Raw genomic sequence first — 115,343 nt, 5'->3', positions numbered from 1 at the left:
ACCGACAAGGACGAAGCCGATATCCGCTTTGGTCTTGAACAAGGCATTGACTTTATTGCTGCTTCCTTTGTCCGTAAACCAGAAGACATTCTTGAAATCCGCGAAATCCTAGAAGAAACTGGCAACCAAGATGTTCAAGTCCTGCCTAAGATCGAAAACCAAGAAGGCGTGGACAACATTAAAGAAATTATGAACGTTTCCGATGGTTTAATGATTGCCCGCGGGGACTTAGGGGTTGAAATTCCTGTAGAAACTGTTCCAATCGCTCAAAAAGATATGATTGAACTCTGCAATAGCTTGGGCAAACCAGTTATTACAGCTACCCAAATGTTAGATTCCATGCAACGGAACCCACGTCCAACGCGTGCTGAAGCATCAGACGTTGCCAATGCTATCTACGACGGTACCGATGCCATCATGTTATCTGGTGAAACAGCAGCTGGGGACTATCCTGTTGAAGCCGTTCAAACCATGAACCGGATTGCTTTGGCAACTGAAGCTCAAATCGCTGCGCATTCAGAAGGTGTTTTACCTAACCATGTGGAACGTGGTGACCATGCCCAATTAGACGTGGCCGAAGCTATCAGCCAATCCGTTGCTTATACAGCAAGCAACTTGGGTATCCGTACCATTGTTGCTGCCACAGATTCTGGTTTTACGGCTAAGATGATTTCTAAATACCGTCCAAATGCGACAATCTTGGCTTTAACCTTCTCTGAAAGCCGCGCCAATAAGCTTATGCTTTCGAGTGGGGTAGAACCAATTGTAGCTGAACGTCCAGCAACAACTGATGACATGATGATCTTAGCTGCTAACTTAGCTAAGGAAAATGGCTATGCCCAAGACGGCGACAAGATCTTAGTAACTGCTGGTGTTCCTGTCGGCGAACGTGGCACAACTAACTTAATGAAGATCCAAATCGTTGGTCGTCAAATCGTTCGCGGCCAAGGTATCGGGGAAAATTCTGCTGTCGGTCACGTTGTCTTAGCTAAGGATGCAGAAGAAGCTAACGAAAAAGTAACGGCTAATTCTGTCCTTGTTGTGAAGACAACAGATGAATCATACAACGATACCATTAGCAAAGCGAAGGCAGTTATCGTTGAAGAAGGCGGTGTAACGAGCCATGCTGCCGTACTTGGCATCAACACCAATACCCCAGTTATCGTAGGGGCTGAAGGTGCAGTTGCAGAAGTGACTGAAGGTCAATTAGTCACCGTCGATGCCCGTCGTGGTGTTGTTTATGAAGGCGGCGACGCTTAATTAAGAGACTCTGACAAAAGTCGCCCAGCCCTGAATCACTGGATCAGTTTTTACAAATGGTGATTGAAAAAGAATCTGATTCTTCTGTTCTAGGTACTTAATTAAGCTGAAACTAGATTGAGAATTTTGCTTGTTGGATTAACCAATGAGCAAAATTCTTTTTTTATAAGACCAGGTCGAGCGCTCGAAGCTTAAAGTATGCTAGAATAGAAAGCGTATGAAATTGGATACGATTCGACCAATGAAAGAGGTAGACCATGAATAAATATTTAGGAAGCCTGGTGACAGGCATTGTTACCGATGAGAACGATAAACACTTTTTTGTGCAAAAAGATGGCTTGTCCTACCGCTTAGACAGAGACCAAGCTGGATCGCTCAAAATGGGCGACAGCATTCGAGGCTTCGTTTATGAGAACAGTCACAAGCAATTGTGCATGACCCTGGACCTGCCTGAGGTCCGCCAAGCTCGTTACGGTTGGGGAGAAGTTACTTCCGTTAAACCAGATTTAGGGGTCTTTTTGGCTATTGGCTTGCCGGATAAGGACATGGTGCTATCCCTGGATGACCTCCCTCAAGAGAAGCATCTTTGGCCTAAAAAAGGCAGCAAGCTCTTTGTGCGCCTAGAAGTAGACAAGAAGGACCGGGTCTGGGCCAAGCTAGCGGACGACCAGGTCTTCCAGCAGATTTCCAAGCGTCTGTCCCCCCATACTTCGACTTGGAATAATAAAACGGTGAAAGCTCGGGTCTACCGCTGCAAGTTTGTGGGGACCTATCTTTTGACAGAGGACTACTACCAGGCCTTTATCCATGAGAGTGAGCGCTATGAAGAGCCCGCCCTGGGTGAGGAAGTGACCGCCCGGGTGATCGGTGTGGGCCAACATGGCAACTTAAACCTGTCCCTGAAACCGCAAGCCTACCAAGTCATCAATGAAGATGCTCAAATGATTCAGGCTATCCTGGAACGGCAACCAGATCACTTCCTACCTTACAATGATAAGAGCCGGCCGGAAGATATTCGTAAGTTCTTCAGCCTTTCCAAGGCCCAATTTAAACGTGCCCTCGGCCATCTGATGAAAGAGGGGATCCTGCGCCAGGACCAAGCAGGTATTTATTTAGTAAACAAAGGGGATGAGGACTAGTGGGGACAGACCAATTTCAAGAGCTGAAGGCTTCGGTTCAAGCTTCTGGATTTAAGCTGACGCCCCAACGTCAGAGCACCCTACAGGTATTGATTGAGCAAAGCGACCAGTTGCTGAGTGCCGAACAAATCTATATGTACACCCGGGAAAAGAATGAATCAATCGGTCTGGCCACCGTCTACCGGACCCTGGAGATTTTAACGTCCATCCAGGTGGTCAGCAAGGTCATGGGCAGCGAAGGATTGGCCTATTACAGCCTCATCAACCGGCAATCCCAGCATGCCCCCCACCACTTGGTTTGCATCCATTGCGGTCGGATTATTGAAATCAACGAGGACCTCCTGGACGCTGTAGAAAAAGAAGTCGAAAAAAACTTCCACTTCAAGGTGACTAACCACCACTTGGTCATCCACGGCCTCTGCCAGGACTGCCAAGAAGGAGACTTGCCCTATGACGAATAAGGAACTTCTGGAAGACTTTCTGATGACACTCAAGGTAGAGGCAGGTTTATCGAATAACACTATCAAGAGCTACGCCAATGATATCCGGGGCTTGGATGCTTGGATGGAGGACCAAGGCTTTAGCCATTACAAGGACCTAGATCGCACAGATATCCGGGCCTTTCTCAAGTTCAAGAGCGACCAAGGACAGAAGCCGACTACCCTCAGCCACTTGCTGTCATGCTTGCGGCGTTTCTTTTCCCACTTATTGTTGAACGGACAGATTGACCAGAATCCCGTCGACCAGATTGCCATGCCCAAGAAACGGCAGACCCTGCCCACTGTCTTAAGCATGGCTGAAGTGGACCGTTTGCTCCAGGCTCCAGATATCGGGACACCCCTAGGACTAAGAGACCGGGCCATGTTGGAGCTCCTCTATGCTTCGGGCCTTCGTGTGAGTGAGCTCGTCCATCTCAAAGTAACGGATATCCATCCAGAATTAGGCTTCCTCCAGAGTTTGGGCAAGGGGGACAAGGAGCGGATTGTGCCCCTGGGGGAAGTGGCTGCTGATTGGATTGGCCGCTACCAGGACTATGCCCGTGACCAACTGCTCAAGGATAAGGATTCGGAGATCTTATTCCTAAACCACCACGGAAAGGGGATCAGCCGTCAAGGGGTGTGGAAGCGCATCAAGGCCTATGTCCAAGAAGTCGGTATCCAAAAAAATGTGAGCCCCCACACTCTCCGCCACTCCTTTGCGACCCATATTCTTGAGAATGGGGCGGATTTGCGGGTCGTTCAAGAATTGCTTGGCCATAGTGATATTTCCACGACACAAATTTATACCCATATCCATGCTCCTCATCTCAAAGAAATTTATGCTAAGTCCTTCCCACGGTCTTAATGCACTAAAAAAGCCTTAAAGTAAACAGCTTGCCTGTTTCACTTTAAGGCTTCTTTATTTGCCCTAGGGCTTATTAATTTCCAGATTATCTAAGTTAAGGTCTGGAGCAACACTGGCAAAGTCTTTGTCAGTGGAATATGTCAGATCTTTCGTTTCGCCATTTTTCAGGACGTCAATTTTTTCGCTTTGCTTGTCTACTTCATTGCCATCCTTATCGAGGAACTTGATGGTGATGGTGAAGTTGGCTAAGTCCGCTCCTGTAGTATTGGATAATTGACCGCTGATATTGGTTTGGCCATTAGCATCCTTGCTACCTTGGAAGCTCAGTTTATTGAGGTCTTCTTGGAATTTCTTCAGGATATCGGTTCGCTCCTCAGCCTTAGCCTTGTCTTTTTTAATCTGTTCACGGTCTAAGGCCAGGTCATCTTCCGACCCCTCAGGTAGGACATAACGCTTGTCTTTGGAGAGCTCCTTGAGATAGCCCACCCGCTTGTCATAGTGGTTAAGATAGTTTTCAAGGTCGTCATAGCCCAATTGGTCCGTGTCTAGGGCTTCAAGACAGGCTCTAACTTCTTTGAGGTAATTTTGAACCGTTTGACCGAGTTCAGGATCTTCGAAATCAGCATTTTCATACTTCTCTAGTCCCTTTAACTCCGTTTCAAAGATTGCCTTGAAGGACTTGGTGATATCATTTTCCTTTTCCACTTTCTTCATAGTTTCCGTCCGATCCTGCCAGGTTGAGGCCAGGTCGGCGAAGAAGGCGTCGTCCGTCTTTTGGACTTGGGAACAGCCGCCTAAGAAAATAAACAAGGCCAAGCCGATGATGGATAAGAATTTACGCATTAGGAATAACCTCCACTTCTTTATGTATTATATTAACAGAAAATGCAATAAAGGGTTAATATTTTCCTTTAAATTTCTGCTTTTTCCCAAGCTCTGTTAAAATAGAAGCAGAGCTTGAATCGATGAACTGAGAAAGGGTGGTATTATGGAAAAAATAGATCAATTGCAAGCATTAATTGACAAGAGTCAACATCTGGTCTTTTTCGGTGGGGCAGGGGTGTCAACTGAAAGTGGTATCCCTGATTTTCGCTCCTCTGAAGGGCTCTACAGCAAGGACCAAGGGGCACAGATTCCGGCCGAAGAGGTGATTTCCCACCATTACTTTATGGCCCATCCAGAAGAATTTTTTGCTTTTTATTTCGAACACTTGGTCTTCCCTGAGGCTGAGCCCAATCCGGCCCACCGCTATCTGGCGGACTTGGAGGCTCGAGGGAAGGAAGTGACGGTCATCACTCAAAACATTGATGGTCTCCACCAGAAGGCTGGTAGCCAGCGGGTGTTTGAATTACATGGGTCCGTTTGGCGCAATTACTGTATGGACTATGGCCAGGCTTATGCCTATGAAGACTTGCGTCAGGACCGAGACGGGATTCCTCGCTGCGAAAAAGACCAGGGCATCGTGCGGCCAGATATCGTGCTCTATGAAGAGGGTTTAGATGCCTCTGTCCTTCAAGCCGCTGTCCAGGCCTTGCAAGAGGCGGATTTGCTGATTATTGCTGGGACTTCCCTGGTCGTTTATCCGGCAGCGGGCTTGATTAATTATTACGGCGGCAAAGACCTGGTCTTAATTAACAAAAGCCCCCTCCAAGTGGCTCAGAAGCAATCACTCATTGTCTTTCAAGACCGGGTGGGCCGAGTCTTTAGTGCTCTGGATTAGTTTGGTCGTTGGCAAGAATTTCTTGCTGGCGTTCGCGGGATAGGCGCATGATTTCCTGGTAGAGTTTTTGGACACTATCAGCATTGGCTGGATTCTTTAAGCCTTTTTGAACATTGTCGATCACGGCCTGTTCTCGGTCAGCCACGAAGATAGCCGCCCCTTGAGCGGCTTTGAGTCGGGCAATTTCTTCACTGACTTTAAGCCGGTCTTCATAGAGGGCAACAATTTGCTGGTCAATCTGGTTAATTTTCTTTCTTTCTTGATCTAGGGACATGCTTTCACTCCTTATGATTTACTGCATTTTACTTATTATAGATAAAATTTTGAGTTCTGACAATTAGCAGAACTAGAAAGGTAATGATGAATTTATTATTTGCTATTGACCATCGCTTTGTCGATCAAATGTTGACCACCCTTACTTCGGTGGTAGAGAACAGCAAGGAAGCGGTCGAGGCCGTCTATATTTTGACCAAGGGAGCCTTAGCGGGGAAAGAAGCTATCCAAAGTCTGACGGCTAACTTTGCCATCGACCTCCACTTGATCAATATGGAGGAGGCCGACTTTAGCCAGGCCCCTGTTTCTAAACGCTATCCGGAAACTATTTACTACCGGCTTCTGGCCCAAGACTTCTTACCGGACCATTTAGATCGGATCCTCTACCTGGATGCGGATATCCTCTGCATCAATGACTTGTCAGAGCTCTACCACTTAGACCTAGCTGACCATTTATACGCAGCGGCCAGCCATTCCCGTCTCACCAGGCTCTCGGATGACTTTAACCGGCTTCGTTTACAGCGAGAGGATGGGGGCTCTTACTACAATTCAGGGGTGCTCTTGATGAATTTGCCGGCACTCCGAGCCCAGGTGCGTGCGGATGACATTTACCGCTACATTGCTTCCCATTACTACCAGCTCTTTTTACCGGACCAGGATGTCCTCAATGCCCTCTATGGCCACCAGGTCTATGCCTTGCCCGACCAAATTTATAATTACGACATGCGCTATCAGAAGACCTATGAACTGATTTCAGCGGGGGCATGGGATGACCAGTGGGTGATTGCCCATACGGCTCTCTTGCATTTCTGTGGCAAGCGCAAGCCCTGGGAGGCCCATGCAAGCGATAAATTTGCTCTTCTCTACCAGCACTATTGGCAGCGGATGCACCGCCACTTAAGCCAAGAAAGCTTGTAAGAATTGCAAGATCTGTGATAATATGTTAGAGTTTCGTTAATTAAATTTTGACTTTTAGATTGGGAGATAACATATGCTAACACCATATATTCCAAAGTATAAAAAAGTAGCGATGGGTTTACTCTCTTATATTCCGCGTTTTAAGGACTATGAGGAGATGAGTAATGAAATTGCCAAAATCGAATCCGGCTACCGGTCCTTATACCTCTACAGGGACCAAGCATCCGATAACTACCATGCCTTGATTGCTTTTGATGAAGACTTGGATAGCCAAAGCATTATTCTGCGCTATGTGGCGGTGACGCCTTCTTTTAGGGGCGAAGGCTTGGTTTCGCAGATGATAACGGAACTCAGTGAGCTTTTTCCCCAGCGTAATTTCTCAGCTTCAATTGAGATGTCGGATTTTTTCAAGAAATGGAATCTTGAGATGCGCCAGGCTAAAGGCAAGCATTCAGCAGAGGAAGTGTCAGACCTTTAATGGAAGAAAATAAGCAGCTTGAAGACTATCCAGCCTCTGCTTTGAGGCTGGATTTAGCTAGTTTTGAAGGGCCCTTGGACCTGCTTTTGCACTTGATTAAGACCCTTGAAGTGGATATCTTTGATATTCCCATTGTCTTGGTTACAGAGCAGTATTTGGCCTACTTGGAGGCTATGAAGGAATTGGAACTGGACTTGGCCAGTGAGTACTTGGTTATGGCGGCGAGCCTGATTGAAATTAAGTCGAAGATGATGCTGCCCAAGCCCAAGAAAGAAGCGACAGAAGAGGAAGAAGATCCCCGCGAAGACCTGGTCCAGCAATTGCTGACCTACCAGCAATACCAGAATGTGAGCAAGCTCTTGGAAGAGAAGCAGGAGGCCCGGCAATTGGAGTATCCCAAGGCAGCTAGCGACCTATCCGCCTATCAGACCAAGGTCCCCTTAGCAAAAGGGGCTTTCGACCAAGATGACTTACTAGCAGCCTTGCGTAAAATGATGCGTCGCTTGAAGAGTCAGGCCCCTTTGGAACGCCAGGTGCAAGCAGAGACTTATTCTGTCCAGGAAGCCATGGATGACCTGCTCCAAGCTTGTCCTCGTGGTCGGGTAATTTCTTTTTATGACTTGATCGTGGATGGCCCGCTGACCCGCGAACGGATCGTGACACTCTTCTTGGCCCTCTTACAACTGGTCAAAGCTGCGGACTTGTCCTTTGCCCAGACTTTGGGCCAGACCGATATTGAGATCAAACGAAATGAGGTGGGGGAATGAGAGCCATGCAGGCCATTGAAAGTTTATTATTTGTTGCCGGCGACCAAGGCTTGGACCTAGAAGAATTGGCTCAATTGCTCGACTTGTCCATCGACCAGACCCGCTATGCCCTTTTGAAATTGGCTGAGAAATACCAGGCGGACCGGCAGTCGGCTTTGAAGCTATCTTGGGTCAACCAGCGCATCCAGCTCGTCACCAAGTCGGAGCTAGCGGATGTGGTCAAGTCTTATGCTCTGTCGCCTTTCTCGGTCAAGCTATCGCAAGCAGCCCTGGAAACTTTGGCCATCATTGCTTACCAGGCCCCTATCACGCGGATGGAGATCGATGATATCCGAGGGGTTCAGTCCTCAGCCATGATTCAGAAACTCCTCCAGCATGACCTGATTGAAGAACAAGGCCGTAAAGAAGGTCCTGGCCGGCCCATCATCTATGGAGTGAGCGATTACTTCTACCAATATTTTGGCCTGTCTTCCTTAGATGAACTACCGGATCTCACTAGGCTCAAGACGGAGGAAACAGAGGAGGCTGAACAGACGGCTTTATTTGATGCAGGAGAGCTCGCTGACAACAGTATGGAGATATAATTTGCTTAAAGGAGATTGAGCTATGGAAAGATTACAGAAAGTCATTGCACATGCAGGCGTGGCTTCACGCCGACAAGCGGAAAAGTTAATTACAGCTGGCCGGGTGAAGGTCAATGGCGAGACGGTGGTGGAATTGGGGACCAAGGTGAGTCGCCACGACCGGGTGGAAGTGGATGAAGTTCCAATCTACAAGGAAGAACCCAAGTATTTTGTCCTGAATAAGCCAACAGGCGTCATTTCAGCAGTGGAAGATGACCGTGGGCGCCCCTGTGTGACCGACTATTTCCCAGATGTGGAAGAGCGGATTTATCCGATTGGCCGCTTGGACTATAATACGAGTGGGCTCTTGCTTTTGACCAATGACGGGGAATTTGCTAATCTCCTCATGCACCCCAGTCACGAGGTGGCTAAGGGTTATATCGCCAAGGTCAACGGCATTCCGAACCGCGACGACCTCCGCCGTTTGGAGAAGGGGGTTATTATTGATCGCAAGAAGACGGCCCCAGCCAAGGCACGCATGATTAAGACGGAAGAAGCCAAGGACTATGCCGTGGTTGAACTGGTCATCCACGAAGGCCGCAACCGCCAAGTCCGTAAGATGTTCGACGCCATCGGTCATTCTGTGCAAAAATTGCGCCGTGAATTCTATGGGAATATCTACCTGGATGATCTGCGGCCCGGTCAATCTCGTGTCCTCTTGCCCTTTGAGGTCCAACAGCTCAAAGACTTGGCAGAAGATGGAAAGGAGAAGTAGTTGTGAAGGCTAAAAGATTAATGTTTATAGCGATTATGGGAGCCTTGGCTTATCTTTTAATGTTCTTTGCTTTTCCCATTCTTTTCGCCTTGCCTTTCTTAAAGATTGACTTCTCAGATATCCCGCTTTTATTAACGACCTTCCTCTATGGCCCCCTGTCCGGTGCTCTAGCGGCCTTGATCCGGACCCTGCTTCACTATATCCAAACTGGTGGGGATGCGGGTTATCCGATTGGCGACTTGGCCAGCTTCTTAGCCAGCCTGGCCTATATCTTGCCGATTTACTATTTCCTGCGGGGCCACTTAGGAACTATCAAGGCTAAGGACCGCCAGCTGGCTTGGTCGAGACTCCTCTTAACTTATGGCTCGGCGACCCTATCGCTGACCCTAGTGATGGTTGCCTTGAACTACTTCGTGCTAGCGCCCTTCTATTCGGCAGTGATGAATTTCCCGATTAATGACATGGTCCAATACCTACTCATGGGCATTGTGCCCTTTAACCTCGTCAAGGGGATCTTGGTATCTATCGTCGCCCACTTCTTCCTCAGACGCCTCCTACCGATTTTGGATCGGTGGTTATAGATTTAATTTTTTTAATTTAAGGCGAGAGTCCTTGGCTCGAGCCGGTGCCATGGCTCTTTAACGATCAAAGGCAAGTGTAAGGAATGCTCACTTAAGTATGAAAGAGGAAGAAGGCAGACAAAGAAAAAGCTTTCCGTTATAATGGGACTGAAAGGTCCAATAACGGAAAGCTTTTTCTTAATTTTTGACCCGCTGGATAGCGCCTGTCGGACAGTGGGTGAGGGCCTGGCGGAAGGCCTCGACTTGGTCGTCTGGAATCTGGGCTCGGTAAGCCTGGTCTGCGTTTTTGAAGTAAGCGATGCCTTCATCGTCATAGTCGAAGATTTGCCCGGCTTTGAGCTGGCAAATCCCGCAGGCAATGCAGGCTTCAGGAATAATTTGTCCTTGCATCATCAATCACCTTTCTGGAGGGAGTCGCGTGAACGAAATTCTTGTCAAAGTTATCACTAGCTGTCAGGGCCTGACGCCGAATTCGACCTACCAAGTGTTGATTGGCAAGCGGACGCCATCGACCCTCTACTTTGCGAAAAAGCATCAATTGGAGGCTTATTTTGGCCTCTTCCCCCAGCTCAAGAAGTCTGACTGGGGTCAGGTCTTAGCCCAGCAAGCGAGCCGTCAGGATTATTCTAACACAAAGCTTTCTTTCTTGGCAGCCCTGCTTGATTACCGCCAGGGCATGGTCTTCCCCCAAAGCCGGCAGAAGCGCTATGAGGCCTACTTGCTCCTCGTCCAAGCTGCCTCCCAGCTAGCTTATGGACAAAAGCGCTATGTGACGGTGACCCAAGACTGGGAAGTTCAGCAATTTGTGAAAGCCTATTTTAGCCAGCTAAGGATTCAGGGACGGGAGGCCTTTACTGCCTCATTTTACCAGGAATGGGCACGGCTTTTAGAAGACTGGCCTCAGGACCAGGCCGATTTCTTGCTCAGTCAATTTTCAGGACACGACCTCCCCGCTTTGGCGGCTGAGGACTGGTTAGATCTACTGCAGGGTCAGGCATTTAGCTTGGCCCGACAATTTGTTTTAGGGCGTTTAGACCAGGCCCTTGAATCAGCAGAGGGGTGTCCTTATCTCATTTATTTCAAAAAAGGACTCGACCGACGCTTCCCCGCCTGGAAGCCTTCTGCTGATCTGACCTTGAAGGGCTTGGATCAGGGAGCTAGCCTAGCGGAAGTCCAGGCCAGGAGGGGACTCAAAGCCTCGACACTGGCCGATCATCTGATTGAAGTGGCTATCTTTGACTGTGACCGCTTCTTGCCCGAGCTGGGCCGAGCTCTGGGGAAAGGCCCTGAAAGCTTCTATGCGGAAAAAGCCCCAGAAGACTTTGCAACTTTCCAAGACCAGTATGGGGACCAAGCATTTTGGCTCTACCGGGTCTGGCAGATTGCTAATCTTGAAGCAGAAGGGGGGAACTTCGCTCGTGCGTGATTTTAAGCAGGAATTACAGACTTATTTTGGCTTGGATACCTTTAAACCCGGTCAGTTAGAAGCCTTGGAGGCCTTGGAAACTGGTAAGCAGGTCATGGCCTTGATGCCAACTGGGGGCGGAAAGTCCTTGATCTACCAACTCTTTGCTCAGGGCAAGTCTGGACTAACGGTCATTGTGTCTCCTTTGATTGCCTTGATGCAAGACCAATTGGCCCAGCTCCAGCTCGGCGGTTTTAAAGGAGCCATGGCCTTAAATAGTGCGCTTAGTCCCCAAGCCTTCAACCAGGCCTTGACCCAGCTGGGGGACTATCGTTTTCTCTTCTTATCGCCAGAGATGATCCAACAAGGCCGGGTCAAAGACCGGCTCCGGCAATTAGCGATTGATCTCTTTGTGGTGGATGAGGCCCATTGTATCCTTCAATGGGGGGTAGACTTTCGGCCCGAATATTCCCAGCTCAAAGCCCTCCGCCAAGACCTGGGCCGCCCCCTAACCCTAGCTCTGACCGCAACGGCGAGCCCGGCTGAACTTGGGACCATTCAGTCCTATCTCTTTGACCCTGAAGAGCGAGTCAAGACGGTGAAACTCCCGCTGGACCGCCCCAATATCTTCTACGATTGTGAGCTCTTGGATGCGGCAGATAAGTTTGAATTTCTCGGTCAAAAATTGAGCCACTTACCCAAACCGGGAATCGTCTACGTCCACCAAAAAGCCGAACTCGAAGCACTGAGTCAGACTTTTCGGGCCCAGGGTCTGAATGTGGCAGCCTACCATGCTGACCTTCCGGATAGCCAACGTTTTGCCATCCAGGAACAATTTCTGAACCATAGCTTGGATGTGATTTTTGCCACGTCAGCCTTCGGAATGGGGATTAACCAGGCAGACTTGCGCTTTGTTATCCACTACCACTTGCCTTTTTCTTTGAATGAATTGAGTCAGGAGAGCGGCCGCGCCGGTCGCGACCGCAAGCAGGCCTACCACTTGATCTTAGTGGACCAGGAAGAGAAGCGACGCATGCTTTACTTTAGGCAACACCCAGAAGAAGAGGCAGACAACTTTTTAGCTTTGTTAGCTCATAGCTTTAAGTTGACTGACCGCCAAATTTCCCAGCTTTCCCACGGGCTTGACCAGGGCGTCAGCGCCCGGCTTGACTTTTACCGTTTTCATTTTAATGATTTTGACCAGGCTAAGGCTCACTATCAGGCTTATATCAAGAAGAACCAGGCAGCCCTAGACCATCTACTGGCCCTAGTTGAAGGGGAGACTTGTTTGAGACAAGGGCTTCTGGACTATTTCCAAAGTGAGGAAGAGGGAGAAAAACCTGCTTTTTGTTGTAGCCGCTGCCAGCCTAACTTTGAATCTTTGGCCCCCTGGCAGGCTTACTTGACGTCTGGACAGGCTGCCAAAAAGGCGGGGCGTCCGAACTGGCAAGAACGTTTGGACCAACTATTTAACCGCAAGTGACCGAGGAATTTAAATGACTTTTCAACTATAAAGTGATACAATTTTTTTAAATGAATTGGAAAGGATTGACCCGTTATGAGCTTACGCGATAAGTTTAATCAGTTTAGAAAGCGCCCTTCAGATGATTTGGACCAGGAGGACTTCGACTACGACGCTTATGATGAAGTCGATGACTATGACTACGAAGACCTAGGTGATGACCCTGAAACGAGTGAATTCACTGATGAGGCCGACCAGAATTTTGGTGAGTACGAGAACCTGAAGAAGCGCCAATATTCCCGCTCAGCCCGCAATCCCAAGGGCCATGATGAGAAGATCTCACCCTTTGCTAAAGTTTTGACCTTCATCCTCTTAGTGATGGTGATTGTGCCTTTGATCATTACGGTTTATACCGCTAACCAGAAGAAAACCGTGGAACCGCAATCGACGGACCAAGTCATGGTGTCCAAGACCCAGAATGTTTCCGCCAGCAAGGCTGAGGAAGAGAGCCGGAAGAAGGCTTCAGAGTCCAAGGCTAAAGAAGAAGCCGACAAGAAGTCAGCCTCTATCGCTTCCTCAGAACAAGCGGAGAGCGCTAACCAAGCTAGTCAGTCAGCAGCAGCTTCAGCTAGCATCGCAGCTCAGCAACAACAAGCTGCCCAAGCTTCCGAACGTGCTTCCTTGGCCCAGTCTTCGGCTAATGCCCAACAGAACCAACAAGGGCAAAATACTGCTGGGACTTCTGGTACCTATACCGTGCAAGCAGGGGACAACCTCTACCGGATTGCTGTTAACCATGGCATGACCTTGGACCAATTACTCCAAGCGAATGGCCTGAGTGCAAATTCGAACATTGCCCCAGGTACCGTCCTTAGGGTACAGTAATGCGGAAAGGAGCGCCTGAATTGACTCAAAATTTCCAAATTGCGATTGACGGACCAGCTTCTTCGGGCAAGTCGACCTTGGCTAAACGCCTGGCCCAACACTATGGCTATATTTACTTAGATACTGGGGCCATGTACCGCTGTCTAAGTTTAGCCGCTAGCCGGGCTGGGATTGGACCCGAAGACGAAGAGGGTTTGAAAAAACTCTTGGCAGGAATTGAGATTTCCTTTCAAGCTTCAGAGCAGGGCCAGTTGGTCTATCTGAACGGCGAAGAGGTGACGCGGGCGATTCGTGAGGACCAGGTATCTAACCTGGTCTCTTATTATGCAGCCATTCCCTTGGTTCGCCAGGAATTAGTTAAGCGCCAGCAAGAGATTGCTAGGCGTGCGGAGGGAATCGTCATGGATGGCCGGGACATCGGGACAGTGGTCCTGCCCCAGGCCCAAGTTAAGATTTACTTGATCGCTTCCGTTCATGAGCGAGCCAAGCGTCGCTATCTTGAGAACCAGGACCACCAGTATTCTGACCAAAGCCTGGAAGAAATTGAAGAAGAAATCCGCCAGCGGGACCATTATGACATGAACCGGGAGGAAAGCCCCCTGCGGCCAGCTCCTGATGCGGTCCATGTCGACAGTTCAGAATTGACCATTGAAGAGGTCCAAGACCGCTTAATTACCATTATCGACGAAAAAAAGCGTGAGAAAGCTGAAAATATTTAGTGGATCGCTTGTTTTATTAAGGCAAACATGGTAAAATCAACGTTGTAACACTGGTCTCTTGACTGGTGGCTAGTACTTTAGGAGAGGATACAATATATGTCAAACGAATTTGAAGCACAAAATCATGAAGTAGAAGAAACAGAGGCAATGCCATCAATGGAAGATGTCCTTGATCAAACCTTGGACGTTAAAATTGGCGACACTGTTAATGGTGAAGTTTTAACCATCGATGAAAACAACCAATTAATCGTAGGGATCGAAGGCGCCGGCGTTGAAGGCGTTGTGCCATTCCGTGAAATCTCATCAACACCAATCGACAATGTTGAAGACGTAGTTAAAGTTGGCGACGTCATTGAATTGGTTGTTGTTAAACAAATCAAAGAAAAAGAAAACGGTTCTTTCTTACTTTCACGTCGTCGCGTTGAAGCTAAGAAGATCTGGAAAGAACTTGAAGAAAAAGCTGAAAACGACGAAACAATCACTGTTCCCGTTAAGAAAGTGGTTAAGGGTGGTTTAGTTGTTGACGCTGGCGTTCGTGGTTTCATTCCTGCTTCAATGGTAGAAGATCACTTTGTTAAGGATTTCACTCCTTATAAAGATAAAGAATTAGAAGTTAAAATTGTGGAAATCGATCCAGCTGAAAACCGCTTGATCCTATCCCACAAAGAAATTGCTGCTGAAAAGGCTGCTGCTGAACGTGCTGAAAAATTAGAGCAATTCGAAGCTGGTCAAACTGTTACTGGTACAGTTGCTCGCTTAGCTAACTTCGGTGCCTTTATCGACTTAGGCGGCATTGACGGTTTAGTTCACATTTCACAAATTGCTCACCACCACGTGAAGCATCCTTCAGATGTTTTAACTGTTGGCGAAGAAGTAGACGTGAAGATCTTATCTGTTGATGAAGACCGCGGTCGTATTTCACTTTCAATCAAGGAATTAGTTCCTGGACCATGGGAAGATATCGAAGAAAAAGCGCCTAAGGGAGCCGTATTAGATGGTATTGTACGCCGTCTTGTGGACTTTGGTGCCTTCGTTGAAGTATTCCCAGGCGTTGAAGGTTTAGTTCACATTTCACAAATTGCGCATGAGCATGTGAATACACCAGCTGATAAATTATCAGAAGGTCAAGAAGTACAAGTTAAAGTGCTTGATGTGAACCCAGAAGAAAACCGCTTATCATTAAGTATCAAAGCCTTAGAAGAAGCACCTGCTAAAGAAGAAGGCGCTGACCGTGACCACAAACCACGTGCTAAGAAATCTCGTCCAGCACGTAAGAATAACCGTGGCCAAGCTGCACGTCAAAACCAAGCAGCTGAAGAAGATACAGGCTTTACTTTTGGCGACTTATTAGGCGACCAATTAAAAGGATTAGACCTTAGCGACGAAGACTAATCTAAAGATAATGAGTTGAAAATAGAGGCTTGAGCAAAATACTTTATTTTGCCGGCCTTTATTTTTTTATCAGAAAGAAAGTTGTTTAAAGGATTCTGTTCTAAATTGTGTTGATGAGCATGCGTTGCGCTTTTGAATTTGATCGTTATAGAGCCATGGCATCGGCTCGAGCCAAGGTCTCTTGCCTAGCGAGCTTCAAACGTATAGTACGGCTGACGCCTACTATACGTAATTCACATCGCTTGCTATTTCATGGCTAACGATCAAATTCAAAGCTTCACTACTGCTCAAAACTAGCTGATAGGGTAATCATGACTTAGATAATTACTCATCATCTAAATTAAAAAAATAGAGAATCATTTAAAGGAGGTTTTTAAATGGCTAATTTAACCATTGCGATTGTGGGGCGGCCTAATGTTGGCAAGTCAACCATTTTTAACCGCTTGGCGGGGGATCGAATCTCCATTGTGGAAGATACGCCTGGCGTCACCCGCGACCGGATCTATGCCCATGCGGAGTGGCTGGGCCGACGCTTGAATATTATTGATACCGGTGGGATTGACTTCTCCAATGAATCTTTCCAGGACAAGATTCGCGCCCAGGCAGAGATTGCTATGGAAGAAGCAGACGTGATTGTCATGCTGACCAATGTCCGCGATGGCGTGACCGATACCGATGAAATGATTGCCCAATTGCTCTACCGGACCAATAAGCCCGTTATCTTGGCAGTCAATAAGGTGGACAATGCGGAACAACGGGCGAATATCTATGACTTCTATTCCCTAGGTTTAGGCGATCCTGTGCCAATTTCAGGTGCCCACGGTTTGGGCTTGGGTGAGCTCTTGGAGACCGCATTGAAGCTCAGCCCCCAAGAACCAGACCAGGGCCCTGTGGATGATACCATTTCCTTTGCAGTGATTGGACGGCCAAATGTGGGCAAGTCCTCGATTGTGAACGCCATGCTCGGGGAAGAGCGGGTCATTGTCTCCAATGTTGCTGGAACGACCCGCGATGCCGTTCACACCCAGTTCACGGTGGACAAGCAGAAGTACCGGATTATCGATACAGCTGGCTTGCGCAAGCGGGGGAAGGTCTACGAAAAAACGGAAAAATATTCGGTCCTTCGTTCGATGCGCGCCATTGAAGAAGCCGATGTGGCCCTCCTCGTTTTGAATGCTGAAGAGGGAATCCGCGACCAGGATAAGAATATTGCGGGCTATGCCCATGAAGCGGGACGTGGCTTGATCATCGTTGTCAACAAGTGGGATGCTCTGAAGAAGGATAATCACACGTTGAAAGAATTCGAAGCCGACATCCGCGCCCACTTCCAATTCATCGACTATGCACCGATTGTCTTTGTTTCAGCTAAGACCAAGCAACGCCTCCACCAATTACCGGAACTGATTAAGCACGTTCATGAGAACCACCAACGTCGGATCCAGTCCTCACTTCTCAATGATGTCTTAAATCGGGCCATTACCATTAACCCAGCGCCTTCAGACAAGGGACGCAAGTTGAGAGTCTATTACCTGACCCAGGTGGCTACAGCTCCTCCTTGCTTTGTTGCTTTCGTTAATGATGTTGATCTGATGCACTTCTCCTATGAACGCTTCCTCGTGAATCAAATCCGAGAATCCTTCGATTTTGAGGGGACACCGATCAAATTAATTACCCGTGAAAGAAAGTAAAAGAGACATAAACTTTATCTAATTTACCTAGAAAAACATTGTAGTGGCAAGGCTTCTGTGGTATCCTTAGAATGGATTATCTAAGTAGATAGAGAAATCCTAAAAATGTTTTTCAATAAACATTCCGATAATCTTTATCGGAGGAGGTGAACTAAATTGGCAAATAAAGCAGACTTAGTACAAAGTGTTGCTAACGCAGTTGGAGATTCAAAGAAAAACGTGACTCCAGTAGTTGATGCAGTTTTTGAATCCATCCAAGCTTACCTTGAAGAAGGTGAAAAAGTACAAATCATCGGCTTCGGTAACTTCGAAGTTCGTGAACGTGCAGCACGTAAAGGACGTAATCCACAAACAGGTGAAGAAATCCAAATCGCAGCAAGTAAAGTACCTGCCTTCAAACCAGGCAAAGGCTTGAAAGACGCTGTTAAAGGAAATTAATCTCGTCAAAGAGTAGTAAAAGTCAGGTTTTCGGACCTGGCTTTTTATTTTTACCACTCGCTTCAAGGACTTATCCTTGGGCTGGGCGAACAGTATGCTAAAATATAGCGGAGGAGGAATGCGCATGCAGACTGAAAAAAATATTAGCCGCTTACTTCAAGCGATTCGCTTGCAGGATCTAGCGGGTATCGAGACATGCTTGGAAGACTTGCAAGCTAACTTTCAGGCTTACAGCCAAGACCAGCTCTTAGACCTGATTGAGGCGGTCCGAACCCTAGGTGACTTGACCAGCTTGCTTAAGATTTATGACTTGGCCCAGGCGGCAGAGCCAGGTAATTTGGAATGGCTGCTCCTGAAGGCGGAGGCTAAGATTGACCAAGGGGCTTACACGGAAGCAATCGATGACCTGCTGGCCTTAGGAGACGACCATCCTTACCAGGTGGAGGCCCTCTTGATGCAAGCAGATGCCTATCAAATGCTGTCGCTGCCAGAAGTGAGCATGGTCAAACTCCAGGAAGCCCAGGCCCTGGCCCCAGATGAAGCGGTCATCCGTTACGGGATTGCCCAATTGAAGTTTGACCAGGGAGACTTCCAATCCGTCTTATTGGACTACCGTCAACTCTTGGATGATGCTGATTTGCCGGATCCAATTCGTGAGAAAGTAGAAGAAAACTATCTTTTTGCGCAGACCGCTGTGGGTAACTTTGATGAAGCCTTGGACAGGCTCCAAAGCAAGAAGCCGGAAGAGCGGACGGAGGCTGAAGAGAAGCAATTGGGCCTGCTCTATGCCCTGAACGAAGACTATGAGAAGGCCCAGGGGATCCTGGAATCCTTCTATCTAGAAGATCAATTGACCGCCAAGGAATTGGCCCTCTATGCGGAAGTGAAAGAGGCCTTCCACGAAGACGATGAAGCGCTCAGGATGCTGACCTCTGCCCTTAACAGCCAACCCTTTGATGCGGACTTGTGGGGCCAGCGGGCAAGACTCTACCAGAAGCTTGGTCAAAGTGACCAAGCCCTAGCTGACGCCCAGCAAGCTCTGGCCTTAGACCCTGACTATACAACCATGCATGAACTCATCCTCCACGGCTATCTAGCGGCGGCGGATGATCAGGCCGCCTTGGACCAGGTTCAAACCATGCCGGCCGAATCCTACCAATCGGGCGAATTGGCCTGGTTGGTTGCCCGGACCTATGACTTAAACGAAGACTTTGACCAGGCCCATGACTACTATCAAAAAGCTTATCCCGACCTCAAAGAAGACGCTAGCTTTGTTTACGACTACTTGCGCTTTATGCGTGAAGAGGGCGACCAAGCAGCGATCACACACTTATTAGATGACCGGCCTGAACTCAAGTCCGATCCCTCCTTCTATCCCTTCTTATCGGACCAAGATATGGGTGAATATTTCTAGGAATAAATGCTATAATGGAAGGGTAATCTTTTGAGACAAAAGAAAAGCGAAAGGATGCGTAAGGATGAAAGTTTTAGTAACAGGATTTTTAGGACGGATGGGGCAGACTTCAGCCCATATGGTACTTGACCATGAGGGTTTCGATCTAGCTGCCTTGGTTGACATCAAGGCTGACCAAGCCGAAGACCTCAGCGCTTGGGAGGAGCTCGCCCCTGTCTACAGCAGTATTGAAGAAGCTTTAGATAAGGAAGCCATTGATGTAGCCATTGATTTCTGCCAACCTGATGCGGCTTACTACAACACCCGCTATTATATTGAACATGGGGTCCATCCCGTTGTGGGGACCACTGGCTTTAGCGCTGACCAGATTGAAGAACTGAAGAAACTGAGCCAAGAAGCCAAACTAGGGGGCATGATTGCGCCTAACTTTGCGATCAGCTCGGTTTTAATGCAGGTTTTTGCCCAACAAGCAGCCAAGTATCTCCCGGATGTTGAGATTATTGAAATGCACCATAATCAAAAATTAGATGCACCAAGTGGGACCGCCCAAAAAACAGCCGAACTCATCTATGAAGAGCGGGGCGACCACGCGAGCGGTCACCCTGATGAAAAAGAACAAATGGCTGGCGCACGGGGCGCCGACTTCCACGGCATCCGCATCCACAGTGTCCGCCTGCCTGGTCTTAACTCCCACCAAGTCGTGCAGTTCGGTGGCACGGGTGAGGCGCTGACTATTCGCCAAGATTCCTTTACCCGGGAATCTTATATGAAAGGGGTGGCTATGGCAGTTGACCATGTGATGGCAAGTCAAGAACTGATCTATGGCCTTGAGAATATCCTATGATTCAAGATCCTGTCTTTCAACAGGCCCTGCCTGTCCTCAAGGCCTTAGAAGCAGCAGGCTATGAGGCTTATTTTGTCGGTGGGGCGATTCGGGATGCCTTACTAGGCCTGCCCATCCATGATGTGGACATCGCGACCTCGGCCTACCCCCAAGAGGTCCAAGACGTCTTTCCCAAACACTTTGACGTGGGCTTAGAACATGGGACCGTGATGGCCTGGTATGAGGGGGAGACCTATGAGATTACGACCTTTCGGACAGAGTCTGGCTACCAGGATTACCGGCGGCCGGACAAGGTCGAATTTGTTCAATCTTTGGAGGAAGACCTCCTGCGCCGGGACTTTACCATGAACGCCCTGGCGATGGCCTCAGATGGTCAGATTATCGACTACTTTAACGGACAAGAGGCGATTAAAGAGGGGCGGATTGAAGCAGTTGGTGTGGCCCATGAACGTTTCCATGAAGATGCCTTGCGCATGATGCGGGCTGTCCGTTTCGCTAGCCAATTAGACTTCGAGATTGCCGAAGAAACCTCCCGAGCCCTCAAGACCAATGCGCCGCTCCTCGAGAAGATTGCCATTGAGCGCATCTTAGTGGAGATGAACAAGTTATGGCAAGGGAAGAATTGGCAAAAAGGCCTAGCACAGATGCTGGAAGCTGACTTGTGGGCCTATTGCCCTTATCTAGAGCGCCAAGTCTTGGAGACCATGCTAAAACTCTTAGCATCTAGTCCTTTTGCAGATTCGGATATGGCTTGGGCTTTCTATCTCTATTTAGACCTGGGCGCTGGGGCAGACCGTCAAGCTTATAATCAAGCCAGTCACCAGCTGGCCCGGGCCTGGAAGATGTCTAAGCGTGAAGACCAGCATATTGCCGGCCTGGCTTATGCCTTGGCCGTCCGCCAGGGGCTGTCTGTCTGGGATGCCGACTCGCTCTACGCCCTCGGCTTTGACCTTGCCTGGCAGCTAGAACAGACCCTAGCCCAGGAAGAAGCTGAGGGAAGCTTGCTGAGCCAGCGCTTTAGCCCAGCAAACCTCGCCGCTTGCCAGGCGAATTGGCAAGCCCTTCCCATCCATTCCTTAAAGGATCTGGCTGTGAATGGCTCGGACTTGATCCAGGCCTTCCATCCCGCAGAAGGGGCACAGATTGGTCGCTGGTTAGGCACTTTAGAAGCAGCCGTTCTGGCAGGTCAAGTCACCAATGATAAGGCCAGTCTGCTGGCCTGGCTAAAAGAAGAAATTGCAACGGAGGAGGAACATCTGTGATAAGAAGATATGCCGTGGTAGATATTGAAACAACCGGTCCTTCCTTTAAAGAAGGGGACAAAATCATCCAAATCGGTCTGGTTCAGTTAAGCGACCAAGGCATTGAAGCTGAATACAGCTGGGATGTCCAACCCGGGCAAAAAATTCCTCCGCGCATTGTCGACTTAACTGGAATTACAGATAGGCAGTTGGCCCAGGCCCCGACTTTAAGAGAAATTGCCGATGACTTTTTAGACAAGTTGGGCGACCGGATCTTAGTGGCCCACAATATCAACTTTGACTATAAATTCTTGAGTCGGAGCCTAGAAAAGCTGGGCTATCCGCCACTTAGCAATGAGGGGATTGACACGGTCGAATTGATCCGTCTTCTCTATCCCTGTGACCAGAGCTATAAGTTAGGGGACTTTGCGGAAAAGCATGGCATCAACTTGGTTCATGCCCATACGGCCCTCGATGATGCCCGGGCCACGGCCCAGCTTTTGTTACTGATTCAAGAAAGAATTAAAAGCTTGCCTTATGACTTGCTCCAAACGATTCAGCCCTTGACCACGACGATGATCCGACAAACGGGCCTCTACTTCAATGCTTGGGTCGAGGACTGGGCGCCGCGGACGAGGGAAGGCTTGGTTAAGAAGGGTCCCTTCTACCTTGCTGAGCAAAAAGGTCAGGGCTTGGTCTTTCCTAAACAATTTGGCCAAGACCAGGCGGACTTTGTTGACTTAGGGGGCCGGCCCCTCTGCATAGGCCAGGGGGACTGCCAGTTGAGCCCACTCCAGTTGGCTATGTGCCGGGACTTGTCTCAATTCTTTGACCAGGATAAGTCGGGTCTAGCCTGCCTTGATGCGCCTGCAGGTTCGGGCAAGAGCCTGGCCTATCTTTTGGCAGCCTTGCAAGCGCCAGCGGGCCAGTCCAATCTCGTCCTAGCGACCTCGACCCGCTTGCTCCAGGACCGTTTGGCTCAAGAGAGTCTCCAACAGGCAGCCGATATTCTTGGCCGCCCCTTGCGCTATGTCCAGCTCAAGAGTTCTCGTCACTATATCGACTTGTCCGCTCTGGCCGCCTTCCATGAAGAGGTCTTAGCTTCTAAGCAGGTCAAGAAACGAGATGCCTTGCTCTTGGCAGCTCTCATGATCTGGTTGGCCCAAAGTCAGACGGGACTGTTGGTGGAATTGAACCCGGGGCTTTTGACCAAGGATTTCAGCTGCAAGCAGCCGACGAAAGCAGCTTGCGACCAGGCCCTGTCCAAGTGGAGCGACCACGCCTATTATGCCCGGGAGTGGGAGGCCATCCCTGAAGCGGACCTGGTTTTAACCAACCAGGCCTTTCTCTGCCAGCACCAAAAGGACTTGGAAGACTGGGGTTTGCTCAGCTCTTCCGGCCTGCTCTTAGTGGATGAGAGCCACCAATTACTGGATACCCTCCAGGCCCAGGCGACCGCTTCTTGGTCAACTCAGGCCTTCGAGAACCAGCACAAGCGCTTACAAAAATTACTGGCTAATCTGATACATTTTCCTGAGGCTTATCAGTTCTCCGGCCAATCCTTTGATGACTTGTACCAGTCCAGTCAATTGATCCAGGATGTCTGGCAGACTTTTGATCAGGTTATGGCTTATTTGGAAGAGCATTACCGCAAGCTTGTCTACTACAAGCAACAGAGCGACCACAAAGATAGTTTTATGCTAAAAGCTGCCTTTCAGGCTGCGGACCTTTACAGTCAGCTCAAGGCAGTCCAGGCCCAGGTGAACGATCTATCGAAATCTCTTCAGCAATTATGCCGGGCTGTCCAAGTTAAGTCAGGCTTTAGCAGCCAACGCTTGGACCAATTGCAGGCCACGGTTCGGTCCCAGCAAGCTATGAATGACCAATTGACCCAGTTAGTTCAAGGAAAGGACCTGGACTATTATGTTCTGGACCTGCTTGAAGCGGGGGAGGACCTTCACTGCCAGCTCCAGGGCAAACCCTTTGAAGACCAGCGCCTACTGGAAGGCTTTCTCGATACTTTGGCCTGTCAGACCGTCTTTATTTCGGCGAGTCCCTTGGCTGACCAACGCTTTGATAGCCAAGCCATCCATTATTCTTATGCTAGCACTAAGGGGATCCAGGAGGTTAAGGTCTTGATGGATGGCTTGTCCATTGATAAAATGATTGCCAAAGCGGCAGCAGCTTGGACGGCGGACTGCCTGCTTGAGCTCTGGCCCAAGCATTACCAGCGGGTCTTGGTCCTAGTCAATGCCAAAAAACAGGCCCGGTTACTCGAAGCCGCCTTAAAAGACCGCCTCGACTACCAGGCCTACCAGAAGCTCTATTGCCAGCTCAACTTCAAACATAGCCATAAGCTCTTCCAACTCTTTGACCAGGAAGACCAAGGCCTACTCATCGGTTTACAGAACTTCAGCGAAGGCGTCCACTTCAAGCAAGCTTTGGATCTTGTCGTGCAGCCGCGCTTGCCTTTTGCAGCACCGGAAGCAGCGGATGAATTGGCTAAACAAGCTCTAGCCCGAGAAGAGGGCAGGGATTACTTTGAGAACGTGGCCCTTCCAGATATGCTGGTTCGACTTAAGCAAGCCATTGGTCGGGCAGCTAATGGTCAGGGGGACCGAGCGGACTTCCTTTCTTTAGACCAACGTATACTCAAGAGCGCTTATGCCGACCACTTGCATGCCAGTCTGGCCAGCAGCGCTGACTTTAGACCCGTCCGCCTCCAGGACTTAGAAAATATTTCAAGTAATTTTAGCCAAAATAAAGGATGACAGCATGAAAAAAAGATTTCTCTACATCCTAATTGCCATTCTCACCCTCTATATTGTGCTGACCAATAACGTTTATTTTTCTTCCCAAAAACCACTCATCGATGCGGAAGACGCGGTCAGCCAGGTGGCCCAGGACCACAAGCTATCGGACATCAAAGATTTTTATCTCTTTACCAAGGACGAGACTTGGTACAGTGTTCGGGCAGAAAATGAAGAGGGGCGGGAGGTCTATCTAACTTACCAACCGGACAGTCAAACGGTGCACACAGGCTTTGTTGACGAGATGGTAACAGAAGAAAATGCCATCGCCTTGACCCAAAACGAACTTCCTGAAGTCGAGGTTAAAGAAGCCCGACTCGGTTTTGATGAAAAATTTTTCGTTTGGGAGGTAAGTTTTGTCGATAAAGACGGTAATTTAGGGTATCATTATATCAATGCAACTAACGGCACTTGGTATGAAACGATCAATAATTTATAGAAACAATGAGGTGACGCTATGATCTCTGAACGCATCATGAATTTACAAGAATCGAAAACACTAGCCGCTAATGACAAGGCCCGAGAACTCAAGGCCCAGGGTCGGGATATTATTTCACTCACAGTGGGTGAGCCAGACTTCGACACACCCCAATATATCTTGGACTATGCCAAGGAAGCCATGTATGCCGGCAAGGGCCACCATTACACGCCAGCCAGCGGAGCTTTAGAATTACGTGAAGCCATTGCCCACTACCATGAAAAGCATGACGGTGTTGTCTACGAGCCAAGTGAAATTTTTGCCGGGAACGGGGGTAAACTTGTTCTCTATTATCTCTTCCAAGTCTTAGTCAATCCTGGTGATGAAGTTCTTATTCCCCAACCTTACTGGGTCAGCTACTATGAGCAGATCCGCCTAGCTGGGGGGAAACCTGTGATTGTTGAAACTAAGGAAAGCAATAATTTTATCTTAACCGTTGAAGAATTGGATGGTGTTTGTACGGATAAGACCAAACTGCTTGTTCTTAACACGCCATCTAATCCCTCGGGCGCTGTGCTCAGTCCAGAAGAAATGCGGGCCATCGGTGACTATTGTGTGGACAAGGGCATCGTGATCATTTCCGATGAGATGTACTATCAATTGGTCTACAATGGCACCAAAGCGATTTCCATGGCCTCTATTTCACCTTCTATCCGCAAACAAACCATCGTCGTGAACGGTGCTTCCAAGGCCTATGCCATGACCGGTTGGCGCCTAGGTTATTGCATGGGCGATGAAGATATTATTCGCGCGATGAATAAATTGGCTAGTCAAGTAAGCGGGAACCCTTCCGGTATTGCCCAATATGCAACGATCGGTGCTTTGACAGGCCCCCAAGATGACCTGGAAAAGATGCGCCAGACCTTTGAAAAACGTTTAAATGCTGCCTATGACCGGATGAAAGCAATACCTGGTTTTAACCTAGTAGCTAAACCGCGGGGCGCCTTCTATCTCTTCCCTAATTGTAGTGAAGCTGCAGCCTTAACCGGCTATGCAACGGTCGATGACTTTGCTATGGCTCTCTTGGAGGAGGTCGGGGTAGCCAGTGTGGTTGGGAGTGCTTTTGGTATGCCAGACTTCTTGCGCTTCTCTTATGCAGCTGACCAGGACAAGTTCCTTGAAGCCATGGATCGAATTGACAACTTTATGACAGACCACCAAGTCCAGGCGTAAAGACTTAGAAAGTGAGCATGATCAAGAATGAAAATCGAAAAATATACGGTTTTGCGGACACTCCTTCTTGAGATGTATCACGAAATAGGCATCACCAATGAGGAGATGCTTTTTTTCATACATTTGATTAGTTTCCAGCAAGATAATGTGGAATTCCCCAGCTTTTCTATGCTGATGAAGCGGATGGGGATGACCCGGGATGAGATCTTAAGCTTGATTAATTCCTTAGTGGACCGCCAGTACTTGCGGATTGATAGCAAGAAAAATGAAAATAACCAACAAACGGAGTACTATAACCTGGAATTCTTGTATAATAGGGTTGACGCCTTAGTCAAGCAGCGGGAAGCCGAAGAAGAGAGTAAACAAACAGAGGATCAAGAAGCCGAGATTTTCCAAGTCTTGGAGACTGAATTTGGCCGGCCTCTGTCACCGATTGAATACCAAGAGGTGGCGGACTGGCTGCATAAGGATAAGTTTCCAACTGACATGATCTTTGAAGCCATTAAGGAAGCTGTCCTGGCCCAGGCCTATAGCCTGCGCTATATCGACAAGGTTTTAATGAATTGGCGTCGCAATCCCAAGCAAAGAAACTCTAAGCTTAGAGACCAGCACTCGCTTTCGGACCTACCACCAGCACCTATGAAGAAAATTATTAAAAAAGACCAGGAGTAAGGAGCTAGCAACTTGGAGAATATGACCGAGCAACAATTGCATACCCTGCGTGTCTTGTTACGGTCCCATCAATTGATGATGCGGGCCCTCAAGCAAGACATGAGGACTTATGGATTGACTGAAAATGAATTTATGATACTAGAATATCTTTTGAACAAGGGACCCCATGTCGTCCAAGACATCAAGGAACACCTGCTTATTCCCAACAGTTCGGTGACCTATGTGATCGATTGTTTGGAAGGCAAGGGGCTGGTTAAACGGGAACGGTCGTCAAAGGATATGCGCCGGATTATCATCGCTTTAACCCCCAAAGGACAGCGCAAAATAGCAGCTGACTACGAAGAACATAAGGGCTATGTCAACCAGCTTTTCTCTGTCCTTGATGCGGATGAATTGAAGCGCCTGCGACTGATTCATAAGAAATTAGGCTTCCAGGCCGAAGAGTATTACAAACGCGACCAAAAATGAAAGGAGGATGCCTATGCCAAGGAAGAACAGCCCTGAAAAAAGCCCTGAACAAGAAGCCTTCCCCAAAGCTGAGATCCAACGAACGGACAACCAGGAATTATTGATTAACGGCCAGCCTTTTACAGTTAAGGAATGGAGCCAGGAAGAGGCCCTCGATTTGGAGGCTTTAGCTGACCGCTATATGCCAATTCTGGATACTTATGACTATATCGTCGGTGACTGGGCCTACGAACAAGTCCGCCTAAAGGGCTTCTACAAAGATGATGTGCCCCATGTACCCCTGGAGCGTAAGATCTCACACCTAACGGATTATCTCTTGGAGTACTGTAATTTTGCCTGCGACTATTTTGTCTTGGAACACCAGCGTGACGAGGAAGAACGTCAAGAGCGCAACCGTCAATTGAAAAAACGACCCAAAAAGAACCGAAACAATAAGAACTATAAGAAGAAAAACCAGCGCAAGGACAAGGGCAAGAACAAGTCACACAAGCGCCAGCGGGATAAGAAAGCGCATTTCAGTATTAAAACGGATAAAAGCTCGACTAAGCCCTCAAATAAAGGCGTCAAGCGTCAAACGATTACCCAGGGCAATAAGAAAAAAGAGGGCTTTAAAATTCGTTCAACGAAAGGAAAAAAATAAGCATGAAAAAGAAACGTGCCATGTTTTTAGACTTGGATGGGACGGTCTACAAGGGGAAGTCCGCCATCCCTGGTGCTCGGGAATGGATCGAGCAGATGCGGGCTGCCCAGGAGCCTTTCCTCTTTGTGACTAATAATTCCATGCGGTCCCACCAGGAAGCCGTCCAGTTCTTAGGAGACTACCACCAGATTGAGGCGGAGCCTGACCAAGTTTATACTAGCGTGGACGCCTTGTCCCACTTATTGGGGCAGGAAGCCATTCAGCCTAGACAGAAGGCCTACGTTATGGGGAGCGATTACTTGAAGGCTACGGTGGCAGAAGAAGGCTATCAGATTGTTTCTGATCCCTTGGCCGAGCCGGTTAACCTCTTAGTCATGGGCTTGGACCAAAGCGTAAGCTACCAAGAACTCGCCCAGTGCGCCTATGCTGCCCAGTCAGGCGCCAAGTTTTATTTAACCAATCCGGATATCCAATTCCCTTCCAGTCATGGATTTGTTCCTGGAGCAGGGGCCTTGGGTGAATTGGTGGCCCATGTGTCCCGAACCGAGCCGATTGTCTGCGGCAAGCCTAGCCCCAATATTATCCTCGGTGCCTTGGAGCTCTTGGGCCTCGAAGCGGATGAAGTCGTGATGCTAGGGGATAACCTGACCACGGATATTTTGGCTGCTAACCGGGCTGGTCTTTCAACGATCTTAATTGAGACCGGCGTTCACCAGAGAGCCGACATTGAGCAGTTAAACATTGAACCCACCTGGCTGGTGAAGGACTATCAAGAGTTGATGGACTTATGGCCAAGTATCTAAAAGCCGGCCTACTGACCTTAAGCCTCTTAGTTGGGCTGATAGCAGGCGCCTTACTTTTAACGATTTGGTGCCTGCCCCTCTATGTCTTGGTCTTGTATGCTGGCAATCTAGCTGAGCGGGTGGGCTTGACCAATCAAGAAGTCCTCCATGACTACTGGCAGATGCTCACTTATTTGAATTTTCCATGGCGGAGGGGACTAGACTTTGCCTATTTTCCGTCTTCCGCTTCTGCCCGTTTCCATTTTTACGAGGTCAAGCAGCTTTTTTTGATGGTCTATCCGACTTTCTTAGCTGGCCTCGGCTTCAGCTGGGTTCTCACTAGGAAGCCTTTAAAAGCAGGGACCCTCTACCTTCTTTATCGGATTTTTGCTTACCTGCGTTATCTGCCCCTTATAGCTATTATCGGCTTAACGTTGAATTTCAACCGGGTCTTTGTCCTCTTCCATCAAGTTTTGTTTGATAACCAGGCCTGGCTCTTTGATCCGGCAACGGATCCGATTATTGAAGTGCTACCGGAAAGTTATTTCATGCTCTGCTTCATCCTCTTTTTTGTGCTCTTCCAATTAGGGATCCAAGGGGTTTATGCTTATTTGAAAAATAGCTTGTGAGTCGAATAAAAATGTTTTTTTAGTGGTCTGTGCTAGTGAGCATCCGTTGCGCTTTTTGAATTTAGTCCTTGAATTTATAGTGGATCAAGAACGGCTTTCGCCGTTTTGTACTTTATCCGTAATTCCCTTTGCTCCTACGGCTAAAGCAGCACCGGCTCGAGCCAAGGTCTCTCGTCTAACAAGCTTCAAAGGGCTCGTACGACTAGCGCCTACGATCCCTAATTCACATTGTTTGCTTTATCATGGCTAAGGACTAAATTCAACGCTCCACTATTACTCAATTTGAATTGTTTTTTTAATAAGTAGTCACCAATGTTTAAAAATTAGAGAAGCAAAAAAGTGCTCAGCTGAACCATGATTTCAGCTGAGCACTTTTATTTAAAAATTTCCTATTCATCTAAGCTTAAAGGTCATATTGATCACCTTGAGATCGGATTCGTGGACACATAAATTTCTAAGCGGCTTTGTTAACACCCTTATCTATTTTTGTCCTCTTTCAGTAAGTCAGAGGAGTGCAAGGGGCTGATGCGTTTTTCTGGATAGATGTAGTGATAGGCGGCGTTGATGGCGGTAGGGGCTTCGCCAAAGCCGGAAACAATCAGGTCAGTCTTACCTGGATAGCCTGCAATGTCACCAATAGCAAAGATACCCGGCCGGTTCGTTTGACAGTGGCCGTCGACTAGGACTTTATTCTTTTCGATGTCCAATCCCCAATTCTTAATTTCACCTAGGGAAGAAGTAAAGCCATAAGCCATGATGACTTGGTCCACGGGAATACGTTGGCTTTCATCTGACCGTGCTTTTTGCAAGTGGATGGCAGAGAGATTAATGCCGTCTCCCTCGAGGCCAGTTGGGACATAGGGGGTGATGAAGTTAATGTTGTCCTTTTGCCGGGCGGCTTCAACGGAGTATTCATGGGCCCGGAAGCGGTCGCGGCGGTGGATCAGATAGATTTCCTTGGCGTAGTCGCTCAGGGCAAGGGCCGTATCGAGGGCACTGTCGCCGCCTCCGCAGATGGCGACATTCTTGCCCGCATAAGCCGTATAATTGCTGACGAAATAGGCAACGCCACGGTTTTCGTAGTGGTCTAATTGGTCCAGGTCAACCTTGCGAGGGCTGAAAGAGCCATTACCAGCTGCAATGATGACTGCCTTAGCGCGATAGGTCGCACGGCTAGTTTCGACGACAAATTCCTCGCCATCGTTTTCTAAATTTAAAACTTCTTGGTTGAGGCTGAATTGGGTGGTCGCATGGAAGCGGGCCAGCTGTTGGGACAAGCGGTCGATGAGTTCCGCCCCCGAAATTTCGGGATAGGCAGGGATGTCATAGATGATCTTGTCGGGGTAGAGGGCCTTGGGTTGGCCGCCTAATTCAGGCAAGCTATCAATAATATTTACGCTCAACTGGCGCATACCGGCATAGAAAGCCGCAAAAAGGGCACTAGGCCCAGCACCAATAATGATCAGATCACTTGAGAGAGTTTCCATAGAACGTCCTTTCTATATGAATGCTTTAAAAGTTAAAGAGGCTATTAAGGAGTAAGGTCACGAGGATACCGGTCAGAATGCCACCAATAACCTCTGAAGGTTTGTGGCCTAAATAATCATCGATGACGAGCTTGCTCTCCTTAATGGCTTTCAATTGGCGACTGAGGACAGGATCGTCTTCTTTAGCCGCCCGCTCTTCGAGAATCAAGAGCAATTGGCGAAGAAGCATGCCCTGCTCACCGCTTTGCCGCCGGACCCCCATGGCATCGAACATAATAATCACGCCAAAACACACCCCAATCGCAACGTAGGCGGACTGGTAGCCGTATTTAAGGATAAGCGCAGTTATCAAGGCTGTCACAGCAGCCGAATGAGAACTGGGCATACTCCCTGTGGCATGGAGCAAAGCGAGTTTGGCATTGCTCTTGCGCATTAAGAGCGCGATGGGAAATTTTAGGGCTTGGGCAACAACAATGGCACTGAGGGTTGCCACAAGCGGTAGGTTAGTTAGTACGTCCATAGGGCCTCCGGTAATTTTTTGGCTACATGTAAAAGTATGCTGTCGATTGGACAGCTACTTAATAAATATAACATAAATCTCACCATTAGAGAACTAGCGATAACTATACATTTTCTTTAACTATTGGTACAATAGAGAGGAATAGAAATAAAAAATATGCATAGTTTTAGAGGAGGAATGTTATGTCATTTCCACAATTAGAAGAACAAGCTAAAGAAATTAAAGCAATCATTAAAACCAAGCAAGGGCAAATTGAAGTCGCTCTTTTTCCCGAATTAGCACCAAAAGCTGTCGAAAACTTTATCCAACATGCTAAAGAGGGTTACTACGATGGTGTGATCTTCCACCGGGTCATCCCTAACTTCATGATCCAGGGCGGGGACCCAACTGGAACGGGCCGCGGCGGAGAGTCCATTTACGGCCAAGCCTTTGAGGATGAATTCAATCTCTCCCTCTTTAATATTAAGGGCGCCCTGTCTATGGCCAATGCAGGACCTAATACCAATGGCTCACAATTCTTTATTGTCTCAGCGGGACCAGTTGATGCCAGCATGGTCAGCCAGTTGCGTGCTGGCGGTTGGCCTGAGGAAATCGTTGAAGCCTATGCTGAGAAGGGGGGGACCCCTTGGTTAGACCACCGGCACACGGTCTTTGGCCAAGTAAGGGAAGGTCAAGAGGTTGTCAGCCAGATTGAAAATGTTGACCGGGATGCCCAAGATAAACCGCTGGAAGATGTTGTTATTGAAGGGATCCAGATTATTGATCCAGAAAGTGATGCCTAATGACCAAGTCATTTGCGATTGGAGATATTGTTAAGGGGAAGGTGACAGGCATTCAAAGCTACGGCATCTTCGTGAGTCTCGGCGCTAACCACCAGGGACTCATCCACATCTCTGAAATTAACCACGGCTTTGTAAAGGATATTTATAACCAGTATGAGATTGGTGAAGAAGTCACAGCCAAGATTATCGATATTGATGAATACAGCCAAAAGATTTCCCTGTCGCTAAGAGCCCTCCAACCCCTCTTCAAAAATAAAAAACCGGCCCGCGGTAACTGGCACAAGCACCACCATCCTAAAGATTATGGCTTTGGTTTGATTGCTGAGAACCTGCCTAAATGGGTGGATGAAGGTCTTGCGAATATCCAGTCGGGCCTAGTCAAAGATTACCACGAAAATCATTTTAATAAGTAAGGAGTCTAACTATGGCAGATTTAAAATTAGATATCTCAAAACTTGATCCCTTTATTTCCCAGCATGAAATTGACTATATGCAAAGTGAAGTCAGCCAAGCCCACCAGCAGCTACGTTCTGGCAAGGGACCTGGCCATGAGTTTACGGATTGGTTGGACCTTCCCTTGGACTATGACAAGGAAGAATACCAACGCATCAAGGAAGCGGCTAAAAAGATTCAAGCCGACTCCGATGTTCTCCTGGTATTAGGGATTGGTGGCTCTTATCTTGGGGCTAAGGCAGCCATTTCTTTCCTATCTCATCAATTTATCCAAGAAGGCAAGTTGGAAATCATCTTCGCGGGTAATAGCCTGAGTGCCACTTACCTCAGCGAGGTTATGGACGCCTTAGAGGGCAAAGATTTTTCGATTAATGTGATTTCTAAGTCTGGGACCACTACTGAAACTTCAATTGCCTTCCGTATCTTCAAGAAGCGTTTGATCGATCAATACGGGGAAGAAGAAGCTAAGTCCCGGATTTATGCAACGACTGACCAAGCAAAAGGGGCCTTGAAGGCAGAAGCTGACCAGATGGGCTATGAAAGCTTTGTTATTCCTGATGGCGTTGGCGGCCGCTTTACCGTCCTGACAGCAGTGGGGCTTCTACCAATTGCAGCAAGTGGCGCTAATACGGATGAGCTCTTGGCCGGTGCTCAAGCGGCCCACCAGGCTTATCAAGAGCCTGAATTGGGCAAAAATGACGCCTATCTCTATGCCGCAATCCGAAATATTTTATACCGCAAGGGCTATAACACGGAAATTCTCGTTAACTATGAGCCTAAATTAAAATATTTTGCTGAATGGTGGAAGCAACTGTTTGGGGAATCAGAAGGTAAGGACGGTAAAGGAATTTATCCAAGTAGCGCTAACTTCTCGACAGACCTTCATTCCCTAGGCCAATATATCCAAGACGGTCGCCGTATCCTCTTTGAAACGGTGGTTAAAGTTGAAGAGACTGAAAAGGATATTAAAATCCCAAGCCTAGCGGAAGATAGTGATGGGCTTGCTTATTTAGAAGGACAATCCGTTGATGAGGTCAATACCAAGGCCTTCCAAGGGACCCTACTCGCTCACACGGATGGAGGCGTTCCTAACCTGGTTCTCCATGCGCCAGCGATTAACGCACATACGCTGGGCCAATTGATTTATTTCTTTGAAATCGCCGTCGCTATTTCTGGCTATCTTAATGGGGTTAATCCTTTTGACCAACCAGGAGTGGAAGCTTATAAGAGAAATATGTTCGCTCTTTTAGGCCGAGAAGGCTACGAAGAACTGGCTCAAGAATTGAACGAACGCCTATAAATCAAAGATATGATAAGGATTTTAAGCCAACTGATAAAAAAGTTGGCTTTTTTATGAAAAAGAGTTGACGAAGGAGAGAGAAGGAGGTATAATAATTTTTGTTGCTGATCGAGATCACTTCGAAATCGATCGCCAACAAAAATAAATTCAAAAAAAGTATTGACAAGTTTCAATAACTTCGATATACTAATTGAGTCGCTTGATTCAAGCCTTTGAGGCAAAGAACAAGCAGACGATCATCAAATCGAAAGAAGCAAAAAAACTTTTTAAAAAAGTTCTTGACAAGATTTCGATAAAGATGATATAATAATTGAGTCGCTTCAATAAGGCGACGAGATAGACCTTTGAAAACTGAACAAAGAAGACGAACCAATTGTGTAGGGCATCAACTTCGAGTTGATGAACCAACAATTCAAACAATAAATAGTTGAGCAAACAACTATAAAAAGTCAGCAATAACGAGCTTATCAAAGCTCATGAATCTTTCATGAGAGTTTGATCCTGGCTCAGGACGAACGCTGGCGGCATGCCTAATACATGCAAGTCGAGCGAACTGACGAAGTGCTTGCACTTCTGACGTTAGCGGCGGACGGGTGAGTAACACGTAAGGAACCTACCTATGAGCGGGGGACAACATCCGGAAACGGGTGCTAATACCGCATAGTAATTTGTCAGGCATCTGACAAATTGGAAAGACGGCTTTTGCTGTCACTCATAGATGGTCTTGCGGTGCATTAGCTAGTTGGTGGGATAAAAGCTTACCAAGGCCATGATGCATAGCCGACCTGAGAGGGTAATCGGCCACACTGGGACTGAGACACGGCCCAGACTCCTACGGGAGGCAGCAGTAGGGAATCTTCCGCAATGGGCGCAAGCCTGACGGAGCAATGCCGCGTGAGTGAAGAAGGTTTTCGGATCGTAAAACTCTGTTGTAAGAGAAGAACAAATTGTAGAGTAACTGCTACAGTCTTGACGGTATCTTACCAGAAAGCCACGGCTAACTACGTGCCAGCAGCCGCGGTAATACGTAGGTGGCAAGCGTTGTCCGGATTTATTGGGCGTAAAGGGAGCGCAGGTGGTTTCTTAAGTCTGATGTGAAAGCCCACGGCTTAACCGTGGAGGGTCATTGGAAACTGGGAAACTTGAGTGCAGAAGAGGAAAGTGGAACTCCATGTGTAGCGGTGGAATGCGTAGATATATGGAAGAACACCAGTGGCGAAGGCGACTTTCTGGTCTGTAACTGACACTGAGGCTCGAAAGCGTGGGTAGCAAACAGGATTAGATACCCTGGTAGTCCACGCCGTAAACGATGAGTGCTAGGTGTTGGAGGGTTTCCGCCCTTCAGTGCCGCAGTTAACGCATTAAGCACTCCGCCTGGGGAGTACGGCCGCAAGGCTGAAACTCAAAGGAATTGACGGGGACCCGCACAAGCGGTGGAGCATGTGGTTTAATTCGAAGCAACGCGAAGAACCTTACCAAGTCTTGACATCCTTTGACCACTCTAGAGATAGAGCTTTCCCTTCGGGGACAAAGTGACAGGTGGTGCATGGTTGTCGTCAGCTCGTGTCGTGAGATGTTGGGTTAAGTCCCGCAACGAGCGCAACCCTTATTGTTAGTTGCCAGCATTTAGTTGGGCACTCTAGCGAGACTGCCGGTGACAAACCGGAGGAAGGCGGGGATGACGTCAAATCATCATGCCCCTTATGACTTGGGCTACACACGTGCTACAATGGATGGTACAACGGGCTGCGAACTCGCGAGAGTCAGCGAATCCCTTAAAGCCATTCTCAGTTCGGATTGCAGGCTGCAACTCGCCTGCATGAAGCCGGAATCGCTAGTAATCGCGGATCAGCACGCCGCGGTGAATACGTTCCCGGGTCTTGTACACACCGCCCGTCACACCACGAGAGTTTGTAACACCCGAAGTCGGTGAGGTAACCTTTTGGAGCCAGCCGCCGAAGGTGGGACAGATGATTGGGGTGAAGTCGTAACAAGGTAGCCGTATCGGAAGGTGCGGCTGGATCACCTCCTTTCTAAGGATATAACGGAATACACAATCGTCACTTTGTTCAGTTTTGAGAGGTCTAACTCTCAAACTTGTTCTTTGAAAACTGAATACTGCAAGTAATAACCATATTTTTAACTGTGACCACCAGGAAGCAGTTAAGGATATAAACCAATTTTACCAAGAGTAAAAAACCGAAAGAGTTTAATTAAACTTTTCGCACATCATACAACTTAACCAACGGTTAAGTGAATAAGGGCGTACGGTGAATGCCTTGGCACTAGGAGCCGATGAAGGACGGGACGAACACCGATATGCTTCGGGGAGCTGTAAGTAAGCTTTGATCCGGAGATTTCCGAATGGGGGAACCCCATCATCTTGATCGATGATGACTTTCAAGTGAATACATAGCTTGTTAGAGGTAGACGCAGGGAACTGAAACATCTCAGTACCTGTAGGAAGAGAAAGAAAAATCGATTTCCTGAGTAGCGGCGAGCGAAACGGAAAGAGCCCAAACCAAAGAGCTTGCTCTTTGGGGTTGTAGGACTGGGACCTATGATTTAGGCGGGTTAGTCGAATGGCATGGGAAGGCCAATCAGAGAAGGTGAGAATCCTGTAGACGAAAGCCCAACTAACATTACCAGTATCCTGAGTACGACGGACCACGTGAAATTCCGTCGGAATCCGCCGGGACCATCCGGCAAGGCTAAATACTACCTAGTGACCGATAGTGAACCAGTACCGTGAGGGAAAGGTGAAAAGCACCCCGGGAGGGGAGTGAAAGAGTACCTGAAACCGTATGCCTACAAGCAGTCAGAGCCCGTTAATGGGTGATGGCGTACTTTTTGTAGAACGGACCGGCGAGTTACGATAGCATGCAAGGTTAAGACGAAGAGTCGGAGCCACAGCGAAAGCGAGTCTGAAGTGGGCGTTGAGTATGTTGTCGTAGACCCGAAACCAGGTGATCTACCCATGTCCAGGCTGAAGGTGCGGTAAAACGCACTGGAGGGCCGAACCCACGTCTGTTGAAAAAGGCGGGGATGAGGTGTGGGTAGCGGTGAAATTCCAATCGAACCTGGAGATAGCTGGTTCTCTCCGAAATAGCTTTAGGGCTAGCCTCGGATGATGAATATTGGAGGTAGAGCACTGTTTGTTCTAGGGGTCCAACAAGGATTACCGAAAACTGATAAACTCCGAATGCCAAATATTTTAATCCGGGAGTCACACTGCGAGTGATAAGATCCGTAGTGGAAAGGGAAACAGCCCAGACCACCAGCTAAGGTCCCAAAGTTTCAGTTAAGTGGAAAAGGATGTGGGGTTGCACAGACAACTAGGATGTTGGCTTAGAAGCAGCCATCATTCAAAGAGTGCGTAATAGCTCACTAGTCGAGTGACCCTGCGCCGAAAATGTACCGGGGCTAAACTGAACACCGAAGCTGTGGATGTCTAAGGACATGGTAGGAGAGCGTTCTAAGGACGGCGAAGCATGATCGTGAGGACATGTGGAGTGCTTAGAAGTGAGAATGCCGGTATGAGTAGCGAAAGACGGGTGAGAATCCCGTCCACCGAATAACTAAGGTTTCCTGGGGAAGGCTCGTCCTCCCAGGGTTAGTCGGGACCTAAGCCGAGACCGAAAGGTGTAGGCGATGGCCAACAGGTTGAGATTCCTGTACTTGTCTGATTTGTTTGAGCAATGGAAGGACACAGGAGGCTAAGCAGAGCGCGGAGATGGAAAGACGCGTCCAAGCAACAAGTCTGATGTTGAGTAAAAGGCTTAACATCCTAAGGATGAGTTGTGACGGGGAGGGAAGTTTAGTACCGAAGCTGCTGATGTCACACTGTCAAGAAAAGTTTCTAGTGAGAATCAGACAACCCGTACCGCAAACCGACACAGGTAGTTGAGGAGAGAATCCTAAGGTGAGCGAGCGAACTCTCGTTAAGGAACTCGGCAAAATGACCCCGTAACTTCGGGAGAAGGGGTGCTGGCCGCAAGGCCAGCCGCAGTGAATAAGCCCAAGCGACTGTTTATCAAAAACATAGGTCTCTGCCAAATCGAAAGATGACGTATAGAGGCTGACGCCTGCCCGGTGCTGGAAGGTTAAGAGGAAGGGTTAGCGTAAGCGAAGCTCTGAATTGAAGCCCCAGTAAACGGCGGCCGTAACTATAACGGTCCTAAGGTAGCGAAATTCCTTGTCAGGTAAGTTCTGACCCGCACGAAAGGCGTAACGATTTGGGCACTGTCTCAACGAGAGACTCGGTGAAATTGTAGTACCAGTGAAGATGCTGGTTACCCGCGACAGGACGGAAAGACCCCATGGAGCTTCACTGCAGGTTGATATTGAGTGTTTGTGTGACATGTACAGGATAGGTAGGAGCCATTGAAACCGGGACGCTAGTCTCGGTGGAGGCACAAGTGGGATACTACCCTTGTGACATGACCACTCTAACCCGCGACCATAGATCTGGTCGGGAGACAGTGTCAGTCGGGCAGTTTGACTGGGGCGGTCGCCTCCTAAAGTGTAACGGAGGCGCCCAAAGGTTCCCTCAGAATGGTTGGAAATCATTCGCAGAGTGTAAAGGCAGAAGGGAGCTTGACTGCGAGACCTACAAGTCGAGCAGGGACGAAAGTCGGGCTTAGTGATCCGGTGGTTCCGCATGGAAGGGCCATCGCTCAACGGATAAAAGCTACCCTGGGGATAACAGGCTTATCTCCCCCAAGAGTTCACATCGACGGGGAGGTTTGGCACCTCGATGTCGGCTCATCGCATCCTGGGGCTGAAGTCGGTCCCAAGGGTTGGGCTGTTCGCCCATTAAAGCGGTACGCGAGCTGGGTTCAGAACGTCGTGAGACAGTTCGGTCCCTATCCGTCGCGGGCGTTGGAAATTTGAGAGGAGCTGTCCTTAGTACGAGAGGACCGGGATGGACGCACCGCTGGTGTACCAGTTGTTCCACCAGGAGCAGAGCTGGGTAGCTATGTGCGGCAGGGATAAGCGCTGAAAGCATCTAAGCGTGAAGCCCCCTCGAGATGAGATTTCCCATACTTTTAAAGTAGTAAGACCCCTGAGAGATGATCAGGTAGATAGGCTGGAAGTGGAAGTATAGCGATATATGGAGCGGACCAGTACTAATCGGTCGAGGACTTATCCAAAGGATAAGATTGTATGAGTGGTTGGGTAATTACGAGCAGATTCAGTTTTGAGAGAACAAGCTTTTCTCAACTAAATAGAAATTGTGCGGTGGTAATGGCAAGAAGGTCACACCTGTTCCCATGCCGAACACAGCAGTTAAGCTTCTTAGCGCCGAATGTAGTTGGGGGTTGCCCCCTGTGAGACTAGGACGCTGCCGCGCAATATTTGGAGAATTAGCTCAGCTGGGAGAGCGTCTGCCTTACAAGCAGGATGTCGGGGGTTCGAACCCCTCATTCTCCATAACTTATGATTCGTTAGCTCAGTCGGTAGAGCATCTGACTTTTAATCAGAGGGTCGGGAGTTCGAGCCTCCCACGGATCATCTATATGCGGGTGTGGCGGAATCGGCAGACGCACCAGATTTAGGATCTGGCGCCGCAAGGCGTGGGGGTTCAAGTCCCTTCACCCGCATTAAGTTAATAAGCCGGCTTAGCTCAGTTGGTAGAGCATCTGATTTGTAATCAGAGGGTCGAGGGTTCAAGTCCTTTAGCCGGCATATGCGGAATTAGTTCAGTGGTAGAACATCACCTTGCCAAGGTGGGGGTCGCGAGTTCGAATCTCGTATTCCGCTTTTGCCAGACATGGTAATCCGCGCCGGGGTGGCGGAACTGGCAGACGCACAGGACTTAAAATCCTGCGGTGGTTACACACCGTACCGGTTCGATTCCGGTCCTCGGCATTATAATTTTATACGCACCCATGGCTCAACTGGATAGAGTACCTGACTACGAATCAGGCGGTTGCAGGTTCGAATCCTGCTGGGTGCATCCGGGAAATAGCTCAGCTTGGTAGAGCACTTGGTTTGGGACCAAGGGGTCGCAGGTTCGAATCCTGTTTTCCCGATAAATGGGGGATTAGCTCAGCTGGGAGAGCGCCTGCTTTGCACGCAGGAGGTCAGCGGTTCGATCCCGCTATTCTCCATTGAAATTTTATATTGGCGGTGTAGCTCAGCTGGCTAGAGCGTCCGGTTCATACCCGGGAGGTCATGGGTTCGATCCCCTTCGCCGCTATTATTTAAACGACTTGGACCTTTAGCTCAGTTGGTGAGAGCAGACGGCTCATAACCGTCGGGTCGTAGGTTCGAGTCCTACAAGGTCCATACCTTTAAAACTATGGAGGATTACCCAAGTCCGGCTGAAGGGAACGGTCTTGAAAACCGTCAGGTGGGTCAAACCACGCAAGGGTTCGAATCCCTTATCCTCCTTTTACTAATATCGCGGAGTAGAGCAGTTGGCAGCTCGTCGGGCTCATAACCCGGAGGTCGCAGGTTCGAGTCCTGCCTCCGCAATTTAAATTTAATGGTCCCGTGGTGTAGGGGTTATCACGCCTGCCTGTCACGCAGGAGATCGCGGGTTCAATTCCCGTCGGGACCGTAATTTTATTCATCAATGCGGGTGTAGTTTAGTGGTAAAACCACAGCCTTCCAAGCTGTTGTCGCGAGTTCGATTCTCGTCACCCGCTTCTTATGGGCCTGTAGCTCAGTTGGTTAGAGCGCACCCCTGATAAGGGTGAGGTCGATGGTTCGAATCCATTCAGGCCCATTACAAGTGAATATGGAGAATTACTCAAGAGGCTGAAGAGGACGGTTTGCTAAATCGTTAGGCGGCTTATCGCCGCGCAAGGGTTCGAATCCCTTATTCTCCGTTTTGTGTTATTAACTTAGGCCCGTTGGTCAAGCGGTTAAGACACCGCCCTTTCACGGCGGTAACACGGGTTCGAATCCCGTACGGGTCATTGCTTAACTTTGATATATATGGAGGATTACCCAAGTCCGGCTGAAGGGAACGGTCTTGAAAACCGTCAGGTGGGTCAAACCACGCAAGGGTTCGAATCCCTTATCCTCCTTTTACTAATATCGCGGAGTAGAGCAGTTGGCAGCTCGTCGGGCTCATAACCCGGAGGTCGCAGGTTCGAGTCCTGCCTCCGCAATTACGAGCATAATATATACTTGGTCCGGTGGTGTAGGGGTTAACATGCCTGCCTGTCACGCAGGAGATCGCGGGTTCAAATCCCGTCCGGACCGTTTTTCTTTTTTGGTCCAATAGCTCAGTTGGTAGAGCACTTGATTGAAGCTCAAGGTGTCGGCAGTTCGACTCTGTCTTGGACCATTACATGCTAATATTGGCCCGTTGGTCAAGCGGTTAAGACACCGCCCTTTCACGGCGGTAACACGGGTTCGAATCCCGTACGGGTCATTTATAAAGGTTGGGAATCTGTCCCAGCCTTTATTTTTTTATCTGAGATTTTTCTCGCTTTATTGATTGTTCGTCTAAAGTTAGCTATAATTATGTAATGAAATATTATACAAAATTTGATTGAATTGAAGGGAAAGATAAGTTTGCGGCAGTTTTTGAAAAAGAGAAAATTGATTGTGCTGCTTGTGAGTATCATGACCTCCCTGAGTTTAATTTTCTTCTCGCTCTTTGGTAGTCATGAAACCCCTAAGCCTATTTCCTGGATGAATGATCTGACAGCTGTCGTTGGGAGAGCAGTATCTTCGCCAGGAAATTTTGTGATGAATTTTGGGGATTCGGTTGCTTCATTGAAGAATACCTATGAAGAAAATCAATCGTTGAAAAAGCAAATTGGGGTCCTCCAAGATTTAAAAGTACAGAATGAAAGTTTAAAAGCTGAAAATAAGGAACTCAATGATCTCTTGGAAATTAAGCCAACCCTGGTGGATAAAAAAGTCATTGGCGGTAATGTCATTGCCCGGTCACCAGACTTTTGGGTGGATTATATTACTATCGACTTGGGCTCTAATAATGGCCTGACAACGGATATGTCGGTGATGAGTGCGAGCGGCTTGATTGGACGGATTGTGGAAGTGAATCCAACCAGTTCTAAAGTCCAATTACTGACTTCAACGGCTAATAATTCTATGGAAGTTGCTGCTAGCATCCAGATCAAGGACCAGATTGTTCATGGGGTGATCAAGGAGTATGACCGTAAAGAGCAAGAACTGATCCTCAGCCAGGTCGCCCAAGATGCTAAAATCAACAAGGGAGACATGGTCACTACCTCTGGCCTCGGCGGTGTTTCGCCTGAAGGGATTATCATTGGTGAAGTGATTGAGGCTAAAACGGACGAATTTGGCCTCTCGCAGAAGGTGCGGGTTAAACCGGCGGCTGACTTTGATGATATCCGTAAGGTCTTTGTAGTGATGCAGGACGAAGAAGCTAAGCAGGCCAGAGAAGAAGCTGACCAGGCAGAAGGAGAGGGATCTGATGAAGATTCAAGCAATGAGTAATTACTTTCGTCGGCGCTTTGCTCTTCCAATTCTCTTGATTCTAATCTTATTATTGGATGGTTCCTTGCAGGTGATGCTTTTGAAGAATTTGGGTGAAGTCAATTATTCGATGACTTCTTCGCTCACAATCATTGCCCTGACTATCTTGAGTATTTACTGCCAAAGGGTGAATCTTCTCTATCTTTCGGCCATCGTCATAGGCTTTATCTTCGATACCTATTACTCGCGAGTGCTCGGTGTGAATCTCTTTATTATGCCATTGATTTGTTTTGCTACTCGCTATTTCGCCCAACACTTCCGCATTAACTTTTACAGTGTTTGGTTTTGGACCATGATTGTCTATCTCACTTATGGCCATTTGATTTATTTTATTTTTTCTATTTTTAATTTAGAAAAACCCCAGTATGGTATCTTTCTCTTCCAGCATTTGCTGCCTTCCTTGCTCTTTAACGGCTTGATGGCTTTTATCTTGAACTACTGCTTGGAACGATTTGCCGAATGGATAAATAAGTAAAAAAGGACTTGCAAAATTTCAAAACTTGTCTATAATGAGTATAAGTTAAAAATAAAAGCGTTGATTGGAAGAGGTCATTGAAGACTTGCCAAGAGAGATTATGGTCGCTGCGAATAATCCAAGTCTGATGTCTACACACCCATGAGCTGGTCTTGTACCCGTGTTTGAGCGTTAATCATGTGTAAACTTTACACACAGAGATAGTCTATGTGAGTAGGCTATGAACAAAGGTGGAACCACGTAATTAACGTCCTTTCGTATGATACGAAAGGATTTTTTTATTAATAGGAAATGATGTTGACGGGAAAAAGTTTAGGAAGGTCTTTACAGAGAGCTAGGCGAGCTGAGAGCTAGCAAGACCTACTAAATGGCACACCCCAGAGTTGCTAATCGGAAATGTTTGGCCGTGTTGGAGCGTTAATCCTGTGTCAGTTCCTCTGACATGCTGAGGCTAGCCATGTGAATGTCTAGCGAATAAAGGTGGCACCACGTCTTCTAACGTCCTTTAGTCAATGACTAGAGGACGTTTTATTATGATTAAATAAAGAAAGGATGAGTCCCATGAAAAAAATGCTGAAACTGAGCTGTATTGCCTGGCTCTTCGCACTATTTCTGCCCTTATTATCTGTTTTTCCAACCCCAGTTGAGGCTAAGGAGAACCACTATGTGATTGGCTTAGATGATACTTTCTCTCCCATGGGTTTTCGGGATAATGAAGGGAAATTAATCGGCTTTGATATCGATTTAGCCGAGGCAGTGGCTGACCTGAATGGTTGGTCGATTGACTTCCAGCCTATTGATTGGTCGATGAAGGAGACTGAATTGAATACTGGAAACATCGATATGATCTGGAACGGATTTGGGATTACACCCGAGCGGGAAAAACAATTTCTCCTGACTGAGCCCTATATCGACAGTAAGCAAATGATTATTACGCGCGCCGATGATTCGATTGATGACTTAGAGGACCTAGCCGGTAAGAAAGTGGGCAGTCAATCGGGTTCGACGACAGCAGAGGAAATGAAGACCTGGCCGAATGACTTGTACAAGCGTTTGGACGGTGAGCCTGTTCTCTATCCTAGCTACAATGAGGTCTTTGCTGACTTGGACGCTGGGCGGATTGATGCCATTGCAACAGGAACCATCTACGGTCTCTACACCCTCCAACAGCGCCCTGAAGGCCAGTACAAGTACTTCGTCAATGAAGACTATGTCGAACCCATGGCCGTGGCCCTGCGTAAGGAAGATACCCAGCTCAAGGAAACAATTGACCAAAGCATCCAGACACTAAAAGAAAATGGCACTTATGATGAGATCTACAACAAATGGTTTGCTGGTGACCAGACAGCTGACCGGGGCCAATCTCTGGTCATGACCGTTCTTCCCTCTTTACTGTCAGCCTTTAAGATGACCTTCTTGATCTTTATTGTGGTCCTAATTTTAAGTATCCCAGTAGGCTTCTTAATCGCTATTCTACGGGTATTCGGACCTAAGTGGTTACAAGGCCTCATTGAAGCCTATGTCTTTGTGATGCGAGGCAGTCCACTCATGCTCCAACTGATGGTTTTCTTCTTCGGCCTACCTTACATCGGGCTGAGCTTGGACCGCTTTACCGCCGCTATCTTCGCCTTCGTGATTAACTACGCAGCTTACTTTACAGAGATTTTCCGCGGTGGGATCTCGTCTGTCCCTGATGGTCAATTCGAAAGTATTAATGTCCTGGGAATCGGCCACTTCCGCGGCTTTAGACGGATCATCCTACCCCAGGTGATGAAGATTGTGATGCCTTCTGTGGGCAATGAAGTGATTTCTCTCGTTAAGGACACCTCCCTCGTCTATGTAATTGGTCTGGGCGAACTCTTAAGAGCTGGTTCGATTGCAGCCAATACCTATGCGACACTGACCCCTTACTTACTCTGTGGGGCAATTTACTTACTCTTTACAGCGGTCGTGACCTTCTTCTTAAAAGGTATCGAAAGTCGAATCGACTGGTAGTAGAAAGGAGCACAAGATGGCATTATATGTAGAAGGGCTCTCCAAAGCCTATAACAACAACCAAATTATTGACCAATTTTCTTGCCAGATTGAAGGAGGCGAAATCGTCATCCTACTCGGTAAGTCAGGAACAGGGAAGACAACTTTTATGCGCCTGATTAATAATTTAGAAAAAGCCGACCAAGGCAGTATTCGCATCAATGATCAGTACCTCTGCCGGGCAGGGGCGGGCGGCGCCGACTATCTCAGCAAGGCTGACCAGCGTGCCTATCAAAATAATCTGGGCATGGTCTTCCAAGACTTCCAACTATTTCCGAATTTTACCGTTTTAGAAAATCTGATGGAAGCCCCCCTGGCTCAGAAACTTGACAGCCAGGAAGCAATCAAAGCCCAAGCTTTAAACTTATTAGATCGGGTCGGCTTGTCCGACAAGGCAGAGGTCAAACCTTCTACCTTGTCTGGGGGGCAAAAGCAACGGGTAGCTATTGCCCGGGCCCTGATGTTGAATCCCGATGTGATTTGTTTTGACGAACCAACTTCGGCTCTTGACCGGGAATCGGCCAACCAAGTCGGTAGCTTGATTCAGGACCTGGCGGATAGTGGCCAGGCGGTCTTAATTGTCACCCACGATACCGAATTCGGTCGTGAATATGGGACACGCATTATTTCGTCGAGCGATTTTAAATAAGGCTTGGCTAATCTATAATAACTCCAAATCAAAAATGATTCTTTAACAAATTGTATTGGTGAGCATCCGTTTCACTGTTGAATTTGGCCCTTAAAGAGCCATGGCACCGGTTCGGGCCAAGGTCCCTCACCTAGCGAGCTTCAAAGGGCTAGTAAGGCTAATGCCAACTATCCCTAATTCACATCTAGTCGGGTTCGGTCTGACAGCTTTCGTGTCACTTCACAAGTCTTCGCCGCAGTCTTTTAGACTGCTCTGTTGACTTGCTCCAGTGAACGAAAGCTAACCGTCAGCCCTCTCACCCTGAAACTTGCTTGTTCATGGCTAAGGGCAACTTCAACGCTCCACTCCTGCTCAAAAATAACTTGTACCATTTTTGATTAGCTTAAGGTGAATCTAAAAAAGTTAGAGAATCTAAAAAGCAGCACCAATCCGTTATTTTTAAAGGGATCTGGTGCTGCTTTTATTTTGGTCTAATGATAGGGCCTAGTCGGCAACGATGTCGTTGACGTCTTCTTCTGGCAAGTCGGAGAAGGGACGGAGGTAAACGAGGGCAAAGGCCACGCCAAAGGAAATGGCAATGGAAATGAGGCAGTTAATCAAGTTGGACATGTCCCCATCTGGGCTGATAAAGATAGGGAGGGCAGCAATTCCTGGGTTGGCAAAGGCGTAGGCATAAACCTGGCTGATACCGGCATAGAGTCCGCCTGCCAGTCCACCGACGATCGAAGCCATCAGAACGGACTTAATGGGGATGGCGACGCCGTAGAGGCCTGGCTGAGAGACGCCCATGGCAGCTGTTACACAAGCTGACAAGTTATACTGCTTGTAGGCACTGTGCTTGGTCTTAAAGAAGACAGCCAGAACAGCACCTGATAGGGCCATATTGGCGGCCAGCATGCCAGGGTTAAAGAAGGTATCGGTACCGCTTGCTGCAATAGTTTGGGTAACAACTGGGAAGAGGGCGTAATGGGCGCCAAACATGACCACGAAGAGGCCAAATCCTCCTAAGAGGGCGGGCACCAACCATTCGGCTCTGGAACTGAGGAAGTCCACTAAGGCAACCAAGCCGTCGCCTAGAACAGTCCCGAGCGGCCCTAAAACTGAAATTCCCAGTATACAGGTTGTGAGCAGGACCAGGACAGGAGCGAAGACCCCGCGCACAATCTCTGGAATGACCTTGTACCAGAACTTTTCAATATAGGACTGGGCAAAGGTGATCAGAATGATCGGGATCACGGAACTAGGGTAGTTACCTGGTGGCAGAGGGATGCCAAAGAAGTCCGCGCTCCCATCATAATTGGCCAATTCGCTGGTAATTTCCGGATGGAGCAGGAAGGCGGCTGTCGCCATAGCCAGGATCTGGTTGGCCCCAAAGACCTTAGCAGCTGAATTAGCGAGCAAGATAGGCAGAAAATAAAAGACAGCATTGGAGATGGAGTTGAGGATAATGTACTCTGCTTTGCCCTCCTGGATAAGGGAGAAGCTGTGCAAGAGGATGGTAATCCCCTGGAGAATACCAGCTGCCGTAAGTCCGATCAAAATCGGCGCAAAAATTTCCTTAATGGCATTGAGAATCTTATCCAAAAAAGAAAGTTCATCTTGAGTTTCAGACATATTGTGTCCTCCTTTAATGTATTTTTGACTCATCTTCATTATATAACATGAATAAGAGTCAATAGCAAAAAGGAAGGGGCTTTTCTGTAAAAGAAACAAAAAAAGCGTGAAATATTTTTCACGCTTCTAATGCAAAATTCTTTTATTTAATAATTGGAGCAGCTCCCGTAATAGCAGCTACGGCAATGAAGATGATAAAGATACCGAGGGCCCATTTACCGGATTCTTTTTGCCATTCGCCCATGTCAACTCCTGTTAGGTTGAAGAGGAGGTAGATGAAGGCAACGAGTGGACTGAGTAAGTGGAAGGCTTGTCCGAGTAGGGAGGCCACACCAATTTCTAAGGCTGTATAGCCATATTGGGTACCGGTTTGGTAGAGAACGGGCAGGACGCCGTAGTAGAAGGCATCGTTGGATAGGAAGAAGGTACCTGGTGCGGAGAGGACAGCTGTAATGAGCCCCCAAGCCCGGCCCCAACTTTCAGGGATAATGGTAGTCAAGCTTTGGGCCAGGGCATCTGCCATGCCTGTTCCTGTGAACAAGCCCATGAAGATCCCGGCAGCAAAGACTAGGATAACCACTTGGACAGCGTCACCAGCATTTTCTTGGATGCGATTCTTTTGTTGCTTGAGATCAGGGTAGTTAATGATTAGAGCCAGCACCGTCCCTGTAAGGAAGAGGAAGAGGGCTGGGAACCAACCAGAGACGAGGAAGAAGATCAGAGTGATGGTCATGATAAGGTTCACCCAGAAGAGTTTCGGACGTTTCATGGCCTGCTCTTCATCAGATTTAGCAGCAGTGAGGGCTTGAATATCTTCTTCGCTTAGCTCCTGAATCCCCACACGTTTACGTTCGCGGACACCTAGGAAGACGGACAGACCGAGCACATAAATAGCGGAGATCACCATACCTGGCGCTAGGGCCCGGATAACTTCTTGGTCGTTCAAGCTAAGCACGGAGATGGCCCGGGCAGTTGGTCCACCCCAAGGCAAGAGGTTCATAATGGTATTCATTAAAATAATCAAGACAGCCAAGTTCATCATCCTTAAATTAAGCTTCTTATAGATAGGAATGAAGGCTGTACATACAATAAGGGTTGTTGTCGTCCCGTCCCCGTTGAGGGAAACCACCATAGAGATGAAAGCAGTGGCAAAGAGAATCTTGACCGGGTCTCCTTTAGCGAAGCGGATCATCTTTTCCGTGATGGGGTCAAACATCCCGGCATTCAGCATGATGGCGAAGTAGAGGATGGCAAAGAGCAGCATAATCCCTGTGGTTGCCGTTTGACCAACCCCGTCGACAGCGAATTCGCCTAGGGAAGTGATCCGTTCAAAGAGACTTGGATTATTGATGAAGGCATCTTCGACTTCCGGATTAGGAACCGGGAAGAGACCAGCAATAGCTGCAATCAGAGCAAAAATTAAAGGGATACTAATTAAAGCCGTAAAGGGCGACATTTTCTTTTTAATGATCACGAACATAAAGATGATGATCATCAAATAACTTAAAACAGTTAACATATCATTTCCTCCTAGATCTTATGATCAGTATTCTATTTACAAAAAATCCCAACAAACCTCCTTTGATCATGTTTTCACATAAAGACTATTATAGATGAATTTTCTCTCATTTGACAAGTCCTCATATGAAGAATACTTAATTTAATTTAGATGATAAAGGATTGTAAGCGCTATTTCAATAGTGATCGAGAATAAAACACCAAAAGAACATTAATGATAGCGTTCACATGAATAATCTGTCTTAAGTGCAGTAAAAAAACAACATGGGCTGAAATCTTTCGTTATAATCAAGTTAACAAGAACTTATTGGAAAGGAGGCGCCTCATGGGATTATTTTCTCGCATTCAGCACTTATTTCAAAGCAAGGAGCCTGCCACTGACCCGGTTGAGCCCGAAAGGAAGAAGCTAGCTGACCTTCCCCAAGCTGAGGCCAGTGAGGATTGGATTGAGCGGAGCGGTTTAGACCCTGAAGAGGCTTGCACGGTCGCAGCGATCGCCGCGGCTTGCGTGACAGGGGCCCGGTCAGATACGGTCTTTCGGATTAAGTCCATCGAAGCGGTTGACCTCGACCAGGAATTAGCAGGCATCTTGACCGCTTGTATCCTTGCCCATGACCAGGAAGACAGCCACTACCGCGTCAAACGCATCGAACGCATTTCATAAACAGTCAAAATAAAGGAGAAAACATCATGTTAAGAAAATTTCGTGTCCGTTTAAATGATAAAGAATATATGGTAGAAATGGAAGAATTAACGCCTGGCTTCGAAGCTCCTGCAGCTCAAGAGGCCCCAGCCCAAGCCGTTCCAGCTCCTGCACCAAGTCAAGCGCCAGCCGAAGCAGCTTCTGAGCCCAGCCCAGCCCCAGCTCCTGCTAGCCAACCTGGCTCAGGTGAAGAAGTGACGGCTCCTATGCCAGGGACGATTCTAAATGTCCTGCTTCAACCGGGAGAGACCGTTGCTGAGTCGCAAGCGGTTGTTGTCTTAGATGCCATGAAGATGGAAAATCAAATTGTAGCACCCAAGGCTGGCCAAGTGACTTCTATCTTAGTCAAAGAAGGCCAAACGGTTGATGTGGGTGAGACCCTATTTACAGTGGAATAGAATAGAAGGGAAGACACATTATGGAAGCTTTATTACAGGGATTCCTGGCCATCACCTGGCAGAAGATCGTGATGATGCTGATCGGGGTTGTGCTCATTTACCTAGGAATCAAAAAAGAATACGAACCAACGCTCTTAATTCCCATGGGCCTAGGCACCATCCTCGTAAACATTCCTTTTTCAGGGATGATTACCCAACCTGGAGGCCCAGTTGGTGTCTTAGATGAACTTTTTAACTTTGGGATTGCAACGGAACTCTTCCCACTCCTTATCTTTATTGGGATTGGGGCAATGATTGACTTTGGTCCCTTGCTGCAGAATCCGTCCATGCTCTTCTTTGGGGCAGCTGCCCAGTTCGGGATTTTCTTTACGATCTTTGTCGCCCTTGCAGCTGGCTTTAGCCTCCAACAGGCCGCTTCAATTGGGATTATCGGTGCGGCGGACGGACCAACTTCCGTCTTTGTCTCCAACCAATTGGCTCCTGAACTCTTAGGACCAATTACAGTAGCAGCCTATTCTTACATGTCTCTGGTGCCTATTATCCAGCCACCAGCCATTAAATTAGTTACAACTAAGAAAGAACGCCAAATTCGGATGAAATACCGGTCAGAAGGCGTGTCCCAGACGACTAAGATTTTCTTCCCGATTATCATTACTATTGTCGCAGGTTTGATTGCGCCGGCTTCACTGCCCCTAGTTGGTTTCTTGATGTTCGGTAACCTCATGCGGGAATGCGGGGTCTTAGACCGCTTATCAGATACCGCCCAGAATGAATTGGTTAACTTGATTACGATCCTACTCGGGATTACCATTGCCTCAACGATGACGGCGGAAGCCTTCCTCAACGTGCAGACCTTGATGATCATTGCATTTGGTTTGGTTGCCTTTATTATGGACTCCATTGGGGGCGTGCTCTTCTGTAAGCTGATCAATATCTTCCGCAAAGAAAAGATTAATCCAATGATCGGTGCCGCTGGGATTTCAGCCTTCCCCATGTCTGCCCGGGTCATCCAAAAAATGGCGACGGAAGAAGATCCTCAGAATTTCGTTCTAAACTATTCAATTTCAGCCAATGTATCCGGTCAGATCGGATCGGTAGTTGCCGGTGGTCTTATCCTAGGCTACTTTGTCGGTATGTAGAGGGAGGTTATCGCCATGAATGAGAATTTTGTTCACGCTTTTCAAATTCTAGCTTTAGGTTGGGGAGGCATCTTTGTTGTGATGGGCTTTCTCTACCTAGCTGTGAAGGTCTTGCTCAAGGTCTTCCCAACAGAAGATAAGTAGTTATTAGAGAGTGAAGGACTGATTAGGATCGACTTAACAATACAAAAACTTAGAGTAAAACGGTCGAGCTATGACCGGGCCCTCTGGTTGGACTTGCTCAACTGTGCTGGACTCAAAGAAGAAAAAAATTTGGATGCAACGTACGGCCTCTTTGATGGCGAAGACTTGGTGGGGACGGCTTCCTACCAAGCCAATATCCTCAAGTGCTTAGCGATCCGCCAGGCCTATGCTGGCGGGGCAGCCTTCCACCAACTGATTTCCTTTCTTTTAACAGAGATCTACCGGGCAGGCTATGACGATGTCTTAGTCTTTACCAAGGCCTCTAAACGGCAGACCTTTGAACACTTGGGCTTTGATCTGCTAGTAGAGACCGAAGACGTGGCCTTTATGGAGCGGTCCCAGGAGGGGATAGACAGCTATCTTGCCGCCATTAAGGACCAGGCTCCCTTTACAGGAGACCAAAGTTTAGGAGCGGTCGTGATGAATGCCAATCCCTTCACTAAGGGGCACCGCTACTTAATTGAAGAGGCCCTCAAGGCAGTGGACGGACTCTATGTCTTCGTTCTCTCCGAAGACCGGTCGCTCTTCGATAAGGAAACACGCTTAGACTTGGTGCGCCGTGGCACTGCCGACCTGGATTCAGTTTATGTGGTGGAGACCAAGCACTATATGGTTTCCCAGGCTACTTTTCCAGCTTACTTCCTCAAGGCCGACCAGTCAGCAGTCAGAGCCCAAGCAGCTGTTGATGCTCGCTTATTTAAGGAAAGGATTGCACCAAGCTTGGGGATCAGCCAGCGCTTTGTAGGGGAAGAACCCTTGAGCCCGACGACTGCAGCCTATAACCAAGTGATGGCAGAAGTTTTTGCCCCTGAGCTTAAGCTAAATATTATCCCGAGACGGCATTTAGACCGAGACGGAGAAGTTATCTCAGCCTCCAAGGTTCGTCGCTTAGTCTTAGATGGTGATTTAGAAGCCGCTAAAAACTATCTGCCAGAGACTAGTCGAGCCTTTATCGAATCCCCAGCATGCCAGGCCATGATCGCCAAACGAAAGGATCTGAGCCAAGTCCATGACTATTGATACTGTGAAAAAACTTAGCCAAGCCTTGCAAACAGGCCCGCTCTGTAACTTAGAGGATGCCCTGGATAGCCGCGAAGCTCGGGCTAGTCTCCAGGAAGCTTGGTTAAATCAGGCGCCAGTTGGAGCGACTTTAATTGCTCTCAAGCTGAATATGCCGGGCCCCTATAAGCGCAGCCCGCTCAGCGACCAAGTCTTTGACCTGGCCAAGTCCGACCTTCAAGATTATTGCCGGGAGACCTTCGCCGGGGCAGTGGTGAAGGAGGGGGGCCGCTCTAGTTTGGCTGGTAGGGAATACTTTATCTTAGTTGACCAAGCTGCGTCTGAAGTCAAATCATGCCTAGTCGAGCTAGAGGAAGAAACAGACCTTGGCCGCTTGATGGATATTGACTGTCTCTACATGGATGAAGCCGGCCAGCAAGAAAGTTTAAGCCGTGTTCAAGTGGGGCTGCCCAAGCGCAAGTGTTTTGTCTGCCAACGTGATGCTAAGCTTTGTGCACGGAGCCGCCAGCATGATTTTGACACGATTTACCAGGCTATTGCTAAGATGATTGTAGAGGATGGGAGAATACAAGATGAAGAAATCAATTAAAATTGTCGAAACAGTTCTCCGGGATGGGCACCAGTCGCTAGCCGCTACGCGCATGCGAACAGAGCAGATGCTGCCTATCCTCGAGGAGATGGACCAAGCCGGTTACTATGCCCTGGAATGCTGGGGCGGGGCGACTTTTGATGCCTGCCTGCGCTATCTCAATGAGGATCCCTGGGAACGCTTACGCCAGATTCGCTCAGTGGTAAAAAACACTAAATTACTGATGCTCTTAAGGGGACAAAACCTCTTAGGCTACCACAACTACCCGGATGATGTGGTCGACGCCTTCATCCAAAAGGCTGTTGAGAATGGGATCGATATCTTCCGTATTTTCGACGCCTTGAATGATGTGCGGAACTTGGAAACGGCCATTCGTGCGGTGAAGAAGTACGGGGCCCATGCCCAGGGTACCCTTTGTTATACCATTTCGGAAGTGCATACCGATGCTTATTATTTCAACTTAGTGGACCAATTGCTAGACCTGGGTGTCGATTCCATCTGTCTCAAGGACATGGCGGGAATCTTAACCCCGGCTCGTGCCTATAGCCTAGTGACAGGAATCAAGGCGCGGACGGACTTGCCCGTAGATATCCACACCCATGCGACCGCTGGCATTTCAGAAATGACTTATCTTAAAGCTGTCGAAGCAGGGGCAGATATCATCGATACCGCCATTTCACCTTTCTCAGGGGGAACCAGCCAACCAGCCACAGAAAGTCTGCACATTAGCCTAGACGAGCTCGGCTATGACGATGGTCTAGATACGCCACTTTTAGAAAAGATTGCCGATTATTTTGCGCCAATCCGGGATGAATTCCTGGAAGAAGGGACGATCAATCCGAAGGTGATGCAGACAGAACCGCGTGCCTTGCTCTACCAAGTACCGGGCGGGATGCTGTCCAATCTCTTGTCTCAGCTAACAGAAGCTGGTCAGGAAGATAAGTATGATGCAGTCCTCAAAGAGGTGCCGCGGGTTAGAGAAGACCTCGGTTTCCCACCCTTGGTAACACCGCTTTCGCAAATGGTCGGCACCCAGGCTGTGATGAATGTCCTAACCGGGGAACGCTATAAGATGGTCCCCAAGGAAATTAAGGACTATGTGAAGGGACTCTACGGGAAGTCACCGGCTCCAATTGCTTCTGACATCCGCCAGCAAATTATTGGCCAGGAAGAGGTCCTTGAAGGCCGGCCAGCAGACCGCTTGGATCCAGGACTTGAGGCTGCTCGCCAGGAAAGTCAAGACTTTGCTCAGAGCGAAGAAGATGTGCTCAGCTATGTCGCATTCCCCGCCCAGGCGGAGCATTTCTTGAGGAAGCGTCAGGACCCTTGGTATGATGTCCCAGTACAAAATGTTAGCATAGAAATGTAATCTGATATAATAAGAGTGTCATTAAATAAAGGAGGAAGACGCTATGGAATTACAAGATAAGGCTCAGGCAGGAACCATCGAGTCGAGCGATGTTCGGGTCACGGTTGAACCTGCTACAAGCCGTCAAATTCAAGTGGACTCAACCGTCTATGCCCAATTTGGAGAAGCTATTGAGGCGACCATTGAAGAGGTTTTAGACCAATTAGAAGTGGACGGGGTTAAGCTCTATGCCGATGACCATGGAGCTCTAGATTGTACCATCCGTTCGCGCGTACAGACAGCAATTTTTAGATCAATCAATCAAACAGAAGGTTTACCATGGGGGACGAAGCTATGAGAAGATCAGTAAGAAGAACGATGATGTTTCTGAATACCCAGCGGGCTTCTTTAGTCAAGGATCCTTATGTCTACGGACCAGACTGTGTGATCCTGGACTTAGAGGACGCGGTATCAGAAAACGAAAAGGATTCTGCACGTATTCAACTCTACAACACGCTCAAGTATTTAGATTACGGGGAAACCGAAATTTGGGTGCGGATTAACCCACTCGATACGCCTTACTATAAGGAAGATATTCGGGCCGCTGTGGCGGGGCAATGCGATGGTATTCGGATTGCTAAGACCGAGACTGCAGAGGATGTCCATATTGTTGAAGGCTTAATCGAAGAAGCGGAAGAAGAATTTGGTGTGGAAAAGGGCTCAACCATGATTATGGGGGCCATCGAATCACCAACCGCTGTCTTTAATGCTAAAGAGATTGCCGAAGCCAGTGAGCGCATGATGGGGATTGCCCTATCCGCAGGGGACTATCGCCGGGAACTTCACGCCCAGGTTACAGAAGGCGGAGAAGAATTATTTGTTGCCCGGTCGATGATCTTAATGGCTGCTCGGGCGGCAGGCATTATGGCCTTCGATACCGTTTATACAGATGTGGACAATATTGAAGGCTTGACCAAGGAAACAGAACTCATCAAGGACATGGGCTTCGACGGCAAGTCCTTGATTAGTCCAAAACAAATTGCACCGCTTCACGATGTCTTTACACCAAGTGCCAAGGAAATCCGCAATGCTGAAAATATTATTTTAGCTTTAGAAGAGAACAAACGGAAAGGGATTGGTGTACTGGTCGTTGATGGCAAGATGGTGGACGTAGCCTGGGTTGAAGGGGCTCAGCGGACACTGGACATTGCCAAGGCATCCGGGCTCTATAAGGGGGATTTAGCATGAAAAACGCAGTTGGACGCGATATACCAGAAGAATTACTAGCGGACGGTGTTGAAGTCTACCAAGGCCTTGACTACCGGCAAGATTATGACTACCAAAAGGCGACGCCTAAAACACGGGCCAATGTCCGCTCAGACCAATCCAAACTAGTTTCTCTAAAAGAAGCTATTGAAAAGACTGGCCTTAAAGATGGGATGACCATTTCCTTCCACCACCACTTCCGGAATGGGGACTACACCATGCCAACCGTGATGAAGGCCATCCATGAAATGGGGATCAAGGATCTTTATATCTGTGCTTCCAGTTTGGGCAAGGCAGCTAAAGACATTGTACCGATGATCGAAGACGGCACCATTACCCGGATTTCATCCTCTGGGGTGAGAGACGAAGTGGGCGAAGCCATTTCGACTGGTAAGTTGAAACATCCGGCCATGATTCGGACACACGGCGGTCGGGTCCGTGCCATTGAGACCGGCCAAGTCCATATCGATGTGGCCTTTATCGGGGCACCCTCTGCCGATGAATTAGGGAATGCCTCAGGTAAAGGGGGACGGTCAGACTGTGGCGTCCTCTCCTATGCCAATGTGGATGCTGAGTATGCGGACAAGGTGGTTGTCTTAACCGATACCCTAGTGCCAACGCCCAACCATCCGGCTAGCATTTCCTCTATCTATGTGGACTATGTGGTTGAAATCGATGAAGTGGGAGACCCAGCTAAGATTGCTTCCGGTGCCATCCGCTTGACCGATGACCCGCGCGAATTAAAGATTGCCCAAAGTGCAGCTGAAGTGGTTGTTAACACCCCTTACTTTGAAGATGGTTACACCTTCCAAACAGGGGCTGGCGGATCTTCACTCGCCGTTACCCGCTTCCTCAAGCCTTATATGGATGCTAAGGGGATTAAGATGGGTTGGGCCCTTGGTGGGATCACCGAACCCATGGTCAACCTGCTCAAAGAAGGCTATATTGGAGCTATCTTAGACACCCAAGATTTCGATACAGCTTCCGTGGCTTCAGTCCATGAAACGCCTAACCACTTTGAAATCTCAACCTCTGAATACGCCAATCCTTTCAATAAGGGGGCCTATGTTAACTATCTCGATTATGTGATCCTCGGCGCTCTGGAAGTGGATACCGACTTCAATGTTAACGTGGTCCAAGGTTCAGATGGCATGATCCAAGGGGCACCAGGCGGCCACCCCGATACATCAGCAGGGGCCAAGGTAACGATCATTGTAACGCCTCTTGTGCGGAGCCGGATTCCTTCCATCAAGGACCGGGTAACCTCTGTCACTACGCCAGGAGAAAGTGTTGACGTGGTAGTGACCGATAATGGCATTGCTGTTAACCCACAGCGTCAAGACTTGATTGACAGCCTCCAAGCCGCAGGGGTTGAATTAACGACCATCGAAGCCTTAAAAGAAAAAGCCTATGACTTGGTAGGCACGCCTAAGGACTTAGAATTCGAAGACCAAGTGGTTGCCTTGGTTGAATACCGCGATGGGACCATTATTGATACCATTAAGAAGATTAAAAGCTAAGCTTTAGCTAAAAAAGAAATTAATTTCGCCTAGCAGATGTTTCTGCTAGGTTTTTCATTTATAATATAAGTAGCGTGTGAGGAAAGTTGTAGGTCTGAATTAGTGAAGTAAAGTGATTCAAGACTCTAGTAGGCTAGTCGGCCTTTATGGAGTAGATACTATGGATGATTTAATATATTTAATTTATAAAAAAGTGAAACTAAGCTTTTAGAGAGGTGATAAGATGGCAGAAAAAGACCGCTTGGTCCAGTACTGCCGGACGGAAAGCCAAAAGGGAGGAAAGACACTCAGTCAAATCGTTTACGAAGGGCTTAGGATGGTCATCCTCGACGGGACCATCCCTGTCGGCGAACGGATTAACGAAAAAGTTTATGCCGATTCCCTGAATATTAGCCGGACCCCGATCCGGGAGGCTTTGCGCCGGGCGGAAGAAGAGGGGCTAGTGGAGTATATTCCCCAGCATGGCTATATGGTCAAGAATATTAAGGCCGAAGACGTAGCTGAAATCTATCAATTAAGAAAGAGCTTGGATACAATCGCGACCATTAATGCGGCTAAAAAGATGGGAGACAAAGAATTTAAAGACTTGGAGGGCATCCTTAACCGGGGGGAGGCGGCCTATGAAGGGGCTAGTCTTGAAGGCTTGACTTCTTCTTGGAAGGGATTCAATGAATATATCTATGAGCAGGCTCAGATGCCGCGCTTGCAGAGTATTGTCTCCACCCTTTATGAATACCTCAGCCGTTTCCGTTCTTTGTCCATTAATGACCGGCAGCGGCGGCGGGCTGCCCTGGATGACCACTGGGTAATTTACCATTATATGAAGGAACAGCGTTTCGATAAGCTCCAGGAAGTGATCTATAAGCACCTGGCAACATCTGAAAAACACATCCGCCTAGCTGTGGAGCGCGAAAGCCAACAAAATAATAACTTGGATGTTCCCGAAGAAGAGCTCAGCCTAGCAGAGGACTTCCAGCTTAGTCCTAGCCAAAGTGTAGCCGTTAAATCGAAAGATGAAACCTTACTCCTAGCCCAGCTCGCGGAACAGGGGGTCCTTCGTGAAATCATGGTCTGGCCTAAGCCAGGTCTGGTTGATCCGACCAATAATGGGGCCCATGACGATATGACCCCTAAACTCTTTGTCGAAAGCGCAACGGCTCTCTTTCCTTATTTTATTCAAGCCGCTCAGTTGGGATATAATGACCAGCGTCCCCAACCCCTCTTCCAAGCCCTGCGCCAGGCTGGGGTTGAAGCAGAGAAGGACATGTTCCAGGCAACAGGCGGGGTGAACACGCATAAGGGCATTGTCTTCTCCATGGGTATCTTTTTAGCGGCGACGGCTGCCGTCATGGTGACCCACGGCGATATTGACCTCTTAAAAGGTCCTTGCCCTCAGAGCGATAAGCATCCCAGCCTCCATGCGGAAAAAGAAAAAGTTCTGGAAAGCATTCAAACCATGATCCAGAACATGACCCAGGGCTTAATCACTAAGGACTGGGCCAATCTCGACCAGAAAAGTCAGCTGACCCATGGGGAAAAGATGTACCTGGAATACGGGATCAAAGGTATCCGCGAAGAAGCAGAGAAGGGCTATCCTACTCTCATCATGGCAGGCCTTAACTTCCTCAAAGCCATGCGCCAAAATCATCCGAAAACAGCCGAACACCGGCTCCTCCTCTATCTCATGTCCAGGGTTGAAGACACCAATGTCTTAAAAAGAGGAGGGATTGAAGCCTATCATTGGCTCCAATTGACCAGCCGCCAGCTCCTCGACCAGGACTTGTCCGACCACGACCTAATCAAAGAACTCGACCGTTTCAACCAGGCTTGTATTTACTACAATGTAAGCCCTGGCGGCGCGGCAGACCTATTAGCAGTAGCCCTCTTCCTAGAGAAATTTATGGAGAAAATTATTTTTAAATAAGACTTGACCTCCTCTTTAGGAAATGGTAACATAATAGCGTTGTATTTCTGTGACCACCAGATCTGCAACCGCTCATTGTAAGCTTTCAAGTGCCAAGGCCGCTTACCATGGCGAGTCTAAGTTATTTAAGGAGGTGCGTTACATGTACGCAATTATCAAAACAGGTGGAAAACAAGTTAAAGTTGAAGAAGGCCAAACAATCTACGTTGAAAAATTAGATGTTGAAGCTGGCGAAAAAGTCACTTTTGACCAAGTTGTCTTCGTTGGAGGCGACCAAGTTAAAGTGGGAACTCCTCTCGTTGATGGGGCAAGTGTTGAAGCAACTGTTGAAAAACACGGCCGTCAAAAGAAAGTCACTACTTTCAAATACATCAAGAAGAAAGACTCACGTCGTAAACAAGGTCACCGTCAACCTTACACTAAATTAACCATCAACAGCATCAATGCTTAAGCATGATTAAGGTTCAATTTAAAGAAAATCAAGACAAGCACTTTGTCAGCATGGAAATTTCAGGCCATGCTATGGCCGGTGACTACGGGGAAGACGTTGTCTGTGCGGGGGTTTCAGCTCTGAGCATTGCTTTAGTCAATAACCTTGAACGCATGGCAGGTATCCAAGCCCTGGTCGAATCCGACCCTGAGGCGGGTTATCTCTATGTCGAACTCCCCCGGGAACTGACGGCTGAACAAAGAGCGCTCGTTGATATCCTATTCGAGCAGTGCCAACTGGCCTTGAAGGAGGATATCGCAAGTAATTATCCAGACTATGTCCAATATGTCCAAGGGTAAGTTAATAAAGGAGGAAGCTCACATGTTAAAAATGAATTTACAATTCTTCGCCCACAAAAAAGGTGGCGGCTCAACTGCCAACGGTCGTGATTCAGAAGCTAAACGTTTAGGTGCTAAACGTGCTGATGGTCAAGAAGTAACTGGCGGTTCAATCCTTTACCGTCAACGCGGGACTAAAGTACATCCAGGGATCAATGTAGGTCGCGGTGGCGATGATACTTTATTCGCACTTGTAGACGGCGTTGTTCGTTTCGAACGCAAGGGCAAGAACAAAAAACAAGTTTCTGTGTATCCAGTAGAAGCTTAATTACGAGAAAGAAAATCAGGTCGATTCTACTTTGAATGAAGGGGAATCGACCTTTTTCATTAAGGAGGTTTAACGTGTCGACTGAACACATCCAAGCAGCCTATGACAAACTGAACCAAGCCAACCAAATCATGATGGAAGCCCTCGACTTCTCTTACACGGAGGCCTGGCATGAAAATCTGCAAAATATTGCTAACGGGGTCCTCCAAGTGATCGATGGCCAGCCTGATCCTGAGACTGCTCAAAGGATCCAAACCCTTTATGACCAAGTCGATTGGGATAAGTTCTCTGAGCGCGAACGCCTGCAAGTTCTCCAATTGATCTTCCTAGAAGCTGAGCGCCAGGACCAGCTCCAAGCCAACCACCAGATGACCCCAGCTGGCATTGCCATGCTTTTGACCTATTTCGCGAGCCGTTTGCTCCAAACGAGGGGGCAGTCTAAAGAGACGCCGCTCAAAGTCTTTGACCCAACAGTAGGGACAGGCAACCTGCTCTTGATGGTCCAGAGAGGCCTTGAAGAAGGGGGCTACCAAGTGGCTTCAGTAGGCTATGACAATGACGACTTACTCTTAGCGATTGCTGACCAGTCCTTTAAATTCTTGGACCGGCAAGCCAAGCTCTATTACGGTGATGTCCTCCAGAATTTACTCTTGGAGCCAGTAGACTTGGTAGTGGCTGACTTGCCAGTGGGCTATTACCCTCTCGATGAACAGGCCAAGGCCTTCAAAGCTAATACTATGGACCAGGGGACGCCCCACGCTTATGCCCATTATCTGATGATCGAACAGAGTCTGAAGTATATGCAAGAAGGGGCCTGGGGGATCTTCTTAGTGCCTACCCAGATTCTCCAGGAAGACTATTCTGCTCAATTGGTCCAAGCCATCACCCAGACCGGTTACTTCCAAGCCTTTCTAAACTTGCCAGCGGAACTCTTCCGCCAAGCCAAGGCGCGCAAGTCGGTTCTTATGGTGCAAAAGCAGGGCGCTGCGGCCAAACAAGCTGAAAACGTGCTCATTGGTGATATACCTGACCTAAAAGATCAAGAAAATATGGAGAAATTCATAGACAGTTTTAGCAAGTGGACCCAAGACGTGTTATAATAAAAGTATCGTACCTAGTTGTACCATAATAAAAACTTATGTGAAGAGGAGAAAAAGTATGTCAAAAGTTTTTGCAATTAATGCAGGCTCATCTAGTTTAAAATTCTCAATCTATGAAGTTCCTTCTGAAGAAGCGATTTCATCTGGTATTATCGAACGGATCGGCTTAAAAGATTCGATCGTATCCGTTAAATTCCAAGGGGAAAAGCATGAAGAAACCCTAGATATTGAAGATCATGAAGTTGCGATCAACCACTTACTCAAAAAATTAGAAGAGCTTAAAGTGATTGAAAGCTTTGATGAAATCGCTGGCTCTGGCCACCGGATTGTGGCAGGGGGCGAACACTTTAAAGACTCTGCCTTACTTGATGAAGAAGACATTCAAAAAGTAGAAGAATTGGCTGACTTTGCCCCTCTACATAACCCAGCAGAAGCTAAGGTTATCCGTGCTTTCCAAAAAGTTCTACCTGGCAAACCAACTGTGGGTGTCTTTGATACCTCCTTCCACACCACTATGCCAGAAAAGGCTTATCTCTATTCTGTGCCTTTTGAATACTATGAAAAACACCAAGCCCGTCGCTATGGCGCACACGGTACCTCTCATAAGTATGTGGCAGAACGTGCTGCTGAATTAGAAGGTAAAGACATTAAGGACCTCAAGATCATTACCTGCCATATCGGGAATGGTGGTTCGATTACAGCGGTTGACGGCGGCAAGTCTGTAGATACTTCAATGGGCTTCACCCCTCTAGCTGGGATTACTATGGGGACCCGTTCCGGCGACGTTGATCCTTCCTTACTCCAATACATCATGGAAAAAGAAGGCCTCAGCATGGATGAAATGATTACTATCTTGAATAAGAAGTCTGGCTTATTGGGTATCTCAGGCGTCTCTTCTGATATGCGTGACGTTGAAGCAGCTGCGGCTGAAGGCAATGAACGTGCCCAAGTGGCTTTAGATATCTACTATGACCGTGTTCGTAAATATGTTGGTTCCTACTTAACCGTTCTGGGTGGAGCTGATGTTATTGTCTTCACTGCTGGTGTCGGCGAAAACTCCGCTTCCTTCCGTGAAGAAATTTGTAAAGACATGGAATGGGCTGGTATTAAATTAGATAGCGAACGCAATGATACTCGCGATGAAGCTAAGATTTCAGCTGATGATTCCAAAGTAGCTATCTGGACAATTCCAACTGATGAAGAATTGATGATTGTCCGCGATACCGTACGTCTAGGTAATATCTAGAGTCAATCATTATTAAAAGAAAAGCGTGCTTTCTGGCTCAGCTGAGTCAGAGGCACGCTTTTTTACTTTGAAAAATAAGATTTTGCCTTATTGAAGGCCCTTTCCCAAATTCTGCAGGCGAGCATCCGTTCCGCTTTTGAATTTGATCGTTAAATGTTTAGCGGATCAACACGGCTAAAGCCGTCTTGTACTTTATCCGTAAGTCGCTAAAGCTCCAACGGCTAAAGCATAGCACCGGTTCGGGCCAAGGTCTCTCGCCTAGCGAGCTTCAAAGTTAGAGTGTGACAAAAGTCGGGAGCTCTGAATCACTGGAGCAAAGGCTGGCAGAGCCTTGTTAGAGGCTCTGCCAGCCTTTGTGAAGTGGAGTCAGAGCTGACTTTTGGAGCAGGTTTTGGCTAGTAAAGCTTGCGCCAACTGTCCCTAATTCACATCGCTTGCTCGTTCATGGCTAACGATCAAATTCAAAGCTTCACTCTTGCTCAAAAGCATTTGATATAGAAATAATACCTTAGTTAATTACTAGATATCTATTTTTAAAAGCAAGAGATTTAGTAAATGGACTTTTTAATACATACACTTATTTGCGATTCGATCAAATCATGTTTCGAATTAGATGATATAAAAAGACTGATTCCATTAAAAGAGACAAGCGCTTGGCCTGTCTCTTTTAATCTTATACTATTTGCGATGGTATTCATTGTTTTCCAGGTCGGTCCGGACGATTAGGACGTCGCAAGGGGCATTGCGGATAACGTATTCTGAAACAGAACCGATGAAGAGGCGTTCAACTGCATTCAGCCCAGTGGCCCCGATCATAATCAGATCAATTTCCTTTTCCAAGGCTAGGTCTTTAGCAATTTGAACTTTTGGTGAACCATAGTCAATAATGGTTTCAACTTCCTGGACGCCTTCTTTTTCAGCGTAAGTCTTGTAATCATTGAGAACGCTAGAAGCTTGTTCCACTAATTCATTGGTATAGGCGCCTTCATAGCCGGTTGGGGTTTGGACAGCACGTGTATCAATAATATGAGCGATGACTAGGGCACCGTTATTGCGCTTTGCCACATGGACCGCCTTTTTGAAAGCTAGTTCAGCTTCTTTAGAACCATCAATAGGGGCTAAAATACGTGAATACTCTTGATACATAGTGATCACACTCCTTCTTTACCTCTATTATAACATCTTTTTGAAAAAATTAAATCGATTTCATTGTTGTGAGCTTAAGATTTCACAAGTCTTTTCATAAATGGTAGTTTACTCAATTGATTGGGTAAACATTTGCTTTACTTTTAAGCAAAACTAGTTGGTATATAAAGGTGTCTGATTCAATTTCGAATTATCGAAACAAAATGTCGATAGCTTTATAAAACAGCTAGGTAAAAAATACAAAAAAAGAGCTCCGACAGGTGCCGTGTGCTCTATCTGTATTGAACCCGCTCTCTTAAGTGCAGGTGGGTTTCGCTATCCAGCTTCAGACTTCCCCGTGATGGGGCGTGTCCTCCACTGGAGTTCACGAATCCCTAGATAGTAAAATTTGTTCGGTCAACACATTAAAGGAATAACACGTACACTTCAGAACTCTTCTCTTATAATTTATCATTAGATACTAAAAAATGCAAGCGATTACGCCTGAAAGTTTTAACTTATCCTTTTTTTAATTTTTCTCGGTAGGCTTGCATCTGTCCGAGGGCTTGTTCGTACTTACCGGTTTGACCAGCCTGGTAGTAATGTTTACCTTTGAGGGTATCAGGCAGGTAGTCTTGGGCGACCCAGTGGTTTGGGTAGTCGTGGGGGTAGCGGTAGCCTTGGCCATGGCCGAGGGCTTTAGAGCCTGCATAGTGGCCGTCGCGCAGGTGTTTGGGGACAAGGCCAGCTTTGCCTTGGCGAACATCAGCTAAGGCAGCATCGATAGCCTTGATGGCTGAATTGGACTTGGGGGATAGAGCCAGGTCAATGATGGCATTAGCTAGGGGAATTCGGGCTTCCGGGTAGCCAACTTGAAGGGCGGCATCGACCGCTGCCTGGGTTCTCTGGCAGGCTTCTGGATTGGCTAGACCGATATCTTCGTAAGCCGTAATTAAGAGGCGACGGCAGAGGACTTTTAAGTCGCCCCCTTCCATCAAACGAGCCGCATAGAGGAGGGCAGCATCAACGTCCGACCCGCGAATACTCTTCTGGAAGGCGGAGATGACATCATAGTGCTGGTCGCCATCCGCATCGTGGCTGAAGGACTTCTTCTGGATACAATTCTCGGCCGTTGCGAGGTCAATGATGATCTGGCCCTGGTCGTCTTCAGGGGTTGAGAGAGCCGCCAAGTCCAGGGCATTAAGGGCAGAGCGGATGTCCCCGTTTGAGGCTTGGGCCAGGTGGTCTAGGGCGGCGTCATCGATTTGAATGGCTAACTTGCCGAGCCCTCTTTCCTCATCGGCCAGAGCTTTCTCTAGGCCTTGCTTGATATCAGCCTGGCTGAGGGGTTCGAGCTGGAAGATTTGCGTCCGGCTACGGATGGCTGGGTTAATGCTGATATAGGGGTTTTCGGTCGTCGCACCGATTAGGATAATGCGTCCGTTTTCCAAGTGGGGGAGCAAGAAGTCTTGCTTGGCCTTGTCCAAACGGTGGATTTCGTCTAAGAGCAGGATGATTTGCCCGCTCATTTTAGCTTCGGCAGCGACTTGTTGGAGGTCTTTCTTAGTGTCCGTTGCTGCATTGAGCTGGCGCAGTTGGATATCGAGTGACCCAGCAATGGCCTGGGCCAGGCTGGTCTTACCCGTTCCAGGTGGGCCATAGAGAATCATAGAACTGAGACGGTTGGCTTCCACCATCCGCCGAATAATTTGTTTGGGGCCAATTAAGTGGGCTTGGCCGAGCATATCCTCGATTTTTTGAGGCCGCATCCGATAAGCGAGCGGGGCTTTTGCTTGGGCCATATGATTACCTCCTTTAGTTTATCTTCTTATTCTAATATACTATAAATCAAGACTGAAAGGAATTTACTTACTAAAAATAATTAAATTAAGTTTAAATCTGTGCGAATACCGGATCCCCGTGCTAAAATAGTCATATAGTCTATCTAAATTTATAAAAAGAGAGAAGGAGCTGTGTATGCGTCATTTTCAAGCTTTCCTTAATGCACACCCCGAACTGAAAACCGCCTTCCAGCATGTGTCGCTCGGTATTGAGCGCGAAGGCCACCGTATCAAAACAAATGGAGACTTAGCACGAAGCCCCCATCCATCTGCTGTTGATGGCAGTTCAGATAACAAGTATATCCAAAGAGACTTTGCGGAGTCCCAATTGGAGTTGGTGACTCCTCCTGTTTACTCAGAAGAGGGGGTTTACCATTGGCTTGAGGCCATCCACCAAGTAGCTCTAAGATCATTGGCAGAGGATGAATTGCTCTGGCCTTCCAGCATGCCTCCCGTTTTACCAGAAGATGATGCCATCCATGTGGCTGACCTCGACAAAGTTGAAGATGTGGCTTATCGGGAGTACCTAGTCAAGGCTTATGGCAAGAAGGTGCAGATGATTTCTGGCATTCATTTTAACTTTGGTTTTGACCAAGACCTGTTAGAAATCTTCTACCAGGCCGATGACCAAGGCTATGCCTCTATCAAAGAATTCACAACGGCCTTTTATTTGCGCTTAGCCCGTAATTTCTTGCGCTATGAGTGGCTGATTGTCTATTTATTTGGCGCGACACCGAGCGCCCATGACTCCTTCTATAATCGGGCAGAAGATATTTTCCCCCATCCTATCCGGAGCATCCGCAATTCCCATTTGGGCTATGTTAATAAGAAAGATGTGACCTACACCTACGATAACCTTCCAGACTATGTGGAAGAATTAGAAGCCAATGTTAAGGATGGTCGCCTGATTGCTGAGAAGGAATTCTACTCCAATGTCCGCCTGCGTGGGGCTAAGCAAGCTCGAGGCCTCTTGGAGACAGGGATTAAGTATCTGGAATTCCGCCTCTTTGATATCCAAGCGGAGGAAGCTTACGGGATTGGTCTGGATGACATCCGTTTCATGAAATATTTCATTCTCTACCTAGTATGGGCTGATATGGACTGCCAGATGCCCGACGTTTACCAGGGCTATGAGATGAAGTTAGAGGTTGCAGAAGAAGAAACGCTCCAGCCAACTGCTTACCAGGAAGAAGGACTCAACCTCTTAGAGGGCATGACCGAGATGGTGGAAAGCTTAGGCGTTTCCGACACTCTCAATCCGCTCATTGACAGTATGCGCCAGCGCCTACTGGACCCTAGCCTGACCCCGAGTGGGCGCTTGGTGACAAACAATCCAACCGTCGACACCTGGCTAGCGAATAATTTAGACCATGCCAAGGCCAATAAGGAAGCGGCACTTGCCCATCCTTATCTCTTAGGAGGCTTTGAGGATATGGAATTATCGACTCAGATCCTATTGGCGGATGCGATCCAACAAGGCTTGTGGATTGATATTTTGGACCGGCAAGACCAGTTAATTGCCTTGACCTACCGGGACCATACGGAATATGTCAAGAATGCTAATATTACGGGCAAAGATTCGCTGATCTCTTATTATTTGATGGGCAATAAGGTCGTGACCAAGGACCTGCTCCAGGCGGCCGGTTTTACGGTGCCTAAGAGCCAGACTTTTAACTCACTAGACGCTGCCCAGGCTGCAGCCGGGCTCTTTGTGGACAAGAAAGTAGTCGTCAAACCCAAATCGACGAATATGGGGGTAGGCATCTCCATCTTTAAAGAAGGGGCGAGCCAGGAAGGCCTTAGAGAAGCTTTTGATATTGCTTTTGGCTATGATGATACGGTTCTCGTGGAGGAATTTGCCGAGGGGACTGAATATCGTTTCTTCGTTCTCGATAGCAAGTGTTTAGCCGTATTGCTCCGGGTTCCGGCCTTTGTTAAAGGAGACGGCCAGCACAGTATCCGTGAACTAGTTGATCTCAAGAACCAAGATCCTAAGCGGGGCGAGAACCACCGGACCCCCTTGGAAAAGATCAGCCTAGACCGGTCAGCGGCTTTGGTCTTAGAAGCTTACGGTTATGACTTCGATAGCGTCCCTGAAGCAGATGAAATTGTTCCTTTAAGAGAGAATTCTAATATTTCGACGGGGGGCGATTCCATCGATGTGACGGACGATATGGATCCATCTTATCTGGAACTGGCTAGTCAAATGGCCCAGGCCCTAGACGTTAAGGTGACGGGGCTTGACCTGATGATCAGAGACCGCCATCAAGCGGCCCAGGCAGATAACTATGCCTTAATTGAAGCCAATTATAATCCCATGATGATGATGCATATTTATCCCGCCCAGGGCAAGGGACGACGTATTTCCAAAGACCTACTTGCCTATCTTTTCCCTGAAAAAATATTTAAAGATTAAGGAGGAATCAGAATTGGCTATTTACTTAGATTATGCAGCAACCACCCCTGTCCATCCCGATGTGGTGGCCTGCATGACAGATGCCTTTTTGAATGACTTTGGGAATCCCTCAAGCACTTATCAATTAGGCCGAGACGTCCGCCATAAGATTGAGTCCTGCCGGCGGACGATTGCGGGGACCTTGAACGCCAAGGCGGAGGATATTATCTTTACCTCAAGCGGAACGGAAGCCAATACGACGGCCCTCCTAGAGACTGCTGAGCGCTTACAGTCACAGGGACGTCACATTATCTCAAGCCAGGTGGAGCATTCCAGCGTCTACCAATGCATGCACCGTCTGGAAGACCAAGGTTTTGAAGTGACTTATCTAGATATAGACCAAGATGGGCATATTTCACTGGATGACTTCCAAGCGGCCTTGCGTGAAGATACCATTATTGTATCGATTATGCATGGGAATAATGAATTGGGCAGTCTCCAACCGATTGAAGAGGTCGGGAAGATTTGCCAGGAGCGAGGAATCTTTTTCCACACTGATACGGTACAAACTTATATGAAGGTGCCGATTGATGTGGAAGCCCTCCATATTGACGCCTTGGCTCTTTCGGCGCATAAGATCCATGGGCCCAAGGGAATCGGTTTTCTTTACTATCGAGACAGTAACCAGAACTTCAAGTCTTACCTGCCCGGGGGCGGTCAGGAACATGGCAAGCGGGCCTCTACCGAAAGTTACCCTCTCATTGCTGGCTTGACCAAGGCGGTTGACTTGGCCAAGGATAATATGGCTGAGCGGATGGAAAAATTGCGCTCTCTACGCCAATATTTCCTCGATGGAGCTGAAGCGCGAGGGCTCAATTTCCAAATTAACGGGCCTCAGCAAGCTGAACTGGCGAATATTTTAAATATTTATTGGCCGGGACACCCGAGTGACCAAACTCTGATCAAGTGTGACCTCCAAGATATTTACTTATCAGCTGGGTCTGCTTGTAGTGCGGGGTCTTTAGAGCCTAGCCGCGTCTTGGTCAATTTGTATGGGGAAGAAGATGACCGCATTCGTCAAAGCTTGCGCCTATCTTTTGATCCGCATACCAGCCAGGCTGAGCTTGACCAAGTGCTTGATCGATTAGCTAGTTTTGATTCATAAGGAGGATTCTATGGCTTATCCAAAAACCGCAAAGTTACCAGGGGGAGCTAAAGTTTACCAGCTCCATCCTGACTGTAAAAAATATAGCTTGCGTGACTATCATTTTGTCGAAACAAAATCAGGCAATTTCCAGTATGACCAGGAAGTGAAACCTGATTTCGCCAGTGCCCGTGCCGTGCGCTTGAAGATCACTGTGGATAAAGAACTAACAGGGCTTAAAATGAATGTGACCAATCAAAAAGGCTTGAAGACGGTCAATGTCTTTAAGTCAGATGGCATGGCGGACTTCGTAGAGGCCTTGGACTTTATCTTAGCCGACATGGAAAAATATCAAATCATCCAAGTAGTTTCTGAATAAGTGAGGCTTGGCTGAAGGGGCTGTAAGGCTCCATTATGAAATATAGAAAAATAGAGAGCCTGGAATTGTTGTTCCAGGCTCTCTATTTTTTTATCTTAGTTGAGGATTTCTTTGGCGCAAGCTTGGATAAAGTCTTCAAGGCTTTGGCCTTCGATGAGGGCTTGATCCATGGTCGCCCAATCAATGCCGAGCTTAAAGAAGTTGATGGCTAAGACGTTCTCTTCAATCACGTGGCTAATATCATAAGCTCCGACGAAATTAATGATGAGTTTATTGAAACGGGTATCACAATTAAAGACATCCTTTAATTGGTACACATTTAATTGTTTAACAATGGGGAGCATCATCTCAACGTTACCCGGATCATCGGCGTTAAAGAAGTTAAAGTCATAAAATTCCTTAGCTTTCGGACTGGCTTCTGCTAAAGATTCCTTATTAACGATAGCAGAAAGAACCATCCGGGCAGTTTCTTGGTCGAAGTCTTCCGTATAAATGGCTTCCATCGCGGGATTTGACACAATATCTGAGATGTAGGAATCGCTGCCTTTGTTTCCAGTCGCTACGGTTTGCCATAGAAATTGGAGTAATTCAATTACTTCGTTGTTAATTTTAATGCTCTCTAACCTATAAATGTCATGCCTCCTTTCTATTATCGCGCAGTTTAAACCCTAGGAGAGTTATAACATGAAAGCCCTTATTTGACCATTCTTTTGTTAGGATTGTCCTTCAGAGCAATCTCACTTGAAATTTCCTTGGGGAGGCCGTAGAATAGGGAGATGTTAACACAACACAAATACGACCTTCAATCGTAAATTTATAAAGAAAGATGGTGATGTTGTGTCAGAAGCAAAGAAAGAACGTGTCATTGTCGGCATGTCTGGAGGGGTAGACTCTAGTGTTTCCGCGCTCTTATTGAAAGAAGCGGGCTATGAAGTCATTGGCCTTTTCATGAAGAATTGGGATGAAAAGGATGAGAATGGTGTCTGTACGGCGACTGAAGACTATCAAGATGTAGCCAAGGTTGCTGAACAGATTGGCATTCCTTATTACTCTGTCAATTTTGAGAAAGAGTATTGGGACCGGGTCTTTACTTATTTTTTAGATGAGTATAAGAAGGACCGGACACCTAATCCGGACGTGATGTGCAATAAAGAAATTAAATTTAAGGCCTTCTTAGCCTATGCTGAAGAGTTGGGAGCGGACTATATCGCTATGGGCCACTATGCCCAAGTCCGCCGTGATGAGGATGGCCGTGTCCACCTCCTGAGAGGCCAGGATAATAATAAGGACCAAACCTATTTCTTGAACCAATTGTCTCAAGACCAGTTGCAGAAAGCTCTCTTCCCCATCGGCCACTTGGAGAAGTCGGAAGTCCGTAAAATCGCTGAAGAAAACGACCTAGCCACTGCCCATAAGAAAGATTCCACAGGGGTTTGCTTTATTGGAGAGCGGAATTTCAAGAGCTTTCTCTCCAATTACTTGCCAGCTAAACCCGGCAAGATGCTGACTCTGGATGGCCAGCTAATGGGTGAACATGCCGGGCTTATGTACTATACCATTGGCCAACGTAAGGGTCTAGGCATTGGCGGGACTAGCAAGGGCAATGAGCCTTGGTTCGTTATTGGTAAGAACCAAGCTAAGAATGAACTCTATGTGGGCCAAGGCTTCCACCATCCCATGCTCTATGCGGATTGGCTAGCAGCCAGCGACCTTTCCTTTACCCAGGATGATTGGTCAGAGACGGACTTTGAATGCACAGCTAAAACCCGCTACCGGCAAAAGGACCTGCCTGTCCGTGTCCAAATTCAAGACGATGGAACAGCCAAGGTGACCTTTAAAGAAGCTGCCCGGTCGATTACACCAGGCCAAGCTATTGTCTTTTACCGCGGGGAAGAGTGCTTGGGTGGGGGCACCATCGATGCTGCCTACCAAGGCGATAAGCAACTGCAGTACCAGTAAAGGATTGGATGAGCTCCAGACAGAGATCTGGGGCTTTTTTCTTTGGGAGGGCCTTGTGCTATAATAGGTGGAGTGTTAAAGTTTGAAGGCTCTGCTGATATCTAAGAGTAGAGCGCATAGGAATGGCAATGAAAGGAGGAGGGAGATGAGTCAGACGGAGGATTTAGATTATATAATTGGGGAAATCCAGGCGGTTTTCTTTGAGAATCCGACTAATTATTACAAGGTGATGCAAATTTCTGTAGAAGAAACCAATACCATGTACTCGGAGAAAAAAATTGTCGTGACGGGGAATTTTGTCTCAGTTCAAGAAGGAACGGCCTATCAATTTAATGGTCACTTGGTTGAACATGCCAAGTATGGCCTCCAGTTTCAAGTCCAATCGTTTGAACCGGTTAAAATCACCAGTAAGAATGGCTTGGTTCGCTATTTTTCTTCCTCGCAGTTTCCAGGCATTGGGAAGACCTTGGCCAGCCGGATTGTCGAAGTCCTCGGTAGCCAGGCCATCGATGTGATCCTGGCTGAGCCGGAGCGCTTAAAGGAAGTCAAAGGGCTATCCAAGAAATTGCGGACCATGCTGGTGGAGTTGATCCAAGAAGACCAGGGCAGTCAGCGGGTGATGATGCAGCTCTCCGAATGGGGCTTTTCGTCTAGCCTGGCTGCTCGGATCTATGAGAAATACCGGGACCAAGCCGTGGAAGTGATCGAGGAGAACCCCTATCAATTGGTGCGTGAGATTGAGGGCTTCGGTTTCAAGCGGGCGGACCAGCTAGCGGCTAAGATGGACCTGGCCTATGATAGTCCCAAGCGTTTGGCAGGGGCCTTAAATTATTGCCTCTATGAAATCTGCTACCGGTCCGGCAATACCTATGTGGAAGCGGACCAGCTGGTACAAGTGGCGACAGACCAGGTCAATCTGGGCCTCTACCAGGACCGGGTGCCCGCTCAAGCTGTCCAGGATACTTTAGACCAAATGCTGGAAGAAGGCCTCCTTATCTGCCCTGAAGCTTCGACTCGGGTGGCCCTGCCCCATCTCTTCTTACAGGAGGAGACCATTGCTCGCCGCCTGACGGATATGATTGCCTCTCCGCTCGGTCAGGATTTAGACCAGGAAGCCATTGACCGGGCCATTGACCAGGTTGAGATTGAGTGGAATCTCAAATATGGCCATGCCCAAAAACAAGCCATCAAAGAAGCCCTCCAATCCAAATTCTATGTCCTAACCGGTGGACCTGGGACGGGGAAGACGACGGTCCTTAAGGGGATTGTTGCTGTCTATGCCCGACTTAAAAACCTGTCCTTGGCGGAGGAAGACTATCTGGAGGATAGTTATCCCATCGCTTTAGCCGCGCCAACAGGACGGGCGGCAAAGCGGATGTCTGAAGTAATTGGTCTACCCGCCTCGACTCTCCACCGCCTGCTCGGCCTGACCAAGGATGAATCCGATGAAGGGGTCGAGGGAATCGGGCAGATGTTAGAAGCCGACCTCTTGATTGTCGATGAACTGTCCATGGTGGATACCTGGTTAGCCTACCAGCTCCTTGAGAGCATCCCGCCTTATATGCAGGTCATCTTTGTCGGGGACGAGGACCAGTTGCCATCAGTTGGTCCTGGTCAGGTGCTGGCTGACATCTTGAGGGCTCAGGTCGCGCCAGCCCGAGAGTTGGATGAAATTTTTCGGCAGAGTGATGACTCCTCGATTACCGAATTGGCCCACCAGATCAAGCAGGGCCTGCTCTCGCCAGACCTGACCCGCCAACACGCTGATCGGTCCTTTATCAAGGCCCAGAGCGCGCAAATTGCGGAAATCGTTGCCCAGATCGCCGAACGTGCCGTGGCCAAGGACTATCTTTTGCGCGATGTCCAAGTTCTCGCTCCCATGTACAAGGGTGAGGCAGGAATCGACCACATCAATGAGGTCCTCCAAGAGCGCTTAAACCCCAATCCCGATAACCGACGGCGGGAAGTGGTCTACTTTGAGAAGATATTCCGGGTAGGGGACAAGGTGCTCCAGCTGCAAAACCAGGCTGAAAAGAATGTCTTTAATGGGGATATGGGGGAAATTGTGGCCATCTTCTTTGCCAAAGAAACCGCATCAAAGGCGGATGAAATCGTGGTAGCCTTCGATGAGGTTGAGGTGACTTATACGCGAACCGACTGGAAGCAGCTGACCCTGGCCTACTGTACCTCTATCCATAAGGCCCAGGGCTCGGAATTCCCTATTGTCATCCTGCCCTTGGTCCACCAGCACCAACGTATGCTCAAGCGCAACCTGGTCTATACAGCTATTACCCGGGCTAAGCAGTCTCTGATTATGTGCGGGGAAGAGGCGGCCTTTGCCCATGCTATCCAGCACCAGGGCGCTAGCCGGCAGACCCAGCTCTATGATTTCCTATTGATTCGTGCCGGTAAAGAGTCTCCGGCGAGTCAGAAGGAAGCAATAGAATCTGAACACAAACAGCCCCCTAGAGAAGCAGCCTCAAAAGCCGAGGCCCCCGATCTTGACCAGGGCCCTAAGCGACTGACCCCAGACTTGGTAGCTAGCCAGGCCATTGACCCGATGATTGGGATGGATGGGTTAAGTCCCTATGATTTCTAGAAGAATGGGCCCGCGACTTGACAGCATGACCTAAGACGCATTATAATCAGTATGATTTGAAATCTAGAGAAGAATTTATCCATGAGACTTCTAGCGAGAACGGATAGTGCAAGCGTTCACTCCTCAATGGACGCTCTCTTCTTAAAATCGCAGATGAAAATTTGCCGCGCTCGCGTTAACAAGCTAATGAAGTGGTAATATCAAAGACGGTGATATTACAATAAAGGTGGTACCGCGTTTCAAGCGCCCTTTATTGTAATAGCACCGTTATTTTTTTTAGGAGGATATGATGAAACAATTAACTAGTGCAGACATTCGGCAATTATTCTTAGATTTCTGGGAAAGCAAGTCCCACGATATCTATCCCAGCGCTTCGCTGGTTCCCCAAGATGATCCGACCCTCTTATGGATCAACTCAGGGGTAGCCGCCCTGAAACATTATTTGGACGGGTCAGAAAAACCTAAAAATCCAAAGATTGCCAATGCCCAAAAATGTATCCGGACCAATGACATTGAGAATGTCGGGGTAACTGCCCGCCACCAAACCTTCTTTGAAATGTTAGGGAACTGGTCAATTGGGGACTATTTCAAGGAAGAAATGCTCCCTTGGGCCTGGGAATTCCTTACCGATGAGAAATGGTTGGGACTAGACAAAGACCGCCTCTACATGACCTATCATCCAGACGATGAAGAGAGTTTAAATATCTGGCGTAAAACCACCCAACTGAGTGAAGACCACTTTGTTCCCGTAGAAGATAACTTCTGGGACTTAGGCGCAGGCCCCTGTGGACCAGATACGGAAATCTTTTTTGACCGGGGTCAAGCTTTCCAAGATTTAGCGGACGACGATCCTGAAATGTATCCAGGGGGCGAAAATGAACGCTATCTCGAAATTTGGAATGTGGTTTTCTCTCAATTCAACCACATGCCTGACGGAAGCTACCAACCCCTCGAACAGAAGAACATTGATACCGGCATGGGGTTAGAACGGATCACCAGCGTCATCCAAAATACGGAAACTAACTTTGAAACCGACCTCTTCGTACCGATTATTAAGGCCATTGAACCGCTGACTGACGGCCACCATTACGGAGAAAACAAAGAAATTAATACGGCTTTCAAAGTGATCGCTGACCATGTCCGGGCGGTAAGCTTTGCCATCGGTGACGGGGCCTTACCTTCCAATGAAGGTCGGGGCTATATCCTCCGCCGTTTAATCCGCCGCAGCGTGATGTACGCTAAACAACTTGGGATTAAGGAAGCCTTCTTGGCCCAATTGGTTCCCGTTGTGGCTGAAGTGATGGGGAGCCACTATCCAAATATTGGCCAACAGGCAGACTTCATCGAAAGCATCATCAGCCAGGAAGAAAAACGCTTCCAAGAAACCATTGAAGAAGGCCAAGCCATCCTCGATGACATGATTCAGGCCCTCAAAGAAAATCATCAAACGGTCCTTTCCGGCCAAGATGCCTTTAAGCTCTATGATACTTACGGCTATCCACTGGAACTGACCGAAGAGCTCTTGGAAAAAGAAGGCCTTGGCATTGATGAGCAAGGTTTCAATGACGAAATGCAAGCCCAACGTGAACGAGCTCGGGCTGCCCGCAAACAAATGGGGGGCTTGGCTGTCCAATCGACCGTCCTTTCTGAGCTCGACGTGCCGAGTCAGTTTACTGGCTACCAAGAAACAGAAAGCCTGGGTCAGATCAATGCGCTAGTTTATGAGGACCAATTGGTGGACCATGTTCCCGCTGATAGCGTCGCCTACTTAGTCGCTGACAAGACACCTTTCTACGGCGAACGTGGGGGCCAGGTCGGGGATACTGGTGTCATTTACAGTCCAGCGGGTGAATTATTGGCCTATGTCACGGATGTCCAACACGCCCCTAATGACCAGAACCTGCATGAAATTGAAACCATTCAGTCCTTGGATCTCAACCAAGAGGTGCGCTTAGTGGTGGACAAGGAGCGTCGCAGCTTGATCCGTAAGAACCATACAGCCACCCACTTGCTCCACCAAGCCTTGAAGGATATCTTAGGTGACCAGGTTAACCAAGCGGGCTCTCTCTTAGACGACCGCTACCTCCGTTTTGACTTTACTTACTTTGGTCACATCGAAGCGGACCAACTTCAAGCTATTGAAGATGAGGTTAACCAAAAAATTTATGATTCGATTCCTGTGAAGACGGTGATTACAGATGCTGATACAGCTAAGGCAGAAGGAGCCATGGCCCTCTTTACCGACAAGTATGACAAGTTGGATGAAGTCCGCATGGTCAAGGTAGCGGACTGGTCGATTGAGCTCTGCGGGGGGACCCATGTGAAGAATACCGCTGAGATCGGCCTCTTCAAGATTACCAGTGAAACAGGTGTCGGCTCTGGTGTGCGCCGGATTGAAGCCCTAACCTCTAAGGCTGCCATCCAATACTTCCAGGGCTTAGAAGACTTATTGGAAGATATTCGCGTGGAAAGCAAGGCCAAGGAAAGAGATGGCATCTTAAATCGGATTAAACAATTAGAAAGCCAAAACAAAGAAATGAGCCAGGAAATTGAATCCCTCCATGCCAAGGCCAATGCCCAAGCAGCCAAGGATATCTTCCAAGATGTAGAAGAAGTAGCTGGTATCCGTCTGATCGCCCAAGAATTACCTAACCGCAACATGGACGACCTACGGAAGATTTCGGACGAATGGAAGCAAAGAACAGACTCCGACCTTCTCGTTCTCGCTACTTCAAACAAGGGCAAGGCTAATCTCTTAGTCGCTGTTAAGGCGGACTTGGTCGACAAGGGCCTCAAAGCAGGCGATATTATTAAGCAAATTGCGCCTAAGATTAACGGGGGTGGTGGCGGCCGTCCAGACATGGCCCAAGCCGGCGGTAAGAACCCAGCGGGGATTCCTGATGCCCTAGCTGAGGTGAAGAAGGTGTTAACCCAAGTTTAAGTTTTGATTACATAGGGGCTAGCTTCTTGTACTTCTGTCAGATTTTGGTTAAAATGATGTTAAAAGATTTGGAGGTGCGATAAGGTATGAGTGTCAAAGATGAAACAGTTCTTTTCAAGTTTGATGAGAATAAAGAAAAAAATGTTCGTGAAACACTGGATATCGTATATGATGCACTTGTAGAAAAAGGCTATGATCCAAGTAGTCAGATTGTAGGCTATCTCTTGTCTGGAGACCCAGCTTACATTCCTCGGCATAACCAGGCCCGCAACCTAATTCGTTATCATGAACGTGACGAGATTATTGAAGAATTAATTCGCAGTTATATGGAAAAGAGTGGGCGCGAGGTCTAATGAAGAGGTATTTAGGATTAGATGTTGGTTCAAGAACTGTGGGGGTCGCTGTTAGCGACCCCCTTGGACTGACTGCCCAAGGTTTAGAGATCATTCAGATTAATGAAGACCAAGAGGAATTTGGCTTAGACCGTTTGGGTGAGTTGATTGACAGCTACCAGGCGTCCAAGGTCGTGATTGGTCTACCCAAAAATATGAATAATTCAGAAGGCCCCCGTGCGGAAGCTTCACGCGCTTATGGCGATAGGGTGAAGCAACACTTTGACCTAGAAGTTGTTTATTTAGACGAGCGTTTGACGACCATGCAGGCTGAACGGATGTTAATTGAAGCAGGGGATGTGAGCCGTAAGAAGCGCAAGCAGGTGATCGATAAGCTTGCTGCAGTTCTTATCTTACAGACCTACTTAGACCAAGAAAGAGCGTGAGAAATAATGGCCAGTGAAGAAAATAAAGAATTAATTACCATTTATGATGAAGAGGGCAATGAGAGCCTCTATGAGATTCTATTTACTTTCGAATCAGATGATTTTGGTAAATCCTATGTCCTGCTCTATCCAGCAGGTTTAGGGGACAGCGATGATATTGAAATTCAAGCTTTCTCTTACCAAGAGAGTGACGATGAATTGAATGGCAGTCTCTATCCTATCGAAAGTGATGAAGAGTGGAACATGGTAGAGGAAGTTTTAAATACCTTTATATCTGATGAATTGTAATTGACTGCAAGGCTCCTGGCCCCGCTAAGGATTGTGGCAAATAGGGGCAGGTTAAAGGATGCAGTTGAAGAAGAGGCTGAGAGATGGCAGCGTCAAGCCAGCCTCTTTTTTTATCATGTGGCAGGCGAGACTCTGCCCAATAATTTGCCTTGTGATTGGCACACTGACACGAATCGACTAGAGAACAGAGAATAGGAGCGTTCACATGAGAAAAAGAACAAGAAGGCAGCCTAGACAAACAGCCGAACAGGAACATTTAGAAGGTCAAGGGCCTAAGCGGAAGTCGGTGACCAACCGTTTAATCACGTCTTTATTCGTTACCTTGATTGTTATCGTCTTGGCTTTTGCGGCTTATATTGGGGTGATGGCATCAACTGGGGGCTTTAAGCCTTCTAAGGATATTGTCATCGAAGTGCCCCAGGGCGCGAGCCAAGCCAGTGTGGCCCAGGAATTAGAGGATAAGCAGGTTATTTTTAATGATGATATTTTCCGCCTCTATCTGCGTTTCAACCCAATTGAAAATCTTCAAGCGGGAACTTATAAAATGCAAACCCATTCTAGTTTCTCCCAAGCAGCTAAAAACTTAGCTGAAGGGGCTAAGGAAATGGAAGCGGGAATTGCGATTCCAGAAGGGACGGATATTGAGTCGATGGCGACCATTATCGAGCAGAATACGCCTTTCTCAGCCCAAGACTTCATGGCGCTTGTGACCAGTCCAGATTATTTCCAAAAGCTCCTAGCCACTTATCCGGAGCTTCTGGCCGATGTGAGCCAAAATAACGATGTCCGTTATAAATTAGAAGGCTATCTCTTCCCGGCAACCTACCAGTTGCGGGAGGGCCAAGACCTCGAAGCTTTTGTAACCCAGATGGTGGATGAAACGAATAAGTTTTACCAAAATAACAAGACCACCTTCCAAGCTTCTGACCTATCCGTGAACGAAATCTTCACCCTAGCTTCTCTAGTAGAGGCTGAAGCGTCGACTACGGAGGACCGGGCCATGATCGCAGGGGTCTTCTATAACCGTTTAGCCGACAAGATGCCTATCCAATCGGACATCTCAGTCAATTACGCCTTGGGTGAACACAAGTCTTACGTGACCATCAAGGATACCCAGGTGGATTCCCCTTACAATCTCTACAAGAATCCAGGCTTGGGGCCAGGCCCTTATAATAATCCAGGGGCGGAATCGCTCCAGGCAGTCCTCAATCCTAAAGAAAATGACTACTATTATTTTGTGGCCGACCTGTCAACAGGGGAAGTTTATTATTCCAAGACCTATGAAGACCATCTCAAGCTAGTTGATGAACACGTCAGCGAAGAGGACGCCAAGCTAGCCCAACCTAAGGCCAGTCAATCCACTGGCCAAAGTCAAACACAAGCAACAAGTTCAAGTAATTAAGAGGAGACAATATGACAGAACAAATCGTTATCGGCGTGACCGGGGGAACCGGGAGTGGGAAGACAACCATTACTCAGCGGATTATGGAAGAATTTAAGGATGTATCCATTGTTTACATCCCCCAAGACGCCTATTACAAGGACCAGACCCATCTGACCATGGAAGAGCGTCAGAAGACCAATTATGACCATCCCCTGGCCTTCGATATGGAACTTTTGAAGGAACATATTAGCCAATTAAGCCAGGGTCAAGCTATCGACATGCCAGTCTATGACTTCGCTGAACACAATCGGAGCCAGGAGACGGTCCATGTTGAGCCTAAGAAGATTATTATCCTAGAAGGGATCCTTTCCCTCTATGATCCAGAACTAAGAGATCTCATGACGATCAAGGTATTTGTTGATACTGATGCGGATATCCGAATCATCCGTCGCATCAAGCGTGATATGGCCGAACGGGGGCGTTCCCTAGATTCCGTCATTGACCAATACATGTCTGTCGTTAAACCCATGCACGAAGAATTTATCGAGCCCACGAAACGTTTTGCCGACTTGATTATTCCAGAAGGTGGGTCAAACTACGTGGCCATTGACTTATTACAAACTAAGATAAAAGATATCTTAAAATAAGCCATTCTTATATTGCAATAGGGCCATGAAAGTGGTACCCTATTGCTATTGATTTTTAATTTATATATGAAGGAGTAAGATTCATGGTAGAAGAAAGCTATCCAATGACAATCGAAGGCAAACAGCGCCTTGAAGCTGAATTAGAAGATTTAAAAGTAAATAGACGTCCAGAAGTCGTAAACCGGATCAAGATCGCGCGCTCATATGGGGACCTCTCAGAAAATTCTGAATATGAGGCAGCCAAAGATGAACAAGCCTTCGTGGAAGGGCAAATCGCCAAATTGGAAAAAATGATCCGCTATGCTGAAATCATTAACCCAGATGAATTAGACAGCGATGAAGTTTCAATCGGTCGTAAGGTAACTTTCGTGGAATTGCCAGACGGCGACGAAGAAGCCTATACCATCGTAGGTAAGGCCGAAGCAGACCCACTCTCAGGCAAAATCTCCAACGAATCTCCAATCGCCCAAGCCCTCATCGGCAAAAAAGTCGGCGACCAAGTCAGCTTCGAAACCCCAGGCGGCGAACTCGCCCTCAAAATCACCGCAGTAGAAAAAGCTGAGTAAAAAAGGGTGTGAGACTTGGCGGTTAGCTTTCGTTCACTGGAGCAAGTCACCAGAGCAGTCTGGAAGACTGCGGCGGGGACTTGTGAAGTGATACGAAAGCTGCCAAGACGAACCCGACTACACAGGGTGTGAGGGTGCACGATCAGAAGTGGACCTCTGGAGCAAAAGACTAAAGAAGGCTGAAAGCCTTCGATAGGCTTTTGTGAAGAGGAGCCACTTCTGTGCACCCGAACCCGACTAAAAAGGGTGTGAGACTTGGCGCTCAGACTTGCCTGAAGTCACTTCAAGTCTGCAACTGCGAGCCTGACTACAGGATGGAATCCTGTTTCGTAGCAAAATATTTTATAATAATTTATTGAAGCTGGGACTTTTTGTTCCAGCTTTTTTATTCATTAGTCTGAGGATTTGTTATAATAGAAGGAAAGGAGGGATGGTTTTGAAGTTTATTTGCCAGTTACTGGCCTTGTTTATTTTGGGCCTCGTTCTGTATGATTTTTCACAAGCGTTGGGGCTCTTCTTAGTCTTTTTCATAGCGATTAGCTTACTTGGACTCTTCATGCTGGCTCCGGCAGGAAAGACCTGGCCAGCCTATATTCGCTTGCCTTTATTCTTTCTGGCAGTATTAATCCTTTGTCTGAGCCTCTTTCAGCTGCCCCATTTTTGGCTGATCCTATCTCTAGCTGGGCTGATCCTAGCTATCCAATTTTGGCAAAAAGAGAAAGGGAATACTACTGACTTTCAACTAGTCCAGGGTGAAAAAGGGTTAGACCAAGACCGAGGTACTTTCTTTCAATTGGATGACTGGCTTGGCTTCAAGACGGTACCGGTCAAGACTTATGACTGGAATAGCTTCCATGATTATTCTCTCCACGCCTACCGTTTTATTGATCTGACTGAGAAGTTGCCAGTTAAGGGCAAGCAGTGGTTGGCGGTTAGCCAGCTCCACGGTCGGATAAAATTAGTCGTTCCCCAAGCCCAGGCCTGCCAACTGAATATCCAGGCCTATCGAACCCGCTTGACCTGGCAGGGACAGACCTATTGCCTAAACAACCAGCGCTTGTCGCTTCGTACAGGCGACCACTTGGATGAGGACCGGGAATTGATTATTGACTTGACCCAGTTCTGGGGGGAAGTTGAGGTGGTTTTCCTATGAAATGGCGGCGTTTATTTTCCATTTTTATGGTCTGCTTAATCTTTAGCTACGCCTTGTTCGCCTTGACCCTGTATTTTTGCTTTGAGCTCGGCTGGTTGGCTCCCTTCCAATGGACCTGGCAGGACCTTCCACTCGGACTGGCCTTTCTCTTATTGCCCAGCTTCTTAGCTTTTGTTTTAGCCTTGTGCTTGTATAGTTTAATCTTTCGTGATGAGGATCTCTTGCTTCATTACCTGGACCAGCTCAGCCAAGGCAATATCCACCAGCTAGACCGTTTGAATTTGAAGGAAAATCTCTACTTGAGCCCTAACCTCTTGGCTAGGCTAGACTGCTTAAAGGCAACAATTCAGTCGGGACGCTTGGAAAGGCAAAATTTGCACCTGCAATTGGACCAGGCCAGTACAGGCAAATCTGAGGCAGACATTATCCAGGCTGAGCGCCAGCGTGTGGCCAGGGAACTCCACGATTCGGTGAGCCAGGAACTCTTCGCGATGACCATGCTCCTGGCCACCTTGGACCAAGTTTCTGACCAACAGACAGGGCCAGAAGCTGACCTTCGTCAGAAGCTTGCTAATCTAGCTCAAAATGCCCAAAATGAATTGCGGGCCCTCCTACTCCATCTGCGACCCATTGCCTTAGAAAAAAGGTCCCTGGCCCAGGGGATCCAGCATCTCTTTGATGAGTTAGAAGGCAAATTGGCGATTCATTTTGTCACCCGCTTCGATGTGGGGGACTTGGATAAAGAAATTGAGAATAATCTCTTCCGCATTGTCCAAGAGCTCTTATCCAATAGCTTGCGCCATGCCCAAGCGACGGAGATTGAGTGCCAACTCTTTACCCGGCGAGACCGGCTCTATTTAGTCTTTAGGGACAATGGGCGAGGCTTTAAGCAAGGGGCAGACCAGCGAGGGGGCTATGGCCTCCAACACATCCGCGAACGGGTAGACCAGCTAGCAGGCGAGCTACAGATTATTAGCCAGGAGGGGCAGGGGACCCAAGTACGGATCCAAATTGCCCTAGACCAGGATAGAAAGAGGACGACTTAGATGATTAAAGTATTAATTGTAGATGACCATGAAATGGTTCGCTTAGGGGTAGCCTCGTATTTGGCTATCCAGGAAGACATTGAGGTGATAGGAGAGGCGGTTAACGGACAGGAAGCCTATGATAAGGCCCTAGACCTGCGACCAGACCTTATCTTAATGGATGTTGTTATGGATGAAATGGATGGCATTGAGGCCACCCAGGCTATCTTAGCTGACTGGCCAGAAGCTCGGATCCTGATGGTAACGAGCTTCTTAGATGATGATAAATTGTATCCCGCCATGGAAGCAGGGGCTAAGGGCTACATCTTGAAGACATCCTCTGCCCAGGAAATTGCTCAAGCCATTCGCCAAGTGATGGCTGGACAGGAAGTCATGACCCAGGCTGTGTCTGAGAAGATGCAAGAAGATAAGCACAAGGCTAAGGAGCGCCACTTGCACGATGACCTCACCCGGCGCGAATTAGAAGTCTTAGCCCTAATTGCTGAAGGCAAGTCCAACCAGGAAATTGCTGATCTCCTGTTTATTACATTAAAAACGGTCAAGACCCATGTCTCGAATATTTTGTCTAAATTAGAAGTTTCTGACCGAACTCAAGCCACTATTTATGCCTTTAAACATGGTCTCGTCAAAGAAGAAAAGGAGTAAGCCTTCAGCTGAAGACTTACTCCTTTTTTATGCCTTATGTATAAGATTAAGCGCCAAGTCTCACACCCTGTAGTCGGGTTCGACTTGGCAGACTCGGAGTGATTTCACAATTAAGAAACGAGCGAATGTTTCGCTCTTATCCTTAATTGCTCCAATCATCCGAGTCTAAGCGCCAAGTCTTACACCCTTTAGTCGGGTTCGAGGATGCAGAAAGGGCTCCTCTTCGCAAAATCCCGTCGAAGGCCTTCAGCCTTCTCTGAGATTTTACTCCAGAGGTCCCTTTCTCCCGCATCCTCTCTCACCCTTTTTTAAACTGACATGACGACGGACATGATGAGCGGGTTGCGTTTGGTCCGTTTGTATAGGAAGGGTTGGAGTGAGTTTTGGATGCTGTCACGTAGGATTTTTTCGTTGACTTTGTTGCCTGAATTTAAGTGACCGATGACGGCTGTCTGGATGACACGTTGGGCGTCACTGATCAGGTCTTCGGATTCACGCATGTAGATGAAGCCGCGAGAGACGATGGCTGGGCCAGCTAGTAATTGGTTGGTCTCGAAGTCGATGCTGACAACCACTAGAACTAGACCATCTTCTGACAACTTATGGCGGTCTCTGAGGACAATATTGCCGATATCGCCGATGCCCTTGCCGTCGACATAGACATCATTGGCAGGGATATGGCCCGCCCGGCGCGCTGAATTTTCAGTCAGGGCGAGGACATCACCGTTGTCCATGATGAAGGTATTCTCCCGTGGGATACCCAGGCTGACTGCTGTATCAGCTTGGATGGAGAGCATGCGGTATTCCCCGTGGACCGGCATGAAGTACTTAGGCTTCAAGAGGCTCAGCATGAGCTTTTGTTCTTCTTGTGAGCCGTGGCCGGAGGTGTGGACATTGTTAATCTTACCGTGGACCACTTCTGCTCCTGCTTCCAGCAATTTGTTAATTACGCGGTTAACACTAGTTGTGTTCCCTGGAATAGGGGAGGAGGAGAAGATAACGGTATCCCCATCTTGGATGGAGATTTGCCGGTGGGTGCCGTTCGCAATCCGGCTCAAGGCTGCCATGGGTTCACCCTGGGATCCGGTACACATGATCATGACTTCATTACTTGGATATTTGTTAATGTCCTTCCCGTCGATTAAGACACCTTTTGGTAGGTCGAAGTAGCCAATCTCTTGAGCATTGCGCACGGCATTTTCCATGGACCGGCCGAAGACGGCTACTTTACGGTTGTTGGCAATGGCAATGTCGATGGCTTCCGAAAGCCGGGAGATATTTGAAGCAAAGCTGGCAAAAATAATCCGGCCTTCGATTTTATCGATAATATCTTTCAAGGCGCCGCTTACGACCCGTTCTGACTTGGTGAAGCCACTAATTTCGGAGTTGGTGGAATCACCGAGTAAGCAAAGGACCCCTTCGTCACCTAGGCGGGCTAGCTTGTGCAGGTCAGCCTTCTTGCCGGTCGGGGTAAAGTCAAACTTGTAGTCCCCTGTGAAGACAATATTACCGGAAGGTGTCTTGACACAGATAGCCATGGCATCCGGAATAGAGTGGGTCACTCGGGCAAAGCTGACTTGGGTCTTGCGGAACTTGATGACGCTATCTTCATCCACTTCATGGAGCTCAGCGTCACGGAGCAAGTGGTGCTCTTCCAATTTACCCCGGATCAGAGCCAGTGAAAGGGCCCCGGCATAGATTGGCACATTGACTTGCTTGAGCAAGAAGGGTACCCCACCAATATGGTCTTCGTGGCCATGGGTGATGAAGACGCCCTTGATCTTGTCTTTATTTTCAATCAGATAGGAATAATCTGAAATTACATAGTCAATTCCGAGCAGGTCATCTTCTGGGAACATAACGCCCGCATCGAGGACGATGATTTCATCTTGGAATTGGATACAGTACATATTTTTACCGATTTCGCCTAAACCCCCAATGGCGAAAACAGCAGTTTCATGGTTTTTGATTTTTAATTTCATTAATCAGCAAACTCCGTCAATTCGAAACGGTCACTCTTTTGCTCATAGGCTAAGTGAGCGTCATCTAATAATTGAATGTGCTCAACATGGTAAGGGGTTTTTTCAGCGAGGATACGGCGGACTTCAGTGACCGATTCAGCATCGATGTAAAGTGACTGCGTATGTTCGCGCGTTGGCACTTCAGTTTTTGTTTCTTGGTAAAAAACTTTATAAATCATAGTCTTCCTTCTTTCAATTGATATTTATGTATCTTTATTTATAATTTGGAGAATCTCTTCTCTACCACTTTAATATTTTAACATATTCTAAGCCAAGAATGCTAAAGAATGGCCCTTTTTTGGAAAAAAGCCCTTAAGTATAAGCTAAGATGGCGATGAAGAAGCAGGCGCTGCCGACCATAACGAAGAGATGCCAGGCCACATGGTAGTAGGCGACTTGGTCATCTTTAACGTAGAAGTAGGTGCCCAGGGTGTAGGCAATACCGCCAATGAGGGTCCAGATGAGGCCAGGGAGGGGGAAGTTGTCGAGGAGGGGCTTGAGGGTAAAGATAACCAACCAGCCCATGGCGATATAGGTCCAGGTTTCCCAGCGCTTAAAGCGCTCGCTAGCCTTTAGTGAGAGGCAGATACCGAGGGCCGCAATCAGCCATTCCAGGCTAAAGATGGGCCAGCCGATTCCAGGCGGGAGGACCAAGAGGCAGTAGGGGGCATAGGAGCCTGCAATTAATAAATAGATGGAGCAATGGTCGAAGACACGAAAAAGCGGGGCGACGCGGGTAAATTTTAGACTATGGTAGAGAGTTGAGTTAAAATAAAGCATACACATAGCCAGTGTAAAGTTAAGATAGGCCAAGAGGTGGAGGGGACTCTCTAAACGCACAGCCTTGATCGCTAGGCTGACGCAAGCGATAATGGCCAAAATGAGTCCAATGCCGTGACTAACGGCGCAGAAGACCTCGTTCGTGACCTGGTAAGACTTGGATTGTAAAATTTCAGGATCCTTAAAGACATTTTGTTGACTGGGCACGTTAACACATCCTATCATTGATTTGTTCATATTATATCATATCTATATAAACATTCTAATGGAGACCAAGGAGGATACTATGAAGAAAACATCAGCTGTTGACCTCTCTTTAATTGAGGAATTAACTCAGCAGACCCAAGATGAAATCAAAAAAATGAAACCCATCCATATCTTAGTCGTTGGTAAGACGGGCGTGGGGAAATCAACCCTCATTAACCGGGTCTTTCGCGAACGCTTGGTAGAAACAGGGATTGGGGAGCCAATTACTAAGCACCTGCGCCAGATTACCAAGGATAACCTGCCCCTCGTCCTCTATGATACAAGAGGTTTGGAATTGGACGCAGCCATCCAAGACCAAGTGGCACGGGAGATCAATGAATGCCTGGACCAATTGGAGGCTGAGGGCGAGACCATGCACTGCGCCTATTACTGCATTAACGCCTCCTCGTCGCGAATTGAGCCCATGGAGAAGGACTTTATCCAGGGCCTAGCTGAGAAGATGCCGGTTATTCTGGTTTTAACCCAGGCGATCGGTCAACCTGCCCAAGACTTCAAAAAATACTTGGAAAATCTGAACTTAAAGGTTCAAGCGGTGGTCCCGATCATGGCCAAGGATTATCCGGTGAGCCCAGACTACACGGTGGAAGCTTACGGCTTAGACCACTTGATTGAGCAAACCCTGGCTGTCATTCCCCATGATGTTCAGGATGCTTTTAACAATGCCCAACAGGGAGATCTCGACCGCAAAGCACGTCTGGCGCGACGTTGGGCGCGCCGCTATATTATTTCAACTTTTGGTGTGGGCTTTACCCCCATTCCTTTCGCAGACGCGGCTTTAATCGTCCCCCTACAAATTTCCATGCTAGCCCATATTACCGCTATTTTTGGTGTTTCCTTGGAACACCAGACCTTAGTGGGCCTGATTGGGGCAGTGGGGGGCACTACAGGAGCGACCTTCCTGGGCCGGACCTTGGTGGGCAATATCTTTAAGCTCATTCCAGGCTTGGGCAGCCTAGCTGGTGGGGCAATCTCTGGAGCAACTGCCTCTATTGTGACCACTGCCCTAGCTATGTCCTATATTTCTGTTCTTCGCGTTATCGCTGAGCACGATGTCCGCAATGAGAAGCTATCGGCCAAGAGTATCCGCAAGCTGATGCAGTCCGAATTTAGGGCACGCCTTAGACGGGGCAAGAAAGATCCCGACTACCAAGCAATCCGCAACGAACAGGAAAAAGAGAAAAAAGAGCGCAAGGACTAGCCTTTTCCTTAGCGCCTAGGTCTAGGCAGGCTTTAAATTTTTTGGTATGATGACAGTATTGTGAAATGAGATGAAGATTTCGTTGGAAAGTGGGAATTTGGATGGCAGCCTATAGCAAGGAATTTGTTTTGACTGAACTTTTTTGTGATGCCTATGGAGACCTGACGATGAAGGGGATGGTGGACCTAGTTTTCCAATTAGTGGCTAACCAGGAATATGATTGGCCTTCTGACCTGACTCCAGCAGGCTACAATTGGATTGTTTTGAACCATCACTTTACTTGTCAAGCCCTACCACGTTTGGGCGATAAGGTCCGGTTAGAGACGGAGATTATTGAAGTCAACCGCTTCTTTGTCTACCGCTACTACCGCTTCTATGATTCAGGCGGTCAGGTTGTGGTCACGGGACAATCTCAGTTTAGCTTGATGGACTTATCTAAGCGTAAGATTGTCCGGATTCCTGACCAGCTCCAAGCTGAAAATACTGGTGAAAAGGCTGAACGTCCCTATCGTTTTAAAAAGACATTAAAGCAAGTTGATACTTTGTCAGAAGCAAGGGTTCACTATAGCGAAATTGATGCCAACCAGCACGTGAATAATTCGGTCTACCTCAGCTGGGTCCTTAACCAACTTCCAAGTGCTTTCGTAGCTGATCGCCGCGTCCAGACCTTCGATATCTCTTATGACCATGAACTAGGACTGGGTCAAGACTATCAGCTGGCAAGTCGAATTGAAGAAGAGGGGACACCAGCCCAAAGCTGGCACCAGGTTCTCATGGGAGAAAATTCCTGTGCCCGGATCCATGTGGGCTGGCTTTTACGAGATGGAAACTAAAGGAGAATTGTTTTGATTGAAGCAGAAACCTATCATATTATTGACCGCGTCCAATGGCGAGACTACCGGGAACGAGTTCACCCCTCGATTGAAATTCATTTAACGGAGAAACAATTGAGAAAGATTATCTCCCTCAATGATGAATTGTCGGTAACAGATGCCCTGGAAGTCTATGAGCCCCTGACCCAATTAATTGCTATTTACCGTGACAATTATAGCCGTTTGCAGCGGCGGCGCAACCACTTCCTAGGAATTGAAGCCGAGGTTCCACCCTTTATGATTGCGATTTCAGGCTCGGTAGCGGTCGGCAAGTCAACCACCGCCCGTCTCTTGCGGCTCTTTTTATCCCAGGCCTTCCCTGATTTAAATGTGGACTTAGTCACGACTGATGGTTTTCTTTATCCTAATGAGGAATTGGTTAAACGGGGGATTCTAAATCGCAAGGGCTTCCCTGAAAGCTATGATATGCCCAAACTTCTGCAATTTCTGACGGATGTGAAGAATAACAAACGGAATATTGCCTTTCCTGTTTATTCCCATGAGAATTATGATATTGTCGAGGGGGCTAAGCAGGTCTTGAAGAATCCCAATATCTTGATTGTTGAAGGCATTAATGTGCTCCAGTTGGATGACAAGGAGCAAGTGTTTGTGGGCGATTTTGCAGACCTATCAATCTATGTGGATGCCGATACGGCCTGTATTGAACGCTGGTATTATGAGCGCTTCAAGATGCTCATGCATAAGGCAGCAGAGAACCCTGATAACCACCATTACCGGTATAGTCAGATGGAGGAAGACCAGGCCATGGCAGAAGCCAAGCGAATCTGGCAAGAGATTAACCTGGTCAATTTAAATGAATACATCCTACCCACTCGCAACCGGGCTGATATGGTAATCCATAAGCGGGACAACCATTATATCGACCAACTCTGGATGAAAAAGTATTAGAAAAAGCGTGAAATCACGAGCTCATGATTTCACGCTTTTTTGTTAGTTATAAAGTTGGTCGACGCGTTCTTGGGTATCTGGATTATTGAGATAATCTTCGTAACCCGTGTCGATACGGTCTACCATACCATTGCCGCTGACATGGATGACACGGTTGGCAATAGTAGAAAGAAATTCCCGGTCGTGGGAGCTGAAGAGCAGGACGCCCTTGAAGCGGATGAGCCCTTCGTTGAGGCTGGTGATGGATTCCAAGTCTAAGTGGTTGGTTGGGTCATCCATGACCAGAACATTAGCCTTAGAAAGCATCAGCTTAGAGAGTAGGCAGCGAACCTTTTCCCCGCCAGATAAGACATTGACTTGCTTATTGACATCGTCGCCTGAGAAGAGCATCCGGCCGAGGAAGCTGCGCAAGAAGGTATTATCCTGCTCCTCAGGGGTCTTAGCATACTGCCAGAGCCACTCTAAGATAGTGTCTTGGCGGCCATCGAACTCGCTAGAACTGTCCCGTGGGAGGTAGGCTTGAGAGGTAGTAACACCCCATTTATAGCTACCAGAATCAGGCTCCATCTCGCCCATGATAATCTTGAAGAGGGCGGTAACGGAAGCGTCGTTGCGGCTCACGAAGGCGACCTTATCATCATTTTTGAGGTTGAAGGTGATGTTATCGAGAACTTTGACCCCGTCGATCGTTTTAGACAGCCCTTCAACAGTGAGGACGTCGTTACCGATTTCGCGCTCAGGTTCAAAGCCGACAAAAGGATACTTACGGCTGGAAGGACGGATATCGTCGAGTTCAATCTTATCCAGCATCTTCTTCCGTGAAGTCGCCTGTTTAGACTTGGAGGCGTTGGCAGAGAAGCGGGCGATAAATTCCTTGAGTTCTTTGACTTTTTCTTCTTTTTTAGCATTGGCATCGGCCTGCAATTTAGCGGCTAATTCAGAAGATTGCTTCCAGAAGTCATAGTTACCAACATAGAGCTGGATCCGCCCAAAGTCCACATCGCAAATATGGGTACAGACCCGGTTGAGGAAGTAGCGGTCGTGGGAAACAACGATCACGGTATTCTCATAGTCGATCAGGTAGTCGGCCAGCCATTCAATAGATGCGGCATCCAAACCATTAGTCGGCTCGTCCAAAAGCAAGACATCGGGGTTGCCGAAGAGGGCTTGGGCCAGTAAGACCTTGACCTTATCTTTTTCGTCCAATTCGCTCATTAATTGGTTGTGGACGGCTTCTTCAATGCCGAGGCCAGTGAGTAATTGGGCCGCTTCAGACTCGGCTTCCCAGCCATTCATTTCAGCAAATTGGGCTTCCAATTCGCCGGCACGGATGCCGTCTGCTTCGGTGAAATCAGCCTTGGCATAGATGGCATCTTTTTCATTTTTGACCTCGTAGAGTTCTTTGTTCCCCATGATCACCGTATCGATCACGGTATAGTTTTCGAAGCCAAAGTGGTTCTGGCTGAGGACCGATAGGCGTTCATTCGGGTCTAAGTTGACTTGGCCAGTTGAGGGTTGGATTTCACCGGATAGGATTTTAAGAAAAGTTGATTTACCTGCTCCGTTGGCCCCAATAATGCCGTAGCAGTTACCGGGGGTAAATTTTAAATTCACATTGTCGTAAAGTTTGCGATCTGAGAAATGCAAACTGACATTGCTGACAGTTAACATGGATGCTTTACCTCGCTTTTTAATTTATTGTTTCTCTCGAATATTACATGAAAGAGAGCAGGAAATCAATACTTACTGCTTATTTCCCTATTTTCTAAAGGAGAAGGGTAAGCGCTGGAACCATCTTTTCTTGGCTTGGCTAGGGCCTTGGCTGGATTTCTTGGCCAGGGCCTTTTTCATGAACTCTTCTTGGGCAGAGACTTCTGCCTTATCGTTTTGGACATAGGCATAGGAAGAGTCGGGGAGCTTGTAGCGGGCCTTAGTATTATCAGCAAAATAGACCTTGAGGATGTTCATGATTTCATTGTGGATAGAAGGATCCAAGATCGGAAATTCAATCTCCACCCGGCGAATCATATTGCGGGTCATCATGTCTGCTGAAGACAAGAAGAGTTTCTCCTGGCCGTTATTATGGAAGTAGTAGATCCGGCTGTGCTCGAGGAAGCGGCCAACGACAGAGATGACCCGGATATTGTCGGAAAGGCCGGGAATGCCTGGGATCAGGCAGCAGATGCCGCGAATGATGAGGTCAACCTGGACACCGGCCTGGCTGGCTTCATAGAGCTTACGGATAATATCCAAGCTAGTGAGTGAATTCATCTTAGCGATGATCTTACCATTCCCATATTTCTTATGCATTTCGATTTCGTCATTGATATCTTCGATATAAGAATCGCGAATATCGAAAGGCGAAACATGGAGGTGGTGGTAGTCGGGTTGTTCCGCATAGCCGCTCAGATAGTTGAAGAAGTTGGTGGCATCTTCACCGATTTCAGGATTGGTGGTGAGCACGCCCATATCGGTATAGCCCCGGGCCGTTTTATCATTATAGTTACCTGTTCCAAGGTGGACAAAGCGCTTAAGTTGCTTGCCTTGGCGCTTAACGACGAGGGAAATCTTGCTGTGGGTCTTGAGGTGGGACTTCCCATAGATGACATGGCAGCCAGCTTCTTCGAGGACCTTGGCCCATTGTACGTTATTTTCTTCATCGAAGCGGGCCTTAAGTTCGACTAGGACGGTGACCTGTTTGCCATTCTCTGCAGCTCGTTTGAGGGCCTTGACAATGGGCGAGTCGCTGGATACCCGGTAGAGGGTCATCTTAATAGCGATGGTCGCCGGATCATCAGCTGCCTGGGAGATAAATTCGACAATTGGGTCGAAGGAATCATAGGGGTGGTGGAGGAAGAGGTCTTTTTTCTCAATATATTCGAAGAGCCCTTCATGTTCCAGTTCAGGTGGGTAGACGGGGCTGAAGTCTTTGAAGGTCATTTCTGGGAAAGCATCCTCTAAGAGGTCGACCGCTTCGTTGAGACCAGTTAAGTCGAGGGGACCGTTCAAGAAGTAAGCATCGCGGTCCTGGAGTTGGAGCTCATCCATGAGGAAGGCCACATTTTGATGGAAGCTCTCAGGATCCACTTGGCGTTGGTCGAATTCAATCCGTACAGCGATCCCATTGCGACGCTTCTTAAGATAGTCTTCGATGACGACTAAGAGGTCCTGGGCCCCTTCTTCATGTAATTCCAGGTCCGCATTCCGGGTCACTCTGAAGTAGAAGCTGCTTAGCACCTGGTAGCCAGGGAAGAGTTCCCCGATAAAATATTGGACGATATCGTGGAGGTCAACTAGGTAGTGCTGGCCCTGCTTTTCAAAATGGTAGTAGCGGTCCAAGAGCTGGGGAATCGGTACAATGGCAATCTCTTCGCCTTGGTCACTCTGCAGGTTGACGAACAAGTTGCTGACCTTGTTATTTAAATTGGGAAATGGCCGATAAGCATCGATGCCTAGAGGGGTTAAGCCAGGGAAAATTTGTTCGTTAAAGTATTGCTTAACTTGGTCAATTTCCTTATCGCCTAGACTATCAACCGGACTGAAGTGGATCTTGTTTTTAGCACAAATTTGGGTTAAGCGGTCCAAGAGTTTGTATTGGTAGTCCACATTTTCTCGGTTGGCCTTGGCAATGGCGTCAAGCTGTTGGTCGGGCGTCCAGTGCTTCTTCGAGTCCCGGGTATCGCCCTGCATGTGGGACTGGTCTTGTAAGCCAGCTACCCGCACCATCATAAATTCATCGAGATTGGAGCTGCCGATGGCTAAAAAGCCCAAACGTTCGAGCAGGGGATTTCTTTTGTCCGCTGCTTCTTGGAGGACCCGGTAGTTAAAGGATAGCCAGGAAACTTCCCGGTTGTCATAGTAGTCCGGATTCTTAATATCTTTCGCTTTGTCTTCAGTCATAGTTTACAACCCTTCCTAAGTTTAAAACTTATAGATTATGCGCAGTCGTCGGAATAAAATCGAGCTGGATATCTCGGTCAATAATCCGCTCAATATGTTTCTTCTGATCTTCCGCACGGTACACTTCTGATATTAACGTACCATTGTAAAAAATACGTAAAATTAATGTATCATTTTGAATAATCATATCAACTGAACTTATAATATTGAAGTGTGAGTCATTGAGAGACTCTGAAAACTTGATTAAACCGCCCATTGCTTGGATCCGATCCAATTCGTCTTCTGTGAAGAGGTCTTGGAATTCTTCGCTGTATTGTTTAAAGAGTGTCTTATTTTTATAGGAAGCAATGAGGCTAATAGCCACCCGCTCTTTGTGGTCGAAACCATTCATGTTGGAGTTGGATAGCAGGTAAAAGGTGTGTTGGGAGGCGGATCCTCTTTCGATAAAGCGGCCGCAGAAATAGAGGTAGGCGCCATAGATGAGCAGGCGTTTCTCTTGCTCATTCCAGTCCAAGAATTCCTGCTGGCTGAGGCAGGTATAGACTTGGCGGACGATATCCACGCGTTGGGCGTGGTCTGCCATGGAGAAGTGGTAGGTGTTGGTTAAGCCCTCAATGGTCTGTCTCTGGATGTGGAAGATATCGTAGGGGGCAGGGTAGTGGTCTTCAATATATTCATAGAGGATGCCCTCGCGTAAACCGTATTGGCTGAATTTAAAGCAGGGGGCTTGGACACAGGCCATCAATTCGCTAAAGACTAGGCAAGCTGGAGTAATAATATCCGCCCGGTCGGTTGATAGTCCGTCCAATTTACGTAGTTCTTTATCGGACAAGGAGAGAAAGAGGTCCAGGGTATCTTCGAGGTCTTCTTCAGACATCTGATAATTATGGATACCGGCCAAGGGGTAGTCGTGCTGGAGTTGGTGGACCCGGGTGACGTTACGGGCTGACCCACCCACAGCAATAATGGGTAGCTGGGCTTCTTTAATGAAGTCGAAGTCGGTAAATTGTTTGCGTACAAATTTGCGGGCTTTTTTGATGGCGGACTTATCGTCATGGTCCTTGTCAGCAAAGAATTTTTCCGTTAGGGAGACCGCACCGAAAGGGAAGGAGTGGGAAGCTTGAATTTCTTTGTTTTTGAAATAGGTAATTTCAGTTGACCCCCCGCCGATATCGATGGTCAGCGCATCGTGGTCGGACATGGTGTGGATGATCGCATTGTAACCGTAGTAAGCTTCCTTGTCACCGGAGACGATATCGATCGTGATGCCTGTGCGCTCTTTGACCGTATCCAAAATTTCCTGGTAATTTTTGGACTGGCGGATGGCTGCGGTGGCCTTGGGGAGGAGCTTGTCTGCCTTCAGGATCTGGCTTTCGTGGGCGAAGTTATCGAGGATTTGGCAGAGTAGGTCAATCCCGGCTTGGTCCATGATACTTTCTTCATCTAAGTGGTGGTATAGGCGGGCTGGGATCTTAATATTTTGAATTTCATGCAGGCCAAAATGGTCGTCAATATCCACCACAATCAGACGGATGGTATTGGAACCGATGTCGACGAGGCCAATTCTTTCTTTCATGATAGGGTCACTCCGTTTCTAGACTTTTTTCACTGTCTAGTCCTAGTATAACGGAGACTGTGGAAAGTCTGTAGTAAAAAGCGGGGAGGATTTACACATTTTTTACATATTCATGTAAAATTTACGCTGAATTTACATTGATTTAATAATGGATGGTTACAATACAGATAGCTTAAATAAATCTTTGGAGGAAAGAATAAAATGAAATTTAATCAATTATTGAAATCAACCGTGATTTTATCCGGGCTCAGCTTGCTTTTAGCAGCTTGCGGTAATTCTGGCGACGCTGGCAGTGCAGATTCTGGCCAAGCCAATTCTGCTGACAGTGAAGGTAAGACTGAACTTGTTTTCTGGCATGGCATGGGCGGAGAAACAGGGAAAGCTCTAGATGAGTTAGTGGCAGACTTTAACAATTCCCAAGATGAAGTCTTCGTCAATGCCCAGTACCAAGGGACTTATGATGAAACCTTGACCAAGTTAAGATCTTCTGCTTCTGGTGAAGCGGTAGGGGCAGACCTGGTTCAAGTTTTTGAGCAGGGGACTGCCTTTATGATTGATTCAGGACTAACGGTTCCTGTTCAAGAATATGTTGATAAGAACAACTTTGACTTAAGCCAATTAGAACCTAACCTCTTAGCTTACTATAGCTTGGATGACCAGCTCCACTCCATGCCTTTTAACTCATCCACACCGATCTTATACTACAACAAGGATGTCCTTGAAAAGGCTGGTATGTCCGAAGCACCTTCTAACATGGAAGAAATCTTTGAGAATGCAGATAAATTAACTGAACAAGAGAGCGTCACCATGCCTATCTCAGTTGGAGTCTATGGTTGGTATATTGAGCAATGGATCAATAAGATGGGCGAAGATATGTTCAACAACGGCAACGGTCGGGAATCCGCACCAACGGAAGTTGTTTTCGATGATAATGGCTCGATGGAACGTGTCCTCGAAATGTGGAATGAAGGCGAAGAGAAGGGCTATATGCCGAATGTAGGCCGCGAAGGTGGACAACCTGAATTTGTTTCAGGTCAATCGGCAATGACCGTTGGCTCAACTGCCAATCTCCGTCAAATCTTAACCGAAGTGAACGACCGCTTCGAAGTTGGAACGGCTTATTATCCCGGTCTAACAGCTGAAGATGACCAAGGGGTATCAATCGGTGGGGCTTCCCTCTGGATGATCGATTCCGGAGATGATGCCAAGAAAGATGCGACTTGGAAATTCATCGAATACCTTGTATCACCAAAAGTCCAAGCTAAGTGGAATGCGGCAACGGGTTATTTCCCAGTTAACTTAAACTCCCACGAAGAAGAAGAGTTCAAGAAGAACTTGGAGGAATTCCCACAATTTGAAACAGCTATTAACCAATTACACGATTCTGAACCATCCGACCAAGGGGCTATTTCAGGGGTCAACCAAGAAGCTCGTCAAATCTATGAAGCTGAATTAGAAAGCTTGCTCAATGGGTCTGATGCACCAGCTGATGCGGTGAAACGGATGGCTGACCAAACTAATTCTGCCCTTGAAAACTACAACAAGGTTAACAAATAAGTCGAAAGCTCGATGATGCCATAAATAGCTGGGTGCTATCTCTCAGCTATTTATTCTTTTAGAAGGAGAGATCGGATTGGAAGCAAATATTCCTATGGTTAAAAAAGAAAAGAGCACCTGGAAGAAGCTGCAAGGTTATACCTACCTGATTCCAGCCATTTTAATCTTAGTGCTCTTTATGTTCTGGCCCTTTATCCAAACCATCGTCCGGAGTAGTTTCTTAACAGACGGAATGGGACGGAGCACAGAATTTATTTTATTCGATAATTATATTGAATTGTTTCAAAGCCCTAGTTTTTGGAACTCAATCATTGTAACCCTTAAATTTGTACTGATTGTGGTGGCGACGGGAGTGGTTATCGGCTTCGCGACCGCCTTGCTCTGCCAGAAAACTTTCCCTGGTTTGAAGTTTTTCTCAACTTCCTATGCCATGCCCATGGCTATTGCCTCGGCAGGGATGGCTATGATCTTCCAGGTCATGTTGAATCCGTCAATTGGGATTATCAACCAGGCCTTTAACATGTCGGTTAACTGGCTGACCGATCCCACTTTGGCTTTAATTGCAGTTGGTATTTTGACCGGCTGGTTGAATAGCGGGATGAACTTCTTATACTTTAGTTCGGGCTTGGCTAGTATTGATGATAGCCTCTACGAATCGGCTTCGATTGATGGGGCTAACTCTTTCCAACAATTTACCAATATTACCCTCCCATCCCTGAAACCGACTATGTTCTTCGTTCTGGTCACCAATATTATTAATGCCTTCCAAGGTTTCGGACAAATCAATATCTTGACCAAGGGTGGCCCTGGTGAAGCGACCAACGTGATTGTCTATGATATCTACCGCAATGCCTTTATGAACTACCGCTACGGTTTTGCTTCAGCGGAATCGGTTATCTTATTCCTCATCGTTATGCTACTCACCTTTATCATGTTTAGAGTCAGAAAGGGGCTAGACCATTAATGGAATCCGTACTCAGTCAAGACAAAAGTCTAAAGAAAGAACAAGCTAATCCGCCGCGGGGTAAATCCAAGAATCGCTGGTGGCTCTTAATCTTAAATGTGATCATGTGGCTCTTCGTGATGTTCCCTTTGATTTATGCCTTCTTAATGGCTATCAAACCAGCTAGTGAACTCTATAATCCAGAAAGCATCCTCATTCCGCAAGAAATTACTTTGACTAACTTTGTCGATGTTTTCTCCATGGCGCCAATTGCCACTTATATCAAAAATTCCCTCATTGTTTCCCTAGCTATCACAGCTTCGCAGATCGTTACCTCACTATTGGCTGGCTTCGCCTTCCAATTTATTGAATTTAAGGGCAAGAAGATTATCTACGCACTCATCCTATCGACCATGATGATTCCAGGGGAGGCAGTGATTATTTCCCAATTCTTGATGGTCTCTTCTTGGGGCTGGAATGATACCTTAATTGTGCTCATCGTTCCTTATATGGTTTCAGCCTTCAATATTTTCTTGTGCTGCCAAGCCTTGGAGAACTTCCCTTATGAAATTTACGAGGCAGCTAAGATCGATGGCTGCTCTGATATCCGCTTCCTGTTCACCATTATGACGCCGCTATTGAAACCAACAATTGGCGCCATGGCCGTACAATCTTTCTTATCGGGTTGGAATATGTACATGTGGCCACTCCTCGTTACCAATAATGACCAGGCGCGGACGGTTCAAGTTGGGATTGGCATGCTCAACAGTGTTGATTCTCAGTCCATGGTGCTCATGGTTGCAGGAGTTGTAATTTGTATGCTACCAAGTTTGGCTATCTTTATCTTCGGCCAACGGAATATGGTAAAAGGTTTAACGCAAGGTGCAGTAAAGGGGTAGAAAATGGCTAAAGTAGTTTTAAATAAAGTCGGAAAAATTTACGAAGATGGTTATAAGGCGATCCATAATATTGACATGGATATTGCCGACAAGGAATTTATTGTATTAGTTGGCCCTTCCGGTTGCGGGAAGTCGACCACCCTGCGTATGATCGCAGGCTTGGAAGACATCTCGGAAGGTGAGCTCTATATTGGAGATGACCTGGTCAATAATGTGCCGGCCAAGGACCGGGATATCGCCATGGTTTTCCAATCTTATGCCCTCTATCCTCATATGAATGTGCGGGATAATATGGCCTTTGCCATGAAGATGAAGGGTGTCTCCAAGGAGGAGCGCTACAAACGCGTTGAAGAAGTCGCTGAAGTTCTGCAATTAACGCCATTTCTCGACCGTAAGCCGGCTGCACTCTCTGGTGGGCAAAGGCAGCGGGTTGCTCTGGGCCGGGCCATGGTGAGAAAGCCAAAAGTCTTCTTGCTCGATGAGCCCCTCTCTAACTTAGATGCCAAATTGCGGGTCAGCATGCGTTCAGAAATTGTTCGCCTCCACCGTGAGTTAGGGACTACTTTTATTTACGTAACCCACGACCAGACGGAGGCTATGACCATGGGGACGCGGATTGCTGTTCTCAATCAGGGGCGAATTGAACAATTTGATACGCCGGACAATCTTTACCGCAATCCAGTCAATCGTTTTGTGGCTGAATTTATCGGGAGTCCGCAGATGAACATGATCAATGCTCGTTTGGTCCAAACCGATCAAGGACCAGCTATGCAGAGTGCTAATGAAACTTTCATGTTAACAGACGACTTAAAAGAACGTCTCCTGGTTGAAGCAGATGGCCGGGATATTTTAATCGGGATCCGTCCTGAAAACCTCTATCATGCAGAGAGTCGCGAAGGATCGAATGTTATCCATGTTCACGCCAACAATGTGGAGCAAGTTGGTTCAGACACCTATGTTTACTTTGACTTCCACGAAGCCGACCAAGAATGTACAGCCCGCTTCAACCCACCCATCCATATTCCCTATGATACGGATATCTATGTGGGCTTGGACTTGAGCCAAATTGTCTTATTCGATAAGGAAACGGGCGAATCACTCTTAGCTCCCAAGCGTTTTTAAAAATAATCGAGGAGGAAAATATGCAAATATTAGCGCACAGAGGCTACAGTTCCAAATTCCCAGAAAATACCATGCTTGCTTTTAGAGAAGCCTATGCCGCTGGGGCGGATGGTATAGAACTTGACGTCCAGTTAAGCCGTGATGGTCAAGTCGTGGTTTGCCACGATGAGACCATCGACCGAACCTCTAATGGAAGTGGTCGGATCATGGATTACAGTTTGGCGGAGCTCAAAAGCTTTGACTTTTCTAATGGTTTTGCTTCCATTGGCCCTAGCGAAGACCTGCAGATTCCCACTTTGGAGGAGGTCCTCCAGTGGCTGCAAGGCAATGATATGCTCCTTAACATTGAGCTAAAGACCAACCAATACCCATATCCTGGCCTGGCGCAAAAAGTAGTCGACTTGGTCCAAAAGTACCAGTGTGGGGCTCGTGTGCTCATTTCTTCTTTCAACCATTACAGCATCCAGCAGGTGAGGGAGCTAGCACCAGACCTATCTTGCGCCTTCCTTGAAGTCAACAGCATTATTTCGCCCGGCCGCTACTGCCAGGAACATGGGGCTGACTACTACCACCCCCATTTCTTCGCTATTAATGAGGCCATGTTGGAGGATCTCTTGGCCAAGGACATCAAGGTGAATGTTTGGACGGTGGATGGCCTCGATTTAACGGAGAGCCTAATGGACAGAGGGATTAATGGGCTCATCACCAATGACCCCGTTAGTCTAAAGGCATATCTGAAAGATCGTAAGCTCGAGATTGCTATTTAGAATCAAATCGCATGATCTTGGTAAAATTTTATTTTAATCCAGTAAAATGGACCCCTAAGGCCTTGATTGCCTTAGGGGTCCATTTGTTCAGCTATTTAAATTTAATAGATATCAGGTGCTTGCCCTAATTCAGCAGCTAACATCCAGATACGTTTTTCAAGGGCGTTTTGGTGACCTTGCAAGAGGTCATTGGTCACGCCGTCGCCTTCTTCATCCGCTTCAATGACAGCTTCACGGTAGAATTTAACCAGGTAACGGTAATTATCGAGGAGCTCAGCGAAACGTTCCTGGGTGGATTGGTCCCAGTTGCCTTTTTCATTGGTCAATTTGCTGTGTTCGATATATTCTTCCATGGTCGCATAGGGTGAACCGCCGATCGTAATGAGACGTTCGGAAACTTGGTCTAATTGTTCATCGATTTCGTCCATCCACTCGTCGAGGAGAGGGTGGAGGAAAAGGAAATTAGCCCCACGCATGTACCAGTGTGTCTTATGTAGGATCAACTTCATTTGGGTTAAGTCTGCAACTAATTGGTTGAGATTCTTTTTTTGATTTTTCAAATGTCATGTTAAATTCCTCCTTGACTCTATTATAAACCTATTAGAGAAAATAAGCTATTTTAAATCTTTGTTGTAGTGGGCTCTTTCCCCGCCTATAGACTTAGGCCGTCTCCGGCAGGTGTTGACCCAAGCTTCACCAATCCGGTGGTGTTGGAGACGGAGAGGCACGCAGACTGGCAGGATGTGCATGCCAATCAAGGTGTTGCCGATATCAATACCGGCGTCGGCTTGGATGGCTTCAATGGCTATGGGGTCTTCAAAGCCCTTGTAGGCAGCGGTCGCAAAAGATCCGCCGGCCTTGGGTTGGGGAACTACATTGACTTCAATAGCATGGGGGAGGGCTTCCCGTTCCACAATTAAGGCGCGGTTCAAGTGCTCACAGCACTGGGCAGCCAGGTAAATGCCATGGGACTTGAGGGTGTCGTGAATCGTCTGGAAGACTTCCTGGCCAATCTCAGGTGAGGACTGGCTACCAATCCGCTCCCCAATGATTTCGGATGATGAGCAGCCCACCACAACGATTTGACCGGTTTTCAATTTGGCTTCCTGGATCAATTCTTCAACCAGGTCACGACATTCTTTTGCTAGAGATTCCATTACGATAACTTCCTTTCCTTTACGATCGTCTCTGTAATGGCATTGACACCTTCGTAAATGTCATCAAAAGTTGTTAAAAAGTCTTTAGTTATAATCGGATCTAGAACATCGTCATCACTTCCCAAGAATTCATTGAATAAGTAAATACGGTCATGGTAGGAGCTAGGGATACGTTCTAGGGCATCTTCTTTAACGTCTTGGTCCATGCAGATGATATAGTCGAACTTCTTACCATCCTTTGCGGTCAGTTGGCGGCTTTTCATTTTCCCGGGATCGATATGGAATTGTTCCAGGATTTTAATGGTTTCTGGATGGGGGGGATTCCCCACCCGCCAATCTTCAATGGCTGCTGAGTCGACAGAAATTTTACGTCTTAATTTTTCTTCTTTGACCTTTTGGCGAAGGACAGCTTCAGCCATGGGAGACCGGCAAATATTGGCCCGGCAGACAAAGAGAACACGAATGCGGTTGAAATTAAACATGGGCTTCCTCCAACTGTAATCATTTATTACTATTAGTATAACACAGTTAGAAGCTGCAGCGCTTGAGACTAGCCTTCTTTTTCGCGGTCAAGAATTTCTTGGATGGCTCCCGCAAGACCAGCCGCATTGTTAGACCGTGCTTGGTACTTGGCGGTTTCTTTAACTGCGTCTACGGCATTTTCCATGGCAAAGCTGTGGCCGGCAATTTCTAGCATGGGGATATCGTTATAATTATCGCCAATGGCTAGGACATGGTCGAGGTCGTAGCCGTGCTCTTGACAGTAACGTTTGAGGGCTGCTCCTTTATTAGCGTGGGTCTGGCTGATTTCAATATTATACTTGAAGGAAGAGGTGACATAAATGTCATCGAATTTTTGCAATAATTCTTTCTTGAGAGGGACCAGGTGGCGGTCAGGATCTTGGTGGGTGAAGGTAATCTTCACGATCTTTTGTCCTTCTTTATTGATCAGGTCCCTGAGGTCGTCCCGGTAGTCGATATTGGTGACTTCAGTCGATTGGGTGGCTCTAGTTTCCGCTTCCTCCTGGCTCATACCAACATTCATCTGCTGGATCAATCGGGTGATGCCTTGGATACGTTGAGTTCTGGAACTAGAATAGACATTCTTTGAGGTCATAGCTTCCATGTAGTAGCCGAGTTCACGTCCCCGGTCAAGGATAGCCAGGGCTTCTTTATCCGCCAAGGGAATTTCATAATCAACCGTCCCGTCCCGGTCAAAGGCGATTGCCCCATTGAGACCGATAATCGGACAGCGAATACCTGCATCATTGAGCACAATCTTAGCTTCTTCAAAGTTACGTCCGGTACAGACAATGAAAGGGATTCCTAGGCTGTAAGTATGCATGATGGCATCAATATTTGCCTGGGGGATTTCCATATTACCATTGAGTAAGGTCCCGTCCATATCTGAAGCAATCAGTTGAATCATCACTAATTTCCTCCTATAATAAGTTTATCTTAAGTCTATGTCTATTCTACCATTTTAAGGCCGAAGAGACTAGAAATCTGCTAGTTAAAAGCAAAAGGAGGCTTTCCATGCATCAAATTATCGAGAACCAGTGGCAAGAGGTCTTGGACCCCGTTTTTGAAGGCCCCACTTACCAAAAGCTACGCGAATTTTTAAAGAAGGAATACCAAGAACAGGTGGTTTACCCCGATATGTTCCACATCTACGAGGCCTTCAAACGGACGGACTTTAGCCAGGTCAAGGTGGTTATCCTCGGTCAAGATCCCTACCATGGTCCTAAGCAAGCCCATGGCCTCTCCTTTTCTGTGCAGAAGGGGGTGGCGATTCCGCCATCCCTGCGCAATATCTACAAGGAATTAGCGGACGATGTGGGCTTTCAGCCTGTCCAGCACGGGAACTTGACGGAGTGGGCGGACCAGGGGGTGCTCTTATTGAACTCGGTTTTAACTGTCCGCCAGGGTCAGGCCAACTCACACAAGAACCATGGTTGGGAAGAGCTCACGGACTATGCGATTGCCCAACTCAACCAGCGCCAAGAGAAGATCGTCTTTATTCTCTGGGGAAATGCGTCAAAAGCTAAGCGTCCTTTGATCGATGAGACCAAGCACGCTGTCTTGACTTCGGTCCATCCCAGTCCCTTGTCGGCCCACCGCGGCTTCTTTGGCTCCAAACCTTTCTCTAAGTGTAATCAAATTCTCGTAGGGGACGGACAAGAGCCGATTAACTGGCAATTAACGCCCTAGTGCTTGACCTGGCACTGGCATTGGCCTGGCAGGCAGGAACATGTCACGGCTTGCGGCGCCTTCTTATCCAAGGCTTCTTGGATACGGTCGATCATGTCTTGGGAGAGGGGGTTGTCTTCAATACATTGGACGATGAGCTCTCCGGCCTGGCACTGGCAGAGGTTATCAAAAATCGTCTTCAGTTCCAGACGACTGGCTTCTTCCTGGCTAACCTGGGCCCGGTAGATATAGGACCGGCCTTGTTTCTCTTTGGCCAACCAGCCCTTGTCTACTAGGCGGCGGATCAGGGTCTTGATGGTGGAATCTTTCCAGGCCATGGCTTCGGCTAGGCAATCAATAATATAGCGGCTGCTGGCTTCTTTTTGGGCCCAGATCACCCGCATGATTTGCCATTCTGCTGGGCTGACGGATTTTTCTTGTCCGGATAACATTTGATCATCTCCATTTTGGCTACATTTGTAAACGATATATCTTTTTAAAAAGGACTGCTCGAGCAGTCCTTTTTGGTTCTACCGAACATTCCTTAACTTAATTGGGAGAGGAAGTAAGGAATATCTTTTTATCAACATCTTTTGCTAGTACACCTATAGTATAAGACCTAAATGTGAATATTCTATGAATTTCAGAGAATTTCTTTCTCCAACCAGGCTCCGATGTAGGCGAAGACCTTCTCTTCCTGGTTATAGAAGAAGAGCTCGTGGCCATGGCCTGGAAAACGCTTGGTGGAGACCTGGCAGAGGCCTTGTTTTTCGAGCTCGGCCTTGAGCCGCTCCTGTTCATTTTTTCTAAAATGCAGGGGGTCTGACCCACCGTTGAGGATGAGGATGGGCAGGTCTGGGCGGATTCCCTGGGCCCAGTTTCTTTGGCTGGCATGCTGGGCGAGGTCGAGAACAGCTTGGAAACCTGCATTGGTGAAGACGAAGCCAGTCAGGGGCTCTTCTTTGAGGCTTTGGCCCGCCCGCCAGGTGGCTTGGTAGGCGGGGGAGTCCTTGGCTTTAACCGGCTCTTGTCCGAAGATGAGTTGGTGGAGCTTGAGATTGGTCTCTCGCTTACTTCGCAGTGTGAGGACTTGGAGGGCCCGTCGCAGGCCACCGATGAAGGGGACATGGGCGTGGCTAGCGGATAGGATGCAGGCATCAATTTCCTGGCTGTAGGCCTTAAGGAAGAGCCGGGTGACATAGGCCCCCATGCTATTGCCCAGCAGGATATAGGGTAAGCTAGCCTTTTTGAAGGCTCGGACGACGGCTAGGGTATCGGCAACCAAGATGTTTTTGGCTCGGCTAGGCGCTCCGAGGTAGCCCAGGCTATGGTTTTTGCGGGCGAGAGCACCGTGGCCTAATTGGTCATGGGCGATAACCGTCAGCCCCCGCTGGTTGAAATAGTGGGCCAATTTTTCATAGCGGCCGCCATGTTCGGACATGCCATGGACCACATGGAGGATGGCCCGGGGCTGGTCAACTTCCCAGGCATGGACAGGGACATAGGGGCGGTCTTTTAAGGCTGAGGGGATATGGGTGTAGACTTGGTAGGTCACGGCGCGGCTCCTTTTCTAAATTAGTTAACTCTTCTTGCATGATAACTTAAGCTTGTCCTCATTTCCAGAGATTTTGATTAAAGTTCGATGATTTAATTTACAAGTCATCTTTAGGGTGCTAAAGTAGTATGAAGGAGAATTATTCTCAGACCATGGACCGTTAAAATTAAGAGATAAAGAGGGTTGCAAATGAATAAAATTGGTTTTGATACGGAAAAATACCTGGCCCACCAGTCCAAACATATCCTGGATTGCGTGTCTGGCAAGGATAAACTTTATATTGAATTTGGCGGTAAATTGATCGGCGACAAGCATGCCAAGCGGGTCCTTCCTGGTTTCGATGAAGACGCTAAGATGAAGCTCTTGGCGACACTCAAGGACCAGGCTGAGATCATTATTTGTATCTATGCCGGCGATATTGAAAATAACAAAATTCGCGGCGATTATGGGATTCCCTATAATGAAGATGTCTTGCGTTTGATTGCGGAGTACCAGCGCTATGGGATACCTGTTAACAGTGTCTTACTGACCCGCTATAATGGCCAACCCAATGCTAAGGCCTTTATGACCAACTTGGAAAACCGCGGCATTAAGGTCTATGCCCATGAAGCTATCAAAGGCTATCCGACTGATATTGAAGCGATTTTTGGCGACCAAGGTTTCGCCAAGAATGCTTATATTGAGACCAGTAAACCTGTTGTGGTGGTCACTGCTCCGGGGGCTGGAAGCGGCAAACTCGCCACTTGCTTGAACCAGCTCTACCATGAACATACCCGGGGAGTGAATGCTTCTTACGCCAAGTTTGAAACCTTCCCTGTCTGGAACCTGCCCTTGAAGCACCCGGTCAATATTGCCTATGAGGCCGCTACGGTGGATCTCAAGGATGTCAATATGATCGATAACTACCACTATGAAGCTTATGGGGAAGTGGCTGTTAACTACAACCGGGATATCAACATGTTCCCAGTCATCCGCCGCATTATTGAAAACATTACGGAAGCCCCATCCGTTTATAAATCGCCAACCGATATGGGAGTTAACTGTATTGCTGATGGGATTATTGATGACGAGCTCTGCAAGAAGGCAGCTGAGCAAGAGATTATTCGCCGCTACTTCGCTATTGAAAACGACTTTGTCAAAGGCACCTTGGACGAGGATTGCCGGCGCCGGATGCAAATTATTATGGAAGAAAGTGACCTCCATGCGACGGACCGGGCAGTTGTCCAACCAGCCCGCGACTATGAAGCTGAAGTCCAAGAACGCTTCGGCAAGAACGAGATCCAAGGGGTGGTTGCTTTGGCCCTGGAAGATGGACGGATCGTTACCGGCCGGACTAGCGAGATTATGGATGCTTCAGCGGCTGTAATTGTTAACAGTCTCAAGGCCCTGGCCGGCATCAATGATGAGATCGACTTGATTGCCCCTATGATCCTCAACACCATCCAAGATCTCAAGCGGGAGGCTCTCCACAGTCGGGTGCCTGTCCTGACGACCAATGAACTCTTGATTGCCTTGTCCATGAGTGCGGTAACCAATCCGACTGCTAAGGCAGCTTACGACCAATTAGAGGCTTTGGAGAACTGCCAGGCCCACGCGACTTTCATCCTCAGCCGGGAGAATGAAAAGACCATCAAACGTTTGGGGATTGATATTACCAATGATCCTGTCTATTCAGCAAATAATTTACTGGCTAACTAGGGTGCAAGTTGGCAAAAAGATAATAAAAATTAGTCAACGTCTAACTGTGCTGGTAGCATCCGTTTCGCTTTTGAATTTGGCCCTTAAAAAGCCATGGAATCGGTTCGAGCCTAGGTCTCTCACCTAGCGAGCTTCAAAGGGCTAGTAAGGCTTACGCCAACTATCCCTAATTCACATCTAGTCGGGTTCGCAAGAGCAGCTTTGGAGTGCTTTCGCAAGTCGGAAACGTGCAAGCTTTGCTTGCCCTTATCCCGACTTACTCCAAGCATCCAAAGCTGAACGCTCTTACTCGCACCCTGATGCTTGCTTGGTCACGGCTAAGGGCCAACTTCAACGCTTCACTACTGCTCCAAGGTAAAGGGCATAGAATTTTTTAATTTATCAGTCAGCAATACAAAAAGAGCTTAGAAATAGAAAATAAAAAAACTCGGTTCTCTCCTTTTCTGGAGGGAACCGAGATTTTTTGATTGTCCTGTTATCAGTTAATTGCAGTGATGAGCATCCGTTTCGCTTTTGAATTTGGTCGTTGAATGATTAGAGGATCAACACGGCTGAAGCCGTCTTGTACTTTATCCATAAGTCGCTAAAGCTCCAACGGCTAAAGCATAGCACCGCTTCGAGCAGCTTCAGCTCTTGGAGCGGAGCGACTTATGCGATAGCTGTTCGAACAGCGTGAGATTACAGATATCGTATGCTGGCCAGAGATGAAGTTCAAGGCTGCGCTAGCAGCGTTGCTACCTTCTTCTCACCTAGCGAGCTTCAAAGGGTTCGTAACGGATTATGTCGACGATCCCTAATTCACATCTAGTCGGGTTCGTAAGAGCAGCTTTGGAGTGCTTTCGCAAGTTGGAAACGTGCAAGCGGGGCTTGCCCTTATTCCAACTTACTCCAAGCATCCAAAGCTGAACGCTCTTACTCGCACCCTGATGCTTGCTTGGTCATGGCTAAGGGCCAACTTCAAAGCTCCACTCCTGCTCATAAGGGTAACGGCTTTAAATAAATTCATTACTTGAAATAAAAAGTATAAAGAAAACTCGCTTACCATATCTACAAATGATAAGCGAGCATATTTCTTTAATAAGAAGGTGCTGGATTAGTGTTAGTTTGGTTGCCTCCAGTTGTGCTTCTTGTTCCTTGAGTTGTATCAGTTTGTGCGGATTGTGCACCTGTATTAGCCCCTTGATCAGGTGTATCAGTTTGGCTTCTTGAGGTCTGCCCGCCATTTGTTGCTGACTGGCCTTGTTCATAACCATCTTGTCCTTCCACCTGGCTATCCGATACAGATCGGCTAGACCGCCCGGAGCTGTCTTCGTAGTCTTCGTCGCCGTAGCCAGATTGGTAAGTGGATTCGTAGCTTGGTGTCCGGTTGTAACGGCGGGGAGAGTGGCTGTAGTAGCTGCCGTTAGGGTCCAAGTTTCCAGGACTTGATGCAGAGGTTTTGAATTCTTCGTAGAGGTTTTCATTGATCAAGTCGCGGGTGGTTTGGCTGTAAGGCGTCGAAGCTGTGGCGAGACGGACTGGGTTGGATAAGGCCACAAGGTTGGCTTCATGGACGGTATCAGGTTTTTGCCAGTCTTCATTGTGGGCCCCATTAGAAACGTAGTCCATCATCTGCCGGTAGAGGTAGTCGACCGCATGGCCGGCGCTTTCTGTGATGTATCCATTAGGGGAGTTTGGATTGTCATAACCCATCCAAATGGAGATTGAATAATTAGTGGTAAAACCGGACATCCAGCGGTCTGGTGCGGCTCCAGATGGAATATTGAAGCGGGCAATTTGATCGTCTGTATAGTTGGTCGTTCCTGACTTACCAGCTTCAATGATGCCGCCATTATGGTAGGGGGCAGAGAGGCCTTCGGTGAAGACCGATTTCATCATGTCGGTCAGGATATAGGCGGTGGATTCCCGCATGGCTTGGCGGCTTTCGCCTGAGACTTCAACTTTTTCATTGTTAAGGGTAACGAAATAATCCACAGCCTTAGGTTCATTGTATTCCCCATAGTTCCCCACGGCTGCAAAGGCGGCCGATAATTTCAAGGGTGTGATTTCCCCGCCAATCGAATTGGATTCATAGACACCTTCGCCGTTATTGAGGTTAATGTCTAAGTTATTGAGGAAGTCATTCACTTTTTCGGCGCCTACTGCTTGGAAGACCTTGAGGGCCGGGATATTCCGTGATTCGGCTAAAGCCTGGCGCATAGTGATGAGGCCCTGGTGCTGACGGTCCCAGTTATTGATCGGGTCGCCGCTGCTGTAGCGGTAAGGCTCATCCTTAACCCCTGTCGCCGGGCTGATATTTAAGTGTTCAATAGCAGGGCCATAGTCACTCAGAGGCTTAATAGAAGAACCGACGCTCCGGTTTAACTGGGTGGCCCGGTTTAAGCTCAAAGCTTCAGTCTGGTTACGGCCGCCGAAGAGGGCAATAATATGTCCTGTCTTGGTATCGACAATTGAAGCGGCAGCTTGAACTTCAGAATCTTGGAAATAAGCGCCGTTCGGATCGTTCAAGAGTTCGGTAATATAGTTTTGGGTATTCATATCCAAGTGGGTATAGATCTTCAAACCGTCTGACCACATGTCGTAACCAGCGGCCTTGACATCCTCAGCCACTTGTTGGATATAGGAATCCACCACTTGGTTGACGGAATTTTCTTTTTCACGGTTTTCTTCTAATGGCTGGAGTCCGTCATCGATTGGTGTATTGACCGCAGCTTCATAGTCTGCTTGACTGATCTTGCCATTTTCCAGCATTTCGGAGAGCACTAAGTCGCGCCGTTCCTTAGCTGCCTCAGGATTCGTATAGGGGTTGTAATTATTCGGCGCTTGGACCATCCCAGCTAGGAGGGCGGTTTGCGGCAAGCCAAGATTATTTAAGCTAGTGCCATAGTAGACCTCAGCTGCCGTCCCCATGCCATAGACCCCATTAGCCATATAAACCTTATTAATATAGAATTCGAAAATTTCTTTTTTGGTATAGTTTCGTTCGAGCTGGAGGGCGAGCATCATCTCCTGGACCTTGCGCTTATAGGTCTGGTCTTCGGACTTAGTTGAAAAGGCAGACAGCTTGACTAATTGCTGGGTCAGGGTAGAGCCCCCTTGGGATATTCCCCCGGCTCTGATATTGGCAATTAGAGAGCCGATAATCCGTTTGGGGTCGATCCCGTTGTGCTTCATGAAGCGCTGGTCTTCGATCGAAGTGACGGCATCAAAGGTCAATTGAGAAATTTCATCTTCTTTGACAATGCGACGTTCATTCTGGCTGGTTTCAAAGATCTCCTGCCCTTGGTTGTCGTAGACAATGGAGGCCATGGACCCCCGCAATTCGTCTTCAGTCAGTTCGGGTGCGGTGAAGGCCCAGTAGGCGAAGACTAGGCCCAAGAGGAGGGCTATGACGGCAAAGAAACCGACGATAGCAAGGATGATTTTTTTCCAAAGTGACTGATTTGATAAGGCCTGGCGCGGTTGTCGCTTCTTATTGTAGCGCTGGTGGCGGCGGTCTTTTTCAGACATATTAAAACCTTCTTCCTATAAATATGAATCAGTGACTAATGGCTTTTGCCATAGTCTGCAATATATTGGTCTATCAAGGGGAGATAATCTAAGTAAGGTTGGTATTTTAGGGCGATGGGATAGGCATAGTCTTCAATTCGCTGGAAGGGGATGGAAGACCGTTCACTATCCTGATAGGCCCGCCAGTCTTCAAGCAAAGCTTCGATAGGGTACAGGTAGGCTTCCTGGCGCTTAGAGAACCAAAAGATTACAAAGCTCAAGCCGCCCGCCTGGCTGCAGGCAGTCATATGCTTGACTTGGTGGTCCTTGATATTATTGAGCGGGAAGCTCTGCAAGCGGTCAGACTGCTTGGCTTCGAAGTCCACATACCAACCCTTGTAGATGCCATTGTAGTCGGTGGTCGATGCCTGGCGATAATAGGCCTCTGTAATCTTGGCCCGGGCTCGCTTGGGATAGTCCACTTTAACCACCTGGATAGGGGTCGGTTTTTTATGGATAACTGCAAGCCCGCGGTTGAGGTACCACTGGTTGGATTGGTTCAGCATGTTCTCAAGCCGCATCCCCCGCTGGCCGAATTGGACCTTTTTAGCCTTAGGGCCAGGTCGGGACTTGGCCTGATCCCGTTTTCCTTCAAAGTTTTTACCATTTGGGTAACGCATCAGATCGTCTACTCCTCCAATCTATCCCTATAAGTATAGCAATTTTACCGGATAAAAGGAATAAATTGCACAAAAATTAACACAATTATAACACGCCTGCAAGCTTCTTAATACATGTGGAGAGTGTGACAAAAGTCGTTCAGGTCTGAATCACTGGAGCGAACTATGGTCAAAGGTTGACCAACCTTTGACCATAGTTCGTGAAGTGGATGTCAGGCCTGAGTTTTGGAACTGGTTTTTGGAAAAGTTAGTAAATAAAGAAGATTGTAAAATTTGGGATAAGAACTTTATTTGGTTTAAACTAGACATTTTAAGCTTTTTAGTGTAATATGTCAAAATGTGAACGATGATATGCCTATAGAGGCAATTTGCTTGATTAAAAGCTATCAATCGATTAATCTAAAAATGAAATTTTGAAGAGTTAGGGGAATTAATACATGACAGTAAATTTTGAACAGACAAGTACTAATGAAGGCGTTCTACACTTTACCGTAGCCCAAGAAGATGCCCAAAAGGCTATGAAACAAGCTTACAAACGTGTTAAAAAAGATGTGAGCGTACCTGGCTTCCGTAAAGGGAAAGTGAACTACCAAGTCTTTGTTAAGATGTTTGGGGAAGCTGCTTTGTACGAAGATGCCATTAACCTGGTTCTCCCTCAAGCCTATGCCCAAGCCGTTGAAGAATCTGGTTTGGATATTGTTGGCCAACCTCAATTCGATATCGAAAAGATGGAAAAAGGCCAAGACTGGGAATTCAAGGCTGAAGTTGCTACTAAACCAGCTGTTAAATTAGGGGACTACAAAGACCTTAAAGTTGCTAAACAAGACCGTGAAGTCAGCGAAGAGGAAGTTAACCAACGCCTAGAAGCTGCTCAAAATAACTTGGCTGAACTCAGCCTTAAAGAAGGCCCTGCTGAAGAAGGCGATACCGTAGTGATCGACTTTGAAGGCTTTAAAGATGGCGAAGCCTTTGAAGGTGGTAAGGATGAGAACTACTCCTTAGAGCTCGGTTCAAATAGCTTTATCCCTGGCTTTGAAGACCAATTAGTTGGAGCTGAAGAAGGCGACGAAAAAGATGTGAAGGTAACCTTCCCTGAAGAGTACCATGCCGAAGACTTAGCTGGTCAAGAAGCAACCTTCAAAGTGAAAGTTCATGAAGTGAAGACTAAAGAAGTTCCAGAACTTGATGATGAATTCGCTAAGGATGTTAACGAAGAAGTTGACAGCTTAGATGAACTAAAAGACCTCTACAAGAAAGAAATCGAAGAAGCTAAAGTTCGCCAAGCTGACGATGCACGTGATGAAGAAGCTATCCGTCAAGCGGTTGACAATGCTGAAATCGAAGACCTACCACAAGCGATGGTTGACGAAGAAGTGAACCATCAGTTAGAACACTACTTAAATGAAATGCAACGCCAAGGCATTAGCCCTGACTTGTATTATCAATTAACTGGCACTTCAGAAGAAGACCTCCGTCAACAATTTTCTGAAGATGCTGAGTTACGCGTGAAGACAAACTTAATCCTTGAACAAATCGTTGCCGATGAAAATATCGAAGCTAGCGACGAAGATGTTGAAGAAGAAATCAAGTCCTTAGCAGAAACCTACAACATGCCTGAAGAACAAGTTCGTCAAGTTGTTACTCCAGATATGCTGAAACGTGACATTGCCCTTAAGAAAGCCATGAGCTTGATCACAGATTCTGCGATTGAAGAATAAGCTTTTTATTGAGAAAGAGAGGTTGGAGTTGGAACAGTTGACTTCAACCTCTTTTTTTGACAAAATTAGTTGATGTGTAAGAAGGGAGAGAGGCAATAAATGTTTAATGATGATACGGGTCAAGTTCACTGCTCATTTTGTGGCAAGTCCCAAGACCAAGTGAACAAAATTATTGCTGGTCCAGATGTCTATATTTGTAATGAATGTGTCAGCCTGTGCCAGGAAATAATTGATGACGAAGCGCAAATGGAAATTTCGGATGAGCTGGTCATGGTAGACCCACCCAAACCAGCGGAAATCCATGAAGTCTTGGACCAATATGTGATCGGCCAAGAAGATGCTAAGAAAGCCTTATCTGTTGCCGTTTATAACCACTATAAACGTGTCAATAGCAACCTTCAAACAGATAAGGATAATGAAATTGAAGGGGTCGAACTGCAAAAGTCTAATATCTGCCTGATCGGGCCAACCGGTTCTGGGAAGACTTACCTTGCCCAAACCCTAGCCCGCTTGCTGAAGGTACCTTTTGCTATTGCCGACGCAACCTCGCTGACGGAAGCGGGTTATGTTGGGGAAGACGTGGAAAACATCTTGCTTAAACTCCTTCAAGCTGCCGATAATGACCCTGAACGGGCCCAGTACGGGATCATCTATGTGGATGAAATCGATAAAATCGCCCGTAAATCTGAGAATGTCTCCATTACCCGGGATGTCAGTGGGGAAGGGGTCCAACAAGCCTTGCTGAAAATCTTGGAAGGGACTACCGCTAATGTTCCCCCACAAGGCGGCCGTAAGCACCCCCAACAAGAGTTTATTGAATTAGATACGACCAATATCTTATTTATCGTTGGCGGCGCTTTCGACGGGATCGAAAATATTGTCAAAGAACGTCTGGGCGAACGGGTGATTGGCTTTGGCCAAACAGCGGAAAAGGAAAGCCCTGAAGAGAAGAAACAGATCCTTAACCATATTATTCCGCAAGACCTCCAGTCCTACGGTTTAATCCCAGAGTTTATTGGCCGCTTACCAATTATTACCGTGCTCGATAAATTGACTGAAGAAGACCTGGTGCGGATTCTTTCCGAACCAAAGAATGCCTTAATCAAGCAATACAAACAATTGCTGGCCTTGGATGATGTGGAATTGGAATTCACTGACCAAGCCCTCCAAGCCATTGCCAAGAAGGCGATCGAAAGTAAGACCGGTGCTCGGGGCTTGCGGGCTATTATTGAAGAGAGCATGATTGATATTATGTATGATATCCCTAGCCATGACCAGGCAGCCAAGGTTATCGTCACAGAAGACGTGATCAACCAAGAGGCCCAGCCTGAGATTTATGATGCTGAGGGCAAGGCTATTAAAGACTAAGCAAGGATAGTAACGCAAGAGAAGAGGTTGGGAAAAGTCCCAGCCCCTTTCGTTTTTATTGATAGGAGGGTAGGACAATGCAAGTTCACCAAGTGGAATTCTTAATTAGTGCGGTGCGCCCCGAACAATACCCGGAAGCCGACCGCCCTGAGATCGCCCTAGCTGGCCGGTCAAATGTAGGCAAGAGTTCCTTTATCAACACCATGGTCCGGCGGAAAAATATTGCACGGACCTCAAGTAAACCAGGAAAGACCCAACAATTAAACTATTATTCCGTTGAAGATAGTCTCTATTTTGTTGATGTGCCGGGCTATGGCTATGCCCGGGTGAGCAAGACCGAAAAGAAAAAGTGGCAGGAGATGCTTGAGCGCTACTTCAGGACCCGGACCAATTTAGTGTTAGCCCTCCTTTTGGTGGACTTCCGCCATGCACCAAGTAAGGAGGATATCCAAATGAAGGAATTCTTCGAAGCCTATGAGATTCCTTATTTTGTGATCGCTACTAAATCTGATAAGGTCAAACGATCCCAGTGGAATAAGCACCTGGCTCAGATTAAAGAGACTCTAGACCTAGTAACGGAAGACCAGATCTTACCTTTTTCTTCGAAAACGGCAGAAGCTAAGGATGAAGCCTGGGAGATTATCGAAGATGTCATTGCAGGAGCCTATGAGGACTAAGCCTTTTCTTGCAATTGGCTAGAACTTGAAGTATACTATACAATGCACAATCCTATGTCATTAAGAGGGTGACCCAGTGGCAAAAGCAATACCAAATGAAGTGGTCCAATCCATCAGAGAACAAGTTGACATCCTGGATATTGTTGGGGAATATGTGGACTTGCAAAAACGCGGGAAGAACTACTTTGGCAAGTGTCCTTTCCATGATGAACGGACGCCATCTTTTTCTGTTGAAGCAGACCAGCAATTTTTCAAGTGCTTTTCCTGTGGTCGGGGCGGCAATGTCTTTTCTTTTATAATGGATATCGAAGGCTGTTCTTTCCAGGAAGCGGTGGCTTTGGTTGCGCAGAAGGGCCACGCCAGTGTCGACTTTGACTTTGAAAGTAACACTAACCGTCAGCGAAGGAGATGGTCTGCTGAGGAAGAAAACTTAATTGCCATCCATGAAGAGGCTAAGGATTTCTACCATTATCTTTTGACGGTAACCCAGTATGGTCAGGAAGCCATGGCCTATTTAAAGGGCCGGGGCTTTAGCCGAGAAACCATTGACCGCTATCAGATTGGCCTTGCCCCTAAGGATGGTCAGCTTTCTTACCAGCATTTGCGGACCAAAGAATTTTCAGATGAGGCCCTAATCGCTTCAGGAATCTTTATCCGGAGCGACTATGACCAAGCAATTCGCGACCGTTTTGCCGGTCGACTCATCTTTCCCCTCCGCAGTCCGGAAGGGGAGACCCTGGCTTTTTCTGGACGGATCTTGCCTGATGATTCGGGAGAAACAAGTCAGCAGGCCAAGTACCTGAACAGTCCGGAAACAGCTCTCTTCCAAAAGAGCCGCTTTCTCTTTAACCTGGACCTGGCTCGGCCAGAAATTCGGAGGGTCAAGGAAGTCATTCTTTTTGAAGGTTTTATGGATGTGATCAAGGCTAGTGAAGCAGGGATCAAGAATGGCTTGGCCTCAATGGGGACCAGCTTGACGTCCGCCCATATCCAAATGATCCGTCGGCAGACGAAAGAGGTCTTATTGGCCTATGACGGGGATAAACCCGGGATTGAAGCGGCCTACCGTGCGCTTGACCACTTTGCTGAAGAAGCACCGGATGTCAAAATTCACGTTTGTGTCTTTCCCGATCAAATGGACCCGGATGAATATATCGAGCACTATGGCAGTGAGCAGTTTGGACACTTTATTGTCAACCAACGCCTGTCCATTATGCATTTCTACCGGTATTACTACCGCATGCACTATGATTTGGCGACTGACTCAGGCAAACTTCAATATATTG

At 47.6% G+C, this 115,343-nt stretch carries 105 protein-coding genes, 23 tRNA genes, 3 rRNA genes, 1 other RNA gene, 1 pseudogene and 1 other annotated feature (2 of these 134 running past the window's edge); of the genes and pseudogenes, 108 read left to right on the top strand and 25 right to left on the bottom strand.

Annotation, left to right across the window (positions count from 1 at the left end; all coding sequences use genetic code 11):
* From pyk to xerD, 4 genes are all read left to right on the top strand, one after another.
* Positions 1–1,260, top strand: partial view of a pyruvate kinase gene (pyk, locus tag AWM72_RS01225; RefSeq protein ID WP_067971948.1) — the 3' portion only. 516 nt of this gene lie to the left of the window's left edge; 1,260 of the gene's 1,776 nt are visible here — the last part of the coding sequence; its start codon lies beyond the left edge, outside the window; it ends in the stop codon at positions 1,258–1,260.
* A 257-nt stretch (positions 1,261–1,517) separates the two neighbouring features.
* A complete protein-coding gene (locus AWM72_RS01220) occupies positions 1,518–2,399 on the top strand; it encodes a CvfB family protein (protein ID WP_067971945.1) in 882 nt (293 codons plus the stop codon).
* Positions 2,399–2,860 (top strand): Fur family transcriptional regulator, encoded by a 462-nt coding sequence (locus AWM72_RS01215; protein WP_067971942.1) that lies wholly within the window; start codon positions 2,399–2,401, stop codon positions 2,858–2,860. Before AWM72_RS01220 ends, AWM72_RS01215 begins: the two co-directional genes overlap by 1 nt.
* Entirely contained in the window at positions 2,850–3,743 is an 894-nt protein-coding gene (gene xerD / locus AWM72_RS01210; protein ID WP_067971939.1) for a site-specific tyrosine recombinase XerD, read from the top strand. The genes AWM72_RS01215 and xerD overlap by 11 nt, the downstream gene beginning before the upstream one ends.
* A gap of 63 nt (positions 3,744–3,806) precedes the next feature.
* On the opposite strand, the gene AWM72_RS01205 is transcribed toward xerD, so the two are convergent.
* Entirely contained in the window at positions 3,807–4,586 is a 780-nt protein-coding gene (locus AWM72_RS01205; protein ID WP_067971936.1) for an FxLYD domain-containing protein, read from the bottom strand.
* A 145-nt stretch (positions 4,587–4,731) separates the two neighbouring features.
* On the opposite strand from AWM72_RS01205, the gene AWM72_RS01200 reads away from it, so the two are divergent.
* Positions 4,732–5,463, top strand: a complete 732-nt coding sequence (locus AWM72_RS01200) for an NAD-dependent protein deacylase (RefSeq protein WP_083505571.1) — start codon at positions 4,732–4,734, stop codon at positions 5,461–5,463.
* On the opposite strand, the gene AWM72_RS01195 is transcribed toward AWM72_RS01200, so the two are convergent.
* Positions 5,447–5,737 carry a chorismate mutase gene (locus tag AWM72_RS01195; RefSeq protein WP_067971929.1) on the bottom strand — a complete coding sequence of 97 codons (291 nt, stop codon included), beginning with the start codon at positions 5,735–5,737 and terminating at the stop codon, positions 5,447–5,449. The genes AWM72_RS01200 and AWM72_RS01195 overlap by 17 nt on opposite strands.
* A gap of 86 nt (positions 5,738–5,823) precedes the next feature.
* Here AWM72_RS01195 and AWM72_RS01190 point away from each other — a divergent pair, with 86 nt between their 5' ends.
* From AWM72_RS01190 to AWM72_RS01165, 6 genes are all read left to right on the top strand, one after another.
* Positions 5,824–6,654 carry a glycosyltransferase family 8 protein gene (locus AWM72_RS01190; protein WP_067971925.1) on the top strand — a complete coding sequence of 277 codons (831 nt, stop codon included), beginning with the start codon at positions 5,824–5,826 and terminating at the stop codon, positions 6,652–6,654.
* Between the two features lie 73 nt (positions 6,655–6,727).
* Positions 6,728–7,132: a hypothetical protein gene (locus AWM72_RS01185; protein WP_067971922.1), complete on the top strand. Its 405-nt coding sequence runs from the start codon at positions 6,728–6,730 to the stop codon at positions 7,130–7,132.
* The gene (locus AWM72_RS01180; protein ID WP_067971919.1) at positions 7,132–7,899 is read left to right on the top strand and encodes a segregation and condensation protein A; all 768 of its coding nucleotides are present in this window, start codon (positions 7,132–7,134) and stop codon (positions 7,897–7,899) included. The genes AWM72_RS01185 and AWM72_RS01180 overlap by 1 nt, the downstream gene beginning before the upstream one ends.
* Positions 7,896–8,483 (top strand): SMC-Scp complex subunit ScpB, encoded by a 588-nt coding sequence (scpB, locus tag AWM72_RS01175; protein ID WP_067971916.1) that lies wholly within the window; start codon positions 7,896–7,898, stop codon positions 8,481–8,483. The genes AWM72_RS01180 and scpB overlap by 4 nt, the downstream gene beginning before the upstream one ends.
* Positions 8,484–8,505: 22 nt before the next feature.
* Positions 8,506–9,237 carry a pseudouridine synthase gene (locus tag AWM72_RS01170; protein ID WP_067971914.1) on the top strand — a complete coding sequence of 244 codons (732 nt, stop codon included), beginning with the start codon at positions 8,506–8,508 and terminating at the stop codon, positions 9,235–9,237.
* 2 nt (positions 9,238–9,239) lie between these two features.
* Entirely contained in the window at positions 9,240–9,818 is a 579-nt protein-coding gene (locus AWM72_RS01165; protein WP_230080880.1) for an ECF transporter S component, read from the top strand.
* A 177-nt stretch (positions 9,819–9,995) separates the two neighbouring features.
* On the opposite strand, the gene AWM72_RS01160 is transcribed toward AWM72_RS01165, so the two are convergent.
* Positions 9,996–10,211: a ferredoxin gene (locus tag AWM72_RS01160; protein ID WP_233419251.1), complete on the bottom strand. Its 216-nt coding sequence runs from the start codon at positions 10,209–10,211 to the stop codon at positions 9,996–9,998.
* 25 nt (positions 10,212–10,236) lie between these two features.
* Here AWM72_RS01160 and AWM72_RS09335 point away from each other — a divergent pair, with 25 nt between their 5' ends.
* From AWM72_RS09335 to AWM72_RS01070, 18 genes are all read left to right on the top strand, one after another.
* Positions 10,237–11,244: a YpbB family protein gene (locus AWM72_RS09335; protein WP_067971911.1), complete on the top strand. Its 1,008-nt coding sequence runs from the start codon at positions 10,237–10,239 to the stop codon at positions 11,242–11,244.
* Entirely contained in the window at positions 11,237–12,706 is a 1,470-nt protein-coding gene (locus AWM72_RS01150; RefSeq protein ID WP_067971909.1) for a RecQ family ATP-dependent DNA helicase, read from the top strand. The genes AWM72_RS09335 and AWM72_RS01150 overlap by 8 nt, the downstream gene beginning before the upstream one ends.
* A gap of 75 nt (positions 12,707–12,781) precedes the next feature.
* Entirely contained in the window at positions 12,782–13,570 is a 789-nt protein-coding gene (locus AWM72_RS01145; RefSeq protein ID WP_067971907.1) for a LysM peptidoglycan-binding domain-containing protein, read from the top strand.
* A gap of 20 nt (positions 13,571–13,590) precedes the next feature.
* Positions 13,591–14,289 (top strand): (d)CMP kinase, encoded by a 699-nt coding sequence (cmk, locus tag AWM72_RS01140; protein WP_067976485.1) that lies wholly within the window; start codon positions 13,591–13,593, stop codon positions 14,287–14,289.
* A gap of 96 nt (positions 14,290–14,385) precedes the next feature.
* Positions 14,386–15,681, top strand: a complete 1,296-nt coding sequence (gene rpsA, locus AWM72_RS01135) for a 30S ribosomal protein S1 (RefSeq protein ID WP_067971904.1) — start codon at positions 14,386–14,388, stop codon at positions 15,679–15,681.
* Between the two features lie 377 nt (positions 15,682–16,058).
* Positions 16,059–17,369, top strand: coding sequence for a ribosome biogenesis GTPase Der (gene der / locus AWM72_RS01130; RefSeq protein ID WP_067971901.1), 1,311 nt, complete (start codon positions 16,059–16,061; stop codon positions 17,367–17,369).
* A gap of 156 nt (positions 17,370–17,525) precedes the next feature.
* A complete protein-coding gene (locus tag AWM72_RS01125; RefSeq protein WP_067971897.1) occupies positions 17,526–17,807 on the top strand; it encodes an HU family DNA-binding protein in 282 nt (93 codons plus the stop codon).
* 124 nt (positions 17,808–17,931) lie between these two features.
* Positions 17,932–19,221, top strand: a complete 1,290-nt coding sequence (locus tag AWM72_RS01120; protein ID WP_067971893.1) for a tetratricopeptide repeat protein — start codon at positions 17,932–17,934, stop codon at positions 19,219–19,221.
* Between the two features lie 64 nt (positions 19,222–19,285).
* Complete coding sequence (dapB, locus tag AWM72_RS01115; protein ID WP_067971890.1) at positions 19,286–20,065, top strand: 4-hydroxy-tetrahydrodipicolinate reductase; 780 nt, start codon at positions 19,286–19,288, stop codon at positions 20,063–20,065.
* On the top strand, positions 20,062–21,327 hold the full coding sequence (locus tag AWM72_RS01110) for a CCA tRNA nucleotidyltransferase (RefSeq protein ID WP_067971887.1): 1,266 nt from the start codon (positions 20,062–20,064) through the stop codon (positions 21,325–21,327). Before dapB ends, AWM72_RS01110 begins: the two co-directional genes overlap by 4 nt.
* Positions 21,324–24,077, top strand: a complete 2,754-nt coding sequence (locus AWM72_RS01105; RefSeq protein ID WP_083505570.1) for an exonuclease domain-containing protein — start codon at positions 21,324–21,326, stop codon at positions 24,075–24,077. The genes AWM72_RS01110 and AWM72_RS01105 overlap by 4 nt, the downstream gene beginning before the upstream one ends.
* 4 nt (positions 24,078–24,081) lie before the next feature.
* On the top strand, positions 24,082–24,555 hold the full coding sequence (locus tag AWM72_RS01100) for a cell wall elongation regulator TseB-like domain-containing protein (RefSeq protein WP_067971881.1): 474 nt from the start codon (positions 24,082–24,084) through the stop codon (positions 24,553–24,555).
* Positions 24,556–24,573: 18 nt separating this feature from the next.
* Positions 24,574–25,767, top strand: a complete 1,194-nt coding sequence (locus AWM72_RS01095; protein WP_067971878.1) for a pyridoxal phosphate-dependent aminotransferase — start codon at positions 24,574–24,576, stop codon at positions 25,765–25,767.
* A 27-nt stretch (positions 25,768–25,794) separates the two neighbouring features.
* Complete coding sequence (locus AWM72_RS01090; RefSeq protein ID WP_070486147.1) at positions 25,795–26,439, top strand: DnaD domain protein; 645 nt, start codon at positions 25,795–25,797, stop codon at positions 26,437–26,439.
* A gap of 21 nt (positions 26,440–26,460) precedes the next feature.
* Positions 26,461–26,907 (top strand): MarR family winged helix-turn-helix transcriptional regulator, encoded by a 447-nt coding sequence (locus AWM72_RS01085; protein ID WP_070486152.1) that lies wholly within the window; start codon positions 26,461–26,463, stop codon positions 26,905–26,907.
* A 13-nt stretch (positions 26,908–26,920) separates the two neighbouring features.
* The gene (locus AWM72_RS01080) at positions 26,921–27,547 is read left to right on the top strand and encodes a YutD family protein (RefSeq protein WP_067971868.1); all 627 of its coding nucleotides are present in this window, start codon (positions 26,921–26,923) and stop codon (positions 27,545–27,547) included.
* Between the two features lie 2 nt (positions 27,548–27,549).
* The gene (locus AWM72_RS01075; RefSeq protein WP_067971865.1) at positions 27,550–28,350 is read left to right on the top strand and encodes an HAD-IIA family hydrolase; all 801 of its coding nucleotides are present in this window, start codon (positions 27,550–27,552) and stop codon (positions 28,348–28,350) included.
* On the top strand, positions 28,335–28,958 hold the full coding sequence (locus tag AWM72_RS01070) for a TIGR01906 family membrane protein (protein WP_067971862.1): 624 nt from the start codon (positions 28,335–28,337) through the stop codon (positions 28,956–28,958). The genes AWM72_RS01075 and AWM72_RS01070 overlap by 16 nt, the downstream gene beginning before the upstream one ends.
* Before the next feature lie 476 nt (positions 28,959–29,434).
* Here AWM72_RS01070 and AWM72_RS01065 read toward each other — a convergent pair whose 3' ends face one another.
* Positions 29,435–30,445: an NAD(P)/FAD-dependent oxidoreductase gene (locus AWM72_RS01065; RefSeq protein WP_067971859.1), complete on the bottom strand. Its 1,011-nt coding sequence runs from the start codon at positions 30,443–30,445 to the stop codon at positions 29,435–29,437.
* 25 nt (positions 30,446–30,470) lie between these two features.
* On the bottom strand, positions 30,471–30,965 hold the full coding sequence (locus AWM72_RS01060; protein ID WP_067971857.1) for a divergent PAP2 family protein: 495 nt from the start codon (positions 30,963–30,965) through the stop codon (positions 30,471–30,473).
* A gap of 182 nt (positions 30,966–31,147) precedes the next feature.
* Between AWM72_RS01060 and AWM72_RS01055 the strand changes: the two genes are divergently transcribed.
* The 34 genes and pseudogenes from AWM72_RS01055 (at position 31,148) to AWM72_RS00895 (ending at position 45,139) form a co-directional block, all read left to right on the top strand.
* The gene (locus AWM72_RS01055) at positions 31,148–31,747 is read left to right on the top strand and encodes a peptidylprolyl isomerase (RefSeq protein WP_067971854.1); all 600 of its coding nucleotides are present in this window, start codon (positions 31,148–31,150) and stop codon (positions 31,745–31,747) included.
* Positions 31,747–32,160: a CvfD/Ygs/GSP13 family RNA-binding post-transcriptional regulator gene (locus AWM72_RS01050; RefSeq protein WP_067971851.1), complete on the top strand. Its 414-nt coding sequence runs from the start codon at positions 31,747–31,749 to the stop codon at positions 32,158–32,160. Before AWM72_RS01055 ends, AWM72_RS01050 begins: the two co-directional genes overlap by 1 nt.
* A gap of 11 nt (positions 32,161–32,171) precedes the next feature.
* Positions 32,172–33,500: a glucose-6-phosphate isomerase gene (locus AWM72_RS01045; protein ID WP_067971846.1), complete on the top strand. Its 1,329-nt coding sequence runs from the start codon at positions 32,172–32,174 to the stop codon at positions 33,498–33,500.
* A gap of 483 nt (positions 33,501–33,983) precedes the next feature.
* Positions 33,984–35,533 (top strand): 16S ribosomal RNA (locus AWM72_RS01040).
* A 214-nt stretch (positions 35,534–35,747) separates the two neighbouring features.
* A 23S ribosomal RNA gene (locus tag AWM72_RS01035) occupies positions 35,748–38,653 on the top strand.
* An 84-nt stretch (positions 38,654–38,737) separates the two neighbouring features.
* A 5S ribosomal RNA gene (gene rrf / locus AWM72_RS01030) occupies positions 38,738–38,853 on the top strand.
* Together the 16S, 23S and 5S rRNA genes with 23 tRNA genes alongside form the textbook arrangement of a ribosomal RNA operon.
* A 7-nt stretch (positions 38,854–38,860) precedes the next feature.
* A tRNA-Val gene (locus AWM72_RS01025) sits at positions 38,861–38,933 on the top strand.
* Between the two features lie 8 nt (positions 38,934–38,941).
* Positions 38,942–39,014 (top strand) — tRNA-Lys (locus tag AWM72_RS01020).
* Positions 39,015–39,021: 7 nt separating this feature from the next.
* Positions 39,022–39,103 (top strand) — tRNA-Leu (locus tag AWM72_RS01015).
* Between the two features lie 12 nt (positions 39,104–39,115).
* A tRNA-Thr gene (locus AWM72_RS01010) sits at positions 39,116–39,188 on the top strand.
* A 3-nt stretch (positions 39,189–39,191) separates the two neighbouring features.
* Positions 39,192–39,263: transfer RNA gene (locus tag AWM72_RS01005), tRNA-Gly, on the top strand.
* Positions 39,264–39,285: 22 nt separating this feature from the next.
* A tRNA-Leu gene (locus tag AWM72_RS01000) sits at positions 39,286–39,371 on the top strand.
* Between the two features lie 14 nt (positions 39,372–39,385).
* A tRNA-Arg gene (locus AWM72_RS00995) sits at positions 39,386–39,459 on the top strand.
* A 2-nt stretch (positions 39,460–39,461) separates the two neighbouring features.
* Positions 39,462–39,535: transfer RNA gene (locus tag AWM72_RS00990), tRNA-Pro, on the top strand.
* Positions 39,536–39,540: 5 nt separating this feature from the next.
* A tRNA-Ala gene (locus AWM72_RS00985) sits at positions 39,541–39,613 on the top strand.
* A 15-nt stretch (positions 39,614–39,628) separates the two neighbouring features.
* Positions 39,629–39,702 (top strand) — tRNA-Met (locus tag AWM72_RS00980).
* 15 nt (positions 39,703–39,717) lie between these two features.
* Positions 39,718–39,791: transfer RNA gene (locus AWM72_RS00975), tRNA-Ile, on the top strand.
* Positions 39,792–39,806: 15 nt separating this feature from the next.
* Positions 39,807–39,896, top strand: a tRNA-Ser gene (locus AWM72_RS00970).
* 11 nt (positions 39,897–39,907) lie between these two features.
* Positions 39,908–39,980, top strand: a tRNA-Met gene (locus AWM72_RS00965).
* Between the two features lie 12 nt (positions 39,981–39,992).
* Positions 39,993–40,065 (top strand) — tRNA-Asp (locus tag AWM72_RS00960).
* Positions 40,066–40,082: 17 nt separating this feature from the next.
* A tRNA-Gly gene (locus tag AWM72_RS00955) sits at positions 40,083–40,153 on the top strand.
* 6 nt (positions 40,154–40,159) lie between these two features.
* Positions 40,160–40,233: transfer RNA gene (locus AWM72_RS00950), tRNA-Ile, on the top strand.
* A 14-nt stretch (positions 40,234–40,247) separates the two neighbouring features.
* Positions 40,248–40,336 (top strand) — tRNA-Ser (locus AWM72_RS00945).
* A gap of 18 nt (positions 40,337–40,354) precedes the next feature.
* Positions 40,355–40,426 (top strand) — tRNA-Glu (locus AWM72_RS00940).
* Positions 40,427–40,447: 21 nt separating this feature from the next.
* Positions 40,448–40,537 (top strand) — tRNA-Ser (locus AWM72_RS00935).
* Between the two features lie 11 nt (positions 40,538–40,548).
* Positions 40,549–40,621 (top strand) — tRNA-Met (locus AWM72_RS00930).
* Between the two features lie 21 nt (positions 40,622–40,642).
* Positions 40,643–40,715, top strand: a tRNA-Asp gene (locus AWM72_RS00925).
* Positions 40,716–40,727: 12 nt separating this feature from the next.
* Positions 40,728–40,800, top strand: a tRNA-Phe gene (locus tag AWM72_RS00920).
* A gap of 15 nt (positions 40,801–40,815) precedes the next feature.
* Positions 40,816–40,887, top strand: a tRNA-Glu gene (locus tag AWM72_RS00915).
* A gap of 116 nt (positions 40,888–41,003) precedes the next feature.
* Entirely contained in the window at positions 41,004–41,942 is a 939-nt protein-coding gene (mreC, locus tag AWM72_RS00910; RefSeq protein ID WP_306345451.1) for a rod shape-determining protein MreC, read from the top strand.
* Positions 41,920–42,456 (top strand): rod shape-determining protein MreD, encoded by a 537-nt coding sequence (gene mreD, locus AWM72_RS00905; protein WP_067971841.1) that lies wholly within the window; start codon positions 41,920–41,922, stop codon positions 42,454–42,456. The genes mreC and mreD overlap by 23 nt, the downstream gene beginning before the upstream one ends.
* Positions 42,457–43,008: 552 nt before the next feature.
* Positions 43,009–43,779, top strand: a pseudogene (locus AWM72_RS09650) (amino acid ABC transporter substrate-binding protein); the annotation flags it as partial.
* A 48-nt stretch (positions 43,780–43,827) separates the two neighbouring features.
* Positions 43,828–44,451: an amino acid ABC transporter permease gene (locus AWM72_RS09645; RefSeq protein ID WP_306345452.1), complete on the top strand. Its 624-nt coding sequence runs from the start codon at positions 43,828–43,830 to the stop codon at positions 44,449–44,451.
* Between the two features lie 16 nt (positions 44,452–44,467).
* Entirely contained in the window at positions 44,468–45,139 is a 672-nt protein-coding gene (locus tag AWM72_RS00895) for an amino acid ABC transporter ATP-binding protein (protein ID WP_067971836.1), read from the top strand.
* 483 nt (positions 45,140–45,622) lie between these two features.
* Here the strand turns inward: AWM72_RS00895 and AWM72_RS00890 are convergent, their stop codons facing one another.
* Both AWM72_RS00890 and AWM72_RS00885 read right to left on the bottom strand, forming a co-directional pair.
* Positions 45,623–46,753 (bottom strand): PTS sugar transporter subunit IIC, encoded by a 1,131-nt coding sequence (locus tag AWM72_RS00890; RefSeq protein ID WP_067971833.1) that lies wholly within the window; start codon positions 46,751–46,753, stop codon positions 45,623–45,625.
* 142 nt (positions 46,754–46,895) lie between these two features.
* Positions 46,896–48,272, bottom strand: a complete 1,377-nt coding sequence (locus tag AWM72_RS00885; protein WP_067971830.1) for a CitMHS family transporter — start codon at positions 48,270–48,272, stop codon at positions 46,896–46,898.
* Positions 48,273–48,596: 324 nt separating this feature from the next.
* Between AWM72_RS00885 and AWM72_RS00880 the strand changes: the two genes are divergently transcribed.
* The 16 genes from AWM72_RS00880 to AWM72_RS00810 all read left to right on the top strand — a co-directional run bounded on the left by AWM72_RS00880 (position 48,597) and on the right by AWM72_RS00810 (position 61,824).
* Complete coding sequence (locus AWM72_RS00880; protein ID WP_067971826.1) at positions 48,597–48,935, top strand: hypothetical protein; 339 nt, start codon at positions 48,597–48,599, stop codon at positions 48,933–48,935.
* A 26-nt stretch (positions 48,936–48,961) separates the two neighbouring features.
* Positions 48,962–49,372 (top strand): biotin/lipoyl-containing protein, encoded by a 411-nt coding sequence (locus AWM72_RS00875; protein WP_067971823.1) that lies wholly within the window; start codon positions 48,962–48,964, stop codon positions 49,370–49,372.
* 20 nt (positions 49,373–49,392) lie between these two features.
* Complete coding sequence (locus AWM72_RS00870) at positions 49,393–50,511, top strand: sodium ion-translocating decarboxylase subunit beta (protein ID WP_067971819.1); 1,119 nt, start codon at positions 49,393–49,395, stop codon at positions 50,509–50,511.
* Between the two features lie 15 nt (positions 50,512–50,526).
* Entirely contained in the window at positions 50,527–50,655 is a 129-nt protein-coding gene (locus tag AWM72_RS09600) for an OadG-related small transporter subunit (RefSeq protein ID WP_252100469.1), read from the top strand.
* 87 nt (positions 50,656–50,742) lie between these two features.
* Positions 50,743–51,735 carry a [citrate (pro-3S)-lyase] ligase gene (gene citC / locus AWM72_RS00865; protein WP_306345450.1) on the top strand — a complete coding sequence of 331 codons (993 nt, stop codon included), beginning with the start codon at positions 50,743–50,745 and terminating at the stop codon, positions 51,733–51,735.
* Positions 51,725–52,324 carry a citrate lyase holo-[acyl-carrier protein] synthase gene (citX, locus tag AWM72_RS00860; RefSeq protein WP_067971813.1) on the top strand — a complete coding sequence of 200 codons (600 nt, stop codon included), beginning with the start codon at positions 51,725–51,727 and terminating at the stop codon, positions 52,322–52,324. Before citC ends, citX begins: the two co-directional genes overlap by 11 nt.
* Positions 52,308–53,693: an oxaloacetate decarboxylase subunit alpha gene (locus tag AWM72_RS00855; RefSeq protein ID WP_067971809.1), complete on the top strand. Its 1,386-nt coding sequence runs from the start codon at positions 52,308–52,310 to the stop codon at positions 53,691–53,693. The genes citX and AWM72_RS00855 overlap by 17 nt, the downstream gene beginning before the upstream one ends.
* 43 nt (positions 53,694–53,736) lie before the next feature.
* Positions 53,737–54,030 (top strand): citrate lyase acyl carrier protein, encoded by a 294-nt coding sequence (gene citD / locus AWM72_RS00850; RefSeq protein ID WP_067971807.1) that lies wholly within the window; start codon positions 53,737–53,739, stop codon positions 54,028–54,030.
* Positions 54,027–54,920, top strand: coding sequence for an aldolase/citrate lyase family protein (locus AWM72_RS00845; protein WP_067976477.1), 894 nt, complete (start codon positions 54,027–54,029; stop codon positions 54,918–54,920). The genes citD and AWM72_RS00845 overlap by 4 nt, the downstream gene beginning before the upstream one ends.
* Positions 54,917–56,458: a citrate lyase subunit alpha gene (gene citF, locus AWM72_RS00840; RefSeq protein ID WP_067971803.1), complete on the top strand. Its 1,542-nt coding sequence runs from the start codon at positions 54,917–54,919 to the stop codon at positions 56,456–56,458. The genes AWM72_RS00845 and citF overlap by 4 nt, the downstream gene beginning before the upstream one ends.
* A 223-nt stretch (positions 56,459–56,681) precedes the next feature.
* A complete protein-coding gene (citG, locus tag AWM72_RS00835) occupies positions 56,682–58,382 on the top strand; it encodes a triphosphoribosyl-dephospho-CoA synthase CitG (RefSeq protein WP_067971799.1) in 1,701 nt (566 codons plus the stop codon).
* A 56-nt stretch (positions 58,383–58,438) separates the two neighbouring features.
* Positions 58,439–58,510 (top strand) — a sequence feature (ribosomal protein L21 leader region).
* Positions 58,511–58,524: 14 nt separating this feature from the next.
* Entirely contained in the window at positions 58,525–58,833 is a 309-nt protein-coding gene (gene rplU, locus AWM72_RS00830; RefSeq protein ID WP_067971788.1) for a 50S ribosomal protein L21, read from the top strand.
* A gap of 2 nt (positions 58,834–58,835) precedes the next feature.
* Complete coding sequence (locus AWM72_RS00825) at positions 58,836–59,171, top strand: ribosomal-processing cysteine protease Prp (protein WP_067971786.1); 336 nt, start codon at positions 58,836–58,838, stop codon at positions 59,169–59,171.
* 22 nt (positions 59,172–59,193) lie between these two features.
* A complete protein-coding gene (gene rpmA, locus AWM72_RS00820; RefSeq protein ID WP_067971784.1) occupies positions 59,194–59,478 on the top strand; it encodes a 50S ribosomal protein L27 in 285 nt (94 codons plus the stop codon).
* A 74-nt stretch (positions 59,479–59,552) separates the two neighbouring features.
* Positions 59,553–60,578: a class I SAM-dependent methyltransferase gene (locus AWM72_RS00815; RefSeq protein ID WP_067971781.1), complete on the top strand. Its 1,026-nt coding sequence runs from the start codon at positions 59,553–59,555 to the stop codon at positions 60,576–60,578.
* A gap of 58 nt (positions 60,579–60,636) precedes the next feature.
* The gene (locus tag AWM72_RS00810) at positions 60,637–61,824 is read left to right on the top strand and encodes an acetate/propionate family kinase (protein WP_067971778.1); all 1,188 of its coding nucleotides are present in this window, start codon (positions 60,637–60,639) and stop codon (positions 61,822–61,824) included.
* A gap of 678 nt (positions 61,825–62,502) precedes the next feature.
* Here AWM72_RS00810 and AWM72_RS00805 read toward each other — a convergent pair.
* The 3 genes from AWM72_RS00805 to AWM72_RS00795 form a co-directional block, all read right to left on the bottom strand.
* Positions 62,503–62,970, bottom strand: coding sequence for a universal stress protein (locus AWM72_RS00805; protein ID WP_067971775.1), 468 nt, complete (start codon positions 62,968–62,970; stop codon positions 62,503–62,505).
* Positions 62,971–63,216: 246 nt separating this feature from the next.
* Positions 63,217–63,406: non-coding RNA, 6S RNA (gene ssrS / locus AWM72_RS00800), on the bottom strand.
* A gap of 61 nt (positions 63,407–63,467) precedes the next feature.
* Positions 63,468–64,751, bottom strand: a complete 1,284-nt coding sequence (locus AWM72_RS00795) for a replication-associated recombination protein A (protein ID WP_067971771.1) — start codon at positions 64,749–64,751, stop codon at positions 63,468–63,470.
* A gap of 175 nt (positions 64,752–64,926) precedes the next feature.
* Here AWM72_RS00795 and gshAB point away from each other — a divergent pair, with 175 nt between their 5' ends.
* The 3 genes from gshAB to AWM72_RS00780 are packed head-to-tail and all read left to right on the top strand — an operon-like array spanning position 64,927 to position 68,708.
* Positions 64,927–67,206, top strand: coding sequence for a bifunctional glutamate--cysteine ligase GshA/glutathione synthetase GshB (gene gshAB, locus AWM72_RS00790; protein ID WP_067971767.1), 2,280 nt, complete (start codon positions 64,927–64,929; stop codon positions 67,204–67,206).
* 13 nt (positions 67,207–67,219) lie between these two features.
* Positions 67,220–68,350, top strand: coding sequence for a cysteine desulfurase family protein (locus tag AWM72_RS00785; protein ID WP_067971765.1), 1,131 nt, complete (start codon positions 67,220–67,222; stop codon positions 68,348–68,350).
* 10 nt (positions 68,351–68,360) lie between these two features.
* On the top strand, positions 68,361–68,708 hold the full coding sequence (locus tag AWM72_RS00780; protein ID WP_067971762.1) for a hypothetical protein: 348 nt from the start codon (positions 68,361–68,363) through the stop codon (positions 68,706–68,708).
* A 95-nt stretch (positions 68,709–68,803) separates the two neighbouring features.
* Here AWM72_RS00780 and AWM72_RS00775 read toward each other — a convergent pair whose 3' ends face one another.
* Entirely contained in the window at positions 68,804–69,316 is a 513-nt protein-coding gene (locus AWM72_RS00775; protein WP_455297196.1) for a TDE2712 family protein, read from the bottom strand.
* A 229-nt stretch (positions 69,317–69,545) separates the two neighbouring features.
* Here AWM72_RS00775 and mnmA point away from each other — a divergent pair, with 229 nt between their 5' ends.
* From mnmA to AWM72_RS00710, 12 genes are all read left to right on the top strand, one after another.
* Entirely contained in the window at positions 69,546–70,667 is a 1,122-nt protein-coding gene (mnmA, locus tag AWM72_RS00770; protein ID WP_067971757.1) for a tRNA 2-thiouridine(34) synthase MnmA, read from the top strand.
* Positions 70,668–70,812: 145 nt separating this feature from the next.
* Positions 70,813–73,266, top strand: coding sequence for an SF1B family DNA helicase RecD2 (gene recD2 / locus AWM72_RS00765; protein WP_067971754.1), 2,454 nt, complete (start codon positions 70,813–70,815; stop codon positions 73,264–73,266).
* A gap of 289 nt (positions 73,267–73,555) precedes the next feature.
* Positions 73,556–76,207 carry an alanine--tRNA ligase gene (alaS, locus tag AWM72_RS00760; protein WP_067971751.1) on the top strand — a complete coding sequence of 884 codons (2,652 nt, stop codon included), beginning with the start codon at positions 73,556–73,558 and terminating at the stop codon, positions 76,205–76,207.
* 86 nt (positions 76,208–76,293) lie between these two features.
* Positions 76,294–76,560, top strand: a complete 267-nt coding sequence (locus AWM72_RS00755) for an IreB family regulatory phosphoprotein (protein WP_067971750.1) — start codon at positions 76,294–76,296, stop codon at positions 76,558–76,560.
* On the top strand, positions 76,560–76,985 hold the full coding sequence (ruvX, locus tag AWM72_RS00750; protein WP_067971747.1) for a Holliday junction resolvase RuvX: 426 nt from the start codon (positions 76,560–76,562) through the stop codon (positions 76,983–76,985). The genes AWM72_RS00755 and ruvX overlap by 1 nt, the downstream gene beginning before the upstream one ends.
* Positions 76,986–76,991: 6 nt before the next feature.
* Positions 76,992–77,273, top strand: coding sequence for a DUF1292 domain-containing protein (locus tag AWM72_RS00745; RefSeq protein ID WP_067971742.1), 282 nt, complete (start codon positions 76,992–76,994; stop codon positions 77,271–77,273).
* Between the two features lie 205 nt (positions 77,274–77,478).
* Positions 77,479–78,675, top strand: a complete 1,197-nt coding sequence (mltG, locus tag AWM72_RS00735; protein WP_067971736.1) for an endolytic transglycosylase MltG — start codon at positions 77,479–77,481, stop codon at positions 78,673–78,675.
* An 11-nt stretch (positions 78,676–78,686) separates the two neighbouring features.
* A complete protein-coding gene (gene udk, locus AWM72_RS00730; RefSeq protein ID WP_067971733.1) occupies positions 78,687–79,304 on the top strand; it encodes a uridine kinase in 618 nt (205 codons plus the stop codon).
* A gap of 83 nt (positions 79,305–79,387) precedes the next feature.
* Positions 79,388–79,870 (top strand): transcription elongation factor GreA, encoded by a 483-nt coding sequence (gene greA / locus AWM72_RS00725; protein WP_067971731.1) that lies wholly within the window; start codon positions 79,388–79,390, stop codon positions 79,868–79,870.
* 436 nt (positions 79,871–80,306) lie between these two features.
* Positions 80,307–81,023 (top strand): LiaF domain-containing protein, encoded by a 717-nt coding sequence (locus tag AWM72_RS00720; RefSeq protein ID WP_067971727.1) that lies wholly within the window; start codon positions 80,307–80,309, stop codon positions 81,021–81,023.
* Complete coding sequence (locus AWM72_RS00715; RefSeq protein ID WP_067971724.1) at positions 81,020–82,069, top strand: sensor histidine kinase; 1,050 nt, start codon at positions 81,020–81,022, stop codon at positions 82,067–82,069. The genes AWM72_RS00720 and AWM72_RS00715 overlap by 4 nt, the downstream gene beginning before the upstream one ends.
* Positions 82,070–82,714, top strand: coding sequence for a response regulator transcription factor (locus tag AWM72_RS00710; protein WP_067971722.1), 645 nt, complete (start codon positions 82,070–82,072; stop codon positions 82,712–82,714).
* A gap of 308 nt (positions 82,715–83,022) precedes the next feature.
* Here AWM72_RS00710 and rnjA read toward each other — a convergent pair whose 3' ends face one another.
* From rnjA to trhA, 3 genes are all read right to left on the bottom strand, one after another.
* Complete coding sequence (gene rnjA, locus AWM72_RS00705; RefSeq protein WP_067971720.1) at positions 83,023–84,696, bottom strand: ribonuclease J1; 1,674 nt, start codon at positions 84,694–84,696, stop codon at positions 83,023–83,025.
* Positions 84,696–84,914 carry a DNA-dependent RNA polymerase subunit epsilon gene (locus AWM72_RS00700; RefSeq protein ID WP_067971718.1) on the bottom strand — a complete coding sequence of 73 codons (219 nt, stop codon included), beginning with the start codon at positions 84,912–84,914 and terminating at the stop codon, positions 84,696–84,698. The genes rnjA and AWM72_RS00700 overlap by 1 nt, the downstream gene beginning before the upstream one ends.
* Before the next feature lie 133 nt (positions 84,915–85,047).
* Complete coding sequence (gene trhA, locus AWM72_RS00695) at positions 85,048–85,722, bottom strand: PAQR family membrane homeostasis protein TrhA (protein ID WP_101603465.1); 675 nt, start codon at positions 85,720–85,722, stop codon at positions 85,048–85,050.
* Between the two features lie 79 nt (positions 85,723–85,801).
* On the opposite strand from trhA, the gene AWM72_RS00690 reads away from it, so the two are divergent.
* From AWM72_RS00690 to coaA, 3 genes are all read left to right on the top strand, one after another.
* Positions 85,802–86,980 (top strand): GTPase, encoded by a 1,179-nt coding sequence (locus AWM72_RS00690; RefSeq protein ID WP_067971712.1) that lies wholly within the window; start codon positions 85,802–85,804, stop codon positions 86,978–86,980.
* A 101-nt stretch (positions 86,981–87,081) separates the two neighbouring features.
* Positions 87,082–87,813: an acyl-[acyl-carrier-protein] thioesterase gene (locus AWM72_RS00685; protein ID WP_067971710.1), complete on the top strand. Its 732-nt coding sequence runs from the start codon at positions 87,082–87,084 to the stop codon at positions 87,811–87,813.
* A 12-nt stretch (positions 87,814–87,825) separates the two neighbouring features.
* The gene (gene coaA / locus AWM72_RS00680; RefSeq protein WP_067971707.1) at positions 87,826–88,761 is read left to right on the top strand and encodes a type I pantothenate kinase; all 936 of its coding nucleotides are present in this window, start codon (positions 87,826–87,828) and stop codon (positions 88,759–88,761) included.
* Positions 88,762–88,803: 42 nt separating this feature from the next.
* Here the strand turns inward: coaA and AWM72_RS00675 are convergent, their stop codons facing one another.
* The 3 genes from AWM72_RS00675 to AWM72_RS00665 all read right to left on the bottom strand — a co-directional run bounded on the left by AWM72_RS00675 (position 88,804) and on the right by AWM72_RS00665 (position 94,237).
* Positions 88,804–90,432 (bottom strand): ABC-F family ATP-binding cassette domain-containing protein, encoded by a 1,629-nt coding sequence (locus tag AWM72_RS00675; protein WP_067971704.1) that lies wholly within the window; start codon positions 90,430–90,432, stop codon positions 88,804–88,806.
* Between the two features lie 87 nt (positions 90,433–90,519).
* Positions 90,520–92,661: an RNA degradosome polyphosphate kinase gene (locus AWM72_RS00670; protein WP_067971700.1), complete on the bottom strand. Its 2,142-nt coding sequence runs from the start codon at positions 92,659–92,661 to the stop codon at positions 90,520–90,522.
* A 28-nt stretch (positions 92,662–92,689) separates the two neighbouring features.
* On the bottom strand, positions 92,690–94,237 hold the full coding sequence (locus AWM72_RS00665; RefSeq protein ID WP_067971698.1) for a Ppx/GppA family phosphatase: 1,548 nt from the start codon (positions 94,235–94,237) through the stop codon (positions 92,690–92,692).
* 201 nt (positions 94,238–94,438) lie between these two features.
* Here AWM72_RS00665 and AWM72_RS00660 point away from each other — a divergent pair, with 201 nt between their 5' ends.
* The 5 genes from AWM72_RS00660 (at position 94,439) to AWM72_RS00640 (ending at position 99,525) form a co-directional block, all read left to right on the top strand.
* Complete coding sequence (locus AWM72_RS00660) at positions 94,439–95,794, top strand: ABC transporter substrate-binding protein (protein ID WP_067971695.1); 1,356 nt, start codon at positions 94,439–94,441, stop codon at positions 95,792–95,794.
* A 76-nt stretch (positions 95,795–95,870) separates the two neighbouring features.
* Entirely contained in the window at positions 95,871–96,758 is an 888-nt protein-coding gene (locus AWM72_RS00655; protein ID WP_230080864.1) for a carbohydrate ABC transporter permease, read from the top strand.
* Positions 96,758–97,636 carry a carbohydrate ABC transporter permease gene (locus tag AWM72_RS00650; RefSeq protein ID WP_067971693.1) on the top strand — a complete coding sequence of 293 codons (879 nt, stop codon included), beginning with the start codon at positions 96,758–96,760 and terminating at the stop codon, positions 97,634–97,636. Before AWM72_RS00655 ends, AWM72_RS00650 begins: the two co-directional genes overlap by 1 nt.
* A 3-nt stretch (positions 97,637–97,639) precedes the next feature.
* A complete protein-coding gene (locus AWM72_RS00645; RefSeq protein ID WP_067971691.1) occupies positions 97,640–98,758 on the top strand; it encodes an ABC transporter ATP-binding protein in 1,119 nt (372 codons plus the stop codon).
* A 20-nt stretch (positions 98,759–98,778) separates the two neighbouring features.
* Positions 98,779–99,525 (top strand): glycerophosphodiester phosphodiesterase, encoded by a 747-nt coding sequence (locus AWM72_RS00640; protein ID WP_067971689.1) that lies wholly within the window; start codon positions 98,779–98,781, stop codon positions 99,523–99,525.
* 101 nt (positions 99,526–99,626) lie between these two features.
* Here the strand turns inward: AWM72_RS00640 and AWM72_RS00635 are convergent, their stop codons facing one another.
* The 4 genes from AWM72_RS00635 to AWM72_RS00620 form a co-directional block, all read right to left on the bottom strand.
* Positions 99,627–100,034 (bottom strand): Dps family protein, encoded by a 408-nt coding sequence (locus AWM72_RS00635; RefSeq protein WP_067976474.1) that lies wholly within the window; start codon positions 100,032–100,034, stop codon positions 99,627–99,629.
* A gap of 105 nt (positions 100,035–100,139) precedes the next feature.
* On the bottom strand, positions 100,140–100,682 hold the full coding sequence (locus tag AWM72_RS00630) for a TIGR01440 family protein (RefSeq protein ID WP_067971685.1): 543 nt from the start codon (positions 100,680–100,682) through the stop codon (positions 100,140–100,142).
* The gene (locus AWM72_RS00625) at positions 100,682–101,164 is read right to left on the bottom strand and encodes a low molecular weight protein-tyrosine-phosphatase (RefSeq protein WP_067971682.1); all 483 of its coding nucleotides are present in this window, start codon (positions 101,162–101,164) and stop codon (positions 100,682–100,684) included. The genes AWM72_RS00630 and AWM72_RS00625 overlap by 1 nt, the downstream gene beginning before the upstream one ends.
* 68 nt (positions 101,165–101,232) lie before the next feature.
* On the bottom strand, positions 101,233–102,111 hold the full coding sequence (locus AWM72_RS00620; RefSeq protein WP_067971679.1) for a Cof-type HAD-IIB family hydrolase: 879 nt from the start codon (positions 102,109–102,111) through the stop codon (positions 101,233–101,235).
* A 107-nt stretch (positions 102,112–102,218) separates the two neighbouring features.
* Between AWM72_RS00620 and AWM72_RS00615 the strand changes: the two genes are divergently transcribed.
* Entirely contained in the window at positions 102,219–102,893 is a 675-nt protein-coding gene (locus AWM72_RS00615; RefSeq protein ID WP_067971675.1) for a uracil-DNA glycosylase, read from the top strand.
* Here AWM72_RS00615 and AWM72_RS00610 read toward each other — a convergent pair.
* Entirely contained in the window at positions 102,890–103,324 is a 435-nt protein-coding gene (locus AWM72_RS00610; protein ID WP_067971673.1) for a CopY/TcrY family copper transport repressor, read from the bottom strand. The genes AWM72_RS00615 and AWM72_RS00610 overlap by 4 nt on opposite strands.
* Positions 103,325–103,515: 191 nt before the next feature.
* Positions 103,516–104,427: an alpha/beta hydrolase gene (locus AWM72_RS00605; RefSeq protein WP_067971670.1), complete on the bottom strand. Its 912-nt coding sequence runs from the start codon at positions 104,425–104,427 to the stop codon at positions 103,516–103,518.
* 189 nt (positions 104,428–104,616) lie between these two features.
* Between AWM72_RS00605 and AWM72_RS00600 the strand changes: the two genes are divergently transcribed.
* The gene (locus AWM72_RS00600; protein WP_067971664.1) at positions 104,617–106,125 is read left to right on the top strand and encodes a DUF1846 domain-containing protein; all 1,509 of its coding nucleotides are present in this window, start codon (positions 104,617–104,619) and stop codon (positions 106,123–106,125) included.
* A 1,074-nt stretch (positions 106,126–107,199) separates the two neighbouring features.
* Here the strand turns inward: AWM72_RS00600 and AWM72_RS00595 are convergent.
* Together AWM72_RS00595 and recU are read right to left on the bottom strand one after the other, a co-directional pair.
* Positions 107,200–109,635, bottom strand: coding sequence for a PBP1A family penicillin-binding protein (locus tag AWM72_RS00595; RefSeq protein ID WP_067971661.1), 2,436 nt, complete (start codon positions 109,633–109,635; stop codon positions 107,200–107,202).
* Positions 109,636–109,670: 35 nt separating this feature from the next.
* Positions 109,671–110,294 carry a Holliday junction resolvase RecU gene (recU, locus tag AWM72_RS00590; protein WP_067971658.1) on the bottom strand — a complete coding sequence of 208 codons (624 nt, stop codon included), beginning with the start codon at positions 110,292–110,294 and terminating at the stop codon, positions 109,671–109,673.
* A gap of 437 nt (positions 110,295–110,731) precedes the next feature.
* Between recU and tig the strand changes: the two genes are divergently transcribed.
* The 4 genes from tig to dnaG form a co-directional block, all read left to right on the top strand.
* On the top strand, positions 110,732–112,012 hold the full coding sequence (gene tig / locus AWM72_RS00585; protein WP_067971656.1) for a trigger factor: 1,281 nt from the start codon (positions 110,732–110,734) through the stop codon (positions 112,010–112,012).
* Positions 112,013–112,111: 99 nt separating this feature from the next.
* Positions 112,112–113,380, top strand: coding sequence for an ATP-dependent Clp protease ATP-binding subunit ClpX (gene clpX, locus AWM72_RS00580; protein WP_067971653.1), 1,269 nt, complete (start codon positions 112,112–112,114; stop codon positions 113,378–113,380).
* 77 nt (positions 113,381–113,457) lie between these two features.
* Positions 113,458–114,057 (top strand): ribosome biogenesis GTP-binding protein YihA/YsxC, encoded by a 600-nt coding sequence (gene yihA / locus AWM72_RS00575; protein WP_067971651.1) that lies wholly within the window; start codon positions 113,458–113,460, stop codon positions 114,055–114,057.
* 76 nt (positions 114,058–114,133) lie between these two features.
* Positions 114,134–115,343 carry the 5' portion of a DNA primase gene (gene dnaG / locus AWM72_RS00570; RefSeq protein ID WP_067971649.1) on the top strand. 665 nt of this gene lie beyond the right edge of the window, so the window shows 1,210 of its 1,875 coding nt (coding positions 1–1,210); its start codon is at positions 114,134–114,136; the stop codon falls past the right edge of the window.

The sequence above is a fragment of the Aerococcus sanguinicola genome (genome assembly GCF_001543145.1).
Lineage (GTDB): Bacteria > Bacillota > Bacilli > Lactobacillales > Aerococcaceae > Aerococcus > Aerococcus sanguinicola.
This window is presented reverse-complemented; position numbering and strand designations above follow the sequence as displayed.

Excerpts from the sequence above, each read along its gene's own strand:
- AWM72_RS00640 (WP_067971689.1), top strand. The coding sequence starts at position 98,779 with ATGCAAATATTAGCGCACAGAGGCTACAGTTCCAAATTCCCAGAAAAT.
- AWM72_RS01200 (WP_083505571.1), top strand. The coding sequence starts at position 4,732 with ATGGAAAAAATAGATCAATTGCAAGCATTAATTGACAAGAGTCAACAT.
- AWM72_RS00645 (WP_067971691.1), top strand. The coding sequence starts at position 97,640 with ATGGCTAAAGTAGTTTTAAATAAAGTCGGAAAAATTTACGAAGATGGT.
- citF (WP_067971803.1), top strand. The coding sequence starts at position 54,917 with ATGAAAAACGCAGTTGGACGCGATATACCAGAAGAATTACTAGCGGAC.
- AWM72_RS01205 (WP_067971936.1), bottom strand. The coding sequence starts at position 4,586 with ATGCGTAAATTCTTATCCATCATCGGCTTGGCCTTGTTTATTTTCTTA.
- ruvX (WP_067971747.1), top strand. The coding sequence starts at position 76,560 with ATGAAGAGGTATTTAGGATTAGATGTTGGTTCAAGAACTGTGGGGGTC.
- AWM72_RS01075 (WP_067971865.1), top strand. The coding sequence starts at position 27,550 with ATGAAAAAGAAACGTGCCATGTTTTTAGACTTGGATGGGACGGTCTAC.
- AWM72_RS01190 (WP_067971925.1), top strand. The coding sequence starts at position 5,824 with ATGAATTTATTATTTGCTATTGACCATCGCTTTGTCGATCAAATGTTG.
- AWM72_RS01070 (WP_067971862.1), top strand. The coding sequence starts at position 28,335 with ATGGCCAAGTATCTAAAAGCCGGCCTACTGACCTTAAGCCTCTTAGTT.
- AWM72_RS00845 (WP_067976477.1), top strand. The coding sequence starts at position 54,027 with ATGAGAAGATCAGTAAGAAGAACGATGATGTTTCTGAATACCCAGCGG.
- AWM72_RS00805 (WP_067971775.1), bottom strand. The coding sequence starts at position 62,970 with ATGTATCAAGAGTATTCACGTATTTTAGCCCCTATTGATGGTTCTAAA.
- AWM72_RS00700 (WP_067971718.1), bottom strand. The coding sequence starts at position 84,914 with ATGATTTATAAAGTTTTTTACCAAGAAACAAAAACTGAAGTGCCAACG.
- AWM72_RS00630 (WP_067971685.1), bottom strand. The coding sequence starts at position 100,682 with ATGGAATCTCTAGCAAAAGAATGTCGTGACCTGGTTGAAGAATTGATC.
- AWM72_RS01090 (WP_070486147.1), top strand. The coding sequence starts at position 25,795 with ATGAAAATCGAAAAATATACGGTTTTGCGGACACTCCTTCTTGAGATG.
- AWM72_RS09600 (WP_252100469.1), top strand. The coding sequence starts at position 50,527 with ATGAATGAGAATTTTGTTCACGCTTTTCAAATTCTAGCTTTAGGTTGG.
- AWM72_RS01180 (WP_067971919.1), top strand. The coding sequence starts at position 7,132 with ATGGAAGAAAATAAGCAGCTTGAAGACTATCCAGCCTCTGCTTTGAGG.
- AWM72_RS00615 (WP_067971675.1), top strand. The coding sequence starts at position 102,219 with ATGCATCAAATTATCGAGAACCAGTGGCAAGAGGTCTTGGACCCCGTT.
- AWM72_RS01145 (WP_067971907.1), top strand. The coding sequence starts at position 12,782 with ATGAGCTTACGCGATAAGTTTAATCAGTTTAGAAAGCGCCCTTCAGAT.
- clpX (WP_067971653.1), top strand. The coding sequence starts at position 112,112 with ATGTTTAATGATGATACGGGTCAAGTTCACTGCTCATTTTGTGGCAAG.
- tig (WP_067971656.1), top strand. The coding sequence starts at position 110,732 with ATGACAGTAAATTTTGAACAGACAAGTACTAATGAAGGCGTTCTACAC.
- mltG (WP_067971736.1), top strand. The coding sequence starts at position 77,479 with ATGAGAAAAAGAACAAGAAGGCAGCCTAGACAAACAGCCGAACAGGAA.
- alaS (WP_067971751.1), top strand. The coding sequence starts at position 73,556 with ATGAAACAATTAACTAGTGCAGACATTCGGCAATTATTCTTAGATTTC.
- recU (WP_067971658.1), bottom strand. The coding sequence starts at position 110,294 with ATGCGTTACCCAAATGGTAAAAACTTTGAAGGAAAACGGGATCAGGCC.
- AWM72_RS00685 (WP_067971710.1), top strand. The coding sequence starts at position 87,082 with ATGGCAGCCTATAGCAAGGAATTTGTTTTGACTGAACTTTTTTGTGAT.
- AWM72_RS00600 (WP_067971664.1), top strand. The coding sequence starts at position 104,617 with ATGAATAAAATTGGTTTTGATACGGAAAAATACCTGGCCCACCAGTCC.
- xerD (WP_067971939.1), top strand. The coding sequence starts at position 2,850 with ATGACGAATAAGGAACTTCTGGAAGACTTTCTGATGACACTCAAGGTA.
- citG (WP_067971799.1), top strand. The coding sequence starts at position 56,682 with ATGGCAGAAAAAGACCGCTTGGTCCAGTACTGCCGGACGGAAAGCCAA.
- AWM72_RS00810 (WP_067971778.1), top strand. The coding sequence starts at position 60,637 with ATGTCAAAAGTTTTTGCAATTAATGCAGGCTCATCTAGTTTAAAATTC.
- rpmA (WP_067971784.1), top strand. The coding sequence starts at position 59,194 with ATGTTAAAAATGAATTTACAATTCTTCGCCCACAAAAAAGGTGGCGGC.
- AWM72_RS01085 (WP_070486152.1), top strand. The coding sequence starts at position 26,461 with ATGACCGAGCAACAATTGCATACCCTGCGTGTCTTGTTACGGTCCCAT.
- AWM72_RS01055 (WP_067971854.1), top strand. The coding sequence starts at position 31,148 with ATGTCATTTCCACAATTAGAAGAACAAGCTAAAGAAATTAAAGCAATC.
- AWM72_RS00665 (WP_067971698.1), bottom strand. The coding sequence starts at position 94,237 with ATGAAAGAAAGAATTGGCCTCGTCGACATCGGTTCCAATACCATCCGT.
- citD (WP_067971807.1), top strand. The coding sequence starts at position 53,737 with ATGGAATTACAAGATAAGGCTCAGGCAGGAACCATCGAGTCGAGCGAT.
- AWM72_RS01170 (WP_067971914.1), top strand. The coding sequence starts at position 8,506 with ATGGAAAGATTACAGAAAGTCATTGCACATGCAGGCGTGGCTTCACGC.
- AWM72_RS00660 (WP_067971695.1), top strand. The coding sequence starts at position 94,439 with ATGAAATTTAATCAATTATTGAAATCAACCGTGATTTTATCCGGGCTC.
- AWM72_RS00855 (WP_067971809.1), top strand. The coding sequence starts at position 52,308 with ATGAAGAAATCAATTAAAATTGTCGAAACAGTTCTCCGGGATGGGCAC.
- udk (WP_067971733.1), top strand. The coding sequence starts at position 78,687 with ATGACAGAACAAATCGTTATCGGCGTGACCGGGGGAACCGGGAGTGGG.
- AWM72_RS00780 (WP_067971762.1), top strand. The coding sequence starts at position 68,361 with ATGGCTTATCCAAAAACCGCAAAGTTACCAGGGGGAGCTAAAGTTTAC.
- AWM72_RS00890 (WP_067971833.1), bottom strand. The coding sequence starts at position 46,753 with ATGTCTGAAACTCAAGATGAACTTTCTTTTTTGGATAAGATTCTCAAT.
- AWM72_RS00875 (WP_067971823.1), top strand. The coding sequence starts at position 48,962 with ATGTTAAGAAAATTTCGTGTCCGTTTAAATGATAAAGAATATATGGTA.
- rplU (WP_067971788.1), top strand. The coding sequence starts at position 58,525 with ATGTACGCAATTATCAAAACAGGTGGAAAACAAGTTAAAGTTGAAGAA.
- AWM72_RS00635 (WP_067976474.1), bottom strand. The coding sequence starts at position 100,034 with ATGAAGTTGATCCTACATAAGACACACTGGTACATGCGTGGGGCTAAT.
- AWM72_RS00880 (WP_067971826.1), top strand. The coding sequence starts at position 48,597 with ATGGGATTATTTTCTCGCATTCAGCACTTATTTCAAAGCAAGGAGCCT.
- yihA (WP_067971651.1), top strand. The coding sequence starts at position 113,458 with ATGCAAGTTCACCAAGTGGAATTCTTAATTAGTGCGGTGCGCCCCGAA.
- AWM72_RS00610 (WP_067971673.1), bottom strand. The coding sequence starts at position 103,324 with ATGTTATCCGGACAAGAAAAATCCGTCAGCCCAGCAGAATGGCAAATC.
- AWM72_RS00675 (WP_067971704.1), bottom strand. The coding sequence starts at position 90,432 with ATGTTAACTGTCAGCAATGTCAGTTTGCATTTCTCAGATCGCAAACTT.
- AWM72_RS00650 (WP_067971693.1), top strand. The coding sequence starts at position 96,758 with ATGGAATCCGTACTCAGTCAAGACAAAAGTCTAAAGAAAGAACAAGCT.
- recD2 (WP_067971754.1), top strand. The coding sequence starts at position 70,813 with ATGAGTCAGACGGAGGATTTAGATTATATAATTGGGGAAATCCAGGCG.
- AWM72_RS00885 (WP_067971830.1), bottom strand. The coding sequence starts at position 48,272 with ATGTTAACTGTTTTAAGTTATTTGATGATCATCATCTTTATGTTCGTG.
- rpsA (WP_067971904.1), top strand. The coding sequence starts at position 14,386 with ATGTCAAACGAATTTGAAGCACAAAATCATGAAGTAGAAGAAACAGAG.
- citX (WP_067971813.1), top strand. The coding sequence starts at position 51,725 with ATGACTATTGATACTGTGAAAAAACTTAGCCAAGCCTTGCAAACAGGC.
- AWM72_RS01110 (WP_067971887.1), top strand. The coding sequence starts at position 20,062 with ATGATTCAAGATCCTGTCTTTCAACAGGCCCTGCCTGTCCTCAAGGCC.
- AWM72_RS01050 (WP_067971851.1), top strand. The coding sequence starts at position 31,747 with ATGACCAAGTCATTTGCGATTGGAGATATTGTTAAGGGGAAGGTGACA.
- AWM72_RS01100 (WP_067971881.1), top strand. The coding sequence starts at position 24,082 with ATGAAAAAAAGATTTCTCTACATCCTAATTGCCATTCTCACCCTCTAT.
- der (WP_067971901.1), top strand. The coding sequence starts at position 16,059 with ATGGCTAATTTAACCATTGCGATTGTGGGGCGGCCTAATGTTGGCAAG.
- AWM72_RS00795 (WP_067971771.1), bottom strand. The coding sequence starts at position 64,751 with ATGGCCCAAGCAAAAGCCCCGCTCGCTTATCGGATGCGGCCTCAAAAA.
- AWM72_RS01120 (WP_067971893.1), top strand. The coding sequence starts at position 17,932 with ATGCAGACTGAAAAAAATATTAGCCGCTTACTTCAAGCGATTCGCTTG.
- AWM72_RS00870 (WP_067971819.1), top strand. The coding sequence starts at position 49,393 with ATGGAAGCTTTATTACAGGGATTCCTGGCCATCACCTGGCAGAAGATC.
- mreD (WP_067971841.1), top strand. The coding sequence starts at position 41,920 with ATGAAGATTCAAGCAATGAGTAATTACTTTCGTCGGCGCTTTGCTCTT.
- gshAB (WP_067971767.1), top strand. The coding sequence starts at position 64,927 with ATGCGTCATTTTCAAGCTTTCCTTAATGCACACCCCGAACTGAAAACC.
- AWM72_RS00620 (WP_067971679.1), bottom strand. The coding sequence starts at position 102,111 with ATGATTCAACTGATTGCTTCAGATATGGACGGGACCTTACTCAATGGT.
- AWM72_RS00710 (WP_067971722.1), top strand. The coding sequence starts at position 82,070 with ATGATTAAAGTATTAATTGTAGATGACCATGAAATGGTTCGCTTAGGG.
- AWM72_RS00825 (WP_067971786.1), top strand. The coding sequence starts at position 58,836 with ATGATTAAGGTTCAATTTAAAGAAAATCAAGACAAGCACTTTGTCAGC.
- AWM72_RS00745 (WP_067971742.1), top strand. The coding sequence starts at position 76,992 with ATGGCCAGTGAAGAAAATAAAGAATTAATTACCATTTATGATGAAGAG.
- AWM72_RS01080 (WP_067971868.1), top strand. The coding sequence starts at position 26,921 with ATGCCAAGGAAGAACAGCCCTGAAAAAAGCCCTGAACAAGAAGCCTTC.
- AWM72_RS09645 (WP_306345452.1), top strand. The coding sequence starts at position 43,828 with ATGACCGTTCTTCCCTCTTTACTGTCAGCCTTTAAGATGACCTTCTTG.
- rnjA (WP_067971720.1), bottom strand. The coding sequence starts at position 84,696 with ATGAAATTAAAAATCAAAAACCATGAAACTGCTGTTTTCGCCATTGGG.
- AWM72_RS00625 (WP_067971682.1), bottom strand. The coding sequence starts at position 101,164 with ATGTTTAATTTCAACCGCATTCGTGTTCTCTTTGTCTGCCGGGCCAAT.
- AWM72_RS01160 (WP_233419251.1), bottom strand. The coding sequence starts at position 10,211 with ATGATGCAAGGACAAATTATTCCTGAAGCCTGCATTGCCTGCGGGATT.
- AWM72_RS01220 (WP_067971945.1), top strand. The coding sequence starts at position 1,518 with ATGAATAAATATTTAGGAAGCCTGGTGACAGGCATTGTTACCGATGAG.
- AWM72_RS01045 (WP_067971846.1), top strand. The coding sequence starts at position 32,172 with ATGGCAGATTTAAAATTAGATATCTCAAAACTTGATCCCTTTATTTCC.
- AWM72_RS01095 (WP_067971878.1), top strand. The coding sequence starts at position 24,574 with ATGATCTCTGAACGCATCATGAATTTACAAGAATCGAAAACACTAGCC.
- greA (WP_067971731.1), top strand. The coding sequence starts at position 79,388 with ATGGTAGAAGAAAGCTATCCAATGACAATCGAAGGCAAACAGCGCCTT.
- AWM72_RS00690 (WP_067971712.1), top strand. The coding sequence starts at position 85,802 with ATGAAGAAAACATCAGCTGTTGACCTCTCTTTAATTGAGGAATTAACT.
- AWM72_RS01195 (WP_067971929.1), bottom strand. The coding sequence starts at position 5,737 with ATGTCCCTAGATCAAGAAAGAAAGAAAATTAACCAGATTGACCAGCAA.
- AWM72_RS00715 (WP_067971724.1), top strand. The coding sequence starts at position 81,020 with ATGAAATGGCGGCGTTTATTTTCCATTTTTATGGTCTGCTTAATCTTT.
- AWM72_RS00895 (WP_067971836.1), top strand. The coding sequence starts at position 44,468 with ATGGCATTATATGTAGAAGGGCTCTCCAAAGCCTATAACAACAACCAA.
- AWM72_RS01060 (WP_067971857.1), bottom strand. The coding sequence starts at position 30,965 with ATGGACGTACTAACTAACCTACCGCTTGTGGCAACCCTCAGTGCCATT.
- dapB (WP_067971890.1), top strand. The coding sequence starts at position 19,286 with ATGAAAGTTTTAGTAACAGGATTTTTAGGACGGATGGGGCAGACTTCA.
- AWM72_RS00670 (WP_067971700.1), bottom strand. The coding sequence starts at position 92,661 with ATGACTGAAGACAAAGCGAAAGATATTAAGAATCCGGACTACTATGAC.
- AWM72_RS01185 (WP_067971922.1), top strand. The coding sequence starts at position 6,728 with ATGCTAACACCATATATTCCAAAGTATAAAAAAGTAGCGATGGGTTTA.
- AWM72_RS00755 (WP_067971750.1), top strand. The coding sequence starts at position 76,294 with ATGAGTGTCAAAGATGAAACAGTTCTTTTCAAGTTTGATGAGAATAAA.
- AWM72_RS00595 (WP_067971661.1), bottom strand. The coding sequence starts at position 109,635 with ATGTCTGAAAAAGACCGCCGCCACCAGCGCTACAATAAGAAGCGACAA.
- AWM72_RS01065 (WP_067971859.1), bottom strand. The coding sequence starts at position 30,445 with ATGGAAACTCTCTCAAGTGATCTGATCATTATTGGTGCTGGGCCTAGT.
- scpB (WP_067971916.1), top strand. The coding sequence starts at position 7,896 with ATGAGAGCCATGCAGGCCATTGAAAGTTTATTATTTGTTGCCGGCGAC.